This window comes from Actinophytocola sp. (genome assembly GCF_036002505.1).
Lineage (GTDB): Bacteria > Actinomycetota > Actinomycetes > Mycobacteriales > Pseudonocardiaceae > DASYTH01.
In genome coordinates this window covers 56,266-170,547 of the sequence record NZ_DASYTH010000428.1, presented here as the reverse complement: position 1 = coordinate 170,547, position 114,282 = coordinate 56,266, and the positions used below count along the sequence as shown (strand labels likewise).

105 protein-coding genes and 2 pseudogenes (1 of these 107 only partly in view) are annotated in these 114,282 nt (G+C 69.9%); 48 read left to right on the top strand and 59 right to left on the bottom strand.

From position 1 onward, the window contains the following. Window positions 1-304 precede the first annotated feature (304 nt). The 4 genes from VGR06_RS38610 (at window position 305) to VGR06_RS38595 (ending at window position 3,940) form a co-directional block, all read left to right on the top strand. Window positions 305-1,213 (top strand): ABC transporter ATP-binding protein, encoded by a 909-nt coding sequence (locus VGR06_RS38610; protein ID WP_327564185.1) that lies wholly within the window; start codon window positions 305-307, stop codon window positions 1,211-1,213. A 257-nt stretch (window positions 1,214-1,470) separates the two neighbouring features. Next, window positions 1,471-2,322 (top strand): hypothetical protein, encoded by an 852-nt coding sequence (locus VGR06_RS38605; RefSeq protein WP_327564184.1) that lies wholly within the window; start codon window positions 1,471-1,473, stop codon window positions 2,320-2,322. Beyond that, the gene (locus VGR06_RS38600) at window positions 2,319-3,230 is read left to right on the top strand and encodes an ABC transporter ATP-binding protein (protein WP_327564183.1); all 912 of its coding nucleotides are present in this window, start codon (window positions 2,319-2,321) and stop codon (window positions 3,228-3,230) included. Before VGR06_RS38605 ends, VGR06_RS38600 begins: the two co-directional genes overlap by 4 nt. Continuing rightward, window positions 3,227-3,940, top strand: a complete 714-nt coding sequence (locus VGR06_RS38595; protein ID WP_327564182.1) for an ABC transporter permease — start codon at window positions 3,227-3,229, stop codon at window positions 3,938-3,940. The genes VGR06_RS38600 and VGR06_RS38595 overlap by 4 nt, the downstream gene beginning before the upstream one ends. 1 nt (window position 3,941) lies before the next feature. Here the strand turns inward: VGR06_RS38595 and VGR06_RS38590 are convergent, their stop codons facing one another. Then, window positions 3,942-5,534 (bottom strand): serine/threonine-protein kinase, encoded by a 1,593-nt coding sequence (locus VGR06_RS38590; protein ID WP_327564181.1) that lies wholly within the window; start codon window positions 5,532-5,534, stop codon window positions 3,942-3,944. 75 nt (window positions 5,535-5,609) lie between these two features. Here VGR06_RS38590 and VGR06_RS38585 point away from each other — a divergent pair, with 75 nt between their 5' ends. Next, window positions 5,610-6,356: an SAVMC3_10250 family protein gene (locus VGR06_RS38585; RefSeq protein WP_327564180.1), complete on the top strand. Its 747-nt coding sequence runs from the start codon at window positions 5,610-5,612 to the stop codon at window positions 6,354-6,356. 127 nt (window positions 6,357-6,483) lie between these two features. After that, window positions 6,484-8,115 carry a hypothetical protein gene (locus VGR06_RS38580; RefSeq protein WP_327564179.1) on the top strand — a complete coding sequence of 544 codons (1,632 nt, stop codon included), beginning with the start codon at window positions 6,484-6,486 and terminating at the stop codon, window positions 8,113-8,115. Between the two features lie 137 nt (window positions 8,116-8,252). On the opposite strand, the gene VGR06_RS38575 is transcribed toward VGR06_RS38580, so the two are convergent. From VGR06_RS38575 to VGR06_RS38545, 7 genes are all read right to left on the bottom strand, one after another. Beyond that, window positions 8,253-8,762, bottom strand: a complete 510-nt coding sequence (locus tag VGR06_RS38575) for a hypothetical protein (RefSeq protein ID WP_327564178.1) — start codon at window positions 8,760-8,762, stop codon at window positions 8,253-8,255. Window positions 8,763-8,917: 155 nt separating this feature from the next. Further along, window positions 8,918-9,727, bottom strand: a complete 810-nt coding sequence (locus tag VGR06_RS38570; protein WP_327564177.1) for a sugar phosphate isomerase/epimerase family protein — start codon at window positions 9,725-9,727, stop codon at window positions 8,918-8,920. Window positions 9,728-9,892: 165 nt separating this feature from the next. Continuing rightward, window positions 9,893-11,041, bottom strand: coding sequence for a dihydrodipicolinate synthase family protein (locus VGR06_RS38565; protein ID WP_327564176.1), 1,149 nt, complete (start codon window positions 11,039-11,041; stop codon window positions 9,893-9,895). A 13-nt stretch (window positions 11,042-11,054) separates the two neighbouring features. Beyond that, window positions 11,055-12,203 (bottom strand): Gfo/Idh/MocA family oxidoreductase, encoded by a 1,149-nt coding sequence (locus VGR06_RS38560; RefSeq protein ID WP_327564175.1) that lies wholly within the window; start codon window positions 12,201-12,203, stop codon window positions 11,055-11,057. A gap of 8 nt (window positions 12,204-12,211) precedes the next feature. After that, entirely contained in the window at window positions 12,212-13,006 is a 795-nt protein-coding gene (locus VGR06_RS38555) for an ABC transporter ATP-binding protein (RefSeq protein ID WP_327564174.1), read from the bottom strand. A gap of 81 nt (window positions 13,007-13,087) precedes the next feature. Next, a complete protein-coding gene (locus tag VGR06_RS38550) occupies window positions 13,088-14,077 on the bottom strand; it encodes an ABC transporter substrate-binding protein (RefSeq protein ID WP_327564173.1) in 990 nt (329 codons plus the stop codon). Window positions 14,078-14,117: 40 nt separating this feature from the next. Next, on the bottom strand, window positions 14,118-15,005 hold the full coding sequence (locus VGR06_RS38545; protein WP_327564172.1) for an ABC transporter permease: 888 nt from the start codon (window positions 15,003-15,005) through the stop codon (window positions 14,118-14,120). Between the two features lie 245 nt (window positions 15,006-15,250). Between VGR06_RS38545 and VGR06_RS38540 the strand changes: the two genes are divergently transcribed. The 3 genes from VGR06_RS38540 to VGR06_RS38530 are packed head-to-tail and all read left to right on the top strand — an operon-like array spanning window position 15,251 to window position 18,652. Continuing rightward, window positions 15,251-16,411: an ROK family transcriptional regulator gene (locus tag VGR06_RS38540; RefSeq protein WP_327564171.1), complete on the top strand. Its 1,161-nt coding sequence runs from the start codon at window positions 15,251-15,253 to the stop codon at window positions 16,409-16,411. A 4-nt stretch (window positions 16,412-16,415) separates the two neighbouring features. After that, complete coding sequence (locus tag VGR06_RS38535) at window positions 16,416-17,669, top strand: 6-phospho-beta-glucosidase (protein WP_327564170.1); 1,254 nt, start codon at window positions 16,416-16,418, stop codon at window positions 17,667-17,669. Continuing rightward, window positions 17,666-18,652 carry an N-acetylglucosamine kinase gene (locus VGR06_RS38530; RefSeq protein ID WP_327564169.1) on the top strand — a complete coding sequence of 329 codons (987 nt, stop codon included), beginning with the start codon at window positions 17,666-17,668 and terminating at the stop codon, window positions 18,650-18,652. Before VGR06_RS38535 ends, VGR06_RS38530 begins: the two co-directional genes overlap by 4 nt. 48 nt (window positions 18,653-18,700) lie before the next feature. On the opposite strand, the gene VGR06_RS38525 is transcribed toward VGR06_RS38530, so the two are convergent. Beyond that, entirely contained in the window at window positions 18,701-19,297 is a 597-nt protein-coding gene (locus VGR06_RS38525) for a hypothetical protein (protein WP_327564168.1), read from the bottom strand. Between the two features lie 468 nt (window positions 19,298-19,765). On the opposite strand from VGR06_RS38525, the gene VGR06_RS38520 reads away from it, so the two are divergent. The 5 genes and pseudogenes from VGR06_RS38520 to VGR06_RS38495 all read left to right on the top strand — a co-directional run bounded on the left by VGR06_RS38520 (window position 19,766) and on the right by VGR06_RS38495 (window position 24,819). Next, a complete protein-coding gene (locus VGR06_RS38520) occupies window positions 19,766-20,086 on the top strand; it encodes a helix-turn-helix transcriptional regulator (RefSeq protein WP_327564167.1) in 321 nt (106 codons plus the stop codon). Further along, a pseudogene (locus VGR06_RS38515) lies at window positions 20,011-20,635 on the top strand (DUF5753 domain-containing protein). The gene VGR06_RS38520 and the pseudogene VGR06_RS38515 overlap by 76 nt, the downstream one beginning before the upstream one ends. After that, window positions 20,574-20,828 carry a DUF397 domain-containing protein gene (locus tag VGR06_RS38505; RefSeq protein ID WP_327564165.1) on the top strand — a complete coding sequence of 85 codons (255 nt, stop codon included), beginning with the start codon at window positions 20,574-20,576 and terminating at the stop codon, window positions 20,826-20,828. The pseudogene VGR06_RS38515 and the gene VGR06_RS38505 overlap by 62 nt, the downstream one beginning before the upstream one ends. A 724-nt stretch (window positions 20,829-21,552) precedes the next feature. After that, window positions 21,553-22,404 carry a formyltransferase family protein gene (locus tag VGR06_RS38500; protein WP_327564164.1) on the top strand — a complete coding sequence of 284 codons (852 nt, stop codon included), beginning with the start codon at window positions 21,553-21,555 and terminating at the stop codon, window positions 22,402-22,404. Window positions 22,405-22,686: 282 nt separating this feature from the next. Next, a complete protein-coding gene (locus VGR06_RS38495; protein WP_414637416.1) occupies window positions 22,687-24,819 on the top strand; it encodes an ATP-binding protein in 2,133 nt (710 codons plus the stop codon). A 34-nt stretch (window positions 24,820-24,853) separates the two neighbouring features. Here the strand turns inward: VGR06_RS38495 and VGR06_RS38490 are convergent, their stop codons facing one another. The 4 genes from VGR06_RS38490 to VGR06_RS38475 all read right to left on the bottom strand — a co-directional run bounded on the left by VGR06_RS38490 (window position 24,854) and on the right by VGR06_RS38475 (window position 34,940). Continuing rightward, window positions 24,854-25,369, bottom strand: coding sequence for an SMI1/KNR4 family protein (locus VGR06_RS38490; protein ID WP_327564162.1), 516 nt, complete (start codon window positions 25,367-25,369; stop codon window positions 24,854-24,856). A 4-nt stretch (window positions 25,370-25,373) separates the two neighbouring features. Continuing rightward, the gene (locus VGR06_RS38485) at window positions 25,374-33,989 is read right to left on the bottom strand and encodes a DNA/RNA non-specific endonuclease (RefSeq protein WP_327564161.1); all 8,616 of its coding nucleotides are present in this window, start codon (window positions 33,987-33,989) and stop codon (window positions 25,374-25,376) included. Window positions 33,990-34,290: 301 nt separating this feature from the next. Further along, entirely contained in the window at window positions 34,291-34,719 is a 429-nt protein-coding gene (locus tag VGR06_RS38480; protein WP_327564160.1) for an endonuclease domain-containing protein, read from the bottom strand. Between the two features lie 62 nt (window positions 34,720-34,781). Beyond that, entirely contained in the window at window positions 34,782-34,940 is a 159-nt protein-coding gene (locus tag VGR06_RS38475; protein WP_327564159.1) for a hypothetical protein, read from the bottom strand. 66 nt (window positions 34,941-35,006) lie between these two features. On the opposite strand from VGR06_RS38475, the gene VGR06_RS38470 reads away from it, so the two are divergent. The 4 genes from VGR06_RS38470 (at window position 35,007) to VGR06_RS38455 (ending at window position 36,484) form a co-directional block, all read left to right on the top strand. Then, complete coding sequence (locus VGR06_RS38470; protein WP_327564158.1) at window positions 35,007-35,294, top strand: hypothetical protein; 288 nt, start codon at window positions 35,007-35,009, stop codon at window positions 35,292-35,294. Window positions 35,295-35,385: 91 nt separating this feature from the next. Continuing rightward, window positions 35,386-35,772 (top strand): hypothetical protein, encoded by a 387-nt coding sequence (locus VGR06_RS38465; RefSeq protein ID WP_327564157.1) that lies wholly within the window; start codon window positions 35,386-35,388, stop codon window positions 35,770-35,772. Window positions 35,773-35,813: 41 nt separating this feature from the next. Next, the gene (locus tag VGR06_RS38460) at window positions 35,814-36,098 is read left to right on the top strand and encodes a hypothetical protein (protein WP_327564156.1); all 285 of its coding nucleotides are present in this window, start codon (window positions 35,814-35,816) and stop codon (window positions 36,096-36,098) included. Next, complete coding sequence (locus tag VGR06_RS38455; RefSeq protein ID WP_327564155.1) at window positions 36,095-36,484, top strand: hypothetical protein; 390 nt, start codon at window positions 36,095-36,097, stop codon at window positions 36,482-36,484. Before VGR06_RS38460 ends, VGR06_RS38455 begins: the two co-directional genes overlap by 4 nt. 98 nt (window positions 36,485-36,582) lie before the next feature. Here the strand turns inward: VGR06_RS38455 and VGR06_RS44195 are convergent. Next, window positions 36,583-36,975, bottom strand: a pseudogene (locus tag VGR06_RS44195) (endonuclease domain-containing protein); the annotation flags it as partial. Then, window positions 36,975-37,340, bottom strand: a complete 366-nt coding sequence (locus tag VGR06_RS38450) for a hypothetical protein (RefSeq protein WP_327564154.1) — start codon at window positions 37,338-37,340, stop codon at window positions 36,975-36,977. The gene VGR06_RS38450 and the pseudogene VGR06_RS44195, both read right to left, overlap by 1 nt. Before the next feature lie 180 nt (window positions 37,341-37,520). Here VGR06_RS38450 and VGR06_RS38445 point away from each other — a divergent pair, with 180 nt between their 5' ends. From VGR06_RS38445 to VGR06_RS38420, 6 genes are all read left to right on the top strand, one after another. Next, window positions 37,521-38,918 (top strand): carbohydrate-binding protein, encoded by a 1,398-nt coding sequence (locus VGR06_RS38445; protein WP_327564153.1) that lies wholly within the window; start codon window positions 37,521-37,523, stop codon window positions 38,916-38,918. Between the two features lie 129 nt (window positions 38,919-39,047). After that, window positions 39,048-41,234 carry a discoidin domain-containing protein gene (locus VGR06_RS38440; RefSeq protein ID WP_327564152.1) on the top strand — a complete coding sequence of 729 codons (2,187 nt, stop codon included), beginning with the start codon at window positions 39,048-39,050 and terminating at the stop codon, window positions 41,232-41,234. 12 nt (window positions 41,235-41,246) lie between these two features. Next, window positions 41,247-43,133: a glycosyl hydrolase family 28 protein gene (locus VGR06_RS38435; protein WP_327564151.1), complete on the top strand. Its 1,887-nt coding sequence runs from the start codon at window positions 41,247-41,249 to the stop codon at window positions 43,131-43,133. Between the two features lie 73 nt (window positions 43,134-43,206). Continuing rightward, window positions 43,207-43,989 (top strand): Tat pathway signal sequence domain protein, encoded by a 783-nt coding sequence (locus tag VGR06_RS38430; RefSeq protein WP_327564150.1) that lies wholly within the window; start codon window positions 43,207-43,209, stop codon window positions 43,987-43,989. 11 nt (window positions 43,990-44,000) lie between these two features. After that, window positions 44,001-45,665, top strand: a complete 1,665-nt coding sequence (locus VGR06_RS38425; protein ID WP_327564149.1) for an NPCBM/NEW2 domain-containing protein — start codon at window positions 44,001-44,003, stop codon at window positions 45,663-45,665. A gap of 136 nt (window positions 45,666-45,801) precedes the next feature. Next, the gene (locus VGR06_RS38420) at window positions 45,802-46,323 is read left to right on the top strand and encodes a hypothetical protein (protein WP_327564148.1); all 522 of its coding nucleotides are present in this window, start codon (window positions 45,802-45,804) and stop codon (window positions 46,321-46,323) included. A 108-nt stretch (window positions 46,324-46,431) separates the two neighbouring features. Here VGR06_RS38420 and VGR06_RS38415 read toward each other — a convergent pair whose 3' ends face one another. Together VGR06_RS38415 and VGR06_RS38410 are read right to left on the bottom strand one after the other, a co-directional pair. Continuing rightward, window positions 46,432-46,830, bottom strand: coding sequence for a nuclear transport factor 2 family protein (locus VGR06_RS38415; protein WP_327564147.1), 399 nt, complete (start codon window positions 46,828-46,830; stop codon window positions 46,432-46,434). After that, window positions 46,827-47,627 carry an SDR family NAD(P)-dependent oxidoreductase gene (locus VGR06_RS38410; RefSeq protein ID WP_327564146.1) on the bottom strand — a complete coding sequence of 267 codons (801 nt, stop codon included), beginning with the start codon at window positions 47,625-47,627 and terminating at the stop codon, window positions 46,827-46,829. Before VGR06_RS38410 ends, VGR06_RS38415 begins: the two co-directional genes overlap by 4 nt. 84 nt (window positions 47,628-47,711) lie before the next feature. Between VGR06_RS38410 and VGR06_RS38405 the strand changes: the two genes are divergently transcribed. Further along, window positions 47,712-48,137, top strand: coding sequence for a MarR family winged helix-turn-helix transcriptional regulator (locus tag VGR06_RS38405; RefSeq protein WP_327564145.1), 426 nt, complete (start codon window positions 47,712-47,714; stop codon window positions 48,135-48,137). Window positions 48,138-48,214: 77 nt separating this feature from the next. Here the strand turns inward: VGR06_RS38405 and VGR06_RS38400 are convergent, their stop codons facing one another. After that, entirely contained in the window at window positions 48,215-48,517 is a 303-nt protein-coding gene (locus tag VGR06_RS38400) for a hypothetical protein (RefSeq protein WP_327564144.1), read from the bottom strand. On the opposite strand from VGR06_RS38400, the gene VGR06_RS38395 reads away from it, so the two are divergent. Further along, window positions 48,507-48,845, top strand: coding sequence for a hypothetical protein (locus VGR06_RS38395; RefSeq protein ID WP_327564143.1), 339 nt, complete (start codon window positions 48,507-48,509; stop codon window positions 48,843-48,845). The genes VGR06_RS38400 and VGR06_RS38395 overlap by 11 nt on opposite strands. Before the next feature lie 7 nt (window positions 48,846-48,852). On the opposite strand, the gene VGR06_RS38390 is transcribed toward VGR06_RS38395, so the two are convergent. Together VGR06_RS38390 and VGR06_RS38385 are read right to left on the bottom strand one after the other, a co-directional pair. Further along, entirely contained in the window at window positions 48,853-50,232 is a 1,380-nt protein-coding gene (locus VGR06_RS38390) for an alkaline phosphatase PhoX (RefSeq protein ID WP_327564142.1), read from the bottom strand. Between the two features lie 74 nt (window positions 50,233-50,306). After that, window positions 50,307-51,014 (bottom strand): cupin domain-containing protein, encoded by a 708-nt coding sequence (locus VGR06_RS38385; protein WP_327564141.1) that lies wholly within the window; start codon window positions 51,012-51,014, stop codon window positions 50,307-50,309. A gap of 101 nt (window positions 51,015-51,115) precedes the next feature. Here VGR06_RS38385 and VGR06_RS38380 point away from each other — a divergent pair, with 101 nt between their 5' ends. Further along, a complete protein-coding gene (locus VGR06_RS38380) occupies window positions 51,116-52,135 on the top strand; it encodes a LacI family DNA-binding transcriptional regulator (RefSeq protein WP_327564140.1) in 1,020 nt (339 codons plus the stop codon). A 2-nt stretch (window positions 52,136-52,137) separates the two neighbouring features. Here the strand turns inward: VGR06_RS38380 and VGR06_RS38375 are convergent, their stop codons facing one another. Next, window positions 52,138-52,743 carry a response regulator transcription factor gene (locus tag VGR06_RS38375; protein ID WP_327564139.1) on the bottom strand — a complete coding sequence of 202 codons (606 nt, stop codon included), beginning with the start codon at window positions 52,741-52,743 and terminating at the stop codon, window positions 52,138-52,140. Window positions 52,744-52,861: 118 nt separating this feature from the next. Here VGR06_RS38375 and VGR06_RS38370 point away from each other — a divergent pair, with 118 nt between their 5' ends. Beyond that, complete coding sequence (locus tag VGR06_RS38370) at window positions 52,862-53,683, top strand: metallophosphoesterase (RefSeq protein WP_327564138.1); 822 nt, start codon at window positions 52,862-52,864, stop codon at window positions 53,681-53,683. Window positions 53,684-53,692: 9 nt separating this feature from the next. Here VGR06_RS38370 and VGR06_RS38365 read toward each other — a convergent pair whose 3' ends face one another. From VGR06_RS38365 to VGR06_RS38340, 6 genes are all read right to left on the bottom strand, one after another. Further along, complete coding sequence (locus tag VGR06_RS38365) at window positions 53,693-54,154, bottom strand: type II toxin-antitoxin system Rv0910 family toxin (protein WP_327564137.1); 462 nt, start codon at window positions 54,152-54,154, stop codon at window positions 53,693-53,695. Window positions 54,155-54,157: 3 nt separating this feature from the next. Then, window positions 54,158-54,547 (bottom strand): hypothetical protein, encoded by a 390-nt coding sequence (locus VGR06_RS38360; RefSeq protein WP_327564136.1) that lies wholly within the window; start codon window positions 54,545-54,547, stop codon window positions 54,158-54,160. Continuing rightward, entirely contained in the window at window positions 54,540-54,902 is a 363-nt protein-coding gene (locus VGR06_RS38355; protein WP_327564135.1) for a hypothetical protein, read from the bottom strand. Before VGR06_RS38355 ends, VGR06_RS38360 begins: the two co-directional genes overlap by 8 nt. Window positions 54,903-54,993: 91 nt before the next feature. Continuing rightward, window positions 54,994-55,434 (bottom strand): RpiB/LacA/LacB family sugar-phosphate isomerase, encoded by a 441-nt coding sequence (locus VGR06_RS38350; RefSeq protein ID WP_327564134.1) that lies wholly within the window; start codon window positions 55,432-55,434, stop codon window positions 54,994-54,996. Between the two features lie 16 nt (window positions 55,435-55,450). Then, window positions 55,451-55,861, bottom strand: coding sequence for a type II toxin-antitoxin system VapC family toxin (locus VGR06_RS38345; protein WP_327564133.1), 411 nt, complete (start codon window positions 55,859-55,861; stop codon window positions 55,451-55,453). After that, entirely contained in the window at window positions 55,858-56,190 is a 333-nt protein-coding gene (locus VGR06_RS38340; RefSeq protein WP_327564132.1) for a type II toxin-antitoxin system Phd/YefM family antitoxin, read from the bottom strand. Before VGR06_RS38340 ends, VGR06_RS38345 begins: the two co-directional genes overlap by 4 nt. Before the next feature lie 231 nt (window positions 56,191-56,421). Here VGR06_RS38340 and VGR06_RS38335 point away from each other — a divergent pair, with 231 nt between their 5' ends. The 4 genes from VGR06_RS38335 (at window position 56,422) to VGR06_RS38320 (ending at window position 61,184) form a co-directional block, all read left to right on the top strand. After that, window positions 56,422-57,696 (top strand): MFS transporter, encoded by a 1,275-nt coding sequence (locus VGR06_RS38335; protein ID WP_327564131.1) that lies wholly within the window; start codon window positions 56,422-56,424, stop codon window positions 57,694-57,696. A gap of 551 nt (window positions 57,697-58,247) precedes the next feature. Continuing rightward, window positions 58,248-59,366 (top strand): sensor histidine kinase, encoded by a 1,119-nt coding sequence (locus VGR06_RS38330; RefSeq protein ID WP_327564130.1) that lies wholly within the window; start codon window positions 58,248-58,250, stop codon window positions 59,364-59,366. Continuing rightward, window positions 59,363-60,013: a response regulator transcription factor gene (locus tag VGR06_RS38325; protein ID WP_327564129.1), complete on the top strand. Its 651-nt coding sequence runs from the start codon at window positions 59,363-59,365 to the stop codon at window positions 60,011-60,013. Before VGR06_RS38330 ends, VGR06_RS38325 begins: the two co-directional genes overlap by 4 nt. 13 nt (window positions 60,014-60,026) lie before the next feature. Beyond that, entirely contained in the window at window positions 60,027-61,184 is a 1,158-nt protein-coding gene (locus VGR06_RS38320; protein WP_327564128.1) for a CapA family protein, read from the top strand. 111 nt (window positions 61,185-61,295) lie between these two features. Here VGR06_RS38320 and VGR06_RS38315 read toward each other — a convergent pair whose 3' ends face one another. From VGR06_RS38315 to VGR06_RS38305, 3 genes are all read right to left on the bottom strand, one after another. Further along, window positions 61,296-62,348, bottom strand: a complete 1,053-nt coding sequence (locus VGR06_RS38315) for a zinc-dependent alcohol dehydrogenase family protein (protein ID WP_327564127.1) — start codon at window positions 62,346-62,348, stop codon at window positions 61,296-61,298. A 171-nt stretch (window positions 62,349-62,519) separates the two neighbouring features. Beyond that, complete coding sequence (locus tag VGR06_RS38310) at window positions 62,520-63,059, bottom strand: flavoprotein (protein ID WP_327564126.1); 540 nt, start codon at window positions 63,057-63,059, stop codon at window positions 62,520-62,522. After that, window positions 63,056-64,417, bottom strand: coding sequence for a helix-turn-helix transcriptional regulator (locus tag VGR06_RS38305; protein WP_327564125.1), 1,362 nt, complete (start codon window positions 64,415-64,417; stop codon window positions 63,056-63,058). The genes VGR06_RS38310 and VGR06_RS38305 overlap by 4 nt, the downstream gene beginning before the upstream one ends. A 169-nt stretch (window positions 64,418-64,586) precedes the next feature. Here VGR06_RS38305 and VGR06_RS38300 point away from each other — a divergent pair, with 169 nt between their 5' ends. Continuing rightward, window positions 64,587-64,826, top strand: a complete 240-nt coding sequence (locus VGR06_RS38300) for a hypothetical protein (RefSeq protein ID WP_327564124.1) — start codon at window positions 64,587-64,589, stop codon at window positions 64,824-64,826. Window positions 64,827-65,230: 404 nt separating this feature from the next. Here VGR06_RS38300 and VGR06_RS38295 read toward each other — a convergent pair whose 3' ends face one another. After that, window positions 65,231-66,166, bottom strand: coding sequence for a serine protease (locus VGR06_RS38295; protein ID WP_327564123.1), 936 nt, complete (start codon window positions 66,164-66,166; stop codon window positions 65,231-65,233). A gap of 161 nt (window positions 66,167-66,327) precedes the next feature. On the opposite strand from VGR06_RS38295, the gene VGR06_RS38290 reads away from it, so the two are divergent. Next, entirely contained in the window at window positions 66,328-67,866 is a 1,539-nt protein-coding gene (locus tag VGR06_RS38290) for an aldehyde dehydrogenase family protein (protein WP_327564189.1), read from the top strand. 6 nt (window positions 67,867-67,872) lie between these two features. Continuing rightward, complete coding sequence (locus tag VGR06_RS38285; protein WP_327564122.1) at window positions 67,873-70,008, top strand: thiamine pyrophosphate-dependent enzyme; 2,136 nt, start codon at window positions 67,873-67,875, stop codon at window positions 70,006-70,008. A gap of 153 nt (window positions 70,009-70,161) precedes the next feature. Here the strand turns inward: VGR06_RS38285 and ligD are convergent, their stop codons facing one another. From ligD to pqqA, 7 genes are all read right to left on the bottom strand, one after another. Then, window positions 70,162-71,118 (bottom strand): non-homologous end-joining DNA ligase, encoded by a 957-nt coding sequence (ligD, locus tag VGR06_RS38280; RefSeq protein ID WP_327564121.1) that lies wholly within the window; start codon window positions 71,116-71,118, stop codon window positions 70,162-70,164. A gap of 11 nt (window positions 71,119-71,129) precedes the next feature. Next, on the bottom strand, window positions 71,130-72,134 hold the full coding sequence (locus VGR06_RS38275) for an MASE1 domain-containing protein (protein WP_327564120.1): 1,005 nt from the start codon (window positions 72,132-72,134) through the stop codon (window positions 71,130-71,132). Window positions 72,135-72,207: 73 nt separating this feature from the next. Next, on the bottom strand, window positions 72,208-73,080 hold the full coding sequence (gene pqqB / locus VGR06_RS38270) for a pyrroloquinoline quinone biosynthesis protein PqqB (protein ID WP_327564119.1): 873 nt from the start codon (window positions 73,078-73,080) through the stop codon (window positions 72,208-72,210). 91 nt (window positions 73,081-73,171) lie between these two features. Continuing rightward, window positions 73,172-74,248 (bottom strand): pyrroloquinoline quinone biosynthesis protein PqqE, encoded by a 1,077-nt coding sequence (gene pqqE, locus VGR06_RS38265; protein ID WP_327564118.1) that lies wholly within the window; start codon window positions 74,246-74,248, stop codon window positions 73,172-73,174. Next, complete coding sequence (gene pqqD, locus VGR06_RS38260) at window positions 74,239-74,505, bottom strand: pyrroloquinoline quinone biosynthesis peptide chaperone PqqD (protein ID WP_327564117.1); 267 nt, start codon at window positions 74,503-74,505, stop codon at window positions 74,239-74,241. Before pqqD ends, pqqE begins: the two co-directional genes overlap by 10 nt. Continuing rightward, complete coding sequence (gene pqqC, locus VGR06_RS38255; RefSeq protein ID WP_327564116.1) at window positions 74,492-75,199, bottom strand: pyrroloquinoline-quinone synthase PqqC; 708 nt, start codon at window positions 75,197-75,199, stop codon at window positions 74,492-74,494. Before pqqC ends, pqqD begins: the two co-directional genes overlap by 14 nt. Window positions 75,200-75,263: 64 nt before the next feature. Then, a complete protein-coding gene (gene pqqA / locus VGR06_RS38250; protein ID WP_327564115.1) occupies window positions 75,264-75,365 on the bottom strand; it encodes a pyrroloquinoline quinone precursor peptide PqqA in 102 nt (33 codons plus the stop codon). A 251-nt stretch (window positions 75,366-75,616) separates the two neighbouring features. Between pqqA and VGR06_RS38245 the strand changes: the two genes are divergently transcribed. The 3 genes from VGR06_RS38245 (at window position 75,617) to VGR06_RS38235 (ending at window position 79,087) form a co-directional block, all read left to right on the top strand. Beyond that, entirely contained in the window at window positions 75,617-76,675 is a 1,059-nt protein-coding gene (locus tag VGR06_RS38245; protein WP_327564114.1) for a calcium-binding protein, read from the top strand. A gap of 123 nt (window positions 76,676-76,798) precedes the next feature. Next, on the top strand, window positions 76,799-77,770 hold the full coding sequence (locus VGR06_RS38240; protein ID WP_327564113.1) for an NAD-dependent epimerase/dehydratase family protein: 972 nt from the start codon (window positions 76,799-76,801) through the stop codon (window positions 77,768-77,770). 204 nt (window positions 77,771-77,974) lie between these two features. After that, the gene (locus VGR06_RS38235; RefSeq protein ID WP_327564112.1) at window positions 77,975-79,087 is read left to right on the top strand and encodes an MFS transporter; all 1,113 of its coding nucleotides are present in this window, start codon (window positions 77,975-77,977) and stop codon (window positions 79,085-79,087) included. On the opposite strand, the gene VGR06_RS38230 is transcribed toward VGR06_RS38235, so the two are convergent. Together VGR06_RS38230 and VGR06_RS38225 are read right to left on the bottom strand one after the other, a co-directional pair. Beyond that, entirely contained in the window at window positions 78,981-79,505 is a 525-nt protein-coding gene (locus tag VGR06_RS38230; RefSeq protein WP_327564111.1) for a hypothetical protein, read from the bottom strand. The genes VGR06_RS38235 and VGR06_RS38230 overlap by 107 nt on opposite strands. Window positions 79,506-79,788: 283 nt before the next feature. Then, complete coding sequence (locus tag VGR06_RS38225; RefSeq protein WP_327564110.1) at window positions 79,789-81,339, bottom strand: cellulose binding domain-containing protein; 1,551 nt, start codon at window positions 81,337-81,339, stop codon at window positions 79,789-79,791. Between the two features lie 156 nt (window positions 81,340-81,495). On the opposite strand from VGR06_RS38225, the gene VGR06_RS38220 reads away from it, so the two are divergent. Then, window positions 81,496-82,539, top strand: a complete 1,044-nt coding sequence (locus VGR06_RS38220) for a helix-turn-helix domain-containing protein (RefSeq protein WP_327564109.1) — start codon at window positions 81,496-81,498, stop codon at window positions 82,537-82,539. Here the strand turns inward: VGR06_RS38220 and VGR06_RS38215 are convergent. Next, the gene (locus tag VGR06_RS38215) at window positions 82,520-83,872 is read right to left on the bottom strand and encodes a cellulose binding domain-containing protein (RefSeq protein WP_327564108.1); all 1,353 of its coding nucleotides are present in this window, start codon (window positions 83,870-83,872) and stop codon (window positions 82,520-82,522) included. The two genes, VGR06_RS38220 and VGR06_RS38215, sit on opposite strands and share 20 nt — an antisense overlap. Before the next feature lie 12 nt (window positions 83,873-83,884). Further along, entirely contained in the window at window positions 83,885-84,640 is a 756-nt protein-coding gene (locus tag VGR06_RS38210; RefSeq protein ID WP_327564107.1) for a 3D domain-containing protein, read from the bottom strand. A gap of 275 nt (window positions 84,641-84,915) precedes the next feature. On the opposite strand from VGR06_RS38210, the gene VGR06_RS38205 reads away from it, so the two are divergent. Next, complete coding sequence (locus tag VGR06_RS38205; protein ID WP_327564106.1) at window positions 84,916-85,908, top strand: o-succinylbenzoate synthase; 993 nt, start codon at window positions 84,916-84,918, stop codon at window positions 85,906-85,908. Between the two features lie 165 nt (window positions 85,909-86,073). Continuing rightward, window positions 86,074-88,632 (top strand): BTAD domain-containing putative transcriptional regulator, encoded by a 2,559-nt coding sequence (locus tag VGR06_RS38200; RefSeq protein ID WP_327564105.1) that lies wholly within the window; start codon window positions 86,074-86,076, stop codon window positions 88,630-88,632. Between the two features lie 75 nt (window positions 88,633-88,707). Here the strand turns inward: VGR06_RS38200 and VGR06_RS38195 are convergent, their stop codons facing one another. The 11 genes from VGR06_RS38195 to VGR06_RS38145 all read right to left on the bottom strand — a co-directional run bounded on the left by VGR06_RS38195 (window position 88,708) and on the right by VGR06_RS38145 (window position 100,205). Beyond that, complete coding sequence (locus tag VGR06_RS38195) at window positions 88,708-89,049, bottom strand: hypothetical protein (RefSeq protein WP_327564104.1); 342 nt, start codon at window positions 89,047-89,049, stop codon at window positions 88,708-88,710. Window positions 89,050-89,060: 11 nt separating this feature from the next. After that, window positions 89,061-90,458 carry a DUF4331 domain-containing protein gene (locus VGR06_RS38190; RefSeq protein WP_327564103.1) on the bottom strand — a complete coding sequence of 466 codons (1,398 nt, stop codon included), beginning with the start codon at window positions 90,456-90,458 and terminating at the stop codon, window positions 89,061-89,063. Window positions 90,459-90,547: 89 nt separating this feature from the next. After that, window positions 90,548-90,865, bottom strand: a complete 318-nt coding sequence (locus tag VGR06_RS38185; RefSeq protein ID WP_327564102.1) for a hypothetical protein — start codon at window positions 90,863-90,865, stop codon at window positions 90,548-90,550. Between the two features lie 386 nt (window positions 90,866-91,251). Next, window positions 91,252-91,824: a DUF6292 family protein gene (locus VGR06_RS38180; protein ID WP_327564101.1), complete on the bottom strand. Its 573-nt coding sequence runs from the start codon at window positions 91,822-91,824 to the stop codon at window positions 91,252-91,254. Continuing rightward, window positions 91,821-92,789 (bottom strand): acyl-CoA desaturase, encoded by a 969-nt coding sequence (locus VGR06_RS38175; protein WP_327564100.1) that lies wholly within the window; start codon window positions 92,787-92,789, stop codon window positions 91,821-91,823. The genes VGR06_RS38180 and VGR06_RS38175 overlap by 4 nt, the downstream gene beginning before the upstream one ends. Before the next feature lie 377 nt (window positions 92,790-93,166). Next, window positions 93,167-94,327 carry a hypothetical protein gene (locus VGR06_RS38170; protein WP_327564099.1) on the bottom strand — a complete coding sequence of 387 codons (1,161 nt, stop codon included), beginning with the start codon at window positions 94,325-94,327 and terminating at the stop codon, window positions 93,167-93,169. Between the two features lie 89 nt (window positions 94,328-94,416). Continuing rightward, window positions 94,417-95,112, bottom strand: coding sequence for a CAP domain-containing protein (locus VGR06_RS38165; RefSeq protein WP_327564098.1), 696 nt, complete (start codon window positions 95,110-95,112; stop codon window positions 94,417-94,419). 341 nt (window positions 95,113-95,453) lie between these two features. Then, complete coding sequence (locus VGR06_RS38160; RefSeq protein ID WP_327564097.1) at window positions 95,454-97,127, bottom strand: ribonuclease J; 1,674 nt, start codon at window positions 97,125-97,127, stop codon at window positions 95,454-95,456. Next, window positions 97,124-98,041 carry a 4-hydroxy-tetrahydrodipicolinate synthase gene (gene dapA / locus VGR06_RS38155; protein WP_327564096.1) on the bottom strand — a complete coding sequence of 306 codons (918 nt, stop codon included), beginning with the start codon at window positions 98,039-98,041 and terminating at the stop codon, window positions 97,124-97,126. Before dapA ends, VGR06_RS38160 begins: the two co-directional genes overlap by 4 nt. A 29-nt stretch (window positions 98,042-98,070) precedes the next feature. After that, window positions 98,071-98,694, bottom strand: a complete 624-nt coding sequence (locus VGR06_RS38150; RefSeq protein ID WP_327564095.1) for a TIGR03085 family metal-binding protein — start codon at window positions 98,692-98,694, stop codon at window positions 98,071-98,073. 26 nt (window positions 98,695-98,720) lie between these two features. Next, complete coding sequence (locus VGR06_RS38145; protein ID WP_327564094.1) at window positions 98,721-100,205, bottom strand: serine/threonine-protein kinase; 1,485 nt, start codon at window positions 100,203-100,205, stop codon at window positions 98,721-98,723. 80 nt (window positions 100,206-100,285) lie between these two features. On the opposite strand from VGR06_RS38145, the gene VGR06_RS38140 reads away from it, so the two are divergent. Beyond that, on the top strand, window positions 100,286-101,320 hold the full coding sequence (locus VGR06_RS38140) for a DNA polymerase IV (RefSeq protein ID WP_327564093.1): 1,035 nt from the start codon (window positions 100,286-100,288) through the stop codon (window positions 101,318-101,320). Here VGR06_RS38140 and VGR06_RS38135 read toward each other — a convergent pair. Both VGR06_RS38135 and VGR06_RS38130 read right to left on the bottom strand, forming a co-directional pair. Further along, window positions 101,262-102,497 (bottom strand): bifunctional metallophosphatase/5'-nucleotidase, encoded by a 1,236-nt coding sequence (locus VGR06_RS38135; protein WP_327564092.1) that lies wholly within the window; start codon window positions 102,495-102,497, stop codon window positions 101,262-101,264. The two genes, VGR06_RS38140 and VGR06_RS38135, sit on opposite strands and share 59 nt — an antisense overlap. Window positions 102,498-102,528: 31 nt before the next feature. Continuing rightward, entirely contained in the window at window positions 102,529-102,831 is a 303-nt protein-coding gene (locus VGR06_RS38130) for a hypothetical protein (RefSeq protein ID WP_327564091.1), read from the bottom strand. Window positions 102,832-102,930: 99 nt separating this feature from the next. On the opposite strand from VGR06_RS38130, the gene VGR06_RS38125 reads away from it, so the two are divergent. Beyond that, window positions 102,931-104,565: a hypothetical protein gene (locus tag VGR06_RS38125; protein ID WP_327564090.1), complete on the top strand. Its 1,635-nt coding sequence runs from the start codon at window positions 102,931-102,933 to the stop codon at window positions 104,563-104,565. On the opposite strand, the gene VGR06_RS38120 is transcribed toward VGR06_RS38125, so the two are convergent. Then, window positions 104,529-107,756 (bottom strand): ADP-ribosylglycohydrolase family protein, encoded by a 3,228-nt coding sequence (locus VGR06_RS38120; protein WP_327564089.1) that lies wholly within the window; start codon window positions 107,754-107,756, stop codon window positions 104,529-104,531. The genes VGR06_RS38125 and VGR06_RS38120 overlap by 37 nt on opposite strands. Window positions 107,757-108,115: 359 nt before the next feature. On the opposite strand from VGR06_RS38120, the gene VGR06_RS38115 reads away from it, so the two are divergent. The 3 genes from VGR06_RS38115 to VGR06_RS38105 are packed head-to-tail and all read left to right on the top strand — an operon-like array spanning window position 108,116 to window position 110,350. After that, a complete protein-coding gene (locus VGR06_RS38115; RefSeq protein WP_327564088.1) occupies window positions 108,116-108,508 on the top strand; it encodes a GntR family transcriptional regulator in 393 nt (130 codons plus the stop codon). A 2-nt stretch (window positions 108,509-108,510) separates the two neighbouring features. Beyond that, on the top strand, window positions 108,511-109,407 hold the full coding sequence (locus VGR06_RS38110; RefSeq protein ID WP_327564188.1) for an ABC transporter ATP-binding protein: 897 nt from the start codon (window positions 108,511-108,513) through the stop codon (window positions 109,405-109,407). A 22-nt stretch (window positions 109,408-109,429) separates the two neighbouring features. Beyond that, window positions 109,430-110,350, top strand: a complete 921-nt coding sequence (locus tag VGR06_RS38105; RefSeq protein ID WP_327564087.1) for an ABC transporter permease — start codon at window positions 109,430-109,432, stop codon at window positions 110,348-110,350. On the opposite strand, the gene VGR06_RS38100 is transcribed toward VGR06_RS38105, so the two are convergent. After that, complete coding sequence (locus tag VGR06_RS38100; RefSeq protein ID WP_327564086.1) at window positions 110,347-110,751, bottom strand: ACT domain-containing protein; 405 nt, start codon at window positions 110,749-110,751, stop codon at window positions 110,347-110,349. The genes VGR06_RS38105 and VGR06_RS38100 overlap by 4 nt on opposite strands. 4 nt (window positions 110,752-110,755) lie before the next feature. Beyond that, on the bottom strand, window positions 110,756-111,508 hold the full coding sequence (gene thyX, locus VGR06_RS38095; RefSeq protein ID WP_327564085.1) for an FAD-dependent thymidylate synthase: 753 nt from the start codon (window positions 111,506-111,508) through the stop codon (window positions 110,756-110,758). A 135-nt stretch (window positions 111,509-111,643) separates the two neighbouring features. Between thyX and VGR06_RS38090 the strand changes: the two genes are divergently transcribed. Together VGR06_RS38090 and VGR06_RS38085 are read left to right on the top strand one after the other, a co-directional pair. After that, window positions 111,644-112,177, top strand: coding sequence for a toxin-antitoxin system HicB family antitoxin (locus VGR06_RS38090; RefSeq protein WP_327564084.1), 534 nt, complete (start codon window positions 111,644-111,646; stop codon window positions 112,175-112,177). A 267-nt stretch (window positions 112,178-112,444) separates the two neighbouring features. Continuing rightward, the gene (locus VGR06_RS38085) at window positions 112,445-113,338 is read left to right on the top strand and encodes a DUF4097 family beta strand repeat-containing protein (protein ID WP_327564083.1); all 894 of its coding nucleotides are present in this window, start codon (window positions 112,445-112,447) and stop codon (window positions 113,336-113,338) included. Window positions 113,339-113,545: 207 nt separating this feature from the next. On the opposite strand, the gene VGR06_RS38080 is transcribed toward VGR06_RS38085, so the two are convergent. Beyond that, on the bottom strand, window positions 113,546-114,282 hold the 3' portion of the coding sequence (locus tag VGR06_RS38080) for a winged helix-turn-helix domain-containing protein (protein ID WP_327564082.1). It continues 547 nt past the right edge of the window; the window shows 737 of its 1,284 coding nt (coding positions 548-1,284); the start codon falls outside the window, past its right edge; it ends in the stop codon at window positions 113,546-113,548.

Here is a 114,282-nt window from a genome sequence, read left to right as displayed (position 1 = left end):
GCCGGCCACGTCGTTATGTTGGCCGGCCACGTCGTTATGTTGGCCGGCCACGTCGTTATGTTGGCCGGCCACGTCGTTATGTTGGCCGGCCACGTCGTTATGTTGGCCGGCCACGTCGTTATGTTGGCCGCTGGCGCGGTGGGGGACATCGCGACGAGCCGACACAGCAACGCCAGGCGCCAACATGGCGACGCCAGCGGCCAACACGCGCCCGCCGGCGGCGTGAAGCTGGCTACCCCTAAGGGGCGAATCCGGGGTGTGACCGGATGTGTGGCGCCCGCGGTCACCTCTACCGTTCTGCGGCGTGACGCTCATCGCGGCGGAGGCGCTGGAGAAACGGTACGAGGGCGGGGTGACCGCGCTCGACGGGCTGACCGTGGACATCGAGCCTGGCATCGTCGGGCTGGTCGGCGCCAACGGGGCCGGCAAGTCGACGCTGATCAAGCTCGCGCTCGGGTTGCTGGCGCCGACCGGGGGCGCGATCCGGGTGCTGGGACTGGATCCGCTCACCGACGCGGAGTCGGTGCGCGCCCGGGTCGGCTACCTGCCCGAGCATGACTGCCTGCCGCCGGACGTCTCGGCCGCCGAGCTGGTGACGCACCTGGCCCGGGTCTCCGGCCTGCCGGCGGCGACCGCGCGGGAGCGGGCCTCGGAGACCCTGCGGCACGTCGGGCTGTACGAGGAGCGGTACCGCCAGATCGGCGGCTACTCGACGGGCATGCGGCAGCGGGTCAAGCTCGCCCAGGCCCTCGTGCACGATCCGGAGCTGCTGCTGCTCGACGAGCCGACCAACGGGCTCGATCCCGAGGGGCGCCGGGCGATGCTGACGCTGGTGCACCGGATCGGCACCGAGTTCGGCCTCTCCGTGCTGATCTGCTCCCACCTGCTCGGGGAGATCGAGCGGATCTGCACCTCGCTGGTGGCCATCGACGGCGGCCGGCTGCTGCGGTCCGCGTCCCTCTCCTCCATGACCGCGGCCCAGGACCTGCTGATGGTGGAGGTCGACGAGGATCCCGCGGTGCTCGCCGCGCGCCTGGCCGGTGACGGGCTCACCGTCAGGTTGGCCGAGCGCGGGCTGCTGGTCGAACTGTCCGATGAGGACACTTACGACGTGATCCGGGACGCGGTGGCGGACCTGGACCTGTCCCTGCACCGGCTGGAGCGGCGCCGGCACCAGGTCGCCGATCTCTTCCGCGACAAGGACCCGGCGTGAGCGAGCTTGCGAGCGAATCAATGTCACAGGGCGTCCGCGAGCGGCGTCACCGAGCCTGCGAGGGGACGTCGTGAGCTTGCGAATGCCGAGTCGAGGGAGTTGGCCTACCGCGACGAGGTGGGCCCGAGGAACTGGGGTCTGGGGGCTTGCCCCCGGTGGAACACGGTCTGCCCGAGGAGTGGTCCTGGTGACCCACCAGCCAGAGCGACCCACGACCATGGCCACCATTCCCGAGCTGAAAAGCAAGGAGGAGAGCCGTGCCGGATAGCGTCATTCACGACATCGGCTACCAGCGCTACGAGGGGGTGCGGCTGGGCCGGCGGTACGCGGTGCGCTCGCTGTGGGTCTACAGCCTGCGCTCGGCCTACGGGTTGGGCCGCAGCGCCAAGGCGAAGATCCTGCCGGCCGGGCTGTTCACGCTGGCCTGCGTCGCGTCCGTGGTCCTCGTCGTGGTCAACAACGCACTGCACCAGCGGGTGCTCAGCTACGTCGGGCTGGTCTCCACGTTCTCTTACGCCGCAACGGTATTCGTGGCCATCGTGGGGCCGGAGCTGGTGTCGCGGGACCTGCGCACCAACCTGCTGGCGCTGTACTTCTCCCGCCCGATCGAACGCTCCGACTACGCGCTGGCCAAACTCGGCGCGCTGGCCGCCGCGCTGTTCGGCCTGTTCACCGGCCCGCTGCTGATCATGTTGCTGGGCATGGCGTTCAACGCCACCGGCGGCGTCGGCGGAGTCTTCCACGAGATCGGCCTGTTCCTCGAAGGCCTGGTCACCGCGGCCATCCACTCGGCCGTGTTCGCCGCGATCGCCCTGCCGCTGGCCTCGCTGACCGGCCGCCGGATGTTCGGCACCGGCCTGATCATCGGCGTCTTCCTGATCACCGCCCCGGTCTCCGGCGTGCTCCGCACCCTGGACACCGGCACGCTCGGCCGCCTCGCCGGCCTGCTCGACCCGGTCAGCCTGGTCAACGGCGTGGACCGCTGGCTGTGGGGCGAGGGACTGTACGACACCGGCCAGTACGGCGCCGCCTACGGCCTGGTCGCCGTCGCCGTGACGTTGCTCGGCACGGCCGGTTTGCTGCGGCGCTACCGGAGGGTGCGGGCGTGATTACCGTTGAACTGACCAACGTGTCCCGCTGGTACGGCAACGTCGTGGCGGTCAACGACGTCACGCTGACCGTCAGGCCCGGGGTCACCGGGCTGCTGGGCCCCAACGGCGCCGGCAAGACCACGGTGCTGCACATGATCGCCGGGCTGCTCGGGCCGTCCCAGGGCACCGTGCTCATCGACGGCAAGCCCAGCTTCCGCAACCCCGACATCTACCGGACCCTTGGCCTCGTCACCGAGAACGAAGGCGTACCGGGCTTCCTCACCGCCTGGGAGTTCGTCCTCGTCGGCGCCCGCCTGCACAAGCTCCCCGACCCGGAGTCGGCCGCCCGCCGCGCGCTGGACATCGTCGAGCTCGGCGACGCGGTCAACCGGCGGATCTCCACCTACTCCAAGGGAATGCGCCAGCGCACCCGGGTCGCCGCGGCGCTCGTCCACGACCCCGCGGTGCTCATCCTCGACGAGCCGTTCAACGGCATGGACCCCCGCCAGCGCCTGCACATGATGGACCTGCTGCACCGGATGGGCGCCGACGGCCGCACCATCCTGTTCAGCTCGCACATCCTCGAGGAGGTCGAGCAGCTCTCCGGCGTGGTCCAGGTGATCGTGGCCGGCCGCCTGGCCGCCTCCGGCGACTACCGCCACATCCGCCGGCTGATGACCAACCGCCCGCACGTCTTCCTGATCCAGTCGTCGGACGACCGCCGGCTCGCCACCGTCCTCATGGGACAGATCTCGGTCTCCGCGGTCGAGCTGGACCCCGCCGGCCTCCAGGTCCGCGCCAACGACTACGGCACGTTCACCCGCGCTCTGTCCACAGTGGCCAGACACCACAGCATCCGCCTCACCGGCGTGCTCCCGTCCGACGAGTCCCTGGAAGACGTCTTCTCCTACCTGGTGGCCCAATGAACACGACCATCGCCGCGCTCACCTTCCGCGCCCTCCTCGGCCGCCGCCGAGTGCTGCTGCTCCTGCCCATGCCGGCCCTGCTGATCGGCCTGACCCTCATCGCCCAGTCCAGCCCCGCGTTCATCGACGAGTGGGGCCCGGTCGTCTTCGCCCAGCTCGGCCTCGGCGTCATCCTCCCGCTGACCGCCCTGGTGGTCGGCAGCAGCGTGCTCGGCCTGGAGATCGAGGACGGCACGATCACCCATCTCCTCACCAAACCCCTCCCCCGCCACGAGATCATCGTCGCCAAGCTCGCCGTGGCCTGGTCCGTGACGACCGTCGCGACCGCCGTCCCGCTCACCGCCGCGGCCCTCATCACCGGCTCCGCCGCCCTCGCCGCCGGCCTCGTCCTCGGCGCGGCCGTCGGCGCCCTCGCCTACACCGCGGGCTTCCTCGCCCTCAGCCTGCTGACCCGCCGCCCCGTGGCCGTCGGCCTCGTCTACATCATCCTGTGGGAGAACCTGCTCACCACCTTCGTCGCCGGCACCCGCATCCTCAGCATCCGCGAGCAGGCCGTCGCCCTGTCCGACAGCGTCGCCGGAACCACCTGGCTCCCCACCCACCTGAACCCCGTCGCCGCCCTCATCCTCGCCGCCGTGCTCACCGCGATCGGCATCCTCGGCGCCACCGCGCGTCTGCGCTCCTACTCCCTGTCCGGCGAAACCAGCTGAATCAGGTGGACCGCCGCCACAAAGTAATGGCGAACTCGTAGTGCCGGCTGACCTCGTTGGTCTGGGGCACTCTCCGTATCTCCCACAAGGAAATCTGTTTATCCGTGACGATGCAGAATTTCGTGTTGACCTGAAGGTCCTTGACGTACAGGTCGGTGACGAAGCGGGTGAGTTTGCTGCAGGTTTCGAACGTCGCGGATTCCTCAGGCCGGAGAATGATCATCTCGCCGCGCGTGGACAACCCGGTGTCGGTCCAGTGATACAGGTCGGAGTCGGTGGAAGTCGTGTCCTCCACCGCGTCATTGTTGAAAATGATGCCGTGGCTGGCGGACAGGTCGACCGAGTCGAACCGCTTGACGAAGTTCTGGTCGCCGCCCGGGTTGGCCGTCGAGGTCGCGCCGGACGAGGTGGCGGGGGCGGTCGGCGACACGGTCCCGCTCGTCGTGGTCGTGGTGGCGGCGGTGGTCGTCGTGGTGGGCGCGGAGCTTGACCCGCCAGCGCCGGAAACGCCGGAGGCCTTCGTGTCGAAGGCGCCCAACGCCCCGGCCACGCCGATGCCGGCCGCCGCCGCGACGATGACGAACCCGGCGGCGAGCAGCACGGCGGTGCGCCGGCGGCGGCGCGGTCGCGGCTCCCGCGGGACGGGTGGCACCGGTGCCGCGGCGATCTGGTTCACCACCGCGGCCATCCGCGGCGGAAGCCAACTCTCCCCCATCTGCAGCCGGGTGCCGGTGGAAAGGGTGCGGCACAGGTCGATCACCTGGGTCGGCGACGGCCGCCGCTGCGGATCCTTGGCCAGGCAGCGGGTCACCAGGTCGACCAGCCGCCGCGGGCACCTCGCCAGGTCCGGCTCCTGCTCGAGAATCCGGTGCGGCACGGCCGGATCGAGGCCGCCGCCGAACGGCAGCTCGCCGGTGGCGGCGTAGCAGGCCAGCACGCCGAGCGCGAAGATGTCCAGCGCCGGCGTGGTCGCCAGGCCGCGAACCTGTTCCGGCGCCATGAAAGCCGGCGTGCCGACCTGGTGGCCGGTGCGGGTCACCGAGGTCGTGTCCGCGGCCCGGGCGATCCCGAAGTCGATCACGCGCGGCCCGTCGGCGGCGAGAATGACGTTGGAGGGTTTGAGATCACGGTGGATGATGCCGGCACCGTGGATCGACTGCAGTGCCTCGGCCACGCCCGCGACCAGCACCAGCACGCTCTCTTCGGGCAGCGGCCCGTATGCGCCGACCGCGGCCTGCAGCGACGGGCCCGGCACGTACGCGGTGGCCAGCCACGGCTGGTCGGCCTCGGTGTTCGCATCGATGACCGGCGCCGTGTAAAGGCCCTGAACCCGGTGCGCGGTGGCCACCTCCTGCGTAAACCGGCGGCGAAACGCCGGGTCGGCGGCGAACTCGGGGCGGATCACCTTGATCGCGACCGGCCGGCCGCCGGGGGTGAAGGACAGGTAGACCCGGCCCATGCCGCCCTCGCCGAGCCGGGCCCGCAGCCGGTACCCGCCAATCTCCCGCGGATCGTCCGGCTCGAGCGGCCGGTGTGCCTGGATATCCGCCCAGCCCGGCCGGGTCGGTGCCGCTTCGGTTGGTCCCTCAGACATCGGTCAGACGCCTCCCGGTCCAGCAATGGAGAAGTTCAGGGTAACGTGTGATGTCGTCGACGAGAGGGCCGGCCGGTGCGGGAACTTGTTTACCTGTCCGACAGCAAGCTCGAGCAGTTCCTGCCCGAGCTGCGGTCGTTCTGGCCCCGGCCGAAAGTCAACCTCAAGTTGCCCATTCTGGAGATTGGCATGGAGCCGGCCGGCGACGCCGAGAAGAAGCGGCTCAAGCATCTGGCCCGGGTGATAGCCGAAATCGAACGGTCCGCCCGGTGGTTCACCGAACCGGACATCGCGACCGGCCAGTGGGTGCATTTCGAGGCGCCACTCAACTATCTGACGGTGAATACCAGCCACCAGGACGTGGCGTTCTTCGTCGATCGCGGCACGGCGAGCAAGGACTACCCGACCGGCGGCACCGTCCGGCTGCTGCTCCACTGCAGCGGCACGCACCTGATCATGGGGCAAGCGCCCGTCAAGGTCAGCCGGCCAGTCGGAGAGCTGGTCAAGGTCCACTCCGACATCCCTGCCTCCTTCCCCAGCTCCGGCGGCTGGCTCACCGTCGACAATGTCGAGCATCTGCTGCAGAAGCTGCGTTACTACCCGCAACCGGCGGACACCCGGCGGGCCGAGCCGCTGGAGCGAACACCCCGGTTGCCGGTGGCGATCAGCCGGCTCCTGCTCGCCATCGACGGCCGGGTCTTTCCGGAGACGGCGGCGTGGATGGCCGGCTACGCCCGGATCAGCGCCAATCTCACCGATGGTGACAACCGATACGTCGTCGCTTCCCCGCTGTACGTCGAATACGCGACGCCTCCGCGGTAACCCCGCCGACGGAGGGTCATCCGGACCAATCGGGCAAAGGTCCACGCCCTGCCCGTCACCCCCGCGGGCCTTGAGGAAAACCGGAGTGCGGCCCGGAATTGGCGTAGGCGACGAATGAGGTGGGATCATGAGTATTGCCTACAGCGGTGTCTTCCGTTCCGGAACCGACGGGCACGCCCTCTGGGTTGCCCAGTGGCCGTCCTTCGAGGCGAAATGGAAAGAGCTGAGCAACCAGGGCCTCCGGCTGACGAACATCTCGGTCACGGTCGACGGCAACAACCCACCCACCTATGCCGGGGTCTTCCGGGCGGGCTCCGATGGGCACGGCCTGTGGGTGGCCCAGTGGCCCTCCTTCGAAGCGAAATGGAAGGAATGGAGCAACCAGGGCCTGCGCCTGGTCAGCATCGCGACGTACAACGTCGGCGGGGTCACGTACTACGCGGGCGCCTTCCGCGCGGGTTCCGGCGGGCACGGCCTCTGGGTGGCGCAATGGGCCAGCTTCGAAGCGAAATGGAAAGAATGGAGCAACCAGGGCCTCCGGCTGGTCAGCATCGCGACGCACGAGTTCAACGGGGTCACCTACTACTCGGGCGCCTTCCGCGCCGGCTCGGACGGCCACGGCCTGTGGGTGGCGCCGTGGGCCAGCTTCGAGTCGAAATGGAAGGAGTGGAGCGGCCAGGGTCTGCGCCTGGTGAGCCTGGACAGTCACATCCACAATGGACAGCGGTGCTACGCCGGCGCCTACCGACAGGGCGGCGACGGGCACCACCTCTGGGTGGGCGTGGACTGGGAGAACTTCGTCGCGAAGTGGAACACGCTGAACCAGCAGGGCCTGCGCCTGGTGGACACCGCGATGTACCCGCACGCCTGCACGGGCGGCTGCCTCAACCAGGTCGTGATGACCACCGGATCGTACGACTACGGGATCACGCGCACGGCGACGCACTGCCCCGGGCTGCCCGGGACCTGCGGCTCACCCGGCGCCGGGGAGACCGTGGTCTACAGCTGGCCGGTCGACGTGGTCGGCTCCGCACGCTACGCCCGCCTATCCGCGCTGGAGTTCTCGGACAAGTTCCTCACCCTGCCGTTCTCCGACTCCGCGGTGGAGCGCCGCGGTATCTGGCTGTACAGCGCCGGTAAATGGCACCACGGCGCGGACTACAGCCGGGACGACAGCGCGACGTTCAAGGTCCTCGCCTGCGCCCCGGGACGGGTCATCCACGTGGGGTGGGACACCTGGTCCGGGAACACCGTGATCGTGAGCCACGACGCCGGCGGTGTCCAGGACGCGTACCGCACGATCTACATGCACCTGCGCGACGGCGCCACCCACGACTGTGACGCCGCCTGGAACCTCACCGTGCCGACACTGTCCGGCACCGAACTGACCGACTACACCGACCACCTGAACGCCACGGGATGCCCGAAGAATCCGCCGCGCAACCCGGATCCGGACCATTGGGGCACCGATCAGCAAACCATTCCGGTGGCGGTGAACCAGCTGGTGAGCCGGGGCACGTTCCTCGGCTGGGCCGGAAACACCGGGCCGGGCGGCAAACGCGGACTGGGCGGGTCGAACACCCACCTGCACATGTTCTTCACCCGCCGCGACCCGTCGAACAACCACTGGTACTTCTTCGACCCGTACGGCGTCTACTCGGTGCCCGGCTGCTACGCCGCCGGCGTCACCGACGCCACCACCGGCCCCTGCGTGCGCTACCCCGTCGCCTGGAAGGACGGCGAACCGCAGTACCCCTGACAGCCCGAGCGCCCCGTCTCACTGTGCGGGGGTGCGATGAATGCGTCGTTACTCGCGCTGGGCGTGAGGAAGGACGCATTCATCGCATCACGCCGCGTCGAAACCGCGCCGGGGTCGTCCCACCAGGGTCTGGAACGTCAGTCCACGTCGTCCATGTCGTTGTGGCCGTCGTTGCCCTCGTTCAACCAGTTGTCGAGCTCCGCCCTGGCGTCCTGCTGCGCGGTGAAGTACTCGATCATCTCCTCGACCCGCCGGCCGAGCGTGGCCACCTGTTCCTGGGTGTCGGTGAGCATGGTCGACAGATACTGGCGCCATTCCAGGTCGGGTGCGTCGACGGCCGCGGCGAGCGCCGTGTTCAGGGTCTCCATGGCCTGGTCGTGCATGAGCAGCAGTTGCTGGTACGCCCCGAGGTACTGGTCCGCGATGTCGGCGTCGGCTTCCTGGTCGGTGAGCGCGGCGACCGCCTGCGTGACCTGGACGTACTGGGCGTAGAACTGGTTCGCCTGGTCGAGCGGCAACTCGCCGGAGAGCGTCTTCAGATATTGGATCAGTTCGGCCGGCAGGACCGGCGCGAGTTGGTCAATATCATTGTTCGCGATGACGACATGAGCGGCCATTTGGGTGAGCGACGGGACAGAGCTGGTCACGAATCCTCCACGGTTGAAAACTGCAAATTGCCTTTTCACCGTAGCCAGCCAACGCCGCGCCTCCCCGACCCTTGAGGCGTACGTTCGGGCAACCGTGCCGGCATCGACGCCGGTACCGAACTTGGTATCTCCCCGGCGTGCGCGTATTTTGATCTCTACTGGTTTACGTGGTCAACATAGGCGGCAATGGTGTCCCGCAGGATCTCCGGTCCTGGCCGCGCCCACAGGCCGGAGTTGAACACCTCGACCTCGACCGGCCCGGTGTAGCCGGCGGCGTCGACCGCGGCCAGGAAGCGGCGGAAGTCGACGCAGCCGGTGCCGGGCAGGCCGCGGCCGAGGAGCACGCCCTCGGGCAGCGGGGTGATCCAGTCGGCGACCTGGAAGCAGGCGATGCGGCCGGCCGCGCCCGCGGCGGCGATCCCGGCCCAGACGCGGTCGTCCCACCAGAGGTGATAGGTGTCGATCACCACGCCGACGGCGTCGGCCGGGTACGGGTCGGCCAGCACCAGCGCGAAGTCCAAAGTGGACACGACGCTGCGGTCGGAGCAGTACATGGGGTGCATGGGTTCGATGGCCAGGCGCACGCCGGCGTCGGCGGCGTGCGGCAGCAGCAGCTCGATCGCCCGGGCCACGTGGGCGCGGGCGTCGTCGAGGGTGCGGGGGCCCAGGCCGCCGCAGACCAGCACCAGGGTCGGGGCGCCGAGGATGGCGGCCTCGTCGATGGCGCGGCGGTTGTCGGTGAGCCAGTCGTCGTGGGAGAAGAATCCGCCGCGGCACAACGAGGTGACCGACAGGCCCGAGTCGCCGACGAGCTTGGCGGCTTTGGCCAGGCCGTATTCCGTGACCGGGGCGCGCCACAGGCCGACGGCGGGGACGCCGGCCTGGGCGCAGCCGGCGATGACGTCGGGGAGCGGCCAGTTGTTGGCCGTGGCCTGGTTGAACGACATGCGGGCCAGGCGGCGCATCACCTCACCTCGCAAGCTCGGTGACGGCGCGCCCTACCGCCTCGCAGGCTCGGCGGCAGGGCAGTGTTTGATCGTCCGCTCGCAAGCTCGCTCACGACGCCCCCTCGCAGGCTCGGTCGCGCCGCTCGCGGACGCCCTGTGACATTGATTCGCTCGCAGGCTCGCTCACTGGGAGACGCCGGCGACGGTGAAGAACGCGCGGGCGCGGGCGGTGGCCAGGTCGGCGTCGGGGAGCAGGCCGGCGGCGTCGGCGAGTTCCAGCAGCCGGGCGAAGTGGGCCGGGGAACGGGCCGACTGGAGGCCGCCGACCATGACGAAATGGTCCTGGTGACCGGCCAGCCAGGACAGGAACACGATGCCGGTTTTGTAGTACTGGGTGGGCGGCCAGAAGAGGCGGCGGGCCAGCGGAATGGTGGCGTCCAGGATTTCCCGGAAACGGTCGGGGTGGCCGCGGTCCAAAGCGAACAGGGCGGCCGCGGCGGCCGGGGCGATCACACCGAAGACACCCAACAAAGCGTCGGAATGGCCCTGGTCGTCGCCGGCGATCAGTTCCGGGTAGTGGAAGTCGTCACCGGTGTACAGGCGGACACCGGACGGCAGCAGGCGGCGGAACTCCACTTCGAACGCGGCGTCGAGGACGGACAGCTTGATGCCGCTGACCTTGTCGGCATGCTCCTTGATCAGGGCCAGCACGGTGTGCGCCTGACCCTCCACGTCGGACGCTCCCCAGTAACCGGCGAGGGCCGGGTCGAACTGGGTGCCGAGCCAGTGCAGGAGGACCTTGCCGTCCGCGTGCTCGATGAGATCCCCATACACCGCAAGGTAGTCGTCGGGACCGCCGGCCGCGGCGGCGAGGTGGCGGCTGCACATGAGCACCGGGGTGACGCCCACCCCGACGACGTCCTCGAGCTGCTCGCGGTAGGCGGCGGTGATCTGCTGCAGGGTGGCCGGGCCGGAGGGAAGCTGGTCGGTGGCCACGCCGGCGACGATGGCGCCGCGGGCGGAACGGGCCTCGGCGGCCGAGCGCTGCACCAGCTCACGGACGGCCGGGTAGTCCAGGCCCATGCCGCGCTGGGCGGTGTCCATCGCCTCGGCCACGCCGAGGCCGAGGCTCCAGATGTGCCGGCGGAAGGCCAGCGTCGCATCCCAGTCGAGCACCGCCCGGGCGCCCGGACCGTTCTCGGCGGTGGGGTCGGCCACCACGTGCGTCGCGGCGAACGCTGTCCGGCCGCGCGGCGGTCCAGGCGGCACCTCGTACCGCGCACCGCCACGCAGCGTGTACCGCCGGCCGTCCGGCAAGTTGACACTGCCCATCGTGCACCCCTGATTATCCCAAGTCGGGAACCTCTACCCTGCGCCCCTCCCGGGCCGAGCGCAGTCCGAGCTCGGCCAGCTGAACCCCGCGAGCCCCCGCCGCGAAATCCAAACCAAACGGTTCGTTTTCCACCACGTGCCGCAGGAACTGCTCCCACTGCACCCGGAACCCGTTGTCGAACTCCTGGTTGTCCGGCACCTCCGTCCACACGCCGCGTGAGTCGCCGCCATCCGGCTTGTCAGGGTCCCACACCGAACGGGGCGTGGCCGCACGGTGCTGGATCCGGCACCGGCGCAACCCCGCCACCGCGGAGCCCTCCGTGCCGTCCACCTGGAACTCCACCAGCTCGTCCCGGAACACCCGCACCGCCCAGGACGAGTTGATCTGCGCGATGATGCCACGATCCAGCTCGAACATCGCGTAGGCCGCGTCGTCCGCGGTCGCCTGGTACGGCTCGCCGCCCTCGTCCCAGCGCCGGTCGATGTGCGTGGCGGTGACGCACTGCACCGACCGGACCCGGCCGAACAGGTTCGACAGCAGGTACTCCCAGTGCGGCAGCATGTCGAGCACGATGCCACCACCGTCCTCGGCGCGGTAGTTCCACGATGGCCGCTGCGCCGGCTGCCAGTCCCCCTCGAACACCCAGTAACCGAACTCGCCGCGCACGGACAGGATGCGTCCCAGGAAGCCGGAGTCGATCACGCGCTTGAGCTTGCGCAGCCCGGGCAGGAACAGCTTGTCGGCGACTACGCCTGTTCGGACGCCGGCCTCGGCGGCCAACCGGGTCAGCGCCAATGCTCCGGCAAGATCGGAAGCCAGCGGCTTCTCGGTGTAGACGTGCTTGCCCGCCTCGATCGCCGCGGAGATCGACTTCTCCCGCCGCTGCGTGGTCTGCGCGTCGAAGTAGATCTCCACGTCCGGCCGGGCCAGCGCGGCGTGCAGGTCGGTGGTCCAGTCGGAAAGCCCGTGCCGGGCGGCGATCTCGGTCAGCTTCGCCTCGTTGCGCCCGACCAGCACCGGCTCCGGCCACAACCGGGTGCCGTCGCGCAAGGGCAGCCCGCCGTCGGCCCGGATGGCCAGCAGCGACCGGACCAGGTGCTGGCGGTAGCCCATGCGTCCGGTCACACCATTGAGCACGATGCCGACGGGCCTTTGGTTCATGAAAACCCCTAGTGACTAGCCGCCGAGCCGAGCAGCTCGCGGATCTGGGTGGTGAGCGTGCCGAACCGGGAGTCGGTCATGACCTCCGCGTAGTGCCGCTCGGCCGGCAGGTCCACGTCGAACCCGCGGACCAGCCGCCCCGGGCGGGGGCTCATCACCTCCACCCGGGTGCCGAGGAAGACCGCTTCGGCGATGGAATGGGTGACCAGCAGGATCGTGGTGCCGGTCTCCCGCCAGATCCGGTGGAGCTCGGTGTTGAGCTGCTCGCGGGTCAGCGCGTCGAGCGCGCCGAACGGCTCGTCCATGAGCAGCACCGGCGGGCGGTGCAGCAGCGCCCGGCAGAGCGCCACCCGCTGCTGCATCCCGCCGGAGAGCTCGTGCGGCAGCGCCTTCTCGAAGCCGGCGAGGCCGGTGAGCTCGATCAGCTCGTCCGCCCGGGCCGCCGCCTCCGCCCGGTTCATGCCGCGCATCTCGGCCTGCAGCAGGATGTTGCGCCGCACGCCCCGCCACTCCAGCAACGCCGCCCGCTGGAACACGAAACCGATGTCCCGCTGGGCTTTCCGCACCGCCGCCCCGAGCAGGTGCACACTTCCCGAGGTGGGCCGCACCAGCCCGGCGATGACCTTGAGCAGCGTGGACTTGCCGCACCCGGACGGGCCGACGATCGTGACGAACTCGCCGGTCTCGACCCGCATGCCGATCTCGGTCAGCGCGGTCGTCTTCGCCCGCTTGGAGGTGAAGGACACGGTGAGGTCGCGCACCTCCACGCACGGGCCGGAGTGCGGGGCGACGGCGGCGGTCATGAGGGGCTCCAAGTGCCCTGAAGGTGGCCTTCAGGGCACTCAACGCCCCGAAGGGTCCCTTCATGGCATTCCACCCCGCACCTACCCACTCTTCGCCTGCGAGCCGTCCCAGTAGGTGGCCGGCGCTCCCGCGTTCTTGAGGTCGCCGTACTGGGTCATCAGGTCGATCGTCTGCTTCCACTTGGCCTCGGTGTTCACGCCCGGCGCGCCCGCGTCCAGCTCGAGCAGGCCGATGGCCTGGGTGAGCTGCTTGACCAGCACCTCCTGCGGCGGCTCGTTCTGCGCGAGCTCCACCATCGCGGCCGCCGCACCCGGGATGTCCTTGGCCGCCTCGGCCCACGACTTCTGCGTGGCCTTCACGAACTTCGCGGTCAGGTCCTTGTCCGCGTTGAGGGTCTGCTCGTTGACCACGATCCCGGTGCCGAGCATGTTCAGCCCGGAGTCGGCGTAGAGCAGGTAGTTGACCTTCTTGCCGGTCTTCGCCTCGATGGTCGGCCCCTGGTCGTGGAAGAAGCCCATGATCGCGTCGACCTTGCCCTCGGCCAGCGCGGCGATCTTCCCGGCAGCGTCGACGTTGACCACCTTCACGTCCTGCGCGGACATGCCGTTGGCCTTGAGCCAGGCCGGGAACACCGCATACAGCGCGTCGCCCGGGGTGCCGCCGACGGTCTTGCCCTTGAGGTCGGACGGCTTGGTGATGTTCTTGTCGGACAGGAACTCGATCGAGGACGGGCCCTTCTGCAGGAACACCCCGACGCTCTTCACCTTCATGCCGGTGCTCACGCCCTTGAGCAGCGGCGGGGTGTCCGCCCAGCCGAACGTGGTCTGGTTCTGCGCGACCTGCTGGATCGTGGTGCCGGAACCGTTGCCCGGCTTGACCTCCAGCTCGATCCCCTCGTCCTGGTAGAAGCCCTTCTTGAGCCCGTAGTAGAAGGGCGCGTGCTCGCCGTAGGGCACCCAGTTCAGGGTCAGGGTGACCTTCTTGGTGCCCGGGCTGCTGCCCTGGCTCGGCGCACCGGAGCCGCGGTCGGCACATCCGGCGAGCACGAGCAGGGCCGCTGCGGCAGCCACGGTTGACAGTCTCATTGAGCAACGCCTCCTTGCGTGCTTTTCATGAGGTCGTGAGCGGTGTTCCGGCACGCCGGCTGGCATGCCAGGGGATCAACAGTGCTTCGGCCAGTTCGATCAGCACGAACAGCACGATGCCGATGAGCGACATGAGGAACAGGTCGGCGAACAGCAGCGGGGCGTTGAGGTTCCCGTTGGCCACCTGCAGGACGTAGCCGAGCCCCTCACTGGCGCCGACGAACTCGCCGACCACGGCGCCGACCACGGCCAGCGTGATCGCCACCTTCAGGCCGGCCATCAGGTGCGGCAGCGCGTTCGGGAAGCGGATCTTGCGGAACGTCTGCCACCGGCTCGCGCCCATGGTGGCGGACAGGTCCAGCAGCTCGGGGTCGATGGAGCGGAGCCCAGCGACCCCGGAGATCACCACCGGGAAGAACGCGATCAGCACCGCGAGAATCATCTTCGGGGCGAGCCCGAAGCCGAACCACACCACCAGCAGCGGCGCGATCGCGACCTTCGGGATGACCTGGGCGAAGAGCACCACCGGGTAGAGCGTCTTCTCCATGGTCGGCGAGTAGACGATCACGATCGCGGTGGCCAGGCCGAGCAGGCTGGCCAGCACGAAGCCGATCACGGTCTCGTAGAGCGTGACGTAGCTGCTGCGCAGCAGCATCGGCCACTCGTCGGTCATGGTGCGCCAGACCTGGCCGGGCGTGGGCACCAGGTAGTTCGGCACGTACTGCCGGGCCGCGACGAACCACCACACCGCGAACAGCAGCCCGAGCAGCAGCGCCGGGCGCCAGGCCGCGTTCAGGAAGCGCAGGAACCGCCCGCCGAGCCCGGCCCGCTCCGGCCGGCCCGGCGGTGCTTCCGGCGCCCGAGCGCCGGCTGCGTGCCGGCCATCGGAAACGGTCACCTCCGGAGCTGGCATGACGTGACCCTTCTGGTAAGCGCTTTCCTGCAACCCTAAGTGGTCGGAGGTCTTGAGGGAAGGGCTTTCCTTTGCACCAACTCTTCGTGATCCGTCACGGCCATTGGCGTAACCGCGATAATGTGCACGTAACACCTGGTCATCCCATATGGCGGGGCGCCTTGACGCGGGCTGTCCCGGCGCATAACGTCCGACCTAACAGTTAGGAAGTCTGCCTAACTAACCGCGAAAACCCGGGAGTGCGTGTGGATCAACTGGCCGGCTCGTCGCGCCTGCTGCGCGCGATCAACGAGACCGCCGCGCTCGGCCATCTGCTCGAGCGCGGGCCGCTGACCCGCGGTGACCTCCGTGAGCTTACCGGCCTGGCGAAGCCGACCACCTCGGATGTGTTGCGGCGCCTGCAGGACGCGGGCCTGGCCAAGGTGGTCGGGCGGACCAGCGGCGGGCCGGGGCCGAACGCCGAGGTGTACGCGGTGAACCCGGACGCCGCCTACACCGCGGCCCTGTCCGTCCGCGCCCGGGATCTCTCGCTGGCGACCGCGGTGTGCGACCTCGCCGGCACGGTCCGCGCCCGCCGGGAGATCACCGTCGACGCCCAGCCCGCCGACGACCCGGTCGGCGCGGTCGCCGATGCCGTCCAGGCCGCCTGCCGGCACGCGCGGATCCCGTTGCGGCGGTTGGATCACGTGCAGATCGGGGTGCCGGGTTCCTACGACGAGCGGGCCGACACCATCCACTACACCGACGTGCCCGGCTGGTCGCGACCCGGGCTGATCGGCGAAATACGCCGGCGGCTGCGCACCGAGGTGAGCGTGGACAACGACGCGAACCTCGCCGCGGTGGCGGAGCGGACCCGCGGGATCGCCACGGACGCGGAGAGCTTCGCGCTGCTCTGGCTCGGCGAGGAGGGCCTTGGCCTGGCCATCGACCTCGGGCGGACGCTGCTGCGCGGGGCCCGGGGCGGCGCGGGCGAGATCGGCTACATGCCGGTCGGGCTCCCGTCGACGGAACGCGGGCGGGCCGTGGTGCACGACTTCCACGAGCTGGTCAGCGGGACCGCGGTGCTCGCTTTGGCGCGGGAGCACGGGATCAGCGCCTCGAGCGGGGCCGAGGCGGTCGCCGCGCCGGGTGCGCACGCCGAGTTCCTGGCGGCGCTGGCCACCCGGGTCGCGGTGGGGCTGGCCGCGGTGATCGCGGTGCTGGACCCACCGCTGATCGTGCTGTCCGGCGACGTGGGGCAGGCCGCCGGGGCGCCCCTGGCCGAGGCGGTCATGGTGGCGCTGCGGAAACTGTCCGTGCTGCAGACGACGGTGGCGGCCACCGGGGTGAGTGACGACCCGGTGCTGCTCGGGGCTCTGGACACCTCGCTGTCGGCGGTCCGCGCGACGCTGCTCGGTCGCAGGTGACGGCGTGAAGGTGACGGTGGTCGGCGGGGGCTCGACGTACACCCCGGAGCTGGTCGACGGGTTCGCCCGGCTGCACCGCGAGGTCGGCGAGCTGGCGCTGGTCGACCCGGCCGTGGACCGGCTCGACGTGATCGGGCCTTTGGCGCGGCGGATCTTCGCGCGGCACGGGCATCCCGGGCTGGTCTCCTGGACCTCGGACCTCGACGCCGGGCTCGCCGGCGCCGACGTGGTGCTCCTCCAACTCCGCGTCGGCGGGCAGACGGCGCGGATCAGCGACGAGACGTTTCCGCTGGACTGCTCCTGCGTCGGCCAGGAGACCGTTGGCGCCGGTGGCCTGGCCAAAGCACTGCGCACGGTTCCGGTCGTGCTCGAGGTGGCGCGCCGGGCCCGGTCGGTTGCGGCTGACGGGGCGTGGATCGTGGCGTTCACGAACCCGGTCGGGATCGTCACCCGGGCGCTGCTCGACGACGGGCACCGCGCGGTCGGGCTGTGCAATGTCGCAATAGGACTGCAGCGACATTTCGCCGGCCTGCTCGATGTTTCCCCGGAGTCGGTGGTGCTGGACCACGTCGGCCTCAACCATCTCACCTGGGAACGCGCGGCGGTCGTCGACGTGGTGGACCTGCTGCCGAAGCTCCTCGACGAGCACGGCGCAGAGCTGGCCGCCAAGGTCGGCCTGCCGCCGGAGATTCTCCGGCTGAGCGGGACCGTGCCGTCCTACTATTTACGATACTTTTACTGTCACGACGAGGTGGTGGCCGAGCAGCGAACGTCGCCGAGTCGCGGCACCCGGGTTGCCGAGATCGAGCGGGAGTTGCTGGCCATGTACGCCGATCCGGCGCTGGACACCAAGCCGGCGCTGCTGTCGGAACGCGGCGGTGCGTTCTACTCCGAGGCGGCCGTCGGGCTCCTGGCTTCCCTGCGCGGTGATGACGGCGCCATCCACGCGGCCAACGTGCGCAACCGCGGGACGTTCACCGGCCTGCCGGACGAGGCGGTGATCGAGGTGTCCTGCCGGGTCGGGCGCGATGGCGCGGTGCCGCTCCCCACTCCCCCGCTGGCTCCGGACATCGCCGGGCTCGTCGCCCACCACGCCGGCTACGAGGAACTGGCGCTCGAAGCGGCGGTGCACGGCGGCCGCGACCGGGTCTACCACGCGCTCCTCGCCCACCCGCTGATCGGCCAGGCCGACCTCGCCAACCGGCTCACCGACCGGTTGCTTGCCGCCAACGCCGAGTTCCTGGGGTGGGCCCGGTGAACCTGTTTCTCGCCATCGACGGCGGAAACTCGAAAACCGAGGTGCTGCTGGGCGACACCTCCGGCGCCGTGCTCGGGTTCGCCAGGGGCGCGGGAAGCAACCATCAGACCGCCGGCCTGGACATCGCGATGTCCTGTTTGGACGATCTGGTGCGCACGGTGCGGGAGCAGGCCGGGCCCGGCGCCGAGGCCCGGCCGGTGCTGGTCGCCACCTACCTGGCCGGGGCCGACTTCCCGGTCGAGTACGAGTTGCTCAACGAAGCCATCACGACCGCCGACTGGGCCGACAAGTCCATTGTGGACAACGACACGTTCGCCCTGCTCCGCGCGGGAACCGAAGCACCGAACGCCGTCGCCGTAGTGTGCGGCGCGGGCACGAACTGCGTCGGACGCGCCGAAGACGGCCGGACCGTGCGGTTCCCCTCCCTCGGCCACCTCACCGGAGACTGGGGCGGCGGCCAGCACCTCGGCTCCCTCACGCTCTGGCACGCCGCCCGCGCCGAAGACGGCCGCGCCGAGCCCACCGCCCTGGTCGACGCCGTCACCCACCACTTCGGCTACCGCGCCGTCGCCAACGTCGCCGCCGCCATCCACCTCGGCCAACTCGCCCACGAACGCATCGCCGAACTCACCCCGATCCTGTTCACCGCCGCGGCCGCCGGCGACGAGGTCGCCCGCTCCCTGGTCATCCGGCAAGGTGAGGAGATCGCCACCATGGCCCTCGCCGCCCTACGCCGCCTGGACCTCCTCACCACCCCCGCCGCGGTCGTGCTCGGCGGCGGCGTCCTCCGCTCCCGCGACCCCATCGTCTTCGGCGCCCTCACCGAACGCCTCACCGCGAGCGCCCCGCACGCCGAGATCACCCTCGTCACCGCTCCCCCAGTCCTCGGCGCCGCCCTCCTCGCCCTCGACACCCTCGGCATCGACGGCCCCGCCCACGACCGCCTCCGCGCCGAGGTCTCCCAACTCGCCGAGACGCCCTAGCCTGTCGGGGAGGGCCGGGCACGCTCGCCGGCCCTCCCGGCCGCGTCGTCAGCTGGCCTTGACGTCGCTGTACGGGTCCGAGGAGCCGCTGTCCCAGGCCGACGTGACCGTGTACGTCACGGCCGGACCCGACGGCACAAGGGCGCTGAACCCGGTGGCACCGGCAGGATCGGTCGTGCTGCTGTACAGGCCTCCGGCGGTGGAGACGGCCCCGGGCGTGAACCCGAACGTTTCGGGCGTCTGGTCGGTGGCGTAGAAGTAGGCCTCGCCGGTCATCGTGAAGCTGCCCCTGGTGGTGTAGTCGATGTGCGTCGAATCCGGGATCAGGGAGCACAGGCCGAACGTGTCGTCTCCGCCGTCACTGATGGCACCCGTCGCGTCGACCGTCCACAACTCCCAGTACACCAGGACGTCCGCGTCCACGGTCGAATCCACGTCGGTGACGTACGTGTTCAGGGCGCCGCCGCTGATCGGATCCCATGAGCTGCCGTTGTAGCACTCGACGTCGAACGTCCGGGTGACCTTCTGAATGATGAAGCCCTGCACGGGATTGTCCACGCTCCACTGGCGTATCCGCTGGAAGTTGCCACACTGACCTTCCTCGTCCGCACTGGAATCATGCGTCACCTTCAACGTCGGACTCACGGTTCAAAACCTCCTGTATAGTGCACTACGAATGACGAGCCGCTGCACCCAGAAATGTCGCACCGGCCTGCCTGCCCGGGTAGTGACGTCAGTGCGTCCGCTGGTGAAGTCGCTGATGCCCAAACAGCCAATGACATATTCGAAGCCGGAACATGATTTGGCCTGTGGCGTCGTCATGTTGGCCTCTGGCGTCGCTGCGTTGGCTTGTGGCGTCGCTGCGTTGGCTTGTGGCGTCGGGGTGTTGGCTGGGTGTGTTGGGGCCATTGTCAGCCGTGTGTGTCCGGCCTCGTCGTCACCGGCCAACACGCCTACGCCAGAGGCCAACACAGCACCGTGACGCGCCAACACAGCGACGTGAGAGGCCAACACGGTGTTCGGGGGCGCTGGTGCTACCGTGCCGGTGCTGATTGTGTGTTGACGAACCGGTGACACCATCCGTTTGCCGGCCGACAACTGACGGAGATCCACATGGCCCGCATACCGAAGGCCCGTGCGCTCGGCGCCGCTCTGCGCCAGGCCCGCGAAGGCAAACACATGCTGCTGCGCGAGTTGGGAGCGGCGATCAGCCGGGACATCGGAGTATTGGCCCGGTGGGAAAACGGAGAGCGGACACCGAAACCGGAACAGGTGGCGCAGATCTTGACCAGGCTGGGCGTGGACGGCCAGCGGTACGACGACATCATGACCCTTGCCTACGGGACAAACGAATCCCAATGGGTGGCGACCACGCTGCCGAACAACGCCAGCAGATGCGAGCCTTGGTGGACTGGGAGCAGACCACCAGCTTGATCGTCGACGTGGCCCCGTTGCCAGTGCCGGGCCTGCTGCAGACTCGCGACTACGCCTACTCGATCATGGTGGCACCTGGTTCTGGCGTCCCGGCCGATGAGGTCGTGACCCAGGTCGAAGTCCGGCTCGGCCGCCGAGACATTCTCACCAAGCCCAAACCGCCCGGGTTGCTGGTGCTGCTCGGGCAGAATGCGCTCACCCATGAAGTAGGCGGTCGGCAGGTGATGCACGGACAGCTCCGTCACCTGCTGGAGATGGCCGCTCCGAACATCGAGATACGTGTTGTCCCTGCGGGATGCGGGGTGGCATCCGGGCCTGGAGGGTTCATTCATTCTCATCGATTCGGACCATGTCACGAAGACCACAAGCAAGTCATCAATCGTTTTCGTGGGCAATCGACGGACGATCGTCATGCTGCGTGACGATGGTGACGTGCGTGCCTACCGAAATGCGGTTGACCACATCATAAGGGTATCCCTGCAACCAGATGTTTCCGCTCGGCTCATCGCCGACCTGCAGGATCGAATGGAGAAGCACGGTGACAACTGAGAACACTTGGCGAAAGTCCAGCGGCAGCGCCAACGACGCGTCTTGCGTGGAGCTGCGTAACACCCTCGATCAGGTGCGTGACTCGAAGAGCAGCTCTGCCTCAGTGATACGTGGTGACATACCCGCGCTCCTGCAAGCAATCCGGGCCGGACGCCTTGACCACCACAGTCAGCGCGAACCGCGGTCGGTGTAGCGAATTACCGCACTCAGGAGCACCTCGGGTGCTATCGTGACCGCGGTCTCACCCGGCACAACTGACACGAGTTGGCCCCGGGTCGAAGTGTCAACCTCCTGGCCCTGAATGACAATGTCACCTGTTTCGGTCAGATAGACAGTTTGGCAACCATCACCACTATCGGGATCCTTATAGAGAATTTCGAGCTTCATTTGCTAGCCTTCCACGGAGGGGTTGATGCGAAGGGTGACGCTGCACTAGTCTAGCAACGTTGCGTGGCTCCAACAATCGATCGACCGAGTGGGGTGGTGCCTATAACTACTGATCACAGTCGTAACCAACGTGACGCGCAGTGAAACTCCTGGTCCCCAGTCGTCCTATCAGGTCAATCCATCACTCTATCGCTGCCGGCGACAACGCTGAGCTTCGGGCAAATCAGTCATCAGCCGCGTCTCGTCCGCTGCCGATCGGGTTGATGGCGACAGAGCGTCGTCACTGACGATCGCGACCGGATTTCTCACACACGCACCACGCGGGTGAATGCATGCCAGAAAGAGACATCACGACACGGTGCGCTCATGAAAAACCACCCCCACGGGGTAAGCCGGCACTACCGGGTTGATTGTATCAGTGCCAGAATTTCCATAATGAGCGCCGGCCGACAACCTTTCGTATTATGACTATTCCGGCCAAAGCTCCGATCGCTCCGGCATCGCAAGGCTAACGCCAGGAGGAGGGCCGCATGATCAGACTCCGCGTGGCCTACGCCGGCCACGACTTCTTTTCAAGCTGCCTGAAGACTCTCATCGATCGCTCCGACATCGAAGTCGTGACGTGCTTGACCAGCGGCCCCGGAAAGTCCGTCGACAACGTGCTCAGCCTCGCCCACAAGTCGAAAATCCCGGTGCTGTTCGGACGCCCGACCAGACCCATGGTATCGAGACTCAACGAGTCCCGCATAGACCTGCTGATCTCGGCCGCCTACCTGTACCGGATTCCGATTGAAAGCCTGACCGTGGGTCGCGCGGTCAACGTCCACCCATCCCTCCTACCTGAAGGCCGTGGCCCGAACCCACTTCCCTATCTCGTCGACGGCCATCGCGAGCAATGCGGAATCTCCATCCACGAGATGACCCCCGAGTTCGACATGGGCCCCATCCTGCTGCAGGAACGTATTCCACTCGCCGAGAGTGACGGGTTCGATCAATTGTTCCTCAAGCTGTTCGCCGCGGCGCCCAGATTGCTGAACACGTTTCTGGACGGCATCGACGAGTTCTTCTCGGCGAAGCGGGAGCAGGGCGCCGGGTCATACTGGCCGAAACACGACGGCGATCAGCGCACCATCGCCGCCGAGCAGGCCAAGGTCGGCGACGCGCTGGCGATGCATGCCAAATTCGGCACCGTTGGCGTAATAGTAAGGCTGGTCGACGGCCGGCGCATCGAGACACAACGGCTGGTGGCGTCCGAATGCGAGCATCGCTACCCGCCCGGTTCGGTCATCGCGCAGCTGCACATCGGTTGGATCGTCGCGCTGACCAACGGCCTCATGCGGGTCAGCGAGCCTTCCACACTGGGTGCACCGGCGCGGAGTTGAGGGGGCGGCATGAACAGCCCGGATACTCCGACCGGCCCGGCAGATGCCATGCCGTCCGGTGACACTCACTCGGAGTTGTCGGGCCGCGCCGGCGAGGTGGTGCAGGCCAGAGATGTGAGCGGCGGTGTCCATTTCCATCGAGCTAAACCTCAAATCGGACCCATTCCGCGGCAGCTGCCGGTCGACGCGAGGGTGTTCGTCAACAGAGTTGCCGAGCTCGAATGGCTTGACCAGTCAATGGCGAAAGGCGGGCCCGCATGCATCATTGCCGGCACGGCCGGCGTGGGCAAGACGTCCCTCGCGGTCCACTGGGCGCACCGGGTGCGGGAGCGGTTCTCCGACGGGCAGCTGTACGTCAACCTCAGGGGCTATGACCCGGGTACACCGGTGACACCCGAGCAGGCCCTGGACAGGTTCCTGCGGGCGATGGACGTCCTACCCGGAGCAATTCCGCGGGACTCGGAGGCGAGGGCGGCCCTGTACCGATCCCTGCTCGCCGACCGGCGGGTGCTCGTGGTCCTGGACAACGCCGCCAGTGCTGGCCAGGTGCGCCCGCTGCTGCCCGGAACGGACACCTGCTTCGTCGTCATCACCAGTCGCAGCCGGCTGTCCAGCCTGGTCGCGCGGGAAGGAGCGCACCGCCTCACGCTCGACGTGCTGCCGGAGCCGGAGGCGATCGCCCTGCTCCGTGCCACGATCAACGGGTTTCGCCACCACGACGATCCCAACGACATCGGTGAGCTGGCCCGTCTGTGCGCCCGGCTGCCGCTGGCCTTGCGGATCGCCGCCGAACGGGCATCCAGCCGGCCGCAGACACCGCTCGCCGATCTCATCCAGGATCTGCGGGACGAATCTGCACTGTGGGATCTCCTGTCCTCCGGCGACGACGAGGAAACGGGCGCGGTGCGCACCGTGTTCGCCTGGTCCTACCGGGCATTGTCGACCGATGCCGCCCGGCTGTTCAGGTTGCTCGGTCTGCATCCGGGGCGGGACTTCAGCTCGGCCGCCGCCGCCGCACTGACCGGCTTCACGACAGCCAGAGCCCGGCAGTTGCTGGACGTGCTGGTCGGTGCGCACCTCCTCGAGCAGCCCGACCGGGACCGCTTCCAGTTTCACGATCTGCTCCGCGCCTACGCCGCCGACCAGGTGCGCGGCGAGGAGTCCCCGGAGGACCGGCATTCCACCGTCGTCCGGCTCCTCACCTGGTACCTGCACAGCGCGGACGCCGCGGTGGCCGCAAGCATGTACGCCCGCAGGCGGTTTCCACTCGATACGCCGGATCGGGACATGCCGCTGGAGAGCTTCCCGAACCACGAGGCCGCACTTGGCTGGTACGACCTCGAACGGGTCAACCTCGTCGCCGCCACGATTGCCGCCAACAACGCCGGCCTCTACGAAACGGCCTGGCGCCTGCCCGCGATCCTCCGCGGCCTCTTCGAGTACCGCCACCCGTTCGACGAGTGGTTCACCACGACTCGGATCGGCCTGAGCGCCGCGCGGCGGGTGGGCGACCGTACCGGCGAGGCCACGCTCCTCTTCAGTCTCGGAAAAGCCCACATCCAGTACGGACAGCTCGAAGACGGACTGCGCAGCCTCGAAGAGTCGCTGAGCATTCAGCGCGCCGTCGGGGACCGCCTCGGAGCCGCGGAAAGTCTCGCCGGCGCCGGCCTCGCCTGCCTGCGGTTGCGCCGGCTACCCGAAGCGGAGACCCGTTTCGAGCAATCCCGTGAGATCGCCGATGAGTTGGGCGAGATCGCGCACAAGGCGTTTTCCACGCACCTGCTGGGGAACACCTGCTTTGAACAGAACCGGCTCGGGGAAGCCGTCGAGCACCTGCGTCAGGCGGCGGAGATGCTCCGGGCGATCGGCAACCGGACCATGGAGATCGACGCACTGGTCTTCCTCGCCAGGGCACAGCGGGAGCACGGTCGAGTGGACGAGGCCCAGGCATCGGCCGTCCGGGCACTCAAGATCGCCGACGAGACCGGCGATCGCGTCATCACCGCGCTGTCGCTGGTCGAACTGGGCCGGCTGCACCTGATCAGGAGCAACCCGGCCGAGGCCCTCAAGTGCTTCCAGCAGGCCACCGTGCTGCAGCGGGCGCTGGGCAACCGCAGCCGTGAAGCCCAGTCACTGGATGCCACGGGAGAGGCCTACCAGCGACTCGGACGTCCGCAAGACGCCGCGGCCTTCCACCGCCAGGCGATTCACATCCAGCGAGCGCTGAACGAGAGGTGGTGGCTGGCGATCGCGCTGAACAACCTCGCCACGGCTCTTTCGGTGGCCGGCGAGGAGGATGACGCGCACCGGCACTGGCAGGAGGCGCTCGCCTTGTTCGGAGAGTTCGCCGACGCCCGGGCCCGTTCCCACTTGCGGCAGATTCAGGAGAGGCTCGCGGACACATCGACCCAGTGAACGATCGATGGCAGCCCAGGTTGGGCCTCGGTCATCAGGCCGGTTCGAAGGTTGGTTCGTCGGAGGGGAAGTCTTCGGGGAGGGCTTCGGACGTGAACGTGCCGGACAGGATGGCGAGCAGGAACTCCGTTGCTGTGCCGGTGAACTGGTCCCAGGAGGGGCCGCGGGACTCGTTGGCGACCACGGTCCAGTTATCCGGGTCGGCTTCGGGGTCGCGGAGCCAGTAGCAGGTGTCGCCGTCGCTGCTGACCGCCCAGGCCATCAGGCGGTCGGGCGGGTAGGGCAGTTCTTCGCCCATCTCCGCCAGGGTCCGCAGGTTGGACTGGGCGGTGTCCTGGCGGGCGAGCAGATCCAGGTGCGAGCCGGGCATGGGTTGGACGAGCCACAGGAAGCCGTCGAACGAACCCGGGCCGTAGGCGTCGACCAGGCGCTTGTAATCCTCCGGCAGGCCCGCGCCGAGGCTCCGCTCCACGGTGCTCCAGTCCGTGCGCGGCGACGCGGGCCGTCCGGGTGGTACCAGCGCGATCAGCTGGTCCAGGGCTGACGTCATGGTCTCACTGTCTGTTGAGGATGGTCACCGCCAGGTCGAGGTTACCCGAGCCCTTCGCGGTGATCGTGATGCCTCTGGGTATCAGGTTGGCTCCCTCGTAGATCGGGGTGACGCTGTAGGTCACGGTCTGACCGCCGCGGACCGCGGCCGCGACCTGCGCCTCGAACCCGCGCATCACCGGGCTGTTCGCCTGCTCGAACAAGGTTACGACGTTCCTGGCTTCCGAGCCCGAACCACCGAGCAACCGGGCGAGCAGATGGCCCCGTACGTGCCGGAAGATCTGGAAGTTGACATATCCGGGCGGGTTCAGGGTTTGCGGCACCCGGGTGCCCGTGTTGATCATCCTGCCGGTGATCACCGCGGAGACCCCGGTGGGCCGGCCGAGCGCGTCGAGCGCACCGTAGCTGACGCTCCCGCCGGCCCGGGTGGTGTTGGCCGCCGCGCCGAGCAGCGTCGGCGACTGCCGAGCCAACCCCGCGACGCTGACGCCCATCTGGGCCATCGCCTCGTAGTGGTCGACGGTCTCCTGGTCCACTCCGGTGACCCGCGACACGCCCTGGGCCACCAGGGTGCTCTCCTGCCGGTCGGAGATCACCTGACGCACGCCGGCGCCGGCGATGTCCGCGCCCCACAGGAAGAGCGCGCCACCGGCCACCGCGCCGACACCGGTCCAGGAGGCGCCGACGCCGATGCCGGCGCCGAGCGCGGAGATGCTGGCCCCACCGGCGACCTGGAGTCCGCCCTTGACCCTGGTCCAGGTCACGTAGTCCCACACCGACCGGCCGTCCGGATCGGACAGTCGCACCGGGTTGTCGGACGCGTAGGTGTAGAGGGCCAGGTTGAACGGCTGGCCGACGCCACCATTGGGCTTACCGTCCAGATAGGACTCGAGCGCCGGGTCCGGGCTCTGCCACAGCTGGGTTCTCGGGTTGTAGTAACGGGCGCCGTAGTAGTAGAGACCGGTCTCCTCGTCGAGCTCCTTGGCGCCGAACTGGTACGGGACCGGCGTCGGTTGCGCCGGGTTCTCGTCGACCCAGGTCTCACCGAACGCGAAGTACTCCAGGTGCTCGGTGAGGTTGGAGTTCTCGTCGGTGACGTAGCTCGACGAGCCGAGGTGGTCGGCGTGGAAGTAGAAATGGTGGTTCTCGAAGGTGGAGTCGGGTTTGACGGTCTTCGTCAGCAGGCGGGTCTCGCCGACGAAGATGTGCTTGAACCCGGTTCCGTTGCGCTCACTGAAGTTGCGGTTCGGGTAGATGTGCTGCGGCCCGGCGTCCTTGACGATCCGGTTGCCCTGGTCGTCGTAGACGTACCGCACGGTCGCCGGCTGCTGCGGCGTCCCGCAGGCGCTCGGATCCTGCGGCAGCGTGCTGTTCCGGTTGTGGTCCTGGTTGCAGGCGAGCCGGTTCTCCTCGTCCCACACCAGTTGCCGGCGTTTGCCCGGGGCCGGCGGCAGCGTGTTCTCCGCGTCCACCAGGTTGCCGTTGGCGTCGTAGCCGTGGTTGACCGGGCCGATCACGCTGGGGGCGTGCGGTTTCCCGCTGCCGTAGGCGTAGTTGTAGTCGTAGGTGGTACGGCGCTGCTCCTGCACCGACGAGGTTCCCGCCGACGCGAGCGACGCCGACGCGAGGGACAGCGATCCGGTGCCCGGGTCGGTGACGGTGTCTTCCGGTTCCTCGATCGGTCCCAGCGGAGCCAGCGCCGGGTCGGTCGGCACCGGCTCCGTGGGAACAGGGTCCTCGAGCACCGTGGACACGGACTTGGTGCCGACGGTGCCGAACGACAGCGCCTGCGACGAGCTCGAGGACGGGTTGACCTCGACCTCGTGCCGCTGGCTCTTGGCCGTGACGTTGTTGATGGTGTCGTAGGCCAGGGTCAGCGAGTACCGGTCGAGCTTGTTGTCCTTGTTGTGGTACTCCCCCGACGCCGAGGTCAGCCGGTACAGGTCGTCGTAGCCGAACGTCTGGGTGCTCGGCCCGCCGATCGGCTTGCCGTGCGGCACCGGCACGTCGTTGTGCAGCTGCAGGACGTTGCCGACGTTGTCGTAGGTGTAGCTGATGTTCTGGAAGTTGAACCCGTCCGGCAGCTGCGAGCGCAGCGTCGCGAGCCTCCGGTCGGCCGCGTCGTAGCTGTAGGTGGTGCGGACGCCGTTCCCGACGTCCAGCAGCACCCGCTGCTCGAACTTGTCGTAGTCCATCCGGGCCAGGTAGGTGTAGTCGAACGCACCCTTGTGCCCGGTGGCCCGGTTGACCTGCCCGCCCGAGTCGTACTCGTAGGTGAGCACCTCGGTGTCCGGATAGGTCAGCTGCAGCACCCGGTTGAACGCGTCGAAGCGGTACTGCGTGGTGTAGGTGCGGGCCGGTCCGTTGATCGCGGTCACGACCCGGGTCTCGCGGGTGGTCTCGCCGAGCGGGCCGTACGCACGGGTGACCGTGCCGGCGGCGTCGTGGATCTCGGTGATCCGGTCCGCGGCGTTGTCCGGGGCACCCGGGGCGCCGTAGGTGTAGGTGACGTTGTTGCCGGGGAAGACCGGGTAGCGGATCGCGGCGATGCGGTCGAACTGGTAGTCGTACTCGACCGCCTGGTTGCTCGCCCGGAGCTTCGCGGTGATCTTCTGGGTGACGTTGCCCGACAGGTCGTACCGGGTCTCGGTGCGACCGGAGTCCGGACTGTCCACAATGGTGCGCCGGCCGAAGTTGTCATAGGCCGACCGGGTGGTGTTGTTGCGGTCGTCGACGACGGAGGTGATCTGGCCGATCGCGTCGTAGCCGTAGCTGGTCCAGATCACCGGCTGCCCGCCGGCCGGGTTGAACTCCTTCACCGAGGTGCCCAGCTCGCGCACGTCGGTGTAGGTGCGGCGCTGCTTGCCGTTCGCGTCCGTGGTCACGGTCTCGAACTGGGTGGCGCCGGAGCGGTCCGGACCGAACCCGTACCCGGTCGTGATCGCGGTGTTGTCCGGGATCACGGTGCGGACCGGGCGATCCAGGATGTCGTAGCTCACCCGGGTCGGCACCACGGTGTCGAACGCGGGGTTGAACGTGGTGTTGCCGGCGCCCTTGGGCTCGGTCACCGGGTAGAACTGCTCGACCTTCCGACCGATGAAGTCGAACGTCATGCGGCCGGACACGGTCATCACCGATTGCGGGTCGGCGCCCGCCGACGGCGAAACGCTGGCGTCCTTCTTGGTCTGCAGCGGGCGTTTCAGGCCGTCGATGAACTGGATGGTGTCGATGGTGTCGCCGCGCACCCCGGCCGCGGACCGGTCGACATGCCGGGTGACCGCGTACGGCACCGCCGCCTCGGGGTGGTACTCGAAGTCGATCGTCACCCGGTTCTCGGGAAGCTCGTACGGCCCGGTGATCGAGTCGATCCGCCCGACGGCGTCGTAGGACGTCCGGAGCTGCTGATTGTTCTCGTCGATCATCGTGGCCGGCAGGCCGAACCGCAGGTCGTGGGTGGCCGACGACCGGTAGCCGAAGCTGTCCACAATAGACTCGATGTGGACGCCGACCACCGTGTCGTAGCCGTAGTCCAGCCGGTAGCGCTGGTTGTCCTTGTTGGGCGGATCGATGGCGGTCTTCAGGTTGCCGTTGTCGAAGTAGTCCAGGTCGGTCACCGCGGCCGAGCCGTCCGCGAGGAAGGCGCGCACCTGCCGGACGTTCCCGTTCGTACAGTCGATGGTCGACTCGCGGTGCCGCAGCTCCGTGCCCGTCGCGGTGGCGACCACCTGGACGAAGTTCGGCACCACGATGTTCCGCGCCCGGCACGCCGGATCGGTTGACGTGTAACGGGTCCGTGTCTCCACGTCGTCGGTGGTGCCGGCGTCGGCCGCGTCGAAGGCCCGGGTCACGTTGCCGAGCTCGTCGTAGCTCAGCTCCATGAACGTCGACTTGCCGGCGACCGGCTGGCCCTCGTAGAACCGGCGATCGGCCCGGGACAGCTGCGGGAACACGGTTGCCGTCGTGCTCCGCGGGTCGGCCGACCCACCGGTGCCCACGTCGCGCAGGGTGTAGGTGGAAAGCCTCTCCAGGAACGGCCGGCCGGCGCCGTCCGCGGTCAGGGAACGGCTGACCAGGTTGTGGGTGTAGTAGCTGTCGGTGCGGTAGTCGCTGGCGGTCGTGCGGTACACGGCACCGCCCGCGCCCGGGTCGCGCTGCTCGGCGACGACCCGGCCGTAACCGTAGAACTCCCGCTCCAGCCGGTCGTAGCGGCCGTTCTCGTAGCGGTAGGTGAGCAGCTGCGTGTCCTGGCCGTCACCGGCATGGCCGTCGAACACGGTCGCCTTCGACAGCACGAACCGGGACTCCGGGTCGTCCTTCGTGTTGCCGTCCCGGGTGTACTCCAGGTCGAACCGGGCGCCCAGCGGGCGGGCCACCGAGCGCAGCAGGTTGGTGCGCCCGGTGCGGTTCTCCGACACCAGCAGCTCATTGTCCCGAGTGGACCGAACCTGGTCGGTGTAGCCGTCCCCGTTGACGTCGCGCAGCGCCACCTCGGCGCGGCCGATGCCGGTGGAGAAGTCGGCGCCCGGGTTGAACACGATGCAGCCGCCGGCGAGGATGCCGAGGCAGAACCCGAACGTGAAGTACACGCCGCCACCGAGGGTGGAATTGGCGTCGGCGTTGATCCCGGACGCGCCGCCGCCGAACGGGGCCGGGGCGAGGAACCGGCTGCCGGCGTTGATCGCGACCGCGAACGGGCTGCCGCCGCTGGAGAAGACCCGGTCCAGCAGGCCGTCGCCGTTCATGTCCATCAGGCTCTGCTCGGTCTTCGACGAGCCGAGAGCGGCCGAGAGCCCGCCGGCGAAGCCGTAGAAGTCAGTGTTGAAGCCGAGATTGACCGCGGTGTTGCGGGTGTCGCCGTCGTTGACCGCGCCGGCACCCTGCCACGGCTCGGGGGCGGCGAACCGGTAGCCGAGGTTGAGCGCCGCGGTGCCGTTGTCGAAGATCTTGTCCGGCAGGTTGTCGCCGTTGATGTCCAGCAGGTCGAACTTGGCGTTGGAGTCCCCGCCGCCGAGGCTGCCGCCGACGCCGAGGCCGGGCATCTCGGTGCCGGACTTGGCGGTGTTGGCGGACACGTCGGCCGGCGGTGCGGCCATGCCGCGGCCGTTGGACATGCTGCGGGCCGGGCTGCCGGCGTTGGCGGACACGGTGAACGCGGTCGTGTCGCCCTTCCGAACGCTGTCCTCGCCCAGGCTCCCGCGCTTGCCGCCCAGGCCGCCGACCATGTCGGAGTACTGGATACCGCCGGAGCCCACCACGTCGGGGAAGCGGTCGCCGTTCAGGTCGAGGAAGTCGACCTGGCCCTTGCTGTCCCCGAAGGCCCCGCTGGCCCCCACGCCGATCGGGATGCCCGGAATCTGGGCGCCGAACGTCGTGGAGATCTGCTGGGTCCGGCCGACCCGGGAAATGCCGGTGGCGCCGGCGAAATCGGCGTCCTGGGCCACGTCGATGGTGTCGACGCCGAGCCGGGAGCTGGATGCGGAGGCGGCCGCCACCCAGGTGTTCTCGTCCGAGCTGCCCCAGCGGTCCTGGGCCGGCTGCGGGGCGAACACCACGAACTTCGGGGTGTTGACCCGGCCCTGGAAGCCGGGCACGTCCCCCTCCACCGGCGCGCCGGGGAGCTGGTCGCGGAAGTTCTGGTCGATCACCAGGTCGCTCTGCTGGATCGGGGTGGTCGCCCGGTCCCGGTTGCCCTGGTAACCGATGGCACCCCAGCCGCGGTACGGCTGCGGGAAGGCGGCCTGGTCCGCGGCGGCGTTGAACGCGCTCGGCACGGTGGTGCCGTCGACGGTCACCGACTGGGAGGTCAGGCGGCCCAGCAGCGTGGTGTCCACAGTGGAGAAGTCGAAGAACAGGTCGTCGCCCGCGGTCACCGGGACGGTCAGCGCGCCGATCGCCGGCACCTGGCCGTTGACGATGTCGATGGCGCGCTTGGCGAGGAGTTGACCGCGCCTCTTGACGGTGAACACCACGCGGGCGTTCGGGGTCTGCCCGCCGAAGTTGAACGCCAGGTTCGGCTCGACGGTGACGTTGCCGGAGGCCGGCGCGGTGGAGAACCCTTGCGGCGCCGTCAACGTCGTCGCCGGGTACATGTCCACTTCGTACGGTGGGTTGATCCGCAGGGTCGGGTTGCCGTCCTGGTCGGCCACCGGGACGCCGCCGTCGGCCGCGGTGTAGAACGCTTCCGGGACCCAGTGCAGGGTGCCGAGGTCGATCGGCGAGTCGGCCTTGAGCTTCCAGGACAGCGTGTCGTCGGCGGTCACCGGAATGTCCAGGTCGACCGGGACCGTGCCACCACTGCCTCCGGCGAGCGTCCGGTTGAGCACCTCGGTGCCGTTGCGCGTGATCACGACCGTGACGTCGTCGGTGGTCGAGCCGGTCTTGGAGACGTCGCCGGCCAGGTGCAGCGTGCCGGTCACCGGCGCGGTCACGATGGACTGGCGGCCGCCGAGCGTGAAGTCGCGGGAGGCCAGGAACCGCCGGTTGTCCAGTCCGTTGACGTCGGTGCCCGGCGCCAGGTTGGTGTAGGTGACGTCCGGGTCCCAGGAGACCTGGTCGAAGCTTCCGTCCAGAATGGACTGGACGCGGAAGTACAGCCGGTCGCCCCGGTGCACCTGCACACTGTCCACACCGGACGGCGTGAACGTGCCGAAGTCATCCGGCCCGATCCGCTGCGCCCACAGCTCGCTGCCCTCGTGCTGGATGGTCACCCGGACGCCGTCGGCCCGGCGGTACGCGGCCTGCGCGGGGTCCTGAACGAGCCGTACCCCACCAGCCACCCGGACCGTGCCGTCGTACGGGGCAACCCACCGGCGCACGCTGTCCAGCAGCGGAGCGGCGTCCACCTGCCGCTCGAACTCGGCGGTCTGGTCACCGACGATCGTGCCCGACGCCGCGCCCGCGCCGACCGGCACACCGCTGTCGCCGCTGTTCGCGCTGTACGACGGATTGCCGTTGGCGTCGAGGAAACCGAACAGCACGCTGCCGTTGCTGACCAGGTCGGTGATCCCGTCGCCGTTGACGTCGAGGAAGTAGCGGTCGGTCGTCGTGGTGGTGGAGACGAAGTCGAGCTGGGCCGACACGCCGAAGTACGCCTCGACGCCGACGGTGCTCGAGTTGGTGTTCTCCGAGGAGATCCCGGGCAGGTTGTTCAGCCGGATCGGGGTGTCGCCGAACCGCGGCTGGCCGTGCGGACCGGACAGGTTGGGCCGGTAGAAGATCCCGGAGCCGGTGCGGAACACCTTGTCCGGCAACGAGTCGCCGTTCACGTCGGCGAGCGCCAGCAGGCCCTCCGAGGAGCCCGAGTTGAAGCCGACCTTGACGCCGGCCGAACCGGGCTTGCGCGGCAGGGCCGGGTTGAAGCCGACGTAGAGATGCCCGCCCACGCCCTGGGACGTGTTGGCCTGCAGCGCGCTCGCGTTTCCGTCCGGCACGCTCGCGCCGAGGCCGTCGCCGGGCACCGTCCAACCGGTCGCGTTGCCGAACGCCTGGTACGCGCCACCGGCGTCCCGGACGTCGTCGAAGTACTCGAGCTCGTGGGTGTTGAACACGTTTCCGTCGGCGCCGAACTGCGAGATGGAGCGCAGCAACGTCTTGTCGAACGCACCCGTCCGGTAGTCGAGCTCGTAGCGGCGGATCAGCTGGTTGCCCAGCGACACCTCGACCTTGCGCAGCAGATCCGCGGTGACCTTCTTGAAGCCCAGCCGCGCGTCGATCATCACGTCCGGCCGGCGCGGCTCGGACAGGTCACGGTCCCGGGTGAACGTGACCGAGTACGCGCCCTCGGTGTCGCCGTGCCCGGTGTAGGTGATCCGCTGCAGGTACAGGTTGCTGCCCGGCACCGCGCCGCCGGCCACTCCGGGGTCGGCCACCCGGACACAGTGGTAGCGCATGAAGTTGTCGTTGAGGTCGCGCATCTCGCGCAGCGACCAGGTCGCGATGTTGCCGTCGGCGTCGGTGAGCGTGGAGTCCACGGCCGCGCCGGTCGCCGGGGTGCCGCCGAAGAACGACCGCATGCCGTTCTTGTCGGTCACCTCCCACCAGTAGTTCGCCGGCCGGTCGCCGTGCCGGACGATCTTGGCAAACTTGCCCTCGACCCTGGTGTGGAACACCTTCTCCGCGCTGCGCGGCACATCCCCGCGGTGTGCCACCGGCGTGAGCTGCTCGCCGTTGAGCAGGTACGTCTCGGTCTCCGTGCCGGTCTCGTACCGCGGCACGCCCCAGCGGGTGTCGATGGTGATCGCCTGCATGGGCAGGTCCCAACCCACCCCCGCCCAGCTGTCGCCGGCCCCGGAGCTGTACGTCACCGCGAGCTTCGGCTGGATCCCGGCCCGCCCGGGCGGCACCTCGATCGGGTAGCTCACCCGCGCGTCACCCCGGTTGTTCGGGCTCGGCGGGTTGATCACATTGACCGCGGAGGCCGGATCCCCCGCCTTGATGTCCTTGAGCTGGTTCGGATTGAACTCCGTGCCCTCGGGATGATCGGGCACTTCCACCGCACCGCTCGACGGATCCGACAGCAGGCTGGGTATCCGGTCGATCCGGTCGCGCGCGGCCGGCACCACGGCCGCGATCATGGCCAGGATCACCGCGAGCACAACGGTGTTCCGCTTGGACGGGGACATGCGACGGCGACGACTCCACACGCTCATCACGACGACACCTCTCACACAGGGCAGGCCGGATATGGCATCGCCGGATCATGTAAGCCATTACCGCGAAACACGTGATCGCCGGATTATGACGCGACCTTTCGATTACCTGTTACCACTCCACGACCACCCGGCCGATTCCCTTTACGGCAAACGGATTCCCGTGCGTCGCTATCCGGTCAGCCGGCGCCGAACCCCCGGGGGTATAAGGTCTCCCAACCGCCACGACCATGATCGACGATTCGGGCTCGTTACCCGCGCCTGGCGCGGGTGATCAGCCCCGATTGGCGATCATGCACGCCGGCCCGGATCTCGGCGACGACGTCGCCTGGCCGCTCGTCAGGTCGTGCCAGGTGAAACGCAGGATCGTCCACCCGACCAGGACCAGCGCGTTCTGGCGCTGACGATCCCGCCGGAACGCCTCCGCGTCGTGGTGCCACGCCCAGCCGTCCACCTGTTGCTCGGGGAAGGCGAAGTCAAGCTCGTATCCGTCGAGCGGATAGTGCATTCGCCACCCGGTGAGCCCAGCATCGCGCAGTAGCACGATCATCTTGCGCTCGGCATCGGACGCGGCGCGATCAAGCAACCGCGACCCGCCTTCCCCGAGCGCGACAGCCGCCTCCAACACGGTCAGCGGGACGTCGCTGACCGCCCGACCCCGTGCCACGACCAGATCGGCGGAGGGCAGGTCACGGCGACGCACCCGTACCCACGAGATCGCCTCAGCCCGCTGGTCCGGGTGCGGTGACCTCGACGAGGGCTGGTTCACCAGGCCACAGCCCGTGCCACCACGCCGCCGTGGACGACTCGCCACTGCCGATGGGCGAGCAGCCGGTCCACCTGGTCCTCGGACATGCCACCAGCGCGAGCCTGCGCCCTGCCGATCACTCCAGCCTGGCGGCGCACCACTTCCTTGACGAACACCCGGGGAGTCTGACTCGGGGCACCGACACTGATCCCGTGGCGAGGTGGACCGTGTAGCGTCGGCGCGTGGCCACGAAGGTGATCGAGGTCGATGAGCGGACACACGCGTTGCTGGTCGCGCTGGCGGCTCGGCGTGGGGTGAGTGTTGATCAGTGCGTTGCGCAGTTGGTGGGGGCGCGGCCGGGGCGGAGTGCGGCGGAGCGGGAAGCGGTGGGGCGGCGGACCGAGGAGTACCTGCGGGAGCAGTTCGGGGTCGTGATCACGGCGGAGGAGCGGGCAGCGTTCCGGGTGCGGCACGACGAGCTGATCGCCGAGGTCGACGCCCGGTATGCCAGGCACCGAGCTACCGCGTGAGCGAGCTTGCGAGCGAACCATTAAGCACTGCCCCGTCACCGAGCTTGCGAGGTGACCGGGGTTGCCAACACCGAGCTTGCGAGGTGTTGGCGTGACGGATAGCGCGAGGGGTTATGTGTTGGACACCTCCGCGCTGGCCGCACTGGCCACCAGTCATGAGATGTCCTTGCTGGTCAGCAATGCTCCGTATCTGGACTGGCGGTTGTTCGCGCCGGTCACGTGCCTGGAGGCGGCGGACCGGATCCGGCCGGGGATCGCTCGGCACATCGGGCGGATTCCGAGTGTGGAGACGGTCGACCTCACCTATGCGGCGGTGGTGGACCTGCGGCGGCGCAGCCCGGACGTCGCGCTGGACGTGGCGCACGTGATCAGTTTGGCGCAGCCGACCGAGGAGTGGCCGAACGGGTTGATCGTCACCACGGTGCTGCCGGATCTGTACGAGGGGCAGCGGTTGCGGATCTACCCGGTCGGCGACTGATCCACCGGGCGAGCGGTTTACCGATGGTGTACCGTCTCCGTGTGGGCACGAAGATGATCAAAGTCGACGAGCAGACGCACGCTCGGCTGGCCCAGCTCGCGGCCGAGAACGGCACCACGATCGGCGGTTATGTCGCCAGGCTGGTCGGCGCCCAGCGCACCCGCGCCGAATGGGCGGCCGTCGCCAAGCAGACCGAGGACGCCCTGCGGGAGCAGTTCGGATTCGTGGCCACACCGGAGGAGCGGGCGCAGGCCGAGGCCTGGCTCACCCGCCAACCCGAGCGGCGCGCCCGGCAGAACCCGCGGGCCCGGCGAGGCAGCGCGTGACCACGTCGCACCCCGGCGGCCTGCTCCTGGACACCACCGCCCTGGCGGCGCTCGCCTCGAGCCGGAGCATGTCCGCGATCATCGCCTCGGCCCCGAACCTCGAGGCCAAGCTCTACGCGCCGGTCACCTGCCTCGACGCGGCCGACCGGATCTGCCCCGGCATCGCCAAGCAGGTCGCCCAGCTGCCCGCCATCGAACCGCTCGACCTGACCTACGCCGACCTGCTCCACCTGCGCCAGTACACGCCGCAGGCCGCCCTCGACGTCGCCCATGTGATCGCGCTCGCCCGGCCGACCCCGATCACCCCCGGCGGGCTCGCGGTGGCAACCGTCATGCCCGAGCTGTACGCCGGTTTCGACATTCTCATCAACCCGATCGGCGAGTGAAGGACAGGGCGGGGTTGATCGTCATTTCGGGCTCGTAAGCCGCGCGTGGCGCGGCTAACGAGCCCCAATTGGCGATCATCCAATCCCGCTCGGATCACGGCGATGACTTCGCCGGCCCGCTGGGTCAGGTCATGCCAGGTGAAGCGCAAGATCGTCCATCCGGCGAGAACCAGTGCGTTCTGACGCTGACGGTCCCGCCGGAACCTCTCCACATCGCGGTGCCAGGCCCAGCCGTCGACCTCGACCGCCAACCGGTGCTCCGGAAAGGCAAAATCAAGCTCGTAGCCGTTGACAACGTGGTGGGTTCGCCACCCGGTGAGCCCGGCGTTGCGGAGCAACACGATCGCCTTGCGCTCGGCATCCGACGCGGCACGATTCAACGCGGCCGCAAGCAGCCAAGAGGCAGCCGTCGAGCCGCGCCGACCCAGGTTCCGGCAATGCGCCTGTTGCAGTGCACCGAACCGCACCCGTCGCTGCAGGGCACGGTCCATCAGGCGCGATCCACTCCCCCCAGCGCCACGGCCGCCTCCAGCACAGTCAGTGGAACATCGGTCAGCGCCAGACCCCGCATCGCGACCCGATCGACCGCAGGCAGATCGCGGCGGCGAACCCGCACTCCTCGGCCTCGTCGCATCCCGCTCGTCCTCGGGACGGTGATCTCCACCAGCGCCGCCGCCCGAATACGCGCCTCGGCTCCAAAGTCTCGATCGCGAACCAGAAACACTCCGCGATGGACAAGACGCCAGTGCCGGTCAGCAATCCGCCGGTCAACCTGATCGTCTGACATTCCACCGGTACGCGCCTGCGCCCTGCTGATCACACCGGCCTGGCGGCGCACAACCTCCTCGACAAACATGAGGCCAGTCTTCCGACGCGGACCGACACTTCCAGCTTGCTACGTGGTCGGCGACGGACGTTACCGCTCACCGGAACATGAACGCACCAACCCCTTGACAGCACTATCGGCCGATGGTCAGCTTCGGTTAGGAAGGCTGCCTAACAATCACCCTGCATCCAGCCCCCGCGAGGTATAGACATGTCCGGACCGCGCCGCGCGCTGCTCACCCTCCCCCTCGTCCTCGCCACCGGCGTCCTGGGCTTCCCGGGACACGCCGCGGCGGCCACCGACTACCAGGCGGAGAGCGCCACGATCTCCCAGGGTGTGGTGGAGTCCAACCACACCGGCTTCACCGGCACCGGGTTCGTCAACTACGACAACGTGTCCGGCAGCTTCGTCGAGTGGACCGTCAACGCGGCCAACGCCGGCAGCACCACGCTGAGCTTCCGGTTCGCCAACGGGACGACCACCAACCGCCCGATGGACATCACCGTCAACGGCGGGCTCACCGGCAACGACGTGTCCTTCGCCGGCACCGGCAACTGGGACACCTGGGCGACCGCCACGATCACGGTCAACCTCGACGCCGGCAGCAACACCGTGCGGGCCACCGCGGTGACCGCGAACGGCGGGCCGAACGTGGACCGGCTCACCGTCGGCGACGCCGCTCCCCCGCCGCCCGCGGGCATGGCCGCCGCGCCGTACGAGTACTTCGGCTGGGGCAGCCCGCAGCGGCCCACCGACGTCATGACCGCCACCGGGCTGAAATGGTTCACGCTGGCGTTCATGCTCTCCGACGGCGGCTGCAACCCGGCCTGGGACGGGTCCCGTACGCTGACCGGCGGCGTGGACCAGACCAATATCAACGCCATCCGCAACGCCGGCGGTGACGTGATCGTCTCCTTCGGCGGCTGGAGCGGCGACAAGCTGGGCGAGAAGTGCTCCAGCGCGTCGGCGCTGGCGGGCGCGTACCAGAAGGTGATCAACGCCTACCGGCTCAAGGCGATCGACATCGACATCGAGAACACCGAGTTCGGCAGCGGCACCGTGCGCCAGCGCGTGGTGGACGCCTTGAAGATCGTCAAGGCGAACAACCCCGGCCTGGTCACGATGATCACCTTCGGCACCACGCCGACCGGCCCGGACTCCACCGGTCAGGACCTGATCCGCAAGGGCGCCGCGGCGGGCCTGGCCAACGACGTCTGGGTGGTCATGCCGTTCGACTTCGGCGGGCACAGCGGATCCATGGGCCAGGCCTCGGTGAATGCGCTGGAGGGCCTGAAGAACGCGGTCAAGCCGGCCTACGGGTACAGCGACGACGACGCCTACCGGCACATCGGGGTCTCCTCGATGAACGGCAGGACCGACGAGGCCGACGAAACCGTCACCACGACCGACTTCCAGACCATCCTGTCCTACGCCCGGCAGCACCACCTGGCCCGGTTCGCGTTCTGGTCGATCAACCGGGACCGGCAGTGCGGCTCCGGCGGCGACCCCGACGCGTGCAGCGGCATCTCCCAGTCGGCATACGCCTTCACCCGGATCGTCGTGCAGTACAGCCAGGACCTCGCAAGCCCGGTCCCGGCACTGCCCTGACTTCCGTTTCGATGAGCGGGAAAGATCCCATGAATATAGGACTAGACCTTTCGTAGTAGCAGCAACGCCGCGTAAGGTACGAGCGTCACACCGTGATAGATCCGATCTCTGTCCTCGAGGAGGAGGATCATGAGACGCAGCCTCCGTACCCGGATCCGGGTGGCCCTCACCGCGGTTCTCATCGTCGCCGGCTCGCTCACCGTGCTCAGTCCCCCGGGAGCGCAGGCGGACCTGCAGAACCCCCGCCAGGACTTCCTGCGGAGCTCGGTCGGCGGGCTGTTCATCCACTGGGGCGAGCGCACCTCGCCGCAGCACACCAGTTGCAGCGCCTGGGAGAACGACGTCCGCAGCGGCGGGTGGACCGCGAACTACTGGGTCACCGAAGCCAGAAAGCTGCACGTGCAGTACGTCGTGCTCGCGACGTTCCACAGTAGACTCGGCTACGCCCGGCCGTGGCCGTCGGCGATTCCGGGCAGCTGCAAGACGAACCATGACTTCGTGCGCGACCTGATCGACGCCACCAACGCCGCCGGCATGAAGACCATCCTCTACATGACCGACGATCCACAGTGGCACAACGAGGGGCTCTCCTCCGGCGACTGGCTCAACTCCTCGGCGTACTCCAGCTTCAAGGGCCACTCGGTCGATCTGACCACACGGGACGGTTTCGGCGAGTTCAGCTACGACAACTTCTTCGAGGTGATGAACCGCTATCCGGACCTCGGCGGGTTCTGGATCGACAACGACAACGCCTACTGGGAGTCGCACGACCTCTACGCGCAGATCTACCAGCGCCGGCCGAACTACACGATCAGCAACAACAACGAAGACACCGCGATCATGGACATGATCAGCAACGAGCAGAAGACCGGCATGTCGCCGTCCTACGACTACCCGCAGGCCACCTTCACCGCCGGGCCGCGGCTGATCGAGGCCGACTACAAGCTGCCGAGCACCGGAGCCTGGTGGTTCGACGGCTCCAACCCGAGCGTGGACCAGCGCCTCACCCTCGGCCGGTACATCACCAACGCCGGCTCCTCGATCAAGTCGCTGATGGCCGAGACCGCGCAGGTGAACGGCCGGTTCCCGAGCAACCAGGAGTCCTTCAACAACTTCGCCGACACCTACCTCAACCAGATCTTCGGCTCGATCAGCGGAACCGAGGGCGGCGGGTACCTGTTCGGCGGCCTCAAGCCCGGCTTCTGGAACGACGGCGCGCACGGCGTGACCACGATCTCCAAGACCAACCCGGACCTGCACTTCATCCACGTGGTCACCCGGCCGTCCACGACCACGCTTCGGTTGCGGGACAACGGGTACCGGGTGACCGGGGTGACCAACTTCCGCACCGGCGCGCCGGTCACCTTCAGCCAGGGCGGCGGAAACCTGACTCTGACCGGGATCTCCGGCTGGGACCAGTTCGACACGGTGTTCCGGGTGACCACGAACGGCCGCGCCGGCATCATCCCACCGTCCACCTACACGATGAGCGCGAGCGCCTCGGCCGGCGGGCACGGTGCCTCGGCCGTGGCCGACGGCAACTACCTCACCTACTGGGACAGCAACAAGACCACGCCGGTGTCGCTGCGCTTCGACCTCGGCTCCACCAAACGCGTGCAGTACATCGGGATCAACCAGCGCGAGGACTCGGTGGCCTACGCCCGGTCGGACACCGAACAGTCCGCCCGGATCCGGGACTACCGCGTGCTCGTCAGCAGCGACGGCACCAACTGGGGCAACCCGGTCGCCACCGGCACCCTGCCCAGCCGGCGCGGCGTAGCGATGATCGACATCCCGGTGCAGAACACCCGGCACGTCCGGCTCGAGGTGGTGAACACGCACGCGACGTCCTCCGACACGACCCGGTTCAAGCGGCTGCGGGTGGACGAGGCGTGGATCGGCTCGGACTACGCCACCGGCGGACCGCCACCACCACCCGGCAGCACGTTCGAGGCCGAGGACGCGGTCTGCCAGGGCACCATCGACGCCAACCACGCCGGCTTCACCGGCTCCGGGTTCTGCAACACGGACAACGCGGTGGGCGCGGCCGTGGAGTGGACCGTGCCGGCCGACACCGCCGGGGACGTTCCGGCCACCTTCCGGTTCGCCAACGGCACCACCGCGAACCGGCCCATGGACATCACGGTCAACGGCGTCCTGGTGTCCGGCGGGCTCAACTTCGGCTCCACAGTGGACTGGACGAGCTGGACCACCACCACGATCACGGTGCCGCTCAAGGCGGGCAGCAACACCGTTCGCGCCACGGCGACCACCGCGAACGGCGGCCCCAACCTCGACAACCTCACCATCGGCTAGGGAGATCAGGCAATGCGCGGTAAACGATGGATCAATGCTGCCTCGATACTGGGCATGGTGGCCGGGGTTTTCGTCGTCGCGCCCGGCACGGCCGGCGCCGCCACGTTCAACGTGCGGGACTTCGGCGCCGTGGGCAACGGATCGACCAACGACACGCCGGCCATCCAGCGGGCGATCGACGCGGCGACCGCGGCCTCGGGCGGCGGGATCGTGGTGTTCCCGTCCGGGACCTACCAGTCCCGCAACACCATCCACATGAAGAGCCACGTGACCCTGCAGCTCAACTCCGGCGCGACCGTCCGCGGCGCGAGCAACGACGACTACGACGCCGCCGAGGACAACCCGAACGACGACTTCCAGGACTTCGGGCACAGCCACTTCCACGACGCGATGATCTTCGGTGACCGGCTCACCGACATCGGCTTCACCGGCCCGGGCGTGATCGACGGCGGCGGCAACCTGATCACCGGCAACCCCGGCGACGGCGAGGCGGACAAGATCATCTCGTTGACCCGGTGCACCAACCTGCGGGTGGGCGACGGGCTGACCCTGCGCCGCGGCGGGCACTTCGCCATGCTCATCAACGGCTGCGACAACGTGGTGTCCGACCGGCTGACCATCGACACGGCCAGCGACCGGGACGGCTGGAACATCATCAGCACCACCAACGTGACCGTCACCAACGCCACCATCGCGGCCAACGACGACGCGCTGGCCTTCAAGAGCGACTACGCGCTCGGCGCGAAGCTGCCCAACGGCCCGGCGACCGTCACCGACAGCCGGCTGTCCGCCCGGTGCTGCAACGCGCTCATGTTCGGCTCGGAGACCTGCGGCGACTTCACCGGCTACAACTTCCAGCGGATCACCATCACGGGCGCCGACAAGTCCGGCCTCGGCCTGGTGTCGATGGACGGCGCCGTGATCTCCGACGTGCACTACCGGGACATCACGATGTCCAACGTCCGCTCGGCGATCATGCAGAAGATCGGCACCCGGCGGCGTTGCGGCAACAGTCCCGGAGTCGGCCGGATCACCAACATCACCTACGACGACATCACCTCGACCGGGCAGAGCAGCGACAACTTCACCGCCACGCTCTGGGGCGAGTCCGGCACCAACAACAAGATCACCAACGTGACGTTCACCAACGTCGACATCTCCGTGCCCGGCGGCTTCACGTCCACGTCGACCTCGGTGCCGAGCAACGACCCCAACAACTACAACCCGAACAGCATCGGCACCCGCCCGGCCTATGGCTGGTACCTCCACAACGCCAACGGGATCCGGTTCGTGGACAGCTCCGTGGAGTTCGTCTCCGGCGACACCCGCGCGGCGGTCACGGCAAACGCGGACTCGTCGGTGGTCTTCGACCGGTTCCGGGCCGAGCGCAGCGCCGGTTCGCAGGACTTCCGGTTCCAGACCGTCTCCGGGTACTGCGTGCAGAACAGCACCAACACCGCGGGCGGAGCGCTGCGGGTCACCGCGTCCGACTCGACGCAGAACTGCCCGCCGCCGACGCCGTCGAACCGCGTCGAAGCCGAGGACGGCAGCTGCCAGGGCACGATCGACTCGAACCACGCCGGGTTCTCCGGCACCGGGTTCTGCAACCTCACCAACGCGGTGGGCAGCGCCCAGGAGTGGACGGTGAACCGCGACGCCGCAGGAAACGCGACGCTGCGGTTCGGCTTCGCCAACGGCACCACGGCGAACCGGCCGATGGACATCTTCGTCAATGGCACGCTGGTGGCCGACGACCTGGCGTTCAACCCGACCGGCGCATGGACGACCTGGCAGACCCAGTCGATCACGGCCGCGCTGAGCGCGGGCGCCAACACGATCCGGGCGGCCTCCACAGTGGACACCGGCGGCCCGAACCTGGACTACGTGGAAGTGCGATGAATGCCTCATTCACTGCGATGAGCGCACTGAATGAGGCATTCATCGCAGTTCCCGACCCCGAGGAGGAGATCCCATGGCTCACCCGATCAACCGTCGTCACGCCGTCGCCCTGGGCGGAGCGCTGGCCCTGGGCGGGTTGGCCGTCCCCACCCCGGCGTCCGCGGCGACCTGGCAGCTGAAGTGGTCGCCGGAGGCGAGCCGGGACGGGCTCGGCGCGTTCGAGGGCGTCGAGGACGACCGGGCCGACTCGCACCCCGCCGGGCAGCCGCACATCTTCGTGCAGGACAACAACTTCCGGTGGAACATGCACATGGTGGACCGGGACACCTCGACCGACCGGCAGCGCCAGGAGGCCAAGGGCATGCGCTCGGGCGGCAGCCAGCTCAACCTGCTCAGCGGCCAGGCCTGGCGGCTCACCCACCAGCTGTTCATTCCGCCTGCGCTCAAGGCGACCACCACGTTCACGCACATCATGCAGCTCAAGATGCCCGGCGACGGCAGCAGCCCGATCGTGGTGATGTCGCTGCGGCGCAACGGGAGCACGCCGACCATCGAGGTGAAGGTGTTCGAGTCCAACACCCTGGTCGGCCGGGTGAACCTCGCGCCGCTGCAGAACAAGTGGATCGACACGCTGCTCGAGTTCACGATCGCCGACGGCACCGGCGGGTACGTGCGCTGGGCCGTGCACGACGGCGCCACCACGGTGATCGACACCAGGAAGTCCGGAGTGGACACGTTCCTCGGTGACCGGGTGCGACCCAAGTGGGGCATCTACCGCTCGCTCGGCGACAGCTCGGGATCACTGCAGGACTGCTTCATGCTGACCCGCGCCATGCGCGCCTACCAGCTGGTGTAAGGGAGAACCCCATGCGCAGAACGCTTTCCGCCGTGCTGACCGCCGCGGCCACCGTCGCGGCGGGCGGCATCGTCGCGCTCACCGTCCCCGCGGCGAACCCGCAACCCGCGTGGGCGTGGGAGAACGGCCTGGCCCGCACCCCGCCGATGGGCTTCAACAACTGGAACTTCACGCACTGCGACGCGATCTTCAACGAGACCACGATCAAACGTGTGGCCGACGCGTTCGTCTCGCTGGGCCTGCGCGACGTCGGCTACCAGTACCTCAACATCGACGACTGCTGGGCCGAGACTGCCCGGGACGCCAGCGGCAACCTGGTGCCCAACCGCACCCGCTTCCCCAGCGGCATCAAGTCCCTCGCCGACTACGTCCATGCCCGTGGCCTCAAGTTCGGCATCTACACCAGCGCGGGCACGAAGACGTGCAACTCCCTGGGTTTCCCCGGCGGCCTCGGCCACGAGCAGCAGGACGCCAACCTGTTCGCCTCCTGGGGCGTGGACTATCTCAAGTACGACAACTGCAACAACCAGGGCGTGGACGCCCAGCAGCGGTACGGCGCCATGCACGACGCGCTCGCCGCCACCGGCCGGCCGGTCGTGTACTCGATCACCGAGTGGGGCAGCACCACGCCGAAGGTCTGGACCTGGGGCGCGCCGGTCGGAAACCTGTGGCGCACCACGGGTGACATCTCCGACAACTGGTCCAGCATGATCGGCAAACTGCACACCAACGACGATCTCGCGAAGTACGCCGGCCCCGGCCACTGGAACGACCCGGACATGCTCGAGGTCGGCAACGGCGGCATGACCGCCACCGAGTACCGCACCCACTTCAGCCTGTGGGCCATGATGTCCGCGCCCCTGCTGATGGGCAGCAACGTCCCCACCCTCTCGCAGGCGAACCTCGACATCCTGAAGAACACCGACGTCATCGCGCTCGACCAGGACCCGCTCGGCCAGCAGGCGGTCATCGTGTCGTCCAGCAACGGCCTTGTGGTCTACCGCAAGCCACTGTCCAATGGAGACATGGCGGTCGCCCTGCTCAACGAAACCGCCGCCACCACCACGGTCTCCACCACGGCCTCCGCCATCGGCATGCCCGGCGGCTCCTCGTACACGCTGAAGGACCTGTGGAGCAAGGCATCCCGCACCACCTCCGGTGCTATCAGCGCCTCGGTCCCGTCCCACGGCACCGTCGTCTACCGCGTCACCCGCACCGGCGCCACGGCCCCGGCCGCCGGCACCCGCCAACTCTCCGACCTCACCTGGACGTCCGTCACGAACGGCTGGGGCCCGGTGGAGAAGGACCGCAGCGTCAACACCCAGACCGCCGGCGACGGCCGCACCCTCACCGTCGGCGGCACCACGTTCAGCAAGGGCCTCGGCGCGCACGCGCAGAGCAGCATCACGTACTTCCTCGGCGGACGTTGCTCGAGCGTCGCCGCGGACGTGGGCGTGGACGACGAAACCGGAACCAACGGCCGCGTGGTATTCCAGATCTGGCGCGACGGAACGAAAGTTGCCGACAGTGGCATCGTCACCGGTAGCCAGGGCGCAAAACATCTGACCGCCGACGTCAGCGGAGGCACCACGTTACTGCTCGCAGCCATCGACGGCGGCGATGGGATCAACTCGGATCACGCGGATTGGTCAAACGCCCAAGTGACCTGCACGTAACGTGATTTCCCTCGCGCGCCGGCAATGACGTTCCGTACGAATCACGACCGCACGCGGACTCGGATGGCGGATTCCATCCGAGTCCGCTCCGACACAGACTGGGCCGGTCATTCGCCCGCTCCTCTTGGAGGAAGTCGTGATTCGCTTATCCCGGATGCTCATCGCCGTGGCGACCGCGGCCGTGAGCATCTCCTTCGGTCCCGGCAACGCCCAGGCCGACCCTGGAGACCTGACGTGCCTCGGCACCGTCACGGCCAACTACTCCCCCGGCCTGACACTGACATCGAGCCCACAAACCGTGACCACCAACGAGATCGACACGCCGTGCACCTCGGCCAGCAATCCGGACGTCACCTCCGGGCATTCCGCCGTCACGATCGAAACGGAGGCCGGCTGCCTCGAGATCCTTCAGCCTGGCAGCGCAACCAAGACCTTCACCTGGAACACCGGTGAGACCAGCGTGTTCAGCTTCAACCGCTCGATCTCCCGGCCCGGCGGCAACTCCGTGGTCACGCTGGCCGGAGCCATCACCCAAGGCCTGTTCGCCGGGCGTACCGCCCTCGAGGTCATCACGTTTCCGAATCCCAACCTGCTCGGATGCCTCACACCACCCGGCGTCACCAGCCTGTTCGGTGTCGCCACACTGACCATCGGCTAGCAACCCGCGAGTCCCCGGTTCAGGCACCCGAGTTCCCAGTTCAGAACCGAGGACTCGCGTGCTCGAAACGGGGACTCGCGTGCTGGAACCGGGGACTCGCCGGATCCCCTACTGGCGGGGCGCGAAGGGGGGCGGACCGCCGATGGGGCTCAGGTGCATGCCGGCCAGCAGCCACTCGTCGCCGCGGCGCACCGCGATATGCGTGGCGCGGAACTTGCCGTCGACCCTGTTGCCCTGGAACTCGCCGCGCTGGCTGTGCACGCCGACGGCGACCGCGGTGCTCCCGTAGTCGCGCACCTCGACCTCGTCCCAGTCCAGCGACTCCAGCCTCAGGTCCCGGCTGGTCCGGTACCGGTCCAGCCACTGCTGCCGGTTCAGCACGAACCCGACCGGGCCGACCAGCGTGAAGTCCTCGGCGGCCAGCGCGTCGAGCGTGTCCGCGTCGCCGCGCTGCTCCGCCTCGGCCCAGCGCCGGCCCAGCTCACGAATCTGCTCGATGGTGCTCATGACTCCTCCATTCCCTTGCCCGGGTTGTAGGTCCGGGGCGGCTTGAGCCCGGCGGCCTGCCCGCCGTCGATGGGCAGCGTCACGCCGGTGATGAACGACGACTGCTCGGAGCACAGCCACAGGACCGCGTCCGCAACCTCGTGGGCCTGCCCGATCCGGCGCATCGGCGTGGAGAGCCCCGCCTGCCGGACCGCCTCCGCTCCCGCCGCGTCGATGTGATGGGTCTGGATCGGGCCCGGCGCCACCACGTTGACCCGGATCCCCTGGTCCGCGTAGTCCAGCGCGGCGACCTTGGTCAGCCCGATGATCCCGGCCTTCCCGGCCACATAGGCGCCGAGCCCGGGAAAGCCCTGGATGCCGGCGAACGACGCCATGTTCACGATCGACCCGCCGCCGGTCCGGAGCATGGCCGCGACCTGGTATTTCATCCCCAGGAACGTGCCGCGGACGTTGACCTGGATGCCCCGGTCGAACTCCGCCGGGTCGATCTCGTGCAGTGGCGCCGGCCGCGGCCCGTCGGTGGCATTGTTGAACGCGAAGTCCAACCGCCCGAACTCCTCGACGGCCGCGCCGACGAACCGCTCCATCGACGCCGCGTCGCTGACGTCGGTGCGCACGGCCAGCGCGCGCCCGCCGCGGCCGTTGATCCCCTCGGCGACCAGGCCGAGCGCCTGCTCGTCCCGCGCGCCCAGCACCACCGCGGCCCCGGCGCGAGCGAACGCCTCGGCGGTGACCGCCCCGATTCCCTTGCTGGCCCCGGCGATCAGGGCCACCTTCCCGGCAAACGGCTGTGTCATCTCGATCCCTCCTTCGCTGTACCTCAAACGATAGGCATCGAACGTTTAGATGTCAAATGCTTAGACGTCTGCTATTCTCGAATCATGTCTCGACCAGCAGTGATGCCGATCGGCCTCGATCTCGCCCGCACCGCCAAGACCTGCGGCCGGGCGTTCGACGACGCGCTGGCCGCAGCCGGCGGCTCGGCGCCGGTGTGGCAGATCCTGATCTCGATCAAGACCCGGGAGCTGGGCACCCAGCGCGCGCTCGCCGCGGCGGTCGGCATCCAGGGCGCAACGCTGACCCACCACCTCAACGCCATGGAGTCCGGCGGCCTGGTGACCCGCCGCCGCGACCCGGCCAACCGGCGCGTCCACCTGGTCGAGCTGACCGAGGCCGGCGAGGAGCTCTTCCACAAGCTGCGCGGCGCTGCCGTCGCGTTCGACCAACGCCTGCGCGCCGGCCTCTCGGACGGCGAAACCGCCGAGCTCGCCCGGCTGCTCGGCAAACTCCGGGACAACGTCGGTTGAACCCCCGCCCGCTCGTTTCCGTGTCTGTGGCACGGGAGTCGAGGAGGGGCAATGCAAAGGAACCCGGTTCACTGGCGCTACGCCATCGAGCCAAGAAAGATGACATTGTGCGCGTTCGTCGCGCTGGGCATCGGTGTGCTCACCGCCTGCGGGGACGGTGAAGCCGTGTCGGCGGCCAGAGTCAAGGTCGGCGCCAGCCCGACCACGACCACGACCGCACCGGAAACCACCACGGCGCCACCCATCGGCGCCGCCGCACCGAAGCCGGCGGCCGCGCAACCGGCCAACCCGGCCACGCCGTCCAGGTCCACCACTCCCCCACCATCAACGAAAACCACCGCACCCACCCCGGCGTCCACAGTGGAACCGGTGAAGCTCACCGTTGCCACCAACCCGAAGCTCGGCCGGATCCTGGTCGACGGCAAGGGAAGGACGCTCTACCGGCTCGACGCCGACAACGTGAAGCCGGTCCGGTCGACGTGCGTCGACGACTGCGCCAAGCGCTTCCCGCCGCTGCTCGTGCCGGCCAGCGGCACCGTCACCGCCGAGGGCGTCGACGCGAAGCTGATCGGCCGGATCACCCGGCCGGACAACACCGTCCAGGTGACCTTCGGCGGCCGCCCGGTGTACCACTTCGCCGGAGACGTCGCCGCCGGCGACACCCTCGGTCAGGGCATCGCCGGCGGCAAGATCGTCACCGTTTCTTGAGCCTGAGTCAGCAGTGCCGGAACGGGCCCCGGATCGCGAACACGTGGCCCGGGGTCTGGATGCAGGCGAACATGATCTTCTTGTCGTGCGAGAAGTTGGGCCCGGTGAACTCCGATTCGTTCATGTCGTTGCGAGCGAAGAAGAACGTCTCACCGCGGTCGTTGGAGCCGACCAGGTGGTTCACCCCGTCGCCGTCCTCGGCCAGGATCACGCCGCCGAACGGGGACACGGTGATGTTGTCCGGGCCGTCGGCGTCGGTGTTCTGGTCGGCCGGCGTGTAGGCGAACCGCAGCTTCAACTCGATGGTCGAACGGTGCGGGTCGAGGAACCAGACTTGACCGTCGTGCTGCACCGCGCTGCCGTCCGTGGTGCGGGCGAAGGACGCGACGAAGTACGCGCCGTTGTCGGCCCACCACATGCCCTCGAGCTTGCGGCTGCGGGTGATCGTGCCGTCGGCGAACTGCTTGCGCACCGGTGTGGTGGCGGCGTCCCGGTCGGGCACCGCGACCCAGTTCGCCCGGTACCGGGTACCCGGTTCGACGGCCACCGACAGGTCGGGCACGATCGCGCCGCCGCTCGTGGCGACCAGCGCCTCGAGCGTGCCGGCGTCGTCGGCCAGCTTCCTCAGCGACCCCTTGCGCAGCGGCAGCGCCGAGTGCGGCGGGGTGAAGCGGTAGAGCAAACCGTTGGGGCCGCTGGCATCCTCGGTCAGGTAGATCTGCCCGCGGTGCGGGTCGACGGCGACCGCCTCGTGCGCGTACCGGCCGAGTGCCTTGATGGGCTTCGGGTTCAGGTTGGCGTCCTGGTCGAACGGGTCCACTTCGAACACGTACCCGTGCCGCTTGGCCAGGATCGCCTCGGTCTCCTCGCAGGTGAGCCAGGTGCCCCACGGGGTGCGCCCGCCCGCGCAGTTGTTGTGCGTGCCGGCCAGGCTCACGTACTCGCGGAGCCGGTTGCCGTGCTTGTCGACCTCGATGTTGGTGGTGCCGCCGCCGGCCGTCTCGTCGTAGACCAGCCCGGGCCGCAGGGGGACCCGGAACGGCTCGCTGCCGCCGATCTCGTGGTTGTTCACCAGCACCGAACCGCCGTGCCGGGCGGCGAAGGACGCGGTGCCGTCCGGGTCGGACGGGGTGGGCTCGCCGCTCTCCAGGGTGGTGACGCCCTCCTGGGCGATCAGCGTGTAGCTGAAACCGGCGGGCAGGGCCAGCAGGCCGGCCGGGTCCGGCACCAGCGGGCCGTAGCCGGCCGGGCGCGACCGGCCGTCCGGTTCCGCGGCTGCGTCGGTGGCGCCGAAGATGGTGTCGACGCTGCCGACGAGCGCGATGCCCAGGCCGGTCGCGGCGGACGTGCGGATAAACGATCTACGCGAAACGTTCTCGGTGCTCAAGGAGCGCTCCTCTGGCTGAACCGGATGTTTGCGCGCCTACCGTTCTCCTCCGACACTGCGATCGGGTGAACAGCTCAGGTCTGGTAGGTGTCCAGGAAACCGCACATGCCGAGCCGGCCGGTCTCGGTCGGTTGCTCGAGGTGACGGACGGCCGCGGCGGCGAGGTGCGTGGCATCGCCCTGTCGAAGCGCTTCGAGGTGCGCGCCGGTTTCCTCGGCGGCCCGCAGCGCGCCGTCCCGCCACCGGCTCCGCCAGGCGTCCAGTTGCGGCTGCTTGAGCTTGACCGCGGCGGCGTGGAACTCGGCCAGGGCCGCGGCACCGCCCTGTCGAAGCGCTTCAAAACCTCGCAGGGCCAGGTCGCGCCGGCGGTAGGCGGCGACGGGATCGGTGCCGGGCGCGCCACCTTCGGGCAGGACGGCCGCGGCGGCGTAGGCCTCCGGGTCGTTGAGCACCTCCGGCGGGAACGTGAACACCGCGTCGCCGGCCTCGGGTAGGCCGCTGTTGGCCATGACCACGACGATCTCCAGGCCGCCGCGGTTGATCAGGCGGTGCACGGTGCCCGGGGTGAACCACAGCACCGTTCCGGCGGTGAGCTGGTGCTCGGCGAAACCCTTCGACGACAGCGTCTGCACGGCCCCGCGGCCGGCGACGACCACGTAGGCCTCGGCGCAGGCCAGGTGCACGTGCGGCGAGCCACCCGGCGAGCCGTCCAGGCCGAGCGTGTCGTAGACGCACAACCGGGAGATCCCGACTCCGCCCGGTAGGATCGCGGGTTCGGTCATATCCACCACCCGGCGGTTCGAACGTCAGGAAAGGGCTTTCTTCGACTACCCTGACGCTAACCGTGACCACCTGGCGTGGTCAACCACATGGGAGGAAGGCCATGGCGACGCTGGCCGACGTGGCCAAGCGGGCCGGCGTGTCCGCGGCGACCGCGTCCAGGGTGATCAACGGCAGCGCCAAGCCGGTCACCGACGAGCTGCGCGACCGCGTGCTGCGGGCCGTCGACGAGCTGCACTACGTGCCGAACGCGCACGCCCAGGGGCTGGCCCGGGCGGACCGGATCGCCGTCGGCGTGATCGTGCACGACGTGTCCGACCCGTACTTCGCCGAGATCACCCGCGGGCTGCAGCGCGTGGCCACCGAGCACGGCCGGCTGTGCATCATCTGCAACAGCTACCGCGACCCGGACCGCGAGCTGGCCTATGTGGACCTGCTGCGGGCCCAGCAGGTGGCCGCCATCGTCCTCACCGGCTCCGGCTACCACGACCTCCGGTTCACCCGGCTGCTCAACGCGAAGCTCAAGGCCTACGAGCGCAGCGGCGGCCGGGTCGCGGTGATCGGCCGGCACAAGCACGCCGGCGACGCGGTCATGCCGGACAACGAGCAGGGCGGCTACCTCGCCGCCGCCGAGTTGTACCGCCTCGGCCACCAGCGCGTCGGCGTCATTGCCGGCCCCCGGATCCTCACCACGACCACCGACCGCCTGACCGGAATCCGCCGCGCCGCCAAGGAGTTCGGCGGGAGCGTGCCGCCGCGCCGGGTGGTCTACGCCGACTTCGACCGGGACAGCGCCGCCGTCGCCACCGCCGAGCTCCTCGACGCCAACCCCGGCCTCACTGCCATCGCCGCGCTCAACGACGCCATGGCCATCGGCGCCCTCGCCACCCTCCGCGAGCGCTCCCTCACCGTCCCCGGCGACGTCTCGGTGATCGGCTTCGACGACATGCCCATCGCCCGCGACGTCCTCCCGCCGCTCACCACGATCCGCCTCGGCATGCCGGAAATGGGCATGCGCGCGATGACCCTCGCGCTCACCCCGCCGGCGTCCGAGCCCCGCATCGAGCATCTCCCGGCCGAGCTCATCCGGCGGGCCAGCACCGCCGCGCCGCCGGCCAGCTGACGTCAGTCAAGGCCGATCCCCGCCTCGCGGGCCCGCACGATGGCGGCCGACCGGCCGGCGACGCCGAGCTTGCTGAAGATCAGGGAGATGTTGTTGCGGACCGTCTTGGGCGCCAGGAACAGCTGGCGGGCAATGGTTCCGTTGTCCTTGCCCTGCGCGATGAGGTCGAGGATCTCGCGTTCGCGGGTGGTGAGGTCGGGGAACGGGTGCCGGTCCGGTTGGGACTGGCGGATCATCAGCTCGGTCAGCCGGGCGGCGATGGCCGGGCCGAGGATCATCTCGCCGGCGGCGACCCCGCGGATGGCGCGGAGCAGGTCGTCGCGGGAGGCGTCCTCGAGCAGGTAGCCGCGGGCGCCGGCACGCATCGCGCCGAACACCGAGTCGCCGTCGTCCGACGCGGCGATCACGAGCGCCGCGGCGTCGGGTGCGGACCGGCGCGCCCGGTGCAGGGCGGCGACGCTGCCGACGATCAGCACGTCGGCCGCCTCGGGTGTGGGGACGAGCGTGATGCCGTCCACCAGGGACAGCAGGGCGGACACCGGATGGTCATCGACCACCGCGACGGTCAGCTCGGACTGCCGCGGGCGGACCAGAAGTGCTGCGGTCATGCCCACCTTCCTCTCGTCCAGTACAGGGTGGCGACGGTCCGGGCAGATACACATCCGTGGAGGTACGCAGATTTCCCACGGAATTACGTACGGAGAGGTCACCGGTAGGGTCGGCCGGGTGACCCACCTGCTGGCGACCAGCGACCTGCACGTCGGCTACCCGGAAAACCGCGAGATCGTAGCGGGCCTGCGGCCGGTGTCGGCGGACGACTGGCTGATCGTGGCCGGCGACGTGGCCGAGCGCACCGTCGAGATCGAGTGGACGCTGTCCACGCTGCGCGAACGGTTCGGCACGGTGATCTGGGCGCCGGGCAACCACGAGCTGTGGACCACCAAGGACGACCCGGTCCAGGCCCGCGGCGAGGTGCGCTACACCCACCTGGTCGAGCTCTGCCGCCGCCTCGGTGTGCTCACCCCCGAGGATCCGTACCCGGTGTGGGAGGGACCCGCCGGCCCGGTCACCGTCGCGCCGCTGTTCCTGCTCTACGACTACACCTTCCGGGTCGACGGCGTGCACACCAAGGAGGCGGCGCTGGCCAAGGCGGTCCGGGCCGGCGTGGTGTGCACCGACGAGTACTACCTGCACCCCGACCCGTACCCCACCCGGGACGACTGGTGCGCCGCGCGGGTGGCGGCCACCGAGCGCCGCCTCACCGAGCACGACCCGGACATCCCGCTCGTGCTGATCAACCACTGGCCACTGGTGCGCGAGCCGACCCGCATCCTCCGCTACCCCGACTTCGCGCTCTGGTGCGGAACCGAGCTGACCGCCGACTGGCACACCAAGTTCAACACGGCCGCCGCGGTCTACGGCCACCTGCACATCCCGCGCACCACCGAGTACGACGGAGTGCGATTCGAGGAGGTCTCCCTCGGCTACCCCCGCGAATGGCAGGCCCGCGCCAAACCACCCCGGATCCCGCGGGTGATCTTGCCCTGAAGGCGTCCTTCAGGGCGTTGAACGTCCTGAAGGTGGCCTTCGCTCCACCAGGTCGGAGAGCGCGGCCACGGATTTGCGCATGTCACCGCGCAGTGCCCGGCCGATGATCATCCCTACCGGACCGGTCGTCGGCTTCCCGGTGATCTCCGCGTCGACCCGCACCGTGGTGTGGTCGCCGTCCGGAACCACCGACAGCACAAGGGAAACCCGCACCCCGCCGACACCGTCGCCGGAGATGGCCAGCGAGCGCGGCGGGTCGTAGGCGTCGACGTGCCAGTCGATCCGGTTGCGCAGGCCCTTGACGTTGACCACCGAGGTCAGCCTCGTCCCCTCGGCGATCTCCGCGGGGAGCTCGCCGCGCCACCCCTCGTGCAGGGTCAGCCACTCCCCGAACCGCGCCAGATCCGCCGCCGTCGCCCAGGTCCGCTCCGCCGAGGCCGGCACGTCCGCCGACACGCTCACCGTCGCCACCGCTCAACCCCCGTGCCGGGCCACGCGGCGAACCCACAGCAGGCCCAGCACCGGCAGCACCAGCGGCACGAAGCCGTAGCCCTGGCCGTACACCGACCACACCGTGGCGTCCGGGAACGCGCCCCGGTCCAGCACGCTCAACGTGCCGACGGCCAGCACCCCGGCCAACTCGACCGTGCAGGACACCGCCGCCACCCGGATCGACATCCGGCCACCGCGCGCGAAGGCCACGGTCGCCACGATGTACACCACCGCGGCCAGCGCCGACAGCAGGTAGGCCACCGGCGCCTGCGAGAACTTCGTCGCGATCTGCACCCCCGACCGCGCCGTGGCGGCCAGCGCGAAGATCGCGTACACCGCGACCAGCACGCGCCCCGGCCCGGTGCTAGCCACCGTGCCCCCAGATCTGGTTCATCCGCACGATCATCACCGGCACCACCAGGCACCCGACCACCAACGCCGCTGTGCCCCAACGACTCCGCTCGCCCAACGCCCAGTACACGGCACCCGGCAGGACGATCAGCGAAGCGATCAGGTACCCCACGAACGTGCCCCCGGCGACCTGCCGGTCCGTGACCGCGAGGTTCACGATCCCGATCACCGCCTGGACCACGAGGGCGACCTCGAGCAACGCCAGCAGTCCCAACGTGACCGGGTTGATGTGCCGGTTCAGCACCACCATCCCCAGCGCCCACGCCGCGCACCCCAGCGCCGCGATGATCAGCGCGGTGGCCAACCCGCCGATCACGCCATCCACCTCGCAAGCTCGGTGATGGCTGCTCTGTCGCCTCGCACGCTCGGCGACAGAGCAGTGTTCAATGGTTCGCTCGCAAGCTCGCTCACGCTTGGATCTCGTCGACGTGCCGAGTGTTGGCGACGTCGACATCCTCGGCGCTGGGCTCGCCGGCGAACCACGCGTCCAGGATCTCGGTCAGCACGGCCTGGCTGGTGGTACGCAACGACAACGCCAGCACGTTGGCGTCGTTCCACCGCCGCGCACCCCGGGCGGTCTCCGCGTCACCACACAGCGCCGCCCGGATCCCACCCACCTTGTTCGCCGCGATCGACGCCCCCGTCCCGGTCCAGCACGCCACCACGCCCTGCTCCGCCCGCCCCGCCGCGACATCCCGCGCGGCCGCCTCACTCGCCCACGCCCAGTCGTCCCGCTCGTCCTCGCTCAACGCCCCATGCACCACCGGCTCATGCCCCCGCCGCCGCAACTCGTCCACAATCGCCTCAGCCACCCCGGTCCGCTCATCCGCGGCCACAGAGATCCTCATGTCAGGAGGCTAAACCTCACGCCGTGAACGGGTTGAGACAGGCCACTCCGGTAGGTTCGAAGTCCCTGACATTGCGGGTGATCACGGTCCAGCCGTGCACCTTGGCGGTCGCCGCGATCAGCGCGTCCGGAACGGAAACCGTGCGACCGGTCAGCGCTCCCCACTCCGTGGCGACATCGACCGTGACCGGGACGATGCGCCCGCCAAACGCGTCAATGACGTCACTGAGCCAGGTCTCGAACAACTCGACCTGGCGGTGGTCCCGCCGATCACGCAACTTGCTGATACCGCGGACGATCTCGCCGACCGTGATGGCCGACAGGTGCACTCGCTCCGGCGGCGTACTGGCTATCCATCTCGTGACGCCTGCGTCGCGACGGGATTTCCTGGTCTCAGAAAGCACATTTGTATCGAGCAGGAAGGTCAACGGAGTCCGTCCTCGCCATCGTCGTCGGTCAGCCCCAGTTCGATCTCGAAGTCTCGCAAGGGAGCGAAGCTCGCCTTGCGCTCAGCCTCGACCTCCTCCATGACTTCGATCACTGTGTCGTCGAAGTAGGGCGGGCCAAGGAGCACATCCGCCAAGGTCTTCTTCGGCTGGGTCAGCCTGCGGTACTCCTCGATGGGGACGATGACCGCGATCACCTCGCCGTGTCGGGTGATGAACTGGGGGCCCTCCCGCTCGACGGCGCGGAGGAGCTCGCTGAAGCGTTGCTTGGCTTCTTGTACCTGCCAATGCGCGTTCTGAATCACCAGCACCTCCGCAAGGTATCGTATCTAGACAGTATAGACTGATCTTCCGATCAGGGGTCACACGGGCAGGTGATAGGGGTTCACCGGGTCCCCTCGCCGGACGTTGCGGGCCGGGTGTAAGCTTGAAGGCGGTTCCGTGCTCCCGGTGACCCCCAGGCCGGTTGAGCACGGAACCCCTTTTGTGCCGGTGGTCACGACTCGTGGGACCGGCGGGCCCGGCGCTGACATGCTGCGGGGATGACCGCGACGACGCTGCCGCCATCGGGGCTGCGTCGGGTGCTGGTCGTCCTGTGCGTCACCGAGATCACCAGCTGGGGCGTGCTGTTCTACGCCTTCCCGGTGCTCGCGCCCGGCATCTCGGCGGCCACCGGGTGGTCGCCGAGCACGATCACCGCGGCGTTCTCGCTCGGTCTGATCGTCAGCGCGCTGGCCGGGATCGGGGTGGGGCGACTGCTGGACCGGATCGGGCCGCGGCCGGTGATGACGGTGGGCGCGGTGCTGGCCGCGCCGGCGGTGGTCCTGATCGCGACCGCGCGTTCGCTGCCCTGGTTCTTCGTGGCCTGGTTCGTGGCGGGGCTGGCCATGTCGGGGGTGCTGTACGCACCTGCGTTCGCGGCGCTGACCCGCTGGTGGGGGCCGCGCCGGGTGACCGCCCTGACCGCGGTGACCCTGGTCGCGGGGCTGGCCAGCACGGTGTTCGCACCCCTGACCGCCGCTCTGTCGAACCGCTTCGACTGGCGCGGGACGTACCTGGTGCTGGCCGCCGTGCTGGCGGTGATCACGATCCCGCTGCACGCGATCGGGCTGCGCGGGCCGTGGCCGCGGCCGGAGGCGCAGCAGGCGGAGCATTCACCGGGGCGGGTGGCGCGCAGCCGGCCGTTCGTGATGCTGGCCGCGGCGCTGTCGCTGGCCGCGTTCGCGGTCTACGGCGTGGTGATCATCCAGGTGCCGCTGCTGCTCGAGCGCGGCCTGCCCACCGGCACCGCGGCGCTGGCGCTCGGGCTCGGCGGGGTCGGGCAGCTGTGCGGCCGGATCGGCTACGGGCGGCTGTCCGCGGCGACCAGCGTGCGCGGCCGGACCGCGATCGTGCTCGGCGCCGGCGCGGTCACCATCGCCGTGCTGGGCGTGCTGCCCGGGCCGGCCGCGCTGCTGATCGCCGCCGCGATCCTGGTCGGCGCGGCCCGCGGGGTGTTCACCCTGCTGCAGGCCACCGCGGTGACCGACCGCTGGGGCCCGGCGCACTACGGCCGGCTGATGGGCCTGCTGTCCGCGCCGATGCTGGTGGTCAACGCCCTCGCGCCGTGGGCGTGCACGGCGCTGGCCGGGCTCACCGGCGGCTACCCGGCCGTGTTCTGGATCCTCGCCGGCGTGACCGCGCTGTCCGCGGTCCTGGCCACGGCGAGCACGAGGGAAAGCCAGATGACCGCGACCGACCCGAGCACGAACCCGCCGGACACCACCGCCGCCGGCAGCACCGGACGCAGCGCCGTGAGCACGAAGCCGACCACGTAGAGCGCCACCGCCGGCCTCGGGAACAGCGCGGCGCGCCAGGTCGCGAGTCCGAACAGGACGACGCCGGCCAGGTACACCACTGAGATGATCAGGAACCCCATGCCGGTCCGGCCATCCACCAACCGGTTCACGGTTTCCTTGTCCAGCAACGGAAACACGTAGTGCAGGGTGTACTCGATGGCGAGCGCCCCAGCCAGGCCGGCGAAGTTGAGGCCGTAACCCCACAGCCCGAGCCGGCCGCTGCACTCGCGCTGGAACAGGTAGATCCCGGTGATCACGAACAGCGCCAGGAATGCCGCGACCGGCGCGATCTGGTGGGTGAACGCGTTCTCCGGCACCAGGTTCACCCGGCGCGCGGTGTTGAACAGCAGCAGCAACCCGGTGACCACCCCGGCGCGGCCGGCGAGTCGGTACAGCGTTGACGGTGGCACGACGGACCTCCTGACCTCGACCAAGTGCCGCCGACGCTAGGCATGCGATCCGGTGCACGGTAAGTGCCGACCGGTTGGCCGGAGGTCATGTGCCTTGCGGCCACCGTATTGTCGGCGCCCATGGAGGCCGGCGCGCCGAGACTGCTGCCCTGGGTGACGTCGATCCTGTACGCCGCGGTGCTGGTGGCCGGTGTGGCGTTCGCGGTCGCGGGGCTGTGCCCGGAACCGCCGATGGTGCCGCGGCTGGCCGGGTTCGTTGCGGTGCTGGGTTTCCTGATCGGGCTGGAGGTGCTGGAGCGGCGCCTCCCCGCCGCGCGCCCGATCGCGGTCGGGTTGCTGGCGGTGCGGCTGGTGGCGTTCTGGGCGGTCGGCGAGCTGGAGTGCTCCGGGTTCTCCCGCATTCTGTACGTGCTGGTGCCGTTCCTGGCGTACTTCTCACTGGGCCGAGCGGCGGGCTACGCGCTGGCCGGACTGGTGGCGGGCGGGCTGGTAGTGCGGCTCTCCCTCACCACACCGGGCTGGTACACCGATCAGGAGCAGATCTCCGACGTGCTGATGCTCGGCACCGGCCTGGTTCTGGCGGTGTCCATGGCCGCGGTGGCGGCGCGGGCCGAACGCCTGGCCGCGAGCGCCGCCGAGCTGGCCACGGCCACCGAGCGCAACCGGTTGACCCGGGACATCCACGACAGCCTCGGCCACCATTTGACCGTGATCGCCGTGCAGCTGGAGAAGGTCGAAGCGTTTCGACAGCGGGATCCGGCCGCGGCGGACCAGGCCCTCGCCGACGCCCGGCTGTCCACGAAGTACGCCCTGGAAGAGGTCCGCCAGTCGGTCGGCGCGCTGCACGACGCGGGGACCTTCGCGCTGGGCACCGCGTTGCGCAAGCTGGTGGCGGGAATGGACGGGCGGCTGGCCGTCGAGCTGGACGTCGTAGGCGACGAGAAGCGGTTCGCCAGCCCGGCTTTGCTGGTTTTGTACCGCGCGGCGCAGGAGGGTCTGACCAACGCCCGCCGGCACTCCGGGGCGACCCGGGTGACCGTGCGGGTGCGGCTCGCCGAGGACGCCGCCAGCCTGACCGTCGACGACGACGGGCGGGGCCTGGACGGCGCCGAACCCGGCTTCGGCCTGCGCGGGATGGAGGAGCGGGTGCGCTCGGCCGGCGGCTCGCTCTCCATCGAGAGCGCCCCGGGCCGGGGCACCCGCCTGGTCGCCTCGGTTCCCGCCCGGGGGCAGCGGTGACCGCGGCGCCGATCCGCGTGCTGGTGGCCGATGACCAGCGGTTGATCCGCGAGGGAATCGCTTCGCTACTGGGGATCCAGCCCGGCATCGCGGTGGTCGGCACCGCCGGGGGCGGTGCCGAGGCGGTGGAGCGGGCGGTGGCACTCGAGGCCGACGTGGTGCTGATGGACGTGCGGATGCCGGGCATGGACGGGGTGGCGGCCGCCGCGGCGCTGCGCGGGCGGGCGCCGGGCTGCCGGGTGCTGATGCTGACCACGTTCGACGACGAGGAGTACGTCGTCGAAGCGCTTCGATCGGGGGCCAGCGGGTACCTGCTCAAGGACCTCCCGGCGGCCGACCTCGCCCAGGCGGTGCGGATGGCGCATGCCGGCGTGCACCAGTTCGACCCCTCGGTGACCACCCGCCTGGTTTCCGCCCTGGACAAGCGATCCACCGCGGAACCGTCCACAGCCGACGTCAAGCTGACCGCACGCGAGGTGGCGGTGCTGCGGCTGATCGCGGCCGGCGCCACGAACCGGGAGATCGCCACCCGGCTGGCGGTCAGCGAGGGCACCGTGAAGAACCACGTGTCCAGCATCCTGAGCCGGCTGGGCCTGCGGGACCGCACCCAGGCGGCCATCTACGCACACGATCATCACCTGCTCTGAGACACTCCCCGCCATGCGCACGCAGCCGCTCGCCGGCGTCCTGGCCGCCGCGCTGCTCGCGGCCGGGTGCTCGACGATCGCGGGCCAGCCGACCCCGCCACCGAGCACCTTCCAGCAACTCCCGGCCTCGTCGCTGCCGGTGACCCCGCCGGACGGCACCCCGCCCGCCATCACGATCGCCGCGGTCGGCGACATCCTGATGGGCAGCGCACCCGACCGGCTGCCGCCGAACAACGGCCGCGGCTTCTTCGACCGCGTCGCCGAAGCGCTTCGATCCGACCTGACCATGGGAAATCTGGAGACGCCGCTGACCGATGCGACCGGGTCGACCAAGTGCCAGAAACCGCCGCCGCCCAGCACCTCCGCACCGCCACCCGGCGGACCGCCGGCCAAGGAGACCTGCTTCGCCTTCCGGTTGCCGCCGGCCTACGCCACCGTGCTCCGCGACGGCGGCTTCCACGTGCTCAACCTGGCCAACAACCACACCAACGACGCCGGCCCGGCCGGCCTGCGCGACACCCGGGCCGCGCTCGGCACCGCCGGCCTGAAACCCACCGGCGGCGCCGGCGAGATCGCCGTGCACCAGGCGAACGGCATCACGGTCGCGGTGCTCGGCTTCGGTCCGTACGCGTGGATGCAGAGCGTCACCGACCTCGACGCGGCCACCCGGCTGGTGCGCCGAGCGTCCGAGCAGGCCGACCTGGTCGTGGTGAACATGCACGTCGGCGGCGAGGGCGCGGACCACCAGCACGTCAAGCCCGGCACCGAGATCTTCCTCGGCGAGAACCGCGGCGACCCCATGGGGTTCGCCCACCGCGTGGTGGACGCCGGCGCCGACCTCGTGGTCGGGCACAGCCCGCACGTGCTGCGCGGCATGGAGTTCTACAAAGGACGGTTGATCGCCTACAGCATGGGCAACTTCGCCGGCTACAAGGTGCTCAGCACCTCCTACCCGCTCGGCGTCGGCGCGGTCCTGCGGGCCACCCTGGCCAGGGACGGCACCTGGGTGCGCGGCACCCTGGTCGGCACCGAGATGATCAACGGCGGCATCCCCGCCACCGACAGCCGGGGCAAGGCGCTGACCCTGGTCCGCGACCTCTCCGCGGCCGACCTGCCGTCCTCGGCCGTCTCCGTCGGACCGGACGGCGCGCTCAGCCCGCCCACGGCATGAGCTTGCGAATGCCGAGGCGAGGGAGTTGGCCCACCACGACGAGGGCAGGCCGAGGAACGAGGTCTGCCCGAGGAGTGGTCCTGGTGACCCGCCGCGCGAGGCGACCCAGGACTATGGCCAACATTCCCGAGCTGAAGAGCACGGCTCGATGATCGTCACGCCGCTGCCGGGCGCGGAACCCATGGCCACCAAGGCTTCCGGTGCGGCGTCGAGGCCGATCGTCCGGGTCACCAGGAGGTCCGGCCGCAGCACCCCGGACGTGACCAGGTCGAGCATCGGCGGGTAGGCGTGCGCGGGCATGCCGTGGCTGCCGAGGATGGTGAGCTCGTAGGCGATCACCCGGGCCATCGGCAGCGGCGGGTCCACGGGCAGCAGGCCGACCTGGAGGTGCCGGCCGTGCCGGCGCAGGCAGTTGACCGACGCCGCAGCCGTGGCCGGGCTGCCCAGCGCGTCCAGCGACAGGTGTGCGCCGCCGCCGGTCAGGTCCACAATGGACGATGCGGTGTCGCCGGTCGAGCCGTCCAGGCACACCTCGGCGCCCAGCGTGCCGGCCAGGTCGAGGGCCGGCGCGGCGATGTCCACCGCGACGACACGCGCGCCGGCGGCCGCCGCGACCATGACCGCGGAGAGCCCGACGCCGCCGCAGCCGTGCACCGCGACCCACTCCCCCGGCGCCACCCGGCCCTGCGTCACCACCGCCCGGAACGCCGTGGCGAACCGGCAGCCCAGGCTCGCCGCGGTGCCGAACGGCAGCGACTCCGGGATGCCGACCAGGTTCACGTCCGCGTGCTCGATCAGCACATACTCGGCGAACGAGCCCCAGTGCGTGAACCCGGGTTGAGTCTGCCGCTCGCACACCTGCTGGGCGCCGCGCGCACAGGCGGCACAGGTCCCGCAGGCACAGATGAACGGCACCGTGACCCGATCCCCGGGCCGCCAGCGGGTCACCCGATCCCCCACCGCCGCAACGATTCCGGCCAGCTCGTGCCCGGGCACGTGCGGCGGCCGGATGTCCGGGTCGTGCCCCTGCCAGCCGTGCCAGTCGCTGCGGCACAACCCGGTGGCCTCGACCCCGATCACCGCTCCGAGCCGGGACGGCGCCGGGTCCGGGACCTCGCGCACCTCCGGCAGCTGACCGAACTCCTCGTAGATCACCGCCCGCACCGGCCCATCATGCCCTGGACCGCCTGACCTCTGCCGAAGCCTGCGATGAATGACTCATTCACTGCGGCTGGCGCACTGAATGAGTCATTCATCGCATCGCTGACCATACCATCAGCCACATGTGTCACATCAGCCACTTGCTGCCACAAGTAGGCGTAGGGCCAGCCGTGCTCACTCTGCGGCTTGTTCGTTGTGAAGTGCGTCCACCACCCGGCGCCAATCGAAGGAGTATTCGGCGGATTTCATCCGTATGACCTCATTCGGCAGCACAATCACGCCCCACTCACCCAGCGTGCGCAGGTTTCGCTCGAATGTCGGATGGGCCGCAAGGCTGGACTTGACGTACGGCACCACAGTAATCGGAAGTTTGAGTCCTATGGCTTCATTCATCAGCCCCAATGCGAAGGTATCGCTAACACCAGCCACCCACTTATTTATCGTATTGAACGTCGCGGGGACAACTAAGATGGCATCAGCCAAGGGCAACGTTTCCGGGGTGCCCGGCTGTTTGTAGTCGTGACGCACAGGATACCCGGTCTGCTCAGCGAGTGCAGCGCCGTCAATCCAACCAGCGGCACGCGGGGTGGCAATCACGCAAACTGTCCGGTCTTGTTCCTGTAGAAGTTCAACTAGTTCACCGACTGCTTGAGCAGGCGGTGCGGCGCAGACGACCAGATACAGTACTCGTGTTGGCCGTGGCGATCCTGTCATGGCGCAACTCCGGCCCTGGCTGCAAGAGCACGCAAACCAGGAGTGGCACTTTTGCGTTCGCGAGCCAACAAAGTGGTCAACAGTGCTCGAGCGGTGGCGTTTCGAGAAACGGTTTGCTTGGCAACGCGCTCGGCTTCCAGAAGATGCAAGACCGCCAAACTGTCGTCACCTTGCCCTGCCGAGGCCCATCCCAACTCCAGATGTACCTGTGAACGCCGACCACGCAGTACGGCCGGTAATCCATCGGTGTCAATACGCTCGCCAAGCTGCAAGGCTGTGCGTGAATCGCCAAGTGCAACATGCACCGCGAGTTCATGGATGACGATGTTCGTTGGGCCGAACGCCGTCCATAGCCAATTGCCGTCTTGGCCGAGCCGTTCAGCCAGCCGTGCAGCAGTATGCAAGTTTTTCCTGGCGGCTTGACCATCGCCGCGGCGCGCCGCGGTGACTGCCAAGAGCAACAAAAGTGCACCATGGGCGGAGATACTATCCTCAATGCTCGGTTGAACAGAGGTCACGCGCCTGGCAACGTGCTCCACCGCTTGGACGGCAGTCTGTTCGGCGTCGGCGAGATGGCCACTTCCCAGCAAGGCACAGGCGACTTGGTACTGAGCAATGCCGATAAGCCCGAAGCGGTTTGTCTCCCGGGCAAGCCGCAAAGTGCGGTCGGCCGCCACCCACGCGAGGCTACTATCTCCCACCTTGGTCGCCAATTTGGCAGCAGCGAGGTAGGCAGCGGCCGTGATGTGCATGGGGATATTGACGCTCGGATGTGCTCCTTCGATGCGATTTATGACCAGTGGCAGCAATCGAGCAGCACCGTCATAGTCAGCACTTTGGTACAACTGATGCGCTTGGTGGACGCCTGCTTCAAGCTGCGTAGGACTCGGCACTGCCTCTCGTGGCGAGAGTCGCTCACGATCCGGTTGATGGCCCAGCAGCGCCCGGCGAAGCCCCTCCAGCTCCGGCATATCAACCCGATCGACACCGCCACCGTGCCCATGGGTGGGTGCCAGACCTGGCAGACCACGAAGTGCAGCCGCCTTGGCCCGAACCGATGCCAGGCGCTGTTCACGCTCCCGCTGCTCATGCTCAACCTTGGCGGCCTCCAGTTCCAGGAAGGCGGCAACAAGGGCTCCGCCAGCGTCGCAGGCAGCATCTACCGCCCGCCAGAATCGTTCGTCTGCTCTGGCTCGCCCCTTCTCGATGTGATTGATGGTGGTGCGGTCGCAGATGGCGATCTTGGCGAGCTGGCCCTGGGTTACCTCGACCGCTAGGCGGAAGGTAGCAAGCTGCGTACCGAGCGAGCGCCGCAACTCGGCGATGGCATCCGGTTCCCTTGCCATGTCGTCGTTCACGCCTCACGGTGCTCGGTGGTCAGCGGGCGTATCGAGCATAACTCCTGGTGATTAAGGGTGTGCCAGCGGCGCACACAGGGTTACTCACTGTCCTCGCTTGCTGGTTTCGTGATTCACAAGGCACCTGGCCTGGGTGCCACCCACGGGACAACGGAAGTGCAAAGAGGTCATGTTCGAGCTGTTCAAGGTAACCAGTTGGGCCAGTGCCCGGGCAGGCTGCCCAATGAAGCACAGCGTCAGCGCCAGCGATGAGGTGGAGTTCACCTTCGGCAGAGGATCGCACAGCTTCGATTTCATTTTCGATGCCGAGGCGCTCAGGAGGTTCATAGCTCTGGCCGTCGAAGCCCTCGCCGATATGGACGCCCGACGTGTACAGGAGCAGGCCCAGGACGCGGCCGCGTTGCCCTGAGGAGTCCTTCGCGCCATCAACTGGTTGGGCCTTGCGAGGAGGGCTGGTGTGATTCCTGAGAGCGGTAGCGGTGCAGCTGCGGAGGCGTGCGGGCCGGAGCTGATTAGGAGACGCCCTCCGTGCTGCGTACCAGGATATTGACGCCCACCTGACCGCCGAACTCTGCAAGCTCAGCCTGCACCTCCATAACTTTGTCGAGCGGAGGCTGGTGGCCGAAGCTGTCGATGGGATACCCCCGGGTCCGGAGGAAGGGTTCCGACTGGGCGAGCACATGGTCCACGTGGGCTCAGCCCTGGTGGTGGACTCCAGAAGCGGCCGCGAAGTGGGTAACCATTGAACGCCGCACATGAAAAAGGCCGGGCCCCGGAGTGGATGAAGCCGGGGCCCGACGACTGGGGTGCGGATCAGGGCTGGCTGACCCAGTAGTTGATGAAGGACATGACGTCCGGGTTGAACCGGGTGCCGCTGTTGTAGGCGGTGTCCCACACGCCGGTGGTGTGGATGCCGGTGACGCACCAGCCGCCGCACAGGCCCGGAGTCACGGAGTTGTAGTGGTAGATCGGCGAACCGCTCTGCCCCGGCGCGGTGTCGTTCCAGTAGAACAGCCGGGTGGCGGTCTGCTGGGTCGAGTAGTCGCCGTCCCACCAGTTCGTCCCGTACGGCTTGTCGCCCGGGTAGCCCTCGACGTAGAAGTACTGGTTCACCAGGTTCTCGCCGGTGTTGTACCACCAGCCGAACCAGCCGACCGTGTTGCCGATGTCGCAGGTGAGCTTGATCAGGCCGTAGTCGTAGTCCACCGAGCCGGTGCTGATGTAGTTGTACGTGGTCCACACGTCGGCGATGCCGCCGCTGCACGACCCGTAGGGCTCGGCGCTGCCGTTCTTGCCGGGCGCCACGCGGTAGCTGGTGACCCAGCCGCCGTGGTAGACGCAGTGGCCCGCGGTCACCAGCACGTCGCGGCTGAGCATGAACCCGGTGCAGCCGCCCTGGTTGGTGGACAGGTGCGCGATCGCCCGCCACGGGTAGCCGTACGGGTCGGACTCCTGGACCCGGTCGTCCGTGCCGATCACCGAGTCGGCCGAGAAGCCGCCGGGCTTCGTCTTGTCCGCCGGCTTGCCGGCGAGCCCGTTGCCCGAGCTGCCCGCGGACGAGGACTTTCCTTGGGTCAGCACGGTTCTGGGCACCGTGATGGTCTTGCCGGCACCATTGACCATGACGATCCCGTCCGATGGCGCCGGCGCTTTCTCCGGCCCGGCCTGGGCGACCGTCGCCGGCGCCAGTGCCAGCGTGGCCACCCCGGCCAGCACCAGCACGCCGCGACGAAGTGTCCGAACGTTCATTGAGACATCACTCCCACAGGTTTCGGCGGCTCCCTGCCGCTCCGGGAAACCAGAGGGCGCGCCGCCCGGCGGAGTACTCCCGGCGCCCGATCGCGGCCGACCGCTGCCCGTTGGGGCGCCGGTGGTCCGCGGGCGGGCAGTACGGTGGGCGGGTGCGGACGATGAGCTCGGTGATCGACGGCAAGCCGCTCGACGGCGGCGAGGAGTACCTGTCCCGCAACCCCGCGAGGCTCGACGACGTGGTGGCCGCCGTGCGGCTGGCCGGCGCCGAAGCGCTTCGACAGGCGGCGGAGTCGGGCCGGCGGGCGCAGCGGGAGTGGGCCGCGGTGCCAGCCCCGGTGCGCGGCCGGGCGGTCGCGGCGCTCGGGCGGCTGGTCGAGGCCAACGCCGAGACCCTGGCCCGGCTGGTGACCAGGGAGATCGGCAAACCGCTGGCCGAGGCCCGCGGTGAGGTCCAGGAAATCGTGGACACCTGCGACTTCTTCCTCGGCGAGGGCCGCCGGCTCTACGGCCAGACCGTGCCCTCGGAGATGCCGGACAAGCAGCTGTTCACGTTCCGGGTGCCGGTCGGGGTGGCCGCGGTGATCACCGCCGGCAACTTCCCGGTCGCGGTGCCGGCCTGGTACCTGGTGCCCGCGCTGCTGTGCGGCAACGCCGTGGTGTGGAAGCCGGCCGAGTACGCCTCGGCGAGCGCCCTGGCCCTGGCCGAGCTGGCCTGGCGGGCCGGCCTGCCCACCGGCGTGCTCAACCTGGTCGCCGCCAGTGGACAGTCCACTTTCGACGGTCTGGGCGCGGCGCTGGCCGCGGGTTTGGTGGACAAGGTGGGCTTCACCGGCTCCAGCGCGGTGGGCACCCGGATCGGCGAGCTGTGCGGGCGGTACCTGCAGTCGCCCTGCCTGGAGCTGGGCGGCAAGAACCCGATGGTGATCACCCCGGACGCCGAGCTCGACCTGGCCGTGGAGGGCGCGCTGTTCTCCGGGTTCGGCACCGCCGGCCAGCGCTGCACCTCGCTCGGCACGGTGATCGTCCACGAGGACGTGCACGACGAGTTCCTGAGCCGCTTCGACGCCGCGGTGCGCTCGGCGGCGGTCGGCGACCCCACCGGCGACGTGCTCTACGGCCCCATGCTGGACGCGAAGTTCGCCAGCTCCTACGAGGACGTGCTCGGCTGGGTCGGCGACCACCACACGGTTCTCGGCTCCACCGGCACCGGCCGGATCACCACGGGCAACCCGCGCAACGGGTTCACCGGGGACGGCGGCCTGTACTACCACCCGGTGGTGCTGGACGGGGTGCGGCCGGACGACCGGATCTTCACCGAGGAGACGTTCGGCCCGATCGTCGGCGTGACCACGTACCGCACCCTGGACGGGGCGATCGAGCTGGCGAACGCGCCGGGCTACGGGCTGTCGTCGTCGATCTACACCACCGATCCGGCCAGCGCCTTCCGGTTCCGGCAGGGCGTGGGCGCCGGCATGGTCAGCGTGAACAACTCCACCTCCGGCGCCGAGGCGCACCTGCCGTTCGGCGGCAACGGCCGGTCCGGCAACGGCAGCCGGCAGTCCGGCATGTGGGTGCTCGACCAGTTCACCCGCTGGCAGGCGATGAACTGGGACTTCTCCGGCCGGCTGCAGAAGGCGCAGCTGGACGTGGCTACCGTCGAGCCGGACCTGGGCTACCGGCTGTCTACAGAGGACTGACCGGCGATGGCCGAGCCGATCGACGGCTATTTCCTGGACACGGTGGCGGCGCTTTCCCCACGGGAGCGCCGGGATCCGGGCCTTCCGGTTGACGGCTCGCTGACCGGCGCCCGCTGCCTGGAGCTGTTCGACGCCCAACTCGGCAGCCGGCACCTGGATCTGGCCGCACGGGACCTGGGCGCGGCCGGAAAGGGTTACTACACCATCGGTTCCTCGGGCCACGAGGGCAACGCCGCGGTGGCGGCGGCGCTGCGCCCGACGGACCCGGCGCTGCTGCACTACCGTTCCGGGGCGTTCTACCTGGAGCGGGCCCGCCAGGTGCCGGGCAGCACACCGCTGCTGGACGTACTGCTGGGGGTGACCGCCGCGGCCGCCGAGCCGATCGCCGGCGGGCGGCACAAGGTGTTCGGCCACCGCGCGCTCTCGATCATCCCGCAGACCTCGACGATCGCCTCACACCTGCCGCGCGCGGTGGGTCTGGCGTTCGGCCTCGAGCGCGCCGCCCGGCTCGGCCTCGCCTGCCCGTGGCCGGCCGACGCCGTCGTGCTGGCCAGCTTCGGCGACGCCTCGGTGAACCACTCGACCGCGCTGGGCGCGTTCAACTCGGCCCGGCACTGCGCATACCAGAAGCTCCCGCTGCCGCTGCTGTTCGTATGCGAGGACAACGGGATCGGCATCAGCGTGCGCACCCCGCCGGGCTGGATCCAGAGTGTCTACTCAGGACAATCCGGCCTGCGGTACTTCGCCGCCGACGGCACCGACCTGCCCGACACGGCGCGGGTCGCCGCCGAGGCCGCCGAGTGGGTGCGGGCCAACCGGGCGCCCGCGTTCCTGCACCTGACGATGGTGCGGTTGCTCGGCCACGCGGGGTCCGATGTGGAGAGTGCGTACCGCGAGCCGGCCGAGCTCGAGGCCGACCGGCGCCGCGACCCGGTGCTCCGTACCGCGATCATGCTGGTGGAACGGGGATTGCTGACACCGGCCGAGATTCTGCTGCGGTACGAGGAGAAGCGGGCGGAGGTGGCCACGCTCGCCGAACAGGCCGCGGCGTCCCCGAAGCTCGCGAGCGCGGCGGAGGTGATGGCGCCGCTGGTGCACCGGGAGCCGCCGCCGGTCACCGTTCCGGTCAGCTCCGACCGGCTCACCCTGGCCCAGGGCGTCAACCGGGCGCTGGCCGACCTGCTGGCCGAGCACCCGGACGTGCTGGTGTTCGGCGAGGACGTGGCACGCAAGGGCGGCGTCTACGGCGTCACCCGCGGCCTGCTCAAGAAGTTCGGCGCGGCAAGGGTTTTCGACACGCTGCTGGACGAGCAGAGCATCCTCGGCACGGCGCTCGGCACCGCACTGTGCGGCTTCCTGCCGGTCGCCGAGATCCAGTACCTGGCCTACCTGCACAACGCCGCCGACCAGATCCGCGGCGAAGCCGCCACCCTGCGGTTCTTCTCGACCGGCCGGTACACCAACCCCATGATCATCCGGATCGCCGGCTACGGCTATCAGAAGGGCTTCGGTGGCCACTTCCACAACGACAACGCGGTCGCCGCGCTCCGCGACATCCCCGGCCTGGTGATCGCCTCCCCGTCCCGCGCCGACGACGCCGCCGCCATGCTCCGCACCTGCGCCACAGCGTCCAAACTGGACGGCCGGGTCTGCGTGTTCCTCGAGCCCATCGCCCTCTACCACACCCGCGACCTGCACACCGAGGGCGACGGCCAATGGCTGGCCCCCGCCGGCGGCGACCCCGTCCCCCTCGGCCGCGCCCGCGTGTACGGCACCGGCACCGACCTCACCCTGGTCAGCTTCGCCAACGGGGTCCCGATGAGCCTCCGCGTGGCCCGCCGCCTGGCCGACCGCGCCGTCGACTGCCGCGTCCTCGACCTGCGCTGGCTCGCCCCCCTCCCGGTCGACGACCTCCTCCAAGCAGCCGCCGCCACCGGCCGCGTGCTCATCGTCGACGAAACCCGCCGCACCGGCGGCGTCTCCGAAGCCGTGATCACCGCCCTCACCGACGCCGGCTTCCCCGGTGCCATCCGCCGCGTCACCAGCGAAGACAGCTTCATCCCCCTCGGCCCCGCCGCCCATCACGTCCTGCTCGACGAGCCGACCATCCTGCACGCCGCCCTCACCATGCTCGACCCCTAAACCCCGCGTGTTGGCCTCTCACGTCGTTGTGTTGGCGCCTCACGTCGTTGTATTGGCCTGCCACGCGGGCCAGCCCACCGACACGTTCGCGCCACGAGCCAACATGCCGACGCCAGCAGCCAACATGGCTACGCCAGGCGCAAACACGCCGGGTCAGGCGTCCTCGCCGGGGTCCTGGGCGCCTTCGCGTTCGTCGCGGTCGGCCCACTCCAGCAGGGGCTCCAGCGAGAACACCGCGTCGTCGATGCCTTCGTGGAGGTCGCCGAGTTTGGCGAAGCGGTCGGGGACGGTGGCGATGGTGAACTCGCGCAGGTCGACGTCGTCTACTTCGGACCAGGTGATCGGGGTGGAGACGGTGCCCTCGGGGTTGCCGCGGACCGAGTAGGCGCTGGCGATCGTGTGGTCGCGGGCGTTCTGGTTGTAGTCGACGAAGAGCATGGTGGGATCGCGGTCCTTGCGCCACCAGGTGGTGGTGACGTCGTCGGGGGCGCGGCGTTCCACTTCGCGGGCGAAGGCGAGGGCGGCGCGGCGGACGTCGGAGAATCCCCAGTCGGGTTTGATCCGGACGTAGATGTGCATGCCGTGGCCGCCGGAGGTCTTCGGCCAGCCGACCGCGCCCAGCTCGTCGAGGATCTCGTGGGCCACGTGGGCGACCCGGCGGACGGTGTCGAAACCGCACTGCGGCATGGGATCCAGGTCGATCCGCCACTCGTCCGGCTGCTCCGTGTCGGCGCGCCGGGAGTTCCACGGGTGGAACTCCACAGTGGACATCTGCACCGCCCAGATCACGTGGGCGAGCTCGGTGACGCACAGTTCGTCGGCGTGCCGGCCGTAGCGCGGGAAGTGCACGCGCACGGTCGACAGCCACGGCGGCGCGCCGTGCGGCACGCGCTTCTGGTGCACCTTGTCACCGGACACACCGGACGGGAAGCGGTGCAGCATGCACGGCCGCTCGCGCAGCGCCCGGACGATGCCGTCGCCCACGGAGAGGTAGTAGTTGGCCAGGTCGAGCTTGGTCTCACCACGGGCCGGGAAGTACACCCGGTCCGGGTTGGAGATTCGCACCGTCCGGTGCCCGACCTCGAGCTCCACCGCGGAATCTTTGCCCACGATCGGAGAAACTAGCTGATCTGCTTGTCCCGCGCGGCCCGCGCCCGCAGCACGTTCTCCAGCCGGCTGTCCCGCAGCAGGCTGTACGGCTCCAGCGAGGCCACCGCGTCGGTCAGCTGGACGACGGCCCGCTCCACGCTGTGCTGCGCCTCGTTGCGCTGGGTGGTGATCGCGGCGAGCAGCAGCGCGGTGAGCGCGGTGGAGGCGTTGAACGCCTGCAGGGCGATCATCTTGTCCAGCACGTCGAGACGGGCGAACGGTCCTATGCCCTTGGCCGCGCCGTAGGCCGCGGCGAGGGACATGAGCAGCGCGCACGGCGCCGCGCCGCGCAGCTGGAACCGCACCGCGGCCCAGACGAGCAGCGGGAACGCGAGGAAGAACAGCGGCATCCGGGTCTGGTTCGCCAGCACCAGGACGCCGGCGATGGCCAGCGGCAGGCTCACCGCCTCGGTCATGCGCAGCACCGGCACCCGCCCGCGCCAGCGGATCCGGCTGATCACCAGCAGCGTCGGGGTGACGACCAGCACGCCCATCGCGTCGCCGGTCCACCACACCGACCACGCGGCCCAGAACCCTCCCGGCGGCAGGGCGTCCGACAGCCACAGCGTGCTCACCCCGACCGTGGCACTGATCAGCATCCCGCCGAAGGCACCGACGAAGACCAGCGCGAAGGCGTCCTTGAGCCGGTCCATCCCGTGGTGGAACCCGATCCGGTCGAGCAGCAGGCAGGCGACCAACGGCGCGACGGTGTTGCCGGCGGTGATGACCAGCACCGCGGGCAGGGACGGCCCGAGCGGCAGGTTGACCAGGAACGCCCCGAGCGCGATGCCGGGCCAGCAACGGCGGCCATGCACCAGCAGGCAGGCGAGCGCGATGCCGGTCGGCAGCCACAGCGGAGTGATCTGGCCGCGCACCAGGGCAAGTTGCAACCCGAGCTCCGCGGCGACGTAGTAACCGCCGGCCAGGGCCAGGTTCCACAGGCCCCACGTGAGCCGGTCGCGCACCACCGGGGTCACCCGAACTGCCTCCTTCGCTCCCCCGCCCGACATTGTGCGCGAACGCCCGAAGTCCGGACAATGGTCCAACGACCTACAGGGTGAGCTCGGTGCCGTCCGGCGGCGCCGCCGCTCCGCCGGCGAGCACGACGGCGTGCTCGGGTCCGGCGGGGTCCAGGATCGGGTTGGTGTTGTTGAGGTGCGTGTACACCCAGCGGACGCCCGGATGCGCGGCGATCCGGGCGAGGCTCCCCTCCGGCCCGGCGATCGGGATGTGTCCCATCGCGCGTTGCACATTGTCCAGTTTTCCGCCGGTGGCGCCGGACATCTCGGCGGGTGAGTAGAAGGTGCCGTCGAGCACGACGCAGGTGGCCCCCGCGACGAGGTCGTCGAAGCGCTTCGACCACTCGGCCAGGCACGGCGCGTAGACCAGCACTCCCCCGGTCGCCGGGTCCTCGATCCGGTAGGCGACCACCCACGGTCCGTCCACATCGGACCGAACGTACCTGGGTCGCTTGCTGCCGACCGGCACGGCGGTGACCCGCAGGCCGTCCACCTCGACGGCACCGGCCGGCTGCCAGTCCCAGCCCCCGTACCGCGCCGCGATGTCGCGCAGCGGGAAGTCCGCGCGCAGCGCCGTGAGCACCGCGTCCGGTGCCCAGACCCGCAGCCCGGCGCCCTCCCGGAGCATGGCCAGGCCGAGCGAGTGGTCCAGCTCGGCGTCGGTGAGGAACGCCCCGCGCACCGGCGTGTCCCGCGGCCCCGGCCCGGCGGCGAGCGGCTTGGCGCCGAGGAGCTGCGTCCGGATGTCCGGCGAGACGTTGACCAGGTACCAGCCGCGACCGTCCGCGCTCACTGCCAGGCAGTCCTGGGTGCGCGGCGGCAGCCCGGCGGTGCACATCCGGCAGGCGCAGTTCCACTGCGGGAAGCCGCCGCCGGCCGCGGTGCCGAGCAGCAGCACCTTCATGCCAGCACCTCGCAAGCTCGGTTCTGGCAAACCTTGGCGCCTCGCAGGCTCGGCGCCGGGGCAGTGCTGAATGGTTCGCTCGCACGCTCGCTCACCGCGGGGCTCCGGCGCGCATGACGAACGGCGGGTCGGCCGGCGCCGCCAGGATCGCGTCGACCAACTGGCGGTCGGGCGAGAGCGAGCAGACCGGATCGGTCGCGGCCGCGTCGCCGGTGAGCAGGAACGCCTGGCACCGGCAGCCGCCGAAGTCGATCGTCCTTCGTGGACACTCCCGGCACGGCGCGCGCATCCAGTCCTCGCCGCGGAAGGCGTTGAACGACGAGGAGTCGTACCAGATCTCGGCCAGCGGCCGGTCCCGGACGTTGTCCAGGGCGAGCGTGGTGATCGCCGACGCCGCCGGGCAGGGCAGCACGTCGCCGTTGGGCGCCACGGTGAGCTGCCGCGCACCCCAGCCGTACATGCACGGCTTCGGGTGCGCCTCGTAGTAGTCGGACACCACGTAGACGATCTCCATCCGCCCGCGCAGCCGCTCCTTTGCCGCCCGGACAACGGGTTCCGCGGCTGCGAGCTGCTCGGGCGTGGGCATCAGCGCGGCCCGGTTGCGCAGGGCCCAGCCGTAGTACTGGGTGTTGGCCAGTTCCAGCCGGTCCGCGCCGAGCCGCTCGGCCAGCTCGATCAGCGGCCCGACCTGGTGGTGGTTCGCCCGGTGCAGCACCACGTTCACGGTCAGCGGCAGGTCGAAGCGCTTCACCACGTCGGCCGCGGCGAGCTTGCGGGCGTGCGCGGTCGTGCCGGCGATCCGGTCGGCCAACTCGGTGTCGGCGCCCTGCACGGACAGCTGGACGTGCGCGATGCCGGCCTCGGCCAGCCGCGCCAGTTTCGGCTCGGTCAGGCCCAGCCCGCTGGTCACCAGGTTCACGTAGCAGCCGAGGTCGGAGGCGCGCGCCACCAGCTCGACCAGGTCGTGGCGGGCCAGCGGTTCCCCACCGGACATGTGCACCTGGAGCACACCCAGGTCGCGGGCCTGGTCGAGCACGCCGAGCCACTGCCCGGTGCCGAGCTCCTCCTTGCCGCGCACCAAGTCGAGCGGGTTGGAGCAGTACGGGCAGTGCAGCGGGCAGCGGTGCGTCAGCTCGGCCAGCAGGCCCAGTGGCGGGCTCACGTCCATTCGACCACCCGCCGCTCGCCGAACCGGTCGAGCACGCCGGTGACGTCGGCGTCCCGAACCCCTTGGTACCGCTTGGCCAGCGCGGCCACGATCTGCTCCACAGTGGACTCTCCGTCGCACAGCTCGAGCACCGCCGCGGCGGTGGGGTTGGGCACCAGCACGCCCTCCGGAAACAGCAGCACGTGCGTCTCGCGCACCCGGTCGTAGGTGAGCCGCACCCCGCGCCGCAGCCTCGGCCGCGAGTCAGGCCGGATCATGCGATGCACCCCGTTCGATGGCGTCCAGCATGGACCAGAGGACGTCGCACTTGAAGGACAGCGCGGCGATCGCGGCCTCCTGCTGGGCCCGGGTGACGCAGTGCCGCACCACGATGTCGATCGTATCCCTGCCCTCGCCGGAGACCGCGTCGATCCGGTTGGTGAAGTAGGCCAGGTCGTCCTGGCCGATCCACGGGTAGTTGGCCAGCATGTCGGCAACCCGTTGGCGCATCAGGTGTCCGGCGAACATCTCGGTCAGGCTGGAGGCGACCGCCTCGAGCCAGGGCCGGGTGCGCGCGAACGTCACGTAGGCGTCGACGGCGAACCGCACACCGGGAAGCACGTGCCGCTCGGACAGCACCTCGTCCCGGATCAGCCCGACCGCCTCGCACAGCCGGAGCCACCGCTCCCGGCCGCCGTCGCCGTTCGCCGACCCGTCGTGGTAGGCGATCCGGGGCAGCCACTGCCGGCGGATGTCGGGCAGCGGGCAGTTGGCGATGATCGCCGCGTCCTTCTGCGGCAGGATGCTCTGGTAGTACCAGCGGTTCGCCGCCCACCGCCGCAGCTCAGCCTTGCTCAGCTCACCGGCGTGCAGGCGCCGGTGGAACGGGTGGGTGCCCCAGTAACGATGGGAGAGTCCGCGCAGCGCCGTGACCAGCTCCGCGCCGGTCAGCGGCGGGTCGGCCGTGGGCAAGGGCGTACCTCCAGGGGTTTGGGCCGAGCGGGAACCGGGACGCGGCCGGCCCCCGCCCCGCCGGTCAGTCCTCCATCCGGGCCACGTACGCCGTGACCTCCATCGGAGTCTCGTACTCGACGAAGTCCGGAGTGGTCCAGACCTCGTACTCAGGGGTTTCGATCATCTTCCGCTCCTCGGATCAGTGAGTGAGTGGACTCCCCCAGGTTAGGAGTGCCGCGCGGCGAATTGCTAGTCCTGCCAAGGTTTCCGGAAACTCGCGTCCCCCTGAGTGGGACATGTTCGTCCACATGTCACAGACAGTCATGGCAGAGATCGGATGAATTCGAGCCGTTAGCCCGATCGGCGGTACGTCGGTCTCGACGGCATGTGCTTAGCTGACAGGAAAACGCTTTCCTAACCCCCGGGGAGGTGCCCATGGCCGTGTCCGCCCGTGCGGCTCGCCGCGTTCCGCTCGTTCTGCTCGGCTGCCTTGCGCTGGCCGCCACCGGATTGACCGGTCCCGCGGCCGCCACCCCGGCAGCTCCGATCACCCCGGCCGGCAGTTGTTTCGGGAGTACCACGGTGAACAACGTGATGGCGGCGCAGAACTGGCGGCCCCTGCACCCGGCCAAGTGGGAGTTCCCCGGCGATCAGGTGATCCTCGCCGAGCGGGGCGACAACCCGGGCCCGCCACGCCGGCCGTTCGAGTACGCCACGCTGCTCTCCGGCCCCGAGTTCGCCTCGGTGCGGATCGACGCCGAGGTTCGCATCGACGAGCCGGTCACCCGCAACGACCGCGACGTGATCATCATCTTCAGCTGGCGGTCGGACACCGAGTTCAACTACGCGCACCTGTCCCAGGACAACACGATCTACCCGCACAACGGGATCTTCGTGGTCAACAACGCCGACCGGCTGCGCATCGACGACCAGTGGCTGAACAGCAACCCGAACATCGGCGCCGAACCGTCGATCCGCGACACCGAGTGGCACCGCGTCCGGGTCACGCACTGCGTGGAGACCGGCCGGATCGAGGTCTTCGTCGACGACCTCTCCAAGCCCCGGATGACCGCCACCTCCACGACCCTCACCTCCGGCCGCGTCGGCTTCGGCTCCTTCGACAACTTCGGCCGCATGCGCAACCTCACGGTCACCGGCACCGACGAGCGCGACGTCTGCGGCGGCCGCACCCCGACCGTCCTCGGCACCGACCGTGCCGACGCCCTGCACGGCACACCGGGCGACGACGTGATCAACGGAAAGGGCGGCACCGACGCCATCGCCGGCCAGGGCGGCGACGACATCATCTGCGGCGGCGACGGCACCGACCTGATCAGCGGCGGCCCGGGCGACGACGTGATCTACGGCGGCACCGGCCGGGACGTGATCAGCGGCGGCTCCGGCAACGACACCCTCCACGGCGGCCCCGACCAGGATCTGCTGTCCGGCGGCTCCGGCCAGAACACCGTGGACCAGGACGGCCCGGCCCGCTGACGCCGACCGGGCACCGGTCCCGAACGTCGAACTCAGTTGCTGGAAGGTCGAACTCGGTTGCTGGAGCGTCGAACTCGCGGGTCTCCTACGCTGTGGCGGTGGCCAGCTGAAAGGAGAGACACCATGCGGGTGACCGTGATCGGTGGGACCGGACACATCGGCAGCTACCTGGTGCCGCGGCTGGTGACCGCCGGCCACGAGGTGACCGTGCTGGCTCGCGGCGAGCGCGCGCCGTACCACGAAGACGCGGCGTGGCAACGGGTTCAGCGGGTGCGGGTGGACCGGGACGCCGAGGACGCCGCCGGCGTGTTCGGCAAGCGGGTGGCTGAGCTGGACGCCGACGCGGTGATCGACCTGGTCTGCTTCACCGTGGACAGCGCCCGGCAGCTGGCCGAGGCGCTGCGGGGGCGCACCGGGCTGCTGCTGCACTGCGGCACGATCTGGGTGCACGGCCCGCTGGCCGCGGTCCCGGTCACCGAGGACGCGCCACGCGCGCCGTTCGGCGACTACGGCATCGCCAAGTCCGCCATCGAGGAGTACCTGCTGGCCGAGTCGCGGCGCGGCGGCGTGCCCACCACCGTGCTGCACGCCGGGCACATCGTCGGACCCGGGTGGGCGCCGTGCAATCCGGCCGGCAACTTCGACCTCGGCCTGTTCGGCGCGCTGGCCCGCGGCGAGGAGGTCGCGCTGCCGAACTTCGGCCTGGAGACGCTGCACCACGTGCACGCCGACGACGTGGCCCAGGCGTTCCAGCGGGCGCTGAACCGGCGCTCGGCCGCGGCCGGCGAGGCGTTCCACGCGGTGTCCCCGCAGGCGCTGACCGTGCGCGGGTACGCCGAGGCGGTGGCGGGCTGGTTCGGGCACGAGCCGAGTCTGCGGTTCGAGCCGTTCGACAGCTGGGCGGGCGGGGTCGACCCGGAGGTCGCCAAGACCAGCTGGGAGCACCTGGCGCACAGCCCGAACATGAGCATCGAGAAGGCCCGCTCACTGCTCGGCTACGCGCCGCGGTACTCGTCGCTGCAGGCCATCCGTGAGTCACTGGCCTGGCTGATCGACCGCGGCGAGGTGGACACCGGCGGCCGCACCCTGACCTGAATTGCGATGAACGACGCTTTCCTCACGCCCAGCGCGAGGAACGACGCTTTCATCGCACCGGCCAAAACCGATTGCGGCGCCGCGCGTCCGGGATACGCTCGTGCCATGCCGTTTCTTTGACGCACCGTACCGCCCCGGGCTCGCCGGCTCGTCCGGCTGAGCCTCACCTGGTCCGCCGCCAGCGAGATCATTCCGCTGTACCCGTTGTACGCGTTGCTGTTCGCCGACACCGGGTTGTCCGGCACACAGATCTCGGTGCTGTTCATGATCTGGTCGGTCACCGGCTTCGTCGCCGAGGTGCCCACCGGCGCGCTGGCCGACCGGTTCTCCCGGCGGGCCGCCCTGGTGGCCGCCGGCGTGCTGCAGGCCGCCGGGTACCTCCTCTGGGTGCTGGCGCCCGGTTTCCCCGGGTTCGCGGCCGGCTTCGTGATCTGGAGCGTGGGCGGCGCGCTGGCCAGCGGCGCGTTCGAGGCGCTGCTCTACGACGGCATGGTGGCGGCCCGCGCCGAGTCGGCCTACCCCGCGGTGTACGGCCGCTCGGAGGCGCTCGAGCTGCTGGCCCAGCTGCCCGCGGCCGGCATCGCCACCGTGCTGTTCTCCCTCGGCCACTACCAGTTGGTGGCCTGGGCGAGCGTGGCCTCCTGCCTGATCTCCGCCATGATCGCCACCCGGCTGCCCGAACCACCCCGGCAGCACGGCAAGGACGACGAGGACGGCGAGCCCGCCGGATACCTGGCCACCCTGCGAGCCGGCGTGGCCGAGGCGGCGGGGAGTTCCGCGGTGCGGGCCGCGCTGATCGCCGTCGCCGTGCTGTCCGGAGTGGACGCACTGGAGGAGTACTTCCCGCTGCTGGCCGCGGACTGGGGTGTGCCGGAGGGCGTCGTTCCGGTTGCGACACTGGGCATTCCGCTGGCCGGGGCGGCGGGTGCCGCACTCGGCGGGGTGGCCGGGCGGCTCCGCCCGGCCGCGCTCGGCGCCGTGCTCGGCGCGGCCGCGGTGCTGTTCGCCGGGACCGGGCTGCTGCGGCTGCCGGCCGGGCTGCTCGGGGTGGCGGTGTTCTACGGCCTGTACCGGATGGCCGTCGTGGTCACCGACTCCCGGTTGCAGCAGCGGATCACCGGGCCGGCGCGGGCGACCGTCACCTCGGCCGCGGCGCTGGCGACCGAGGTGATGGCGCTGCTGGTGTTCGGTGTCTGGGCGGTGGGCGGGATCATGCCGGTGGCGGCACTGATTCTGCTGACCGCCGTGGGGCTACCACGTCTACTTCGGGCTCCTGACCGTGGAACCGCGCCGCGATCACCAGACCGGCCGCGATGAACACCAGGTTCTTGATGACGAACTCGCCCTCGGTGGTGAGCATGAGCGGGTTGCCGTGCTGGAACGTCACTTCCGGCTGCATGACCAGGGAGAGGAACGTGCCGGCCAGATGCGCCACCAGGGCCGCGCAGACCAGGGTCAGAAACCGGCCGGAGATCAGCGCGAGTCCGATCGCGACCTCGAACCAGCCCAGCGCCGGCACCACCCAGTGCCGGTCGAACCAGGGCAGGGTGCGGGCGACGAAATCGCCGACCGGGGTGTTGCCGGCGATCTTGAGCGCGCCGAACCAGACGAACACCAGCCCGATCGACAGGCGCAGCAACGGCAGGCTGATGCGGCGCAGTTTCCCAATGGCCGTCGCCTCGACCGAACGCAACCGCGGCGCCAGACCATTGGTCGTGGAAGTTCCACTCTCCAACACAATACACTCCCCGACTTAAGCGAATATTCTGCAGTCACGCGCCCATGGCCAGTGTGCATCGAGAATCGGTGGAATTCCTATACCCCTAGGGAGGTTTGACCAACAATAAATTGATGTTATCACTGGAACAATTCCACGTATCGGCAGATTGGAATCGTTCCATTAATACAGCCGTTCAATATCTGGACCTGATTGCACTTTACCAAGTCATTGGCATTGGGCAAGGTGCACAACAAAAGGTGGGGTGGCCGAGCATGCCGGCCACCCCACCTTCACCCGGTCAGAAACCTGCTGTGACTCTGGTGAAATCCCAGTTGTTCTGGGCGATCCCGCTGCAGTCGGAGACCACCCCGCCACCCGGACACGGCCGGTCGCGGTTGACCGACCAGAACGCCAGCCGGGCCAGGCCGTGCGACTTCGCCCAGTCCCGGATCTGCGTCCAGATAGCAAGGCTGGTCAGCTCCTGCTGGTCGGAAAGTCCGTTCATGCCCGATATGCCCATGTGCGCGTAGGCCAGCGCGTCGGACCAGCCGAACGCGGTCTTCAGCGCGTTCTTGAGGCCCTCGGCGGCGTTGACCGTGTTCTGGAACATGTTCGCGCCGCCGCCGAAATCGAACGGCATGATCGTGAACACGTCCACGTTCGCGGCCAGCGCCCGCGCCTGGTTGATCAGCCGGGTGCCCCAGAAGTTGGGGCCGCTGGTCGTGGTGCCGAACGTGACGATGGTCTTCACCGACGGGTTGTTCTGCTTGATGATCTTCAGCGCGTTCAGGATGCGGTCCTGCACGACCTCGCTCTCGAACTCGTCGGTGTTCTCGATGTCGATGTCGATCGCCTTGAGGTTGTAGGCGTTGATGACCTGCTGGTACGCCCCGGCGAGCGCGGTCGCGCTGGAGCAGTTCGGGCCGAGCTTGTTGCCGCTCCAGCCGCCGAAAGACGGGATGACGTCGCCGCCGGCCGCCCGGATCGCGTTGATCGTGGACTGGTCCACGCCGCCGGTCAGCGGCCGGTTGCTGTCCCAGGCCGGGGTGCAGCCGCCGCCGGAGAGCATGAACGCCAGCGTGAACCACTTGACCCCGGTCGCGCTCATCACCGTGGCCGGGCTCGGCGGGTTGCCCCAGCCGAGGTACAGGTAGGGCGCGCCCGGTCCGCCCTGCGGCGTGGTGCAGCCGCCGGTCGTGGCGCTCACCGCGCCGCTCTTCGCCGATTCGCCGACGCTGTTGAACGCCGCCACGGTGTAGCTGTGCGACGAGCAGGTGCCCAGGCCGGAGACGGTGGCCGAGGTGCCGGTCGCGGTGGCACGCACCGTGGTGCCCTCGTAGACGCGGTACCCGCTGACCGTGCCGCTGGACGCGCCCCAGGACAGCGAGATCGAGGAGTTCGTGGTGCCGGTGACGCTGGGCGTCCCCGGTGTCGTCGGTGCTCCGGGATTGCTCGGCCCTCCACTGCAGCTGTCGCCGTTGAATGTGCAGTTCAGCACCCCGCCGGAGAAGTTGCCGGGGCTGCCGTTGAACCCGAACGTGGTGCTCGCGCCGGCCGGCAGGGTCGGCGCCCAGCTCGGGTTGCTGAACGTGAAATGCTGCCCGCTGCCGCCGCGCACCGCGTCCCAGGACGAGGTGATGGAGAATCCGGCGGGCAGGTCGAACGCCACCGTCCAGCCATTGATGGCGCTGGTCGTGCCGTTGGTGATGGTGAACTTGCCCTCGAATCCGGTCCCCCAGTCCTGGACTTTCGTGAATGTGGCGGTCGCGGGGGCAGCATTGGCCGTGGTGGGAACGAAGGCCACGGCTGCCAGCGCGGCGGCCACGGCTATCGGGAACAGTCGTCGCATGACGGGTCTCCTCGCAGGCAGGGGTATGCGGGGTCCGGTCGTTGAACGGTCGTTAACCGCTGGTGGTAGTGTGGTCTAGACCATATGGCGTTGTCAATGTCTAGACCAATAACCGCTGACTGGGGTATTCACGAGCGCACCATTACAGGGGCAGCAATGGAGCTGGACAGCCTTGGAGTGACGCCGGCCGAGCAGCAGCTCTACGAGCTTCTGCTGGCCAACCCCGACCCCACCCTGGCCGAGCTGGCCGGGCTCACCGGGCTCGGCGCCTCCCGGCTGCGCGTGCTGCTGAGATCACTGGCGGACAAGGGTCTCGTGGCCCGGAACGGCGGCCGGCCGGCGCGGTTCGCCCCGTCCCCGCCGGACATCGCGGTGGAGGTGCTGGCCCTGCGCCGCCAGCAGGAGATCGAGCACGCCCGCCTGCTCGGAGTGGTCTTCTGCCAACGGGTCCAGCCGCGCAGCTGGTCCACCGTGGAGTCTCCGGTGGCGGTGGTGCACGGGCGCGCGGCGGTCGGGCACCGGTTCCGGCAGCTGCAGGAGCTGGCCCGGCGGGAGCTGCTGATCCTGGACAAGCCGCCGTACGTGGTCGAGCCGGACGGCGACCAGCACGAGCTGCAGCAGGAGCTGCTGGCCCGCGGGGTGCGCTACCGGACGATCTACGACCGGGACGCGCTCGGGCCGGCCGAACGGGTGGAGAAGCTGCGGCAGCTCGCGGCGCGCGGCGAGGAGGCCCGGGTGCTGGCCGGAGTGCCGATGAAGCTGGTGATCGCCGACGGCCGGGTCGGCCTCGCCCCGCACGACCTGCCGGGCACCGACCCGGTCACCGGGACCGCCGTGCTGATCCGCGCGTCCGCCCTGCTGGACGGGCTGGTCACGCTGTTCGAAACGCTGTGGGAGCAGGCCACCCCGATGTGGCCGCAGCACCGGTTCGCCGCCGGCCACGACCCCGCCGAACCGCTGAGCTCGCGGGACCAGCAGCTGCTGGCACTGCTCGCCGCCGGCCTCACCGACCAGGCGATCGCCCGCAAGCTCGGTGTGGCGCTGCGCACGGTCGAGCGCCGGGTCCGCCGCATGATGGACGGACTCGGCGCCCGCACCCGGTTCCAAGCCGGTCTCCAGGCGGCCGCCCGCGGCCTGTACGGGTCGGAGGGAGAGCCCGACGACCGGGACGGCAGCCGGCTCAGCCCCGGAACCCCTTGAAGATTTTGGTGAACTCGAACGTCGACTGGCTGATGCTGCTGCACGTCGGGGACACGCCGCCGCCCGGGCAGCCGCCGTTGTCCCGGCCCACCGACCAGAACGCGAGCAGTCCGACGTGGTTGGCCGTGGCCCAGTCGACGAGCTTGCGGGCATGCGCCTGGGTGAAGGTCTTGCCGTTGAAGTTGCGGCCGATCATCGGGGTGACCCCGAGCATCCGCTTCGCCTCCGCGTCGGACTTTCCCGGCCAGATCTGCTTGACCTGGTTGAGGCTGGCCTGCGCGGCGGCGATCACCGCGTCGCCCCAGTCCGGCCGCGAGCTGCCGAACTCCATGGTCATCGGGTTCACCGTGACGTTCACGCCCCGGGCCGCCGCGCTCTGCAGCACCTGCACCGAGTACGGGTCCATGCCGAAGTCGTCGCCCTGCACCCGCATCGTGTAGCTGATCGTGGTGCCGCGCTCCCGCTGCAGTTGCGCCAGCGCCGTGTTCACCATGTCCTGCGGGATGGTGGCCTCGACGTCCACGTCGAGATGGTTGCTGCCCACGGTGTCCAGCACCCGCTTGTAGGCGGCCAGCAGCGCGGCGGAACTGGTGCAGGTGTACTCCAGGTACGGCCCGGCCGCGCCGCCGGTGGCGACCACGACGTCACCGCCGGCCGCCTGCAACGCCCGGACGTCGTTGACAATCCGGCTGTCGTTGATCGGGATCGTGCCGCCCCAGGACGGGTTGCAGCCGGTTGAGTCGGCCAGCGCGAACGCCAGCGTGAACACCTTGTGCCCGGTCGCGTTGGCCACCGACACCAGCGACGGGGTGCTCATCGTGATGTCGATGTAGGGCGCCGCCCGGACGCTGCCGGCCGGCGGCGGGGTCGTCGAGGTGGTCGTCGTCGTGGTGGTGCTACGGGTGGTCGTCGTCGTGCTGGTGGGCGGGGCGCCCCCGCAGGGTTGCCCGTCGAGCTTGCAGCTCGCCGGGTTCGCCGTGCCGGACACGTTGAAACCGAAGGAGGTCGTGCCGCCGGCCGGGACGTTGCCGTTGTACTCCCGGTTGACGAACGTGTAATGGTTGCCGCTGCTGGTCAGCAGCGAGTCCCAGAACGTGCCGACCGAGCTGCCGGCGGCCAGGTCGAACTCGACCCGCCAGCCGGACAGCGCCGAGGTGCCCGCGGCGATCGTGTACCGCGCGGTGTACCCGGTGTCCCAGCTGGAATCCTTGCTGAAGGTCGCGGTGGGGCTGGTGGCCGCGCCGGCCGGCGCGGTCTGGGTCAGCGCCACGATCAGCAGGGAGGCGCACGAAGCCGCCAGGGCGGCGAGAATGCCGTTGCGACTGCGGGACATGGCGGCCTCTCCTCAGGGTTGGACGACAAGCTCACGGATCTGGACACCCCAGCGGTCGGCCTGGGTGCCGGGCAGCCACACGTCGGCGATGCGGTCCTTGATCCAGCTGCCGATGTCGGCGGCGTAACAAAAGCCGTAGCCGGGTACGGAGAACCTGGTGCCCCACGGGATGTTCCGGGCGTCGACCGCGCAGAACCCGGCCCCCGCGTCATAACCCAGCGCGGTCAGGCCGGTGTCGCTGTACGCGGTGACCGTGTAGGTCAGCCGGGTGCCGGCCGGGATCCGGAACGGCGCGAGCCGGCTGCCCGCGTCGAGCCGGTAGGCGGTGGAGATCTGTCCGAGGTTGGCCGCGGCGCCGGTCTTGTCGCCGAGCGCGAGGAGTTGGTAGTTGGCGTTCTGGCAGGGCGCGGTGTCGGTCACCTGCAGCGTGGGCTGGCCCCAGTCGTCGATCCACTGCAGCGCCTGGCCGTTGCGGAACGCCCGGTACGCCCGCGCGCCGGCGACCCGGCTGAACGTGAACGTGACCGTGCCGTTGGCGTTGTAGCCGCCGCTGACCCCGCCGGGCGCGGGCAGCCGGCCGCTCACGTTGACCGGGCCGATCTCCGGGCTCGGCCCGACCCCGGGCGAGGGCGGTCGGTCCGGGATGGGCCCGGTGTAGAAGTGCTGGCACGCCGGCAGGGTCGGCGCGGCAGCGGCCGGGGCAGCAGGGACGAAGGGCAGCAGGGCGAGGCTCGCGACGAGCGCGGCCGTGCGCCGGATCACGTGCATGATCCGAGGGTAAGCGAGGTCTAGACCAATTTGCCCTGTCGGGTTGCCGACACCGCCGGTAACCCGACACGCACCCGGCATGTTGGCGCGTCACGCAGGTGTGTTGGCGCGCAGCGCAGGCATGTTGGCGCGTCACGCAGGTGTGTTGGCGTGCGGCGCAGGTGTGTTGGCGTGTGGCGCAGGTGTGTTGGCCACGCACGATGCCAACACGGCGACGCCAGCGGCCAACGTGGCGACGCCACGCGCCAACACGCGGGTCATGGGAGGCTGACGCCATGCTCACCAGGGCGTACGCCATCCCGCTGACCACGCGGTTCCGCGGTATCACGGTGCGCGAGGGTGTGCTGGTCGAGGGGCCGGCCGGATGGGGTGAGTTCTGCCCGTTCGCCGAGTATGACGACCGCGAGGTGCTGCCGTGGCTGGCCACCGCACTCGAGGCGGCGACCGGGGGGTGGCCGGCGCCGGTGCGGGACCGGGTTCCGGTCAACTGCACGGTGCCGGCGGTCGGGCCGGAGCGGGCGCGGGAGATCGCCGCGGGTTCGGGCTGCCGAACGGCCAAGGTGAAGGTGGCCGACCACCCAGGCTCGCTGGCCGAGGACCTGGACCGGCTGGCGGCGGTCCGCGACGGGCTCGGCCCGGGCGGCGCGGTGCGCTGCGACGCCAACGGCAACTGGGACGTGGACACCGCGGTCGCGGCGATTCCCCGGCTCGACCGGGCGGCCGGCGGGCTGGAGTACGTCGAGCAGCCCTGCCGCACGGTCGAGGAGCTGGCCGCGGTGCGCCGCAAGGTGGACGTGCGGATCGCCGCCGACGAGTCGATCCGGCGCGCCGAGGACCCGATGCGGGTCGCGCTGGCCGGCGCCGCGGACCTCGCCGTGATCAAGTGCAGCCCGCTCGGCGGGGTGCGCCGGGCGCTGGCGATCGCCGAAGCCACCGGCCTGCCCTGCGTGGTCTCCTCGGCCCTGGAGACCAGCGTCGGCCTCGCCGCCGGGCTGGCCCTCGCCGGCGCGCTGCCCGAGCTGGACTTCGCCTGCGGCCTCGGCACGCTCGCGCTGCTCACCGGGGACGTCGTCGTCGACGCGCTTCGGCAGACCGGCGGGCACCTCCCGGTGCCCCGCACTCCCCCGGTGCCCGATCCCGCACTGCTCGACCGGTTCGCCCTGTCCGACCCGGACCGATCGTCCTGGTGGGACGAGCGGCTGCGCCGGGCGCTCGCCGCGTTCGGGCCACGAACGTTCACCTTGAGCAGGCCGAATTCAATCCCCTAAGGGATTCGTTGGCAGACAACGAGATCATTTGCACCTAAGTGATAAAGCCTTTGTGTCACACCGTTTTCACGTACCCCCAAGTAGTCAGGCGCGATAACGGGTCCCGCTAGGGTGGCCTGCGGTGCCGGGGACCAGGGACACCCCCGGCGTCGGGGGTTGGGGCACATGGAAATTCGCCTGCTGGGACCACTCGAGGTCTGGAGCGGGGGACGGTACATCGAGCTTCGCGGCGGCCGCGCGCACAAGCTTCTCGCCGCGCTCGCGCTGGAGCCGGACCGGACCGTGCCGATCGGACGGCTGGTCGACGTGCTGTGGGACGACGACCCGCCGGCGACCGCCGTCCGCCAGGTGCGGAACATCGCGGCGGCCGTACGCCGGTTGCTCGACCGGCCGGACGTGCTGCTCACCGACCGATCAGGCTACCGGCTGCGCACGGCGAACCTGTTGCTGGACACCGAAATTTTCGACGAGCAGCTCACCCTCGCCGGCGACGCGGTCGCGGCCGGGGACCTCGAGAAGGCCGCCGACGCCCTGCGGTCGGCGCTGGATCTGTGGCAGGGCAACGCACTCGCCGGGATCCGCAGCCGGATCCTGGCGTCCGCCGCCATCCGGCTGGACGAGCGCCGGCTCGGCGCCGTCGAGGACTGGCTGGAGCTGGAGCTCACCCTCGGCCGGCACCACTGCCTCACCGGCGAGCTGGCCGCACTCGTCACCGAGCACCCGCTGCGTGAGCGGTTCACCGCCCAGCTCATGCGTGCCTTGTACCGCAAGGGAAGGGTGGGCGAAGCACTGGAGGCCTACCGGCGGCTGCGCACCAGGCTGACCGCGGAGCTCGGCCTGGACACCGGACCGGAGCTGCGCGGCCTGCAGTCCGCCATCCTGCGGGCCGACCCGGCGCTCACCCTGCCGGCGCCGCGCCGCCCGGCGCCGGCCCGGCCGGCCACACCCCGCCAGTTACCCGCCGCTCCGGCCGTGTTCGCCGGCCGCACCGCGCCGCTCACCGAGCTCGAATCCCTGCTGGGTAAGGAAAACACCAGGGCGGGCCGGATCGTCACCATCGACGGCGGCGCCGGCATCGGCAAGACCGCGCTCGCCACGCACTTCGCGCACCGGGTCGCCGAGCGCTTCCCGGACGGCCACATCTGGGTCAACCTCAACGGATTCGACCCCGGCCAGCATCCGGTGCCGCCGGGCACCGCGCTCGGCCGGCTGCTCCGCACGCTCGGCGCCGACCCCGCGAGCATCCCGCCGGGCCTGGACGAGCAGGCCGCGCTGTACCGAACCCTGCTGGCCGGCCGGCGGGTGCTCATCGTGCTGGACAACGCGGCCGGCGCCGAGCAGATCCGGCCGCTGCTGCCGGGCACCCGCACCAGCCTGGTCGTGATCACCAGCCGGAACCGGTTACCGGGCCTGACCGCGCGGCCCGGCACCCACCGGATCACGCTCGGCCCGCTGACCCGGGCCGAGGCGATGACCCTGCTGCGCCGCACGATCGGCGCCGAGCGGGTGCGCACCGAGGCTGGGGCCGCCGCCGACCTGGTCGAGCTGACCGCCCGGGTACCGCTCGCGCTGCGCCTGACCGGCGAGCGGGCCGCCGGGCAACCGGCCAGGCGGATCCGGGACCTCGCCACGGAGCTGCGGGACGAGCGGGCCCGGCTGGACCCGCCCGCGACCGGCGACCGGGCCGGCGGCCTGCGCGCCGTGCTGTCCCACGCCTACCGCGCCCTGGACGTCCCCGCGGCCACGCTGTTCCGCCTGCTGGGTGTCAACCCGGGCCAGGACATCGGCCTGGCCGCCGCGGCCGCGCTCGCCGGATGGTCCACACCGGACACCCGGCGCCGGCTGGAGGCGCTGGTGGCGGCCGGACTGCTCACCGAGGCCGCGCCCGACCGGTACACCTGGCACGATCTGCTGCGCGGCTACGCCCGCGAGCGCGCCGGCACCGTCGACTCCACCCGCCAGCGGCGCCGGGCCGCACACCAGCTGCTCGACTTCTACCTGCACACCGCCCAGCAGGCCAACCGGCAACTGTGCCGGCGCAACGCCCCGATCCCGCTCGAGCCGCCGGTGCCGGGCGTCCGGCCGCTGACGTTCACCAGCCACCGCCGGGCCGCCGCCTGGTGTGAGTCCGAACGCGACAACCTGGTGGCCGCCGTCCGGTTCGCCGCCGACCAGGGTTTCCACGAGCACGCCTGGAAGCTGCCGTGCCTGCTGTGGGAGTTCTTCAACCTGCGCAAGCACCGCGCCGACTGGATCGCCACGCACGAGTCCGGGCTGGCCGCGGCGCGCCGGCTCGGCGACCGGTTCGCCGAGAGCTGCGTCCTCAATGGACTCGCCAGCGCGCACGGCCAGTCGGGCCGGCACCAGGCCGCGCTGGGTTACTACGGTGAGCTCCTGGAGCTCGTCACCCACGGGACCGCCCTCGGTTACGTCGACACCGTGCCGCGGATCGAGCAGGAGATCGGCGAGGAGATGGTGCTGACCAACATCGGCGAGTGCTACCGGAACCTCGGCCGGCACCAGGACGCCCTGCGCCACTACCAGCGGGCCCACGCGGTCGGCAAGGCGAGCAGCCAACCCTCGGTCACCGCCACCCTCACAGTCCCGCCACCCGGAATTAGAATTTGCGCCCGGACCAACCGCACCTCAGGGGACCGTGACGATACCGAGCCACGATCAACCCGACAACCGCACCGTTCGCTGGAACGCAACGACAGCAGTTAATTCCGGGGTGGCGGGACTGCTGTTCGCGGAGCTCGGCGACCCGAAGGCCGGCGAGCCCCGCGAACAACTCTCCCCTTAGTCCCAGTGGTGCTCGGTCACATAGCCACCGCGGATGGTCACGCTCCCCTGCGGCGCGCCGTCGGTCCGCCAGACCGTGTAGTCACCTTCAGCCACACTGGGAAACACCGCGCTGTAGGTGGTGCCGTGCCGGTTGTGTCTGGCGTGCACCTGGTTGTGGCTGCGCGGCGCGTTCTCGCTGTGCCCCGGGCTGATCTCGATCTCCAGTTCGGCCTGCTCCGGCCCGGTGTGGATGATCAGCGCGCCGAACCCCGCACCGATGTCGAGGACCATGCTGGCCGCTCCGACCGTGGCGTGGCCGTGCGCGTGGCCGTGCGCGTGGGTGTGACCGTGGCCCATGGGACTTCTCCTTACTTGGCCGGGTTGGTGAACCCGCTGTGCGGAACGCCGAGGAACGGGAACGTGTTCAGGTAAGGCGAGTCCAGGTTGTCCGGGGTCACCCCGTCGTCCACCTGGGCCGCCGCGCCGTCGGGCGTGAACGTCTTGTCCACCAGCGCGTAGGTCGCGCCCGCCACCGCCCGCAGCTCGATCGCGACCACGTCGTCGAAGACCCGGCGGCCGTTCGGGAAGCCGGCGAGGTCGCCGCCGAGCAGGCCGTAGATGCTGGGCTTGCTGTTCGGTGGAATGGCCGTGTTGAGCCGCATCAGGTCGGCCTGGGTCTTCCCGGTGAAGTTCTGGAAACCGGGGATCAGGCCGGCCGGAATGCCGGTGAGCAGGATCGCCAGCAGGTCGGCGCGCGGCTTGCCGGACTTGTTGAGCTTGTCCAGGTTGGGGAACACGCCCGGGAACAGCACCGGCAGCAGGTTCGCCACCTCGGGGTTGGCGACGAACTTGGCGAACTGGCTGTCGCCCGCCGGGGACTGGGTGTTCCAGAAGTCCTTCTTCCCCATGGGGATGATGACCTCGTTGAACAGCGGCATGGCCAGCCGGGACACCTGGCGGAAGGGGCCGGTGCTCCAGGTGTTGTTCTTGTAGGTGTCCAGCATGCGCACCCGCTGCCGGCTCGCCGTGGTCCACACACCGATCGTGGCGCGCGGGTCGTTGACGTCCTTGCCCTTGAACCCGTCCTTGGTGACGTCGCTGATCGGCACCTGCAGTGCGATCGAGTGCACGTTCAGGTTCCGCGTGGCGTTCACGCCCGGCCCCGACTTGGGGAACTTGGCCAGACCGAAGTGGTTGTGCGCGTCGGCGAACGGGCGCGGGTCGAGCAGATCGAAGATCGCACCCAGGTCCACGTAGAAGCCCTCGGCGCGCTGCCCGGCGAACACCCGCCGGCCCTGGCCCAGGTCCTTCACCGCGGCCGCCGCCAACGACGGGTAGTCCGGAGTGGACAGTGGGCCGATGTTGCAGGGCGGGCAGGGGATCCGGCGGCCGAGCCGCTGGGTGCGACCGCGTCCCTCCACCCGGGTCACCGTGTAGAACTGCCGGCGGTTCCAGTTCGGCGAGTCCAGCGACTGGATCGGGCCGGTGTTGTACAGGAAGGTGTTCTCGTTGCGGATCTCCGTGGTGAACCTGAACTGGTAGGTGACTTCGGCCTTGCCGTCGCCGTCGTTGTCGATGTGGATCTCGTAGAGCACGTCGTCGCCGAACTCGTAGAAGTTCGGGCCACCGGCCGGTCCCTGCAGCGGCACGTAGTTCGCGATCAGCGTGACCGTGTCCGGCTTGTCCGGGCTGACGAAGGCGTAGACGTCGGTGGAGTCGGCAACCGGGTCCTTGGCGATCTCGGGTGCCTCTCGGTGTGAAGACATGGTTCAACCTCACAACAATGTGTCAAAGGGGACCCGGGCGCCGAATACGCCCGGTTGCGAAAAGGAAACGAGAAGAACTCAGGGAATGACTAGACGGCCTTCGCCGCGTTCTTGACGATCTCCGCGGCCATGGCGCGGTCGGTGAAGCTGATCCGGCGCTCCCCCACGAACAGGTCGAGCTGGCCGCTCTCCGCGTTCTGCAGGTGCACCATCACGGGGTCCTCCGGCGCGGGCCCGGCCGACCCGGCGACGTTGTCGTAGACGGCCGACGCGGCGACGGCGCCGCCCGCACCGACGACCACACCGGCAGCCGCCAGGGTGACGCCGGTGCCGATCAACTTACGGCGGGTGATCCCGCTCTGCGGAGCGGAGCCGGCGCCGTGTTCGAACTGCTCCTGGTGAGCCATGGTGAACTCCTTCGCCTGGCGAGGTCGTTTGCCTCGCCAGCCGGTATTCGGCCAGGCGGCTCGGGCGGATTGGCTGGTGCCCCGTGATTCTGCTTCCTTGCTCGTATCTGGTGATCCAGGTGGTTCCTGGCAAGGCGGAGGAGGTCCAGCTACCGGATGCGTTGTCCCTGGGCCGACGACAACGCAGCCAGGGACCGCCTGGGCGCCAGAGACGGGTAAGACGAGCAGGATCAACGGGGCACTAGATTCCGGCGACCGTGAGCATCCGTTCCAGCCCGCGACATCCCGCCGAACGGCAGCACGTCGGCATTGTTCAGGGTGGCGTAATAGCGACCCCGCACCGGGTCGACCCGGTGCGGGGTGAGGTCGGCGATCGGCTTGCCGCGCTACAGCTCCGAACGACCGAGCGCGGCGTAGCCGGCCAGCCGCACCGCCAGGTCGTTCCGGTTGTCCGCGGTCGGGAACTCCGGCCGGGTGCCGCACAGGCGCTGGCCGTTGATCACGTCGGTGACGAACCAGGCCACGGCCTGCGGCGCCGGCACGACGTCGGCGCCACCGAGGTAGTCGACCACGACCGGCCGTTCGGCGGGACCGGTCTCCACGGCGACATACCAACCCAGCCGTTCGGTCCAGACCAGCATGAGGTCCCGGCCGGGCCGCAGCGCCCACCGCTGCGCCAGTCCCAGATACGCCGTCACGGTGTCGCTGACCTCGAACCCGGTGGCCTCCGCCGGCACCCCCACCGCCGCCGCCACCGCGCGCACGTAGCCGGCAAGGCCATGCCGGAGCGCGGTCGCGCTGTCCGTCTGGTCGTCCAATCCCAACATCGACAGCAGGCTCCGACGGTCCTCCGCGTCCACCGCCTGCGCGGCGACCATGCGGGCCGCCCGACCCCGCAGCACCCGTTCGTCCCGGCGAGCCCGGTCCCGGGCGCGCGCGAACTCGCCGGCCGGGCTCATTGCCGGGCTGCCTGCGCCGGGCTCACCAGCCGGGCCAGTCGCTGCGGCGTCGGCCAGCGCACCTGCCACACCCAGCCGAGCCGCTCGAACATCCAGATCAGCCGGGCCGACACGTCGATCTGTCCACGTAGGACACCGTGCCGCGCGCAGGTCGGGTCGGCGTGGTGCGAGTTGTGCCAGGACTCGCCCATGGACAGGATCGCGAGCGGCCAGAAGTTGGCGGACCGGTCCCGGCTGGCGAACGGTCGTTCACCGATCATGTGGCAGATCGAGTTCACGGACCAGGTGATGTGGTGCTGGAACGAGATCCGCGCGAGGCCGGCCCACAGGAACGCGGTGAGCGCGCCCCACCAGGACAGCGTGATCAGCCCGCCCAGCACGGCGGGAACGGTCACGCTCAGCGCCACCCACAGCGGGAACAGCCGGTCGACGATCCGGATCCCGCGGTCCGCGGCCAGATCCGGGGCGAACCGGTCCACGTTGGTCTTGTCCCGGTGGAACATCCAGCCCATGTGCGCGTGCCAGAACCCCCTGGCCAGGGCCAGCGGCGAGGTGCCGAACAGCCACGGCGAGTGCGGGTCACCCTCCCGGTCGGAGAAGGCGTGATGGCGGCGGTGGTCGGCGACCCATCCGATCACCGGGCCCTGCGCGGCGAAGCCGCCGGCGACGGCCAGCGCCACCCGGAGCGCGCGCCGGGCCTTGAACGCCCCGTGCGTGAAGTACCGGTGGTACCCGACGGTGATGCCGAGCGTGGACACGACGTAGAAGCCCGCGCCGATGACCAGGTCGAGCCAGCTCACTCCCCAGCCCCAGAACACCGGAACGGCGGCGGCGAGCACGGCGAACGGAATGAGCAGGAAGGCGCGGACGGTGATCTGCTCCGCGCGGGACCGCTGCCCGGAGAGCAACGGCTTGGGCGCGGAGCGTGGTTGCTCGGACGGAGCGGCAGGAGTGGCAAGGGTCATAGGTGGGTCATCTCCGGAGTCGAAGTGATGGCTGCCCGAGACGGCCGTGCGGGACTTCGAGCAGTGCGCGAATGCGCCTGGCAGAGATCGTGAACGGCGCGTCACACCGCTTTTCTTGACACTGATGGGTTTGTGCGGGCCCGACAAGGCATGTCGGTTGCTCCCGTCTCCGGGCGGCACGGCCAGCCCGGCTAGGTGCGCCGGGAACGCAACCGGCTCGACTGCCGGCCTGCGAGTTGTTCCCGACTGGGTCGAACACTACCGCACGCCGGCCTCTCCGACGGAGGGTCGTCAGGCGGGTAAACCCCACGGCGGACCGGGTACTGTCGGCGCGACCGGGCGGATTCGCAGGTCCGGCCGCTGGTCCGCGGAGTGGATCACGACCGCCACGCCCCACGCACGGTCAGCTGTCCAATCGGGAGCCTGGCGAGGCCGAACAGCGCCTCGCCGGGTCGCGCGTTGGCGTAGCCGTGTTCCGCGTCCGCGTAGGGTTCCGCGTCCGCATAGGTGTGTGTCGCGGTCGCGTAGGCCTTAACCCAGCAACCCGACGACCCGGTCGTCGAGCTGGCCGAGGGTGCCGTCCGGCCGGAGCAGCCGGTGGCAGCCGTCCAGCTCGGCCATGGCCCAGCTGTCGGGGCTGGCCGGCGCGACCAAGGCAAACCGGTTGTGCGGCACCGAACACGCGGCAGCGGGGCCCGCCTTGTCCAGTGCGGCAACGAGTTCCGTGGCGACACCGGCGTCGATCGTGCGCGCGGTGCGCAGCCGGCCGCCCGGCACGTCCTTGCCGGGCATCGGATCGTAGAAACACACCCGTACCGGGGCCGGCGATCCGGGCCAGAGCGGTCGGCCGGCGCCGGCTTGGCCCGGTCCGCCGAGATGATGATCATGTCCTGGTACGCTTCCGGGCAGCCGGTGTCGATCGACTCCTGGCTCTGCACCTGGCCGGCGGGCGTCTCGGACAGCCGGGTGAACGGCAGCTTGTCCAGCTCCTGCAAGGCCTCCCGGCGCGGCCGGAGACACTCGTCGAGCGGCACCGCGGGCAGCAACGCGCGGCCACCGGCGTCGACCAGTGCGAAGTACGGCACCGAGACCCCGTAGGCCAGGCACCCTCCGGCCGTCGGCGGTTCGGCCGGCAGGCGCAGCTGGGAGACCATCTCGGCGGCGGGCGTGTCGGCCCGCTCCGTGACCCGGAAGGCCTGCTTGCCCTGGCCCGGCACGTACCGGATCTCGGTGCGGCAGCGCAGCACCCAGGCGGTGACGAACTCGTCGGGTAGCCGGCCCCGGTTCGCCTGCGACAAGGGGTCGGCGTTGGACACCTCCGGCGGGCAGGCGGCGTCGACCCAGACCGGCGGACCGGGCTCGGCCGGAAACCGGCCGGCAGCCCCAGGGGCCGGCAAGCCGGCCTGCGTCGTCAACGGACCCGGGCGTACCGGGAACGTCGAAGCCTGGCCGGCGGCCCCCGGGGACACGGTGCGGCCACATCCCGATACCGCCAGCACGAGCGTGAGCAACCCCAGGCCGGCCCTCCAGCGCGTCATACCCGAGCGACGGTACCCCGGCCGGATTTGGTTGCCCAGCCTCGGATTTCTGCGCGCGGAAACGAGCGGGCGCGCCCGCTGCCGCGCCGTCAGTAGCCGAAGTCCTGGGTCCAGTACCAGCCGTCGGTGGCCAGGCCCACGCCGATGGTGGTGAACTGGCAGTTGAGAATGTTCGCCTTGTGGCCCTTGGACTTCATCCAGGCCGCCATGACCTCGTCCGCGGAATCCTGGCCCTGGGCGATGTTCTCCCCACCGGGCGCGGCGTAGCCGGCGTTCTCGATGCGCTGGTCGAACGTGACGCCCTCGGGTGTGGTGTGCGAGAAGTAGTTGCGGTCGGCCATGTCCGCGCTGTGCGCGCTGGCCGCGGCGTTGAGCTTGCCGTCGATCGTCAGCGCGCCGCAGCCGGCGTCCGCGCGCTCCTCGTTGACCAGGGCGACGACCCGGTCCACCTGGCCGGGGGCGGGCGGTGCGGGCTTGGGCGGCGGGGGCGGCGGGTTGGTGGTGGGGGCCGGCGCCGCGCTGCTCGTGGTGGCCGCGGTGGTGGTCGGGGCCGGCGCCGCGCTCGCGGTGTTGGCGGGCGGCGGGGCCGGGCGCTCGGTCACGGTCTTCGCCGCGACCGGGGGCTTGCGGGCGTAGGTGAACGACGTGGCGAAGCCGGCCTGCTCGCCGGTGATCGAGTCCAACGGCTTGGCCAGCACGGTCGCCGTTCCCGCCGTGGTCGCGCCGACGAACAGGGCGACGAGCACGGGGAGAGCGGGACGCCGCGATAAGCGCCGGTAGGTCACGATCCGGCAACGTACCACTAATGGGTGAGTCGTCTACCACGGAGGGTCATTGTGTCGACGAGCCGCCAAGATCCCGCGACCGGCGGCGTCACGTCCCACTCCCGCTCGACGACGTATCCAAGGTCACACCCGATCGTGGACTTCGAAAGCCACCCATCCGACTGAAGGGGTGAACCGATGCGGCCAACCAGACGAGAGCAGCGCCAGGCCAGACGGGCGCTGCTGCGTCAGCTCCTCTCCGTCGGCTTCGCCATCCTCATCGCCCGGGCGAGCCGTCGCGGCTAGCGACCGCTCGGCGACCGTTGGGCGACTTCGCTCCGCCGGCATCTTGACGCGGGTGGCTAAACCGGGATCACCGTGGGGACGATCATGGGGCGGCGGCGGTAGGTCTCGGCCACCCAGCGGCCGACCACGCGGCGCACGGCCTGGGCGATCCGGTGGGTGTCGGTGATGCCCTCGGACTCGATGTGCGACAGTTCGACCTCCACCAGGGCCACCACGTCGTCGAGGGCCTTGGGGTCGTCGGAGAAGCCGCGGCCGGAGACGGTCGGCGGGGCCACGGCGCGCCCGGTGGTGGAGTCGACCGCGACGGTGATCGCGATGAACCCGCCCTCGCCGAGGATCAGCCGGTCGGAGAGGGTCGACTCGCCGACATCGCCGACGGAGAGACCGTCGACGTAGACGTGCCCGACATCGACCCGGCCGGTGATCCGCGCGCGGCCGTCGATCAGGTCCACCACCACGCCGTCCTCGGCGATCACCACGTGGTCCGCCGGCACCCCGCTGGCCGCCGCGAGCGAGGCGTTGGCCCGCAGGTGCCGCCACTCGCCGTGCACCGGCATCACGTTGCTCGGCCGGACCGCGTTGTACAGGAACAACAACTCCCCGGCCGGCGCGTGCCCGGACACGTGCACCTTCGCGTTTCCTTGGTGCACAACGGAAGCACCGAGCCGGATCAGCCCGTTGACGACCGCGATCACGGCCGTCTCGTTGCCCGGGATCATGGAGCTGGCCAGCACCACGGTGTCCCCGGGCCGGATGCTGATCTGCCGGTGCTCGCCCCGGGCCATCCGGGACAGCGCCGAGAGCGGCTCACCCTGCGACCCGGTGGACACGAACAGCACCTGACGCTCCGGCAGCTCCATCGCGTCGTCGATGTCCACCAGCAGCCCGGGCGGCACCCGCAGCAACCCGAGCTCGGCGGCGATCCCCATGTTGCGCACCATCGACCGGCCGACCAGCGCGACCCGCCGGCCGTTGCGCTCGGCCACGTCCAGCACCTGCTGCACCCGGTGCACGTGGCTGGCGAAGCAGGCCACGATCACCCGCTGGCCGGCCCGGGTGATCACGTCCTCGAGCACCGGACCGATCTCCCGCTCGGACACCAGGAACCCGGGCACCTCCGCGTTGGTGGAGTCGACCAGGAACAGGTCCACCCCCTCGTCGCCGAGGCGGGAGAACCCGGCCAGGTCGGTGAGCCGGCCGTCCAGCGGCAGCTGGTCGAGCTTGACGTCGCCGGTGTGCAGCACCACCCCGGCCGGCGTGCGCACCGCGACCGCCAAGGCATCGGGTATGGAGTGGTTGACCGCGAAGAACTCGCAGTCGAACTCGCCGGCCGACCACCGGCCGCCCTCGGCCACCTCCACCAGCGTCGGGTCCAGCCGGTGCTCCCGGCACTTCGCCGCGACCAGGGCCAGGGTGAACCGCGACCCCACGACCGGCACGTCCGGCCGCTGCCGCAGCAGGAACGGCACCGCGCCGATGTGGTCCTCGTGCCCGTGGGTGAGCACGACCGCCTCGATGTCGCGGAGCCGGTCCTCGATGGCCCGCAGGTCCGGCAGGATCAGGTCGACGCCGGGTTGCATGTCCTCCGGGAACAGCACCCCGCAGTCCACCACCAGCAGCCGGCCGCCGTACTCGAACACGGTCATGTTCCGGCCGATCTCACCGATCCCGCCGAGGGCGACGATGCGGAGCGCGCCCTCGGGCAGGGGCGGGGGTGCGGCATTGATCACCGGGCGACCGCCACGGGAACGCCGGCTTCGCGGAGGTCGGCCGTGATCAGCTCGAGCTCGGCCGGGGTGGCCGGGGGCAGCGGCAGGCGCGGCTCGCCGACCGGGACGCCGCGCGCGCCCAGGGCGGCCTTGCTGAAGATCACGCCGCCGACCCGGCCGAACGCCCGGAGCACCGGCAGCAACCCGGTGTTGATCTCCCGCGCGGTGCGCACGTCACCGGACTCGTAGGCGTCCAGCAGCTGCCGCAGCCGGTCCGCCACCACGTGCCCGATGACGCTGACGAACCCGACCGCACCGACGGAAAGCCATGGGAGGTTGACCGCGTCGTCGCCGCAGTAGTAGGCCAGCCCGGTGCGCGCCATGGTCTCCACGCCGGCACGCAGGTCGCCCTTGGCGTCCTTGACCGCGACGATCCGCGGGTGCTCGGCCAGCCGGCAGAGCGTGTCCACCTCGATCGGCACGACCGTGCGGGGCGGAATGTCGTAGAGCATCACCGGCAGCCCGACCGCGTCGGCCACGGTTCGGAAGTGGGCCAGCAGCCCGGACTGCGGCGGGCGCGAGTAGTAGGGCGTGACCAGCAGCAGGCCATGCGCGCCGGCCTTCTCGGCGTCCCGGGACAGGTGCACGCTGTGCGCGGTGTCGTAGGTGCCGGTGCCGGCGACGATCGTGGCCCGCTCCCCCACGGCCTCCACCACGGCGCGGATCAGGTCGGACTTCTCGGTGTCGGTGGTGGTCGGGCCTTCCCCGGTGGTGCCGCTGATCACGAGGCCGTCGCAGCCCAGCTCGACCAGATGGGTGGCGAGCGCCTGCGCCGCGTCCAGGTCGAGCGCGCCGCTGGCGGTGAACGGGGTAACCATGGCGACCAGGACCCGGCCGAACGGCCGGCCCGGCGCGGCGGAGGGACTGATGGTCATGACGATGACGCTACCCGTCGCCCTTCCGCTCACAAGCCCCTGGTCAGACCACGCACGGCGGCGATGGCGGACTGCTCGCCGTCGAACTCCACCCGCGCCGCGTCCCGGCCGTAGGCGAACAGCAGCAGCTCCCCCGGCTCGCCCGAGATGATCACCGTGTTCGGGCCGCGGCGGGCGGACACCTCGCGCTCGCCGCTGCGCAGCGCGACCCCGACCGGGCTGCGGCGCAGCATGATCCGGGCGCCGCGGGACAGCGCCGCCCAGAGCGCGCGGTCCCGGAGTTCTGCCGGCGGGCGCGGCTGCCAGCCGGGCCGGCCGCGGCGGACGTCCTCGTGGTGCACGAAGAACTCCACGCTGTTGATCGCCTCGTCGACCGCGCCGATCGCGGCCGGCGAGTACCGCGGCGGGCCGGACCGCACCAGGTCGACCAGCTCCGCCCACGGCTTGCCGGCGACGCCGTCCTGGACGCGCCGGGTCCAGCCGGCCAGCGGCTTGATCAGGATGCCGGCCGCGGCGTCCGGGCGGCGGTCGCGGACCACCAGGTGCGCGGCCAGATCGCGGGTCCGCCAGCCGTCGCAGAGCGTCGGCGCGTCCGGGCCGAGCTCGGTGAACAGGTCGCACAACGCGCTGCGCTCATCCCTGGCGACACCCATGCGGCCATGCTACCGACCGGTAACCGTCAGCTCGTCGCCACCTTCGAGCCGCGCAGTTGGCTGCCATCCCGGCTGTGCAGCACGCAGATGATCCGCCGCTCGTCGTTGCGGGCACCCTTCCAGTAATCCTCGCTCGGGACGAGCGTGACGAAGGTCAGCGCGCTGGTCTTGTCCTCCGGCGTCACCCACTTGCTGGCGAACACCAGGGAGCACCAGGTCTTCGCCGCGTCGTTGAGCTTCTGCGCACTCGGGTAGTCCAGCTTGGTCCGGCTCGGCTCGTCGGCCACGACGCCGCTGGCGAACACCTGGATGTCGTGCGCCTCCTTGCAGTCCGATGTGGACGGATAGCTCACGCCCTTCCGGATCGCGCCGGCTCCGCAGTACCCGTTCCCCACCTCGAACTGCTGGATGTCGCCACCGTCGCCATAGGTCAGCACCCCGCCGTCGGCGGCCTCCGGGTCGACCGCGGTAAGAAAGCGGTGGCCGAACCAGCCGCCCACGAGCCCGGCCAGCAGCCCCACGACCACGGCCGCGATCAGCCAAGGCCGCAGGCCGCGGCGGCGCACCGGCTGCGGCCCGGTGGTGACCATGGTGGCGTTGTTGTACGGGTACTGGCCGCCGAGCATGACCGTCTGCGGCCCGGTGTGCGGGCCTGTGTGCGGCCCGGGCGTGAGTTGCGCGAGCAGGCCGCGGACCTGGTGCGCGCCCAGCCGGGCCTGCGGCGCGCCGATCAGCAGGCCCATGACCACCGAGGCCAGCGGACCCTGGGAGCGGGTCAGGTACGGCACCTCGGTGGTGATCGCGTGCATGGTCGCCGCGGTGGACGAGCGCTCGAACGGCGAGTAGCCCTCGACCGCGTAGAACAGCACCGCGCCGAGCGCCCACAGGTCGGAGGCGGCGTCCGCCTCGGCGCCGTGGATCCGCTCGGGCGCCATGTAGGTCGGCGAGCCGATCAGCACGCCGCTGGTGGTCAGCCGCGGGTCGTCCAGGGACTGCGCGATGCCGAAGTCGGTCAGCTTGACCCGGCCGTTCGGCAGCACCATCACGTTGCTGGGCTTGACATCCCGGTGCACGATGCCGGCCGCGTGCGCGGACTCCAGGGCGGACAGAAGCTGCCCGGCGAGCGAGGCCACCGCGTCCTGCGGCAGCGGCCCGCTCTTCCGCACGATGTCGGAGAGCGTGGGCGCCTCGATCAGCTCCATCACGATGTAGGTGTTGCCGGCCTCCTGCAGCACGTCGTAGACGATCACCACGGCCGGGTCGTTGAGCCGCCCGGCGGTGCGGGCCTCGCGCAGCACCCGCTCCTCGAACACCCCGCGCTCGGCCGGCGGCACCCCGTCCGGCAGGTGCAGCTCCTTGATCGCCACCCGGCGGCCGATCATGCGGTCCTCGGCGAGCCACACGATGCCCATCCCGCCGCGGCCGATCTCGCGCAGAATGGCGTACCGCCCGGCGATCAGCCGCAGCTCCGGCGTCGCCGGTAACGCGGCGTGCCCTTGATCCTGTGTCACCGGGAACCTCCCAAGTCGCCACGGATGCTACTGCGACCGTTCCGGCAGCCGTGTCGTTCCCGTGGAGCAGACTTGGCGGCATGTGGTGGGTCCTGCACGTCGACCTCGACCAGTTCATTGCGGCGGTCGAGGTGCTGCGCCACCCCGAGCTGAGGGGCAAACCGGTGATCGTCGGCGGCGACGGCGACCCGACGAAGCGCTCGGTGGTGGCCACCGCCTCCTACGAGGCCCGCGAGTTCGGCGTGCACTCCGGCATGCCGATGCGCACCGCTGCCGGCAGGTGCCCGGACGCGATCTTCCTGCCGAGCGATCCACCCGCCTACGACGAGGTGTCCGAGCGGGTCATGGCGGTGCTGCGCGAGTTCCCGGTGGCCGTCGAGGTGCTCGGCTGGGACGAGGCGTTCGTCGGCGCCGACACCGACGACCCCGAGACCCTGGCCGCGGACCTCCGCCGGGCCGTCCCCGAGCGCACCGAGCTGACCTGCGCGGTCGGCATCGGCGACAACCGCCTGCGGGCCAAGATCGCCACCGGCTTCGCCAAGGCCGAACCCGCCGGCGTCTACCGCCTCACCAAGGACAACTGGGTCGCCGTCATGGCCGAGCGCCCCACCGACGCGCTCTGGGGCATCGGCGCCAAGACCGCGCGCAAGCTCGCCGACCTCGACCTGAAGACCGTCCGCCAGCTCGCCCTCGCCGACCCCGCCGCCCTGGCTCGCCGGTTCGGCCCCAAGATGGGCCCCTGGTACTGGGAGCTCGCCCGCGGCGCGAGCAGCACCGAGGTCACCCCCAACGCCTGGGTCGCCAAGGGCCGCAGCCGCGAGACCACCTTCCAGACCAACCTCACCGACCCCACGGATATCGCCGCCGAGATCACCAAGCTGGCCCACCGCGTCGCCGGCGACGTCGCCGAGGAGCAGCGCCCCGCCCACCGCGTCGGCGTCAAGGTCCGCTTCGCCCCCTTCATCACCACCACCCGCAGCATCACCCTCCCCGAGTCCACCAGCGACCCCGCCACCCTCGAAGCCGCCGCCCTCCAGGTCCTGACCATGTTCGAGCTCACCCGCCCGGTCCGCCTGCTCGGCGTCTGGGCCTCCTTCGAAAACGCCGATGGCTGAGGCGTGCGCGGAAGTCGGGCCGTTGGCGGGAAGCAACCGGGCCGGTGCGAAGGTTCCGGCCGTGTGTGAACACCGAATAATGATCACCTCCGGCGGCGAGAAACGAATTGACCGCAACCGTGTACGTTCGGCTGGAATCGGGCGGAATAGGCCGTGCGGTGTTACCGGGTGAGCCTTCGTAGACGTTCTCGACGACGCCCTTGCCCGAAGAATCCAGGCGGCATCCGTAGTGCAAGCCGGAGACCTCCAGGTTGCGCTTGAACCGCCAGCGGTTCTGTTGGTCGAGCAGATTCCAGACGTCGCGCCCGGTGAGTTCGAGAGCGCAGGTGCGGTTGCCGCAGGGCTGAACCGCGAACAGGTCACCCCAGGTGACCGGACCGGCGCGAAGTTCGGCTCGGATCCCACCCGGGTTGAGGAACGCCAGCCGCGTTCCCATCGAGTGCCGGTGCGCGTCGGCGATGAGGTTCCCGAGCGGTGACTCGCCCGCCGCCGTGGCACCGTCACCGCGGCCCGCCCGCAGGTCATGCGCGGCGGTGTTCACCACTCGTCCGGTGATCGGCGCGACGGCGGCCACGGCACCATCGACGATCCGCTGGATGTCGTCCGCGCCGGGCACGGGGTGCCCCGAGGCCGGCGGGTCGAACCGCCACGCCGGGACGATCTCCGCGCTCGCCGTGACGATTCGCTTGGTGTCCCGGTCGAGAACCAGCGAGATATCCGAGAAAGCCCTGCCGAAAGGAGCCGGCTGCACGACGAGGCAGCCCTTGACCTGGGGATTCAGGGTGTGGTGGTTATGGCCCGCCAGCACCACCTTGAGCCCGGGCACGGCGGCGGTGATCTCACTGACCCGAGGTGAAACCGTCCCCGACGGGAAGCTGGTCTGTTTGCCACCTTCATGGAGCAGGAGCACAACCGCTTGGACACCCTGGTCGCGCAGGTGCGAAACCTGCCGGTCGATCGCGCCGGCCTCGTCGAGGAAGGTCAGCCAATCTGTGGCCCCGGGGCTGGTCAACGCCGGCGTGAAGACGGTCGTCGCGCCGACGAAGGCCACGGGGACGCCCTGGATCCCGACGGTCAGGCCGGGTCGGAAGACGGGCCGGCCGGTGGCTGTCTCGACGATGTTCGCCGAGATCAGCGGGAAGTTCTGGCCGGCGAATTCCTCGTCGCCGCGCGTCAACCGAAGCAACTCGGGCAGGCCGCGGTCGAATTCATGGTTTCCCGGGGGTGCCGGCCAGGAATCCCAGTCCGTTGAGCACACGGATGACCGGCTCGTCGCGCAGCAGGGCACCCTCCGGCGGGCCACCGCCGACCATGTCGCCAGAATGGACAAGAAAGGTCGGATTCATGTGCCGATGACGCCGGCCACGAATATGCATGGCAAGCACACCCGCGCCACCGGCTGGAGCGGTGATGCCAGTATAGGGGTCGGTGTAGCGCAGGCCATGGTCGGCGAGATAACCGTGGAGATCACTGATGCCGATTAGGTGAGCCCGAACGTAACGGTCGCCCATGCACACCAGCGCTCCTTGCCCACATGGGCATCAATACGGTCAAGCTATTGACAGGCTTATCCGGCAACTCCACAGTATCGGTGCCACCGCCGATGTTCCATGCTGACACGAAGGGGAACGGTGTCAAGTATATTCAGCGGTGCGGGAACTTCTTCGGGCCCGCCCGCCAGCCTGCCGCTCGGCTGCGACTTCCACCGGCAATTGGTCGAGCTGTGCCTGGACGCGGCGGAGTTGATCGCACCGGGCTTGCTCACCGCGGCAGCGCGCGCGGCACTCCGGGGTAGACGGTGGAACGTGATCGCCCGATTGACGGCCTGCGCCACCCCGGACACCGAGCGTATTTCCGATGTGCTGTCCTGTTTTCGTGTTCCGGTCCCGAACGAGGCACATCTGCTGTGCGCCTTCCACCTGGCCATGGGCGGCTTGCACGTCACAGTCAACCTCGACGACGGTATCGAGCGTGCCTATGCCCTGCTCTCGGGCGAGATCGAGCTTCCGCCGAAAACTCCGGCGGTCTTCGGTGAAGCGCTGACGCAATGGCGGGCGCGGTTTCCCCGCGATCGTCCTGAACTCACCGTGTTATCGGCCTCACCAGGGCCGGCAATGTTGAAAAATCGCCCACTACTGGTCAAAATCCGCGGCTCGGCCGGCGCCTCCGGCTTGCTGCTGCCCCGGACCCCGCTCGTCGACGTGGCTGAGTCCGTGCACCTGGGAGCCGCGCGACTGTCCGTGTTCGACGAGCTCGTGAACGCAGACTTCACCCTCATCACAGGCTACTCCGGGGCGGACATCGACTGCTTCGAGCCCCTGATGGCCCAGTTGCGACCCGGTCACTTCGGTTGGGTGGCACCGCGGGTCGAACCCGCTGTCGCAGCTCGCCTCCGTGCGATCAGCCCAGGCCAGCCGAGACACGGACTCGCGACCGATGCGCTGCGGGCCCTCCTGCCCCGCGCGCTGGCCCGGCAGGTGCCCGACTGGCCGCGCGCACGCCTCGCGGGGCCGGGCTATCCCGGCGCTTTCGCGGCATGGCGGCGGAACCTGCCGGTGTTCGTCTCCGCGGAGGTGTGTGCCTGGATGCTGACCGAGGCGCGGCAGCGCGACCTGGCGGTCGCCCTGCTCCGGCGCCTGCTCGAGCTGACCGGATCGGCACGTGTCGCAACCAGACTTGCCGACGCTCTCGCCAACGGCGGCACCGACACCGACCACGCCGAGGCCGCCGGTCTGCGGCACCGGGCCGCGAGAGAGCGGCAGGCACCGCGCGGCGTGCGTGCGTACGCCTGGGCGTGCCGGGCGCAGCACCTGCCCGACCTCAGCTTCCGCGACCGGCTCGTTGCCGCACTGCGGGTCTGGTGGCTGGCCCGCCGGCACACCCCGCTCGACCGGGTCCGCGTCGCGGAGATCATCGCCCACACGATGCTCATGGCACTGCGCCGGACCCGCACCACGAACGCGGTGCTCCTGATGATGTACCGGGCACTGGTCCGGTGCGCGATCCTCTTCGTGCGGCGCGCCCTGGGCTCCGTCGAGCGTGCCGCCGTGGGAATCGGGCGACGTCACGCGGCTCTCTACGTGCAGCTGGCCCGGCTCCCGGCAGCCGGCCCGGTGTGGCCCGCCAAGCCGATGCCGGCGGACGTCCAGCACTCCCTCGACTGGGCGGAACGAGTCTACGCGCACCTCGGCGATGAGCAGGGACGAACTCAGGTCGCGGCACTGCGGGAAGCGGGCCCCGGCTGACCTGCCGGCAAGGCCCGCGTCGAGGCCAGGACCGCGGCGATCTCCGCGGTGCCACCGGCGTCGGGTAGCAGCACGCCGGCATGCCACGGCAACTCCGCGAGCACCTCGTCGCGGGTCATCCCGCTGCCCAGGATTCCGCCGGCAATCGCGGCGACCGTGTCGGTGTCACCGCCGAGCCTGACAGCCTGAACGAGCGCTTCGCGCAGGCTGGAGGCCCGGGTGAGGCAGGCAAGGGCGGCGGTCACTGTCTCGGCGGGGTCGAGGCTCACCCCGTCCTCGGGTGCCCGCCAGGTATCCGCCGCGAGCTCTTCCAGCAACTGGCCAAGGCGCCCGCTGGCACCACACGCCGCTGCCGCTTCCCTTTCCTCCTCGATCGCAACCTCCAGCAGCATGCGGTAACCAGCCCCTTCCAGGGCCCAGGAGCCGCACGCCGCCACCACGCACGCCGCGCACTGCGTCTCCGGATTCGGATGGGTGGCCCTGGTCATCTCGATGGCCAGACGCCTGCGCCGTTCCGCCGCACCGAGCGGAGTAACCCAGCCGACGGGCAGCGCGCGCAGGGGCCCGCCGTTGGTTTCGCCACCGGTCACCGGCAGCTCGCCCGTCGCGCGATAGCGCCGGATGGCTTCCATCGTGGACGGTCCGAGGCCATTGATCGACGGCGCCTGCTCCGCCAGCGTCGCAAGGAACGAGCGGGCGTCGCCCTCGCCGCGCCGGTCGGCCAGATGCCGGGCCACCATGACCGTGAGCGCGGTGTCGTCGGACGTCGCGCCCCGGGCCCAGCCTTCGCGGGCCGCGAGTTGCTCGATCTGCTCGTCAGCCGCCCCCGATGGGGGGAAGTTCTCGTACGGCAGGCCCAGCGCGTCGCCGCAGGCGTACGCGGTGAGCCCACCCGCGATTCGGTCCGCGAGCGGGTAGGCCACGGCGGGATACAGGTGACGCAACAGCCCGTATCCGTCTGCTTCGATCGACGACCGGGCCGCGGCACCGTGGACGACACCGTCCCGCTCAAGTCCGCAGTCGAGTGCGGCGGCGCTCAGCGTCACCAGCGTGTGCGCGACGTCGTAGTGCGTACTGGACCGGGAGAACACGTCGAACGCGGCCGTGGCGAGTTCCAGCGCGGCCCGGCAGTCGTTTTCCCTGCGCCGCAACTCGGCCCGGCTGTGGGTCACCTTGGCGCGCTCGAGCGTCTCTCCGAGGTCGGTGGCGAGTTGCTCGGTCTCGGCGAACAAGGCGAACCCGCCCTCGGCGTCGCCGAGCCCGATCCTGGCCCGGCCCAGTGCGTGCAAGCTGTGCAACGCGCCCCGTGCGTCCGCCACCTCACGGCGCAGCCGAAGGGCCTGACCCTGATACCGCTCGGCCGCAACCCAGTCCGCACGCGCTTCCGCGATATTTCCGAGATTGCCCAGCAGAGTCGTCTGAACCGTCACGTCACGATCGTCATCCGGCGCGCGGGTCAGCAGGTCCAGCGCACGCAGGAAATACGTCTCACCTTCGTCGATGTTGCCACCGAAGAACTCGGTCGCCCCCAGAATGCCCAGACAGCGGGCCCGGGCGTTGGCCCCGCCGGACCGCTCAGCCTCGGCGAGCGCCGCACGGCCGTACCGCGCCGCGTCCGGGAACTCACCGAGATACAGACCGATGTCGGCCAGCCGGATCAGGACCTGGAGCCGGTCAGCCGAACCGTCATCCAACGCCGCCTCGGCCTCGTCCCGCGCACCACGGAAGTCACTGCGCACGAAACGGAGTTCGGAGCGGAGCAACCGCACCCGACCGTCGGACGCGGGCAACCGGTCAACCAGTTCCTGCGCCTGATCCCAGTTGCCGAGCGTCACCAGCGCCCGCCCGAGCAGCGGTCCGATCTCCTCGATCTCCACGTGCGGACGCACCTTCTGGTACAGCATCAGCGCCGAGTGAAACATTCCGGACTGTTCCGCCTGGGCCGCCGCCCGCATCGCTGTTCGCACCATGTCGTCCGGGCTTTCGGCGCGCTCGAAATGGAACGCGGCCGAGGCGAACCGGCCGGCGCGCTCGAACCACTCCGCCGCCCGCAGATGCAGGTACCGGCGATAGTTGGCGCCCATCCGCGTGTACACCTCCCGCTGCATCAGGAAATGGACGAAGCCGACCTCACCATGCGGCCCTTCCTGCATCAACCGCAAGTCGCACGCCACGGCCAGGGCCCGGATCGCCGTGCCGGTCTCGGCTTCCATCACGTACGCGATCGGCTCCAGTTCCTGCGCCGTCTCGAGTACCACCGCGGCAGCCTCGATGAACCCCCGCGTCGTCCTCTCAGCCTTCTCCAGCCGGCGCTGCAGCACCGCCTCGACCCGCCGGGGCACGGTGAGCGGCACCTCTGCCGGCCCAGCCCCGGGCGAGGACGACTGGGCAAGCAACTGCAACGACTCCTTCAGGAAGAAGGGGTTGCCCCCGGTCAGGCTGAACAGCCGGTCCACGAACGCCTCATCCGGCACGATGCCCAGGGCCGCGACCTTCTGCACGTACTCCCCCACATGCGCGCGTTCCAGTGGCAGTATCGTCAATATTGCGTATCCCTCCGCGGTCCACTGGGCGACCAGGTCGGCCAGGTCGGGGGCGGCGAGCAGTTGCTCCTCCTGGATGGTGAAAATCGCCACGATACGACTGTCGCGGACTTTCCGCAGGAAGTAGTTCAAGAAGAACAGCGTGTCGCGATCGGCCGCGTGCAGGTCCTCGACCAGCAGACATAACCCGCTCTTTTCGGAGACGCCGGTCAGGATCCTGGCCACTTCCTCGTACACGCCGTCGAGGCTCGCCCCGCGAAACGAGTGACCAGCGAGCAGCGAATCGCCTATTCTACCCAGGAACTTGCCGATGAACGGGATTGCGTCCAGTAATCGTGGGGCCGCGCCGATCAGGGTGCGCCGCATTCGCTCAGGGCTGTGTCCCAGATAGGTGGTCAGCGCATCCTTCAACGGCAACAATGGCTCCGCACCGCGCCCCAGGCACTGAGCGGTGATCGCCGACATCCCGACCCGCTTGGCTTCTGCGATCACCTCGCCGGCCAGCCGAGACTTGCCGACGCCCGATTCGCCGAGCAACAAAACAGCACGTCCCGGCTCTCCCCGGGCGACCTGAGCCAGATGTTCACGCAACAACTCGAGTTCCAGTGTTCGGTTAATCATTGGTACCGAACCGGCTTCGGCGGCCACCCTCTTCCCGTCCTTGTCCCGCCTGCCCTGGCGCGCCATGTCCGACCTCCGACGCCTCACCCGATGCCACGGGCTCAAGCCTTGCGAAGTTCCCGCAGCGGGACAAGACCGGGTTGCCGGAACTGCATTACCCGCAACCCTTTCGCGATTTCGTAACGAAGTGGCCAAAAGGCGGCACGCGCCACCGGGCTGGCCGACCTCGTGCGGGCGCGGTCGAGCCGCCGGGGGTGACCATGTTTCGAGCTGACGCGCCGGGTCGCCCACCCCGGCGCCTGAGCCTCCTGCGAGAACGCCGACGCTTGACAGCAACCGCCACATCCTTCACTCTTTCACTACTTCATTAGTGAAAGGGTGATGGCGTGATCGAGTTCCGGCTGGATCGCGGCTCGGGGGTGGCGACCTACCTGCAGCTCGTGCACCAGGTGAAGCACGCCCTGCGGCTCGGGACGCTGCAGCCCGGCGACCAGCTGCCGACGGCGAAGGACGTGGTGGCCAAGCTCGCGATCAATCCGAACACCGTGCTCAAGGCCTATCGCGAGCTGGAACGGGAGGGGCTGGTCGCCGCGCAGCCCGGGCTGGGCACGTTCGTGCGGCAGTCGCTGGGTGGGGCGTCGCAGGCCGACAGCGCTCGGCTGCGCCAGCGACTCGCCGACTGGGTGCGCGACGCCCGGGAGGCCGGCCTGGACCAGGAGGACCTGGTGGCCCTGTACACCTCGGTGGTCTTCGACTCCTTTCGGGAGGGAATCGCATGACGGTGGGAACGGACACGGTCCTGACCGCGACCGGCGTCGGTAAGCGCTACCGGCGCACCTGGGCCCTGCGCGACTGCTCGCTCAGCGTCCCGGCCGGCCGGGTGGTGGCGCTGGTCGGGCCGAACGGGGCCGGCAAGACCACGCTGCTGCACCTCGTCGTCGGTCTGCTCGCGCCGACCCAGGGCGAGTTGAGCGTGTTCGGCCTGCCGCCGGGGCGGACCAACACCCTGCCCCGGGTCGCGTTCATGGCCCAGGACCGGCCGCTCTACGACGGGTTCACCGTCGCCGACATGCTGCGGTTCGGCCGGCACATGAACCCGGGTTGGGACCACGACATGGCCGAGAAACGCTTGGCAACGCTGGAAATCCCGCTGAACCGCAAGGTCGGCAAGCTGTCCGGCGGGCAGCAGGCGCAGGTCGCGCTGACCGTCGCGCTCGGCAAGCGGCCGGACCTGATGCTGCTCGACGAGCCGCTGGCCAACCTCGACCCGCTGGCCCGGCACGACCTGATGCGCGCGCTGATGTCGGCGGTCGCCGAGACCGGGATGACCGTGGTGCTGTCCTCGCACATCGTCGCCGACCTGGAGAACACCTGCGACTGGCTGATCGTGCTCAACCGGGGGCGGGTGCAGGTCAGCGGCGACCTGGAGGAACTGGCCGGCACCCACCGGGTGCTGACCGGACCGGCCGAGCTGGCCGACACGCTCCCCGCCCAGGTGGCGGTGGTCGAGGAGAGCCGGACCGGCAAGCAGGCGACGCTGCTGGTCCGCACCGCGGCCGCGCCGGTGTTCGACCCGCGGTGGACCGCCCGCCCGGCCGGCCTGGAGGAGCTGGTGCTGGCGTACCTGCGCCGGCCGGACGCCGCCGCGCTGCCCCGTCCCGCGCTGGCCAGCGCCTGAAGCGAGAAGAGGAGACCCGACCATGTTGTGGCTCACCTGGCGCCAGCACCGATCCCAGGTGCTGGTCACGGCCGCGCTGCTGGCGGCCCTCGGCCTGTTCCTGCTCATCAACGGCCTGGGCAACGCCGACCTCGCCGACCGGCTCGCCGGGGATCAGAACGCGCTCGAAGCCGCCCTCGGCGACCGGTTCCGGCTGGTCAACAACGTCCTCACCTGGCTACCGCTGGCCCCGGCGCTGATCGGCCTGTTCTGGGGCGCCCCGACGCTGGCCCGGGAGTTCGAGAAGGGCACACACCGGCTCGCCTGGACCCAGTCGATGTCGCTGCGCCGCTGGCTCGCGGTGAAGCTCGGCGTCCTGACCACCCTGGTGGTGCTCGCCGGCCTGGCCTTCGGCGCCATGAACAGCGCCTGGCTGGCGACGTTCGAGGGCTCCAGCCGGGCCGAGAAGTTCGGCAACGTCGGCATGTTCGTGGTCACCGGCGTGGTCCCGGCGGCGTGGTGGCTGTTCGCGTTCGTGGTCGGCGTGGCGGCGGGCGCGGCGTTCCGGCGGACCATGCCGGCCATCGCGGTCACCCTCGGGTTGGTGATCGCGGCGATCCTGAGCTTGTTCCTCTTCCACGTCCGCGAGAACTACGCCACACCGGAGCGAGTGGTCCTGGCGGACCCGGTCCGGTCCGCGCCGCCGAACGACTCGTTCGTCGTGCGCACCGAGTTCATCGACGCCAACGGCCGGGTAGTCCCCGAGGAGGTGGCGTACGTCGAGTGCGGGCCGAACCGTGTCTGCGGGTTCGGCGGGATCGACCCGGACCTCCGTCAGGTCATCTACTACCACCCGGCGGACCGGTACTGGCGGTTCCAGTGGACCGAGACGGCGCTGCTGCTGGCCGCCACGCTGGCGCTGGGCGCGGTGGCCGTCGGCCGCACGGCCCGCAGCCGGATCTAGGTCGCCGGCTGGTGCACCTCGTGGCCGGCCTCGGTGAGCGCCTTGATCGCGCGGCCGAGGTCGGCGACCTTGACCAGGATGTGGTCGGTGTCGTAGGTGGACACCGCGAACAGGCTCACCCCGGCCGCGGCCAGCTCGCCGGCGAGCGCGGCCATGATCCCGGTGAGGGTGAACTCGAGCGGGCCGCGGACGGTGAGCAGCCGCCAGCCGTGGTCCACCTTCTCGGCCGCCGGCGCGAGACCGGACGGGCAGACCACGGAGACCTCGTCCGGTGTGCTGGTCAGCGAAACCAGCGCGGAGCCGGCCCGCTCGAACAACCCGGTGGCTTCATGGAGCGTGCCGGGGGCGAGGCGGGCGATGGTGTAGTCGCCGGGGATGAGGTCGACGACCAAGCGCTTCACCGACTCAGCCCTCCGTGACGAATGGGCTGGAGGCGACCTCGGTGCCGTCCGGGAGAGTGGCGATCTCGAAGTCGCCGAACACGTTGGCGGCCACTTTGTGCAGCTGGCGCAGGCATTCCACGGCCAGCTCACGGATCTCGACGTCGGCGTGCTCGGTGGCGCGCATGGCGATGAAGTGGCGCCAGGCGCGGTAGTTGCCGGTGACCACGATGCGGGTCTCGGTGGCGTTGGGCAGCACCGCGCGGGCCGCCTGCCGGGCCTGCTTGCGGCGCAGCGTCGGGTTCGGCACGTCGGCGAAGCGCTCCTCCAGGCCCGCCAGCAGCTCCGTGTAGGCCGCCACGCTGGCCTCGGCGGCGGCCAGGAAACGTTGGTGCAGCTCGGGATCCGCCGCGATCACGGCCGGCTCGACCATGGCCGCGTTCTTCTCCGGGACGTAGCGCTGGGACAGCTGCGAGTAGGAGAAGTGCCGGTGCCGGATCAGCTCGTGGGTCAGCGACCGGGAGATGCCGGTGATGTAGAAGGTGACCGTGCCGTGCTCCAGCACGGACAGGTGGCCGACCTCGAGGATGTGCCGCAGGTAGCCGGCGTTCGTGGCGGTGGCCGGGTTCGGCTTCTTCCACGACTGGTAGCAGGCCCGGCCGGCGAACTCGGCCAGCGCCTCGCCGCCGTCCGCGTCGGTGGACCACGGCACGTCCGCTGGCGGGAAGAACTCGGTCTTCGCGATCAGTTCCACCTTGGGCGAGACGGTGTCCACCATGATCAAGTCCTCCTCCACTCCGACCCCGCCGTGAGCCTAACTGCCGATGCACGTGCAGCCGCGGCATGCCACGCGCCATCATGGTGGTGCCATAGGACGCTTGACTGATGTCAGATTTGACGTCATAGTGATGTCATGGATCTCAGCCCGTACCTCGCCGCACTCCGCGAGGACCTCACCACCACCGCCTCGGCCGGCGACGAGAACACCCGGCGCGCCGCGGCGGTGCTCGCCGCCGCGCTCGAACCCGCCGCCCGGCTGGCGATCATGAACGCCCTCTCCGACCTGGCCGCCGAGGTCACCGCCTCGCTGGACGACCATGTGGTCGACGTCCGGCTGGACGGCCGGGACGTGCAGGTGGTCGTCACGCCCACCGCGCCGCCGCGGTCCGAGGAGCCGCCGCCTCCGCCGCCCACCGATGAGGGCGGCGACATGAGCCGCATGACGCTCCGCCTGTTCGAGCAGCTCAAGGCCAAGGCCGAGTCGGCCGCCGCGGCGCAGGGCGTCTCGCTCAACACGTTCGTCCAGCAGGCCCTCCAGTCCGCGCTGCACGGCGACAAGGAAAGCCTGCGCGCGGCCAAGCAGCAGTGGAAGCGCCAGTGGAAGCAGGGCTGGGAGCAGCAGGGCGGCGGCCCCTCCTCGCGCGTGCACGGCTGGTACGAAGGCTGAGGGTTCTGCGCAATCCCGGTTGGAGTGGTGGCAGTGCCCATGACGAGGGCAACGTTCGCCGGAGTCTCGGTGCCGGTTGAGTAGGTGGTCGCCGGTCCGGCCGCGAGGGCAGGCCTCCGGCCTACCCTCGCTGGGCCGGAAAGCGAACGGCCCTCGCGCCCATTGGCCCACGTGAGCAATCGGGCCAGCCGACCGTCGCGCCGACGAGACAAGGGTGCCAAGGGCAACCACAGACCTTGTGCAGAACCCTCTTTGAGAGGACACAGCATGACCGAGGAGCAGACGGCGCCCCCGGTGCGCCAGCAGAGCTACGAGGTCGACGGGCCGATCGAGGTGGACGTCGTCGTCGGTGCCGGCCGCGTCGAGGTGCGGCTGAGTGACGAGCCCGGCGCCCACGTCGAGGTCCGGCACGACCCGGCCGGCGCCAGCCCGTGGATGCAGGGCATGTCCAGCTTCATCTCCTGGGTCAGCGGCCAGTTCGGCGACGAGGCCGTCGAGCTGTCGCCGGCCGAGGCGGTCCGGCAGACCCGGATCGACCAGACCGCCGGCCGGCTGGTCGTGCGCACGCCGAAGGCCCTGCCGCTGCGCGGCGTGCCGGTCGCGGTCACCGTGCGGGTGCCCGCGGGCTCGCACGTGACCGCGCGCACCGGACCCGCGCCCATCGTGGTGACCGGCCCGGCCGGGCGGCTGGACCTGCACACCGGCTCCGGCGAGGTCACCGCGGATCGGGCGGACGGCCTGGCCAACGTCAACAGCGGCTCCGGTTCGGTGCGGCTCGGCCCGATGCAGGTCGGGTTGCGGGCCCGGACCGGCACCGGCGACCTCGAGGTCATCGCGGTCGGCGGGCCGACGACGCTGTTCACCGGCAGCGGCGACGTCTGGGTCGGCGCGGTGTCCGGCGACCTGATGGCCCGCACCGGCAGTGGCGACCTGACCGTGGCCGACGCCGCCTCCGGTCAGATCGAGCTGCAGACCGGCTCCGGCGCGATCCGGGTCGGCGTGCGGTCCGGCTCGCCCGCCGAGATCGATCTGTCCTCGGGCACCGGCGAGGCCCGCAGTGAGCTCCCGCTTTCCGGCAGCCGCCCGGAGTCCGCCCTGGCGCTCCGGATCCGCGGCCGCACAGCCTCCGGCTCAGCCGTTGTCAGTCCGGCCACCGCCTAAGACGGGCCGGGGGGTTGGTTGAAGGAGCGCGACGTGACGTTGCTTTCCCTACTGCGGATACTGCGTCACGTCGCGCTCCCGATCGCCGAGCCACCAAACCGGAACACACCTACGCCAAACCGGGACACGCCGGTGCCGTGGTCCCCACCCGGGCGTGTCCCGCCTTCGTGAAGCCGTGTCCCGCCTTCGTGAAGCCGTGTCCCGCCTTCAGGTAGCCGTGTCCCGGCTTCGGGTAGCCGTGTTCCGGCTTCGGGTAGCCGTGGTGCCGAACGCCGAGGCGAGCGGGCGGGCAAGATCACCGCGCGGTACCACCACGATGCCGTCGAGCTCCAGCCACTCGGCCATGACCTGGAGCTCCCCGGCGAGTTCGGCGGCCACCCGGGACACATCCACGCCGGGTTCGGCGAACGCCCCCTGAACCCGGAGCACCCCGGCCGCGCGGTCGGACTTGAGGTCGACCCGGGCCACCAGCTCCCCGTCGAGCAGGAACGGGAACACGTAGTAGCCGTGGACGCGCTTGGCCTCCGGGACGTAGATCTCGATCCGGTAGTGGAAGTTGAAGATCCGCTCGGTGCGGGCGCGCTCCCAGATCAGCGGGTCGAACGGGCAGAGCAGGGCCCGACCGGTGATCTTGCGGGGCAGCCGGGCATCGGGGTGCCGGTAGGCCGGGTGCCGCCAGCCGCGCACCGTGACCGGCTCGAGCAGGCCGGTGTCCACCAGCTCGGCCACCGCCGGGCGGCTGCGCTCGGGCTTGAGCCGGTAGTAGTCCCGCAGGTCCGGCTCGGTGGCGACGCCGTGCGCGACGGCGGCGCGGAGGGTGAGCCGGCGGGCCGCCTCCTCGTCGGAGACCGGCGGCGCGGCCAGCACCTCGGGCGGGAGCACCCGCTCGGGTAAGTCGTAGCGGCGCTCGAAGCCCTGCCGCGCCCCGCAGGTGAGCTGCCCGG

What these genes read in the sequence shown, in the direction of transcription:
- VGR06_RS38590 (WP_327564181.1), bottom strand. Translation starts at nt 5,534, where the DNA reads ATGTCTGAGGGACCAACCGAAGCGGCACCGACCCGGCCGGGCTGGGCG.
- VGR06_RS38520 (WP_327564167.1), top strand. Translation starts at nt 19,766, where the DNA reads ATGGCCCGCATACCGAAGGCCCGTGCGCTCGGCGCCGCTCTGCGCCAG.
- VGR06_RS38180 (WP_327564101.1), bottom strand. Translation starts at nt 91,824, where the DNA reads ATGAGCCCGGCCGGCGAGTTCGCGCGCGCCCGGGACCGGGCTCGCCGG.
- VGR06_RS38085 (WP_327564083.1), top strand. Translation starts at nt 112,445, where the DNA reads ATGACCGAGGAGCAGACGGCGCCCCCGGTGCGCCAGCAGAGCTACGAG.
- VGR06_RS38430 (WP_327564150.1), top strand. Translation starts at nt 43,207, where the DNA reads ATGGCTCACCCGATCAACCGTCGTCACGCCGTCGCCCTGGGCGGAGCG.
- VGR06_RS38090 (WP_327564084.1), top strand. Translation starts at nt 111,644, where the DNA reads ATGGATCTCAGCCCGTACCTCGCCGCACTCCGCGAGGACCTCACCACC.
- VGR06_RS38245 (WP_327564114.1), top strand. Translation starts at nt 75,617, where the DNA reads ATGGCCGTGTCCGCCCGTGCGGCTCGCCGCGTTCCGCTCGTTCTGCTC.
- pqqB (WP_327564119.1), bottom strand. Translation starts at nt 73,080, where the DNA reads ATGAAGGTGCTGCTGCTCGGCACCGCGGCCGGCGGCGGCTTCCCGCAG.
- VGR06_RS38490 (WP_327564162.1), bottom strand. Translation starts at nt 25,369, where the DNA reads ATGACGTCAGCCCTGGACCAGCTGATCGCGCTGGTACCACCCGGACGG.
- VGR06_RS38140 (WP_327564093.1), top strand. Translation starts at nt 100,286, where the DNA reads ATGTGGTGGGTCCTGCACGTCGACCTCGACCAGTTCATTGCGGCGGTC.
- pqqA (WP_327564115.1), bottom strand. Translation starts at nt 75,365, where the DNA reads ATGATCGAAACCCCTGAGTACGAGGTCTGGACCACTCCGGACTTCGTC.
- thyX (WP_327564085.1), bottom strand. Translation starts at nt 111,508, where the DNA reads ATGGTGGACACCGTCTCGCCCAAGGTGGAACTGATCGCGAAGACCGAG.
- VGR06_RS38415 (WP_327564147.1), bottom strand. Translation starts at nt 46,830, where the DNA reads ATGAGCACCATCGAGCAGATTCGTGAGCTGGGCCGGCGCTGGGCCGAG.
- VGR06_RS38435 (WP_327564151.1), top strand. Translation starts at nt 41,247, where the DNA reads ATGCGCGGTAAACGATGGATCAATGCTGCCTCGATACTGGGCATGGTG.
- VGR06_RS38405 (WP_327564145.1), top strand. Translation starts at nt 47,712, where the DNA reads ATGTCTCGACCAGCAGTGATGCCGATCGGCCTCGATCTCGCCCGCACC.
- VGR06_RS38330 (WP_327564130.1), top strand. Translation starts at nt 58,248, where the DNA reads ATGGAGGCCGGCGCGCCGAGACTGCTGCCCTGGGTGACGTCGATCCTG.
- VGR06_RS38240 (WP_327564113.1), top strand. Translation starts at nt 76,799, where the DNA reads ATGCGGGTGACCGTGATCGGTGGGACCGGACACATCGGCAGCTACCTG.
- VGR06_RS38195 (WP_327564104.1), bottom strand. Translation starts at nt 89,049, where the DNA reads ATGGGCCACGGTCACACCCACGCGCACGGCCACGCGCACGGCCACGCC.
- VGR06_RS38175 (WP_327564100.1), bottom strand. Translation starts at nt 92,789, where the DNA reads ATGACCCTTGCCACTCCTGCCGCTCCGTCCGAGCAACCACGCTCCGCG.
- dapA (WP_327564096.1), bottom strand. Translation starts at nt 98,041, where the DNA reads ATGACCATCAGTCCCTCCGCCGCGCCGGGCCGGCCGTTCGGCCGGGTC.
- VGR06_RS38385 (WP_327564141.1), bottom strand. Translation starts at nt 51,014, where the DNA reads ATGACCGAACCCGCGATCCTACCGGGCGGAGTCGGGATCTCCCGGTTG.
- VGR06_RS38210 (WP_327564107.1), bottom strand. Translation starts at nt 84,640, where the DNA reads ATGCACGTGATCCGGCGCACGGCCGCGCTCGTCGCGAGCCTCGCCCTG.
- VGR06_RS38580 (WP_327564179.1), top strand. Translation starts at nt 6,484, where the DNA reads ATGAGTATTGCCTACAGCGGTGTCTTCCGTTCCGGAACCGACGGGCAC.
- VGR06_RS38295 (WP_327564123.1), bottom strand. Translation starts at nt 66,166, where the DNA reads ATGAACGTTCGGACACTTCGTCGCGGCGTGCTGGTGCTGGCCGGGGTG.
- VGR06_RS38570 (WP_327564177.1), bottom strand. Translation starts at nt 9,727, where the DNA reads ATGCGCCGCCTGGCCCGCATGTCGTTCAACCAGGCCACGGCCAACAAC.
- VGR06_RS38225 (WP_327564110.1), bottom strand. Translation starts at nt 81,339, where the DNA reads ATGCGACGACTGTTCCCGATAGCCGTGGCCGCCGCGCTGGCAGCCGTG.
- VGR06_RS38220 (WP_327564109.1), top strand. Translation starts at nt 81,496, where the DNA reads ATGGAGCTGGACAGCCTTGGAGTGACGCCGGCCGAGCAGCAGCTCTAC.
- VGR06_RS38150 (WP_327564095.1), bottom strand. Translation starts at nt 98,694, where the DNA reads ATGGGTGTCGCCAGGGATGAGCGCAGCGCGTTGTGCGACCTGTTCACC.
- VGR06_RS38215 (WP_327564108.1), bottom strand. Translation starts at nt 83,872, where the DNA reads ATGTCCCGCAGTCGCAACGGCATTCTCGCCGCCCTGGCGGCTTCGTGC.
- VGR06_RS38555 (WP_327564174.1), bottom strand. Translation starts at nt 13,006, where the DNA reads ATGACCGCCGCCGTCGCCCCGCACTCCGGCCCGTGCGTGGAGGTGCGC.
- pqqD (WP_327564117.1), bottom strand. Translation starts at nt 74,505, where the DNA reads ATGATCCGGCCTGACTCGCGGCCGAGGCTGCGGCGCGGGGTGCGGCTC.
- VGR06_RS38410 (WP_327564146.1), bottom strand. Translation starts at nt 47,627, where the DNA reads ATGACACAGCCGTTTGCCGGGAAGGTGGCCCTGATCGCCGGGGCCAGC.
- VGR06_RS38485 (WP_327564161.1), bottom strand. Translation starts at nt 33,989, where the DNA reads ATGTCCCCGTCCAAGCGGAACACCGTTGTGCTCGCGGTGATCCTGGCC.
- VGR06_RS38105 (WP_327564087.1), top strand. Translation starts at nt 109,430, where the DNA reads ATGTTGTGGCTCACCTGGCGCCAGCACCGATCCCAGGTGCTGGTCACG.
- VGR06_RS38205 (WP_327564106.1), top strand. Translation starts at nt 84,916, where the DNA reads ATGCTCACCAGGGCGTACGCCATCCCGCTGACCACGCGGTTCCGCGGT.
- VGR06_RS38560 (WP_327564175.1), bottom strand. Translation starts at nt 12,203, where the DNA reads ATGAACCAAAGGCCCGTCGGCATCGTGCTCAATGGTGTGACCGGACGC.
- VGR06_RS38310 (WP_327564126.1), bottom strand. Translation starts at nt 63,059, where the DNA reads ATGACAGGATCGCCACGGCCAACACGAGTACTGTATCTGGTCGTCTGC.
- VGR06_RS38200 (WP_327564105.1), top strand. Translation starts at nt 86,074, where the DNA reads ATGGAAATTCGCCTGCTGGGACCACTCGAGGTCTGGAGCGGGGGACGG.
- VGR06_RS38450 (WP_327564154.1), bottom strand. Translation starts at nt 37,340, where the DNA reads ATGTTTGTCGAGGAGGTTGTGCGCCGCCAGGCCGGTGTGATCAGCAGG.
- VGR06_RS38300 (WP_327564124.1), top strand. Translation starts at nt 64,587, where the DNA reads ATGTTCGAGCTGTTCAAGGTAACCAGTTGGGCCAGTGCCCGGGCAGGC.
- pqqE (WP_327564118.1), bottom strand. Translation starts at nt 74,248, where the DNA reads ATGGACGTGAGCCCGCCACTGGGCCTGCTGGCCGAGCTGACGCACCGC.
- VGR06_RS38500 (WP_327564164.1), top strand. Translation starts at nt 21,553, where the DNA reads ATGATCAGACTCCGCGTGGCCTACGCCGGCCACGACTTCTTTTCAAGC.
- VGR06_RS38380 (WP_327564140.1), top strand. Translation starts at nt 51,116, where the DNA reads ATGGCGACGCTGGCCGACGTGGCCAAGCGGGCCGGCGTGTCCGCGGCG.
- VGR06_RS38290 (WP_327564189.1), top strand. Translation starts at nt 66,328, where the DNA reads ATGAGCTCGGTGATCGACGGCAAGCCGCTCGACGGCGGCGAGGAGTAC.
- VGR06_RS38170 (WP_327564099.1), bottom strand. Translation starts at nt 94,327, where the DNA reads ATGACGCGCTGGAGGGCCGGCCTGGGGTTGCTCACGCTCGTGCTGGCG.
- VGR06_RS38285 (WP_327564122.1), top strand. Translation starts at nt 67,873, where the DNA reads ATGGCCGAGCCGATCGACGGCTATTTCCTGGACACGGTGGCGGCGCTT.
- VGR06_RS38335 (WP_327564131.1), top strand. Translation starts at nt 56,422, where the DNA reads ATGACCGCGACGACGCTGCCGCCATCGGGGCTGCGTCGGGTGCTGGTC.
- VGR06_RS38440 (WP_327564152.1), top strand. Translation starts at nt 39,048, where the DNA reads ATGAGACGCAGCCTCCGTACCCGGATCCGGGTGGCCCTCACCGCGGTT.
- VGR06_RS38350 (WP_327564134.1), bottom strand. Translation starts at nt 55,434, where the DNA reads ATGAGGATCTCTGTGGCCGCGGATGAGCGGACCGGGGTGGCTGAGGCG.
- VGR06_RS38445 (WP_327564153.1), top strand. Translation starts at nt 37,521, where the DNA reads ATGTCCGGACCGCGCCGCGCGCTGCTCACCCTCCCCCTCGTCCTCGCC.
- VGR06_RS38425 (WP_327564149.1), top strand. Translation starts at nt 44,001, where the DNA reads ATGCGCAGAACGCTTTCCGCCGTGCTGACCGCCGCGGCCACCGTCGCG.
- VGR06_RS38185 (WP_327564102.1), bottom strand. Translation starts at nt 90,865, where the DNA reads ATGGCTCACCAGGAGCAGTTCGAACACGGCGCCGGCTCCGCTCCGCAG.
- VGR06_RS38190 (WP_327564103.1), bottom strand. Translation starts at nt 90,458, where the DNA reads ATGTCTTCACACCGAGAGGCACCCGAGATCGCCAAGGACCCGGTTGCC.
- VGR06_RS38130 (WP_327564091.1), bottom strand. Translation starts at nt 102,831, where the DNA reads ATGGGCGACCGTTACGTTCGGGCTCACCTAATCGGCATCAGTGATCTC.
- VGR06_RS38545 (WP_327564172.1), bottom strand. Translation starts at nt 15,005, where the DNA reads ATGCCAGCTCCGGAGGTGACCGTTTCCGATGGCCGGCACGCAGCCGGC.
- VGR06_RS38375 (WP_327564139.1), bottom strand. Translation starts at nt 52,743, where the DNA reads ATGACCGCAGCACTTCTGGTCCGCCCGCGGCAGTCCGAGCTGACCGTC.
- VGR06_RS38320 (WP_327564128.1), top strand. Translation starts at nt 60,027, where the DNA reads ATGCGCACGCAGCCGCTCGCCGGCGTCCTGGCCGCCGCGCTGCTCGCG.
- VGR06_RS38125 (WP_327564090.1), top strand. Translation starts at nt 102,931, where the DNA reads ATGCTGACACGAAGGGGAACGGTGTCAAGTATATTCAGCGGTGCGGGA.
- VGR06_RS38595 (WP_327564182.1), top strand. Translation starts at nt 3,227, where the DNA reads ATGAACACGACCATCGCCGCGCTCACCTTCCGCGCCCTCCTCGGCCGC.
- VGR06_RS38565 (WP_327564176.1), bottom strand. Translation starts at nt 11,041, where the DNA reads ATGGGCAGTGTCAACTTGCCGGACGGCCGGCGGTACACGCTGCGTGGC.
- VGR06_RS38505 (WP_327564165.1), top strand. Translation starts at nt 20,574, where the DNA reads ATGTTTCCGCTCGGCTCATCGCCGACCTGCAGGATCGAATGGAGAAGC.